Annotated in this window: 101 protein-coding genes and 3 pseudogenes (1 of these 104 running past the window's edge); 57 read left to right on the forward strand and 47 right to left on the reverse strand. The window is 71.3% G+C overall.

The features are described from left to right. Positions 1–221 precede the first annotated feature (221 nt). Both FNH09_RS00005 and FNH09_RS00010 read right to left on the reverse strand, forming a co-directional pair. Entirely contained in the window at positions 222–1,094 is an 873-nt protein-coding gene (locus FNH09_RS00005; RefSeq protein ID WP_152883695.1) for an AfsR/SARP family transcriptional regulator, read from the reverse strand. A gap of 138 nt (positions 1,095–1,232) precedes the next feature. Then, entirely contained in the window at positions 1,233–2,942 is a 1,710-nt protein-coding gene (locus FNH09_RS00010; protein ID WP_152883698.1) for an FAD-dependent monooxygenase, read from the reverse strand. 226 nt (positions 2,943–3,168) lie between these two features. Between FNH09_RS00010 and FNH09_RS00015 the strand changes: the two genes are divergently transcribed. From FNH09_RS00015 to FNH09_RS00070, 12 genes are all read left to right on the forward strand, one after another. Continuing rightward, positions 3,169–4,887 carry a class I adenylate-forming enzyme family protein gene (locus tag FNH09_RS00015; RefSeq protein ID WP_152883700.1) on the forward strand — a complete coding sequence of 573 codons (1,719 nt, stop codon included), beginning with the start codon at positions 3,169–3,171 and terminating at the stop codon, positions 4,885–4,887. A 2-nt stretch (positions 4,888–4,889) separates the two neighbouring features. After that, positions 4,890–5,903 (forward strand): methyltransferase, encoded by a 1,014-nt coding sequence (locus FNH09_RS00020; RefSeq protein ID WP_152883703.1) that lies wholly within the window; start codon positions 4,890–4,892, stop codon positions 5,901–5,903. Between the two features lie 48 nt (positions 5,904–5,951). Continuing rightward, positions 5,952–7,922, forward strand: coding sequence for an FAD/NAD(P)-binding protein (locus FNH09_RS00025; RefSeq protein WP_152883705.1), 1,971 nt, complete (start codon positions 5,952–5,954; stop codon positions 7,920–7,922). Positions 7,923–8,087: 165 nt separating this feature from the next. Next, complete coding sequence (gene metK / locus FNH09_RS00030; RefSeq protein WP_152883707.1) at positions 8,088–9,308, forward strand: methionine adenosyltransferase; 1,221 nt, start codon at positions 8,088–8,090, stop codon at positions 9,306–9,308. Positions 9,309–9,397: 89 nt separating this feature from the next. Next, entirely contained in the window at positions 9,398–10,366 is a 969-nt protein-coding gene (locus tag FNH09_RS00035; RefSeq protein ID WP_152883709.1) for a PfkB family carbohydrate kinase, read from the forward strand. Between the two features lie 337 nt (positions 10,367–10,703). Next, a complete protein-coding gene (locus tag FNH09_RS00040) occupies positions 10,704–11,480 on the forward strand; it encodes an AfsR/SARP family transcriptional regulator (protein ID WP_152883711.1) in 777 nt (258 codons plus the stop codon). Positions 11,481–11,532: 52 nt separating this feature from the next. Then, positions 11,533–12,123 (forward strand): RNA polymerase sigma factor, encoded by a 591-nt coding sequence (locus FNH09_RS00045; protein WP_152883713.1) that lies wholly within the window; start codon positions 11,533–11,535, stop codon positions 12,121–12,123. Then, a complete protein-coding gene (locus FNH09_RS00050; protein WP_338017399.1) occupies positions 12,120–12,920 on the forward strand; it encodes an MGMT family protein in 801 nt (266 codons plus the stop codon). Before FNH09_RS00045 ends, FNH09_RS00050 begins: the two co-directional genes overlap by 4 nt. Before the next feature lie 64 nt (positions 12,921–12,984). After that, complete coding sequence (locus FNH09_RS00055) at positions 12,985–13,530, forward strand: methylated-DNA--[protein]-cysteine S-methyltransferase (protein ID WP_152883716.1); 546 nt, start codon at positions 12,985–12,987, stop codon at positions 13,528–13,530. A 67-nt stretch (positions 13,531–13,597) separates the two neighbouring features. Next, positions 13,598–14,383: a 2OG-Fe(II) oxygenase gene (locus tag FNH09_RS00060; protein ID WP_338017400.1), complete on the forward strand. Its 786-nt coding sequence runs from the start codon at positions 13,598–13,600 to the stop codon at positions 14,381–14,383. 148 nt (positions 14,384–14,531) lie between these two features. Next, the gene (locus tag FNH09_RS00065; RefSeq protein WP_152883719.1) at positions 14,532–15,716 is read left to right on the forward strand and encodes a cytochrome P450 family protein; all 1,185 of its coding nucleotides are present in this window, start codon (positions 14,532–14,534) and stop codon (positions 15,714–15,716) included. A 266-nt stretch (positions 15,717–15,982) separates the two neighbouring features. After that, complete coding sequence (locus FNH09_RS00070) at positions 15,983–16,861, forward strand: ABC transporter substrate-binding protein (RefSeq protein ID WP_152883721.1); 879 nt, start codon at positions 15,983–15,985, stop codon at positions 16,859–16,861. A 77-nt stretch (positions 16,862–16,938) separates the two neighbouring features. On the opposite strand, the gene FNH09_RS00075 is transcribed toward FNH09_RS00070, so the two are convergent. The 3 genes from FNH09_RS00075 to FNH09_RS00085 form a co-directional block, all read right to left on the reverse strand. Then, positions 16,939–19,734 (reverse strand): SpoIIE family protein phosphatase, encoded by a 2,796-nt coding sequence (locus tag FNH09_RS00075; protein WP_152883724.1) that lies wholly within the window; start codon positions 19,732–19,734, stop codon positions 16,939–16,941. Between the two features lie 145 nt (positions 19,735–19,879). Further along, positions 19,880–20,338, reverse strand: a complete 459-nt coding sequence (locus FNH09_RS00080) for a PPOX class F420-dependent oxidoreductase (protein WP_152883726.1) — start codon at positions 20,336–20,338, stop codon at positions 19,880–19,882. 70 nt (positions 20,339–20,408) lie between these two features. Next, positions 20,409–20,924, reverse strand: coding sequence for a DUF4396 domain-containing protein (locus FNH09_RS00085; protein ID WP_152883728.1), 516 nt, complete (start codon positions 20,922–20,924; stop codon positions 20,409–20,411). Positions 20,925–21,268: 344 nt separating this feature from the next. Here FNH09_RS00085 and FNH09_RS00090 point away from each other — a divergent pair. After that, positions 21,269–22,411, forward strand: a pseudogene (locus FNH09_RS00090) (MFS transporter); the annotation flags it as partial. Here FNH09_RS00090 and FNH09_RS00095 read toward each other — a convergent pair. Together FNH09_RS00095 and FNH09_RS00100 are read right to left on the reverse strand one after the other, a co-directional pair. Then, positions 22,375–23,436, reverse strand: coding sequence for a helix-turn-helix transcriptional regulator (locus tag FNH09_RS00095; RefSeq protein WP_152883730.1), 1,062 nt, complete (start codon positions 23,434–23,436; stop codon positions 22,375–22,377). The pseudogene FNH09_RS00090 and the gene FNH09_RS00095 overlap by 37 nt on opposite strands. Positions 23,437–23,547: 111 nt before the next feature. Further along, positions 23,548–25,854 carry a helix-turn-helix domain-containing protein gene (locus FNH09_RS00100; RefSeq protein WP_162467902.1) on the reverse strand — a complete coding sequence of 769 codons (2,307 nt, stop codon included), beginning with the start codon at positions 25,852–25,854 and terminating at the stop codon, positions 23,548–23,550. A 458-nt stretch (positions 25,855–26,312) separates the two neighbouring features. Between FNH09_RS00100 and FNH09_RS00105 the strand changes: the two genes are divergently transcribed. Further along, positions 26,313–27,212 carry a PIG-L deacetylase family protein gene (locus FNH09_RS00105; RefSeq protein ID WP_152883733.1) on the forward strand — a complete coding sequence of 300 codons (900 nt, stop codon included), beginning with the start codon at positions 26,313–26,315 and terminating at the stop codon, positions 27,210–27,212. A gap of 95 nt (positions 27,213–27,307) precedes the next feature. Next, the gene (locus FNH09_RS00110; RefSeq protein ID WP_152883735.1) at positions 27,308–28,000 is read left to right on the forward strand and encodes a DUF4232 domain-containing protein; all 693 of its coding nucleotides are present in this window, start codon (positions 27,308–27,310) and stop codon (positions 27,998–28,000) included. A 76-nt stretch (positions 28,001–28,076) separates the two neighbouring features. On the opposite strand, the gene FNH09_RS00115 is transcribed toward FNH09_RS00110, so the two are convergent. The 3 genes from FNH09_RS00115 to FNH09_RS00125 form a co-directional block, all read right to left on the reverse strand. Next, a complete protein-coding gene (locus FNH09_RS00115) occupies positions 28,077–28,448 on the reverse strand; it encodes a peptidoglycan-binding domain-containing protein (RefSeq protein WP_152883738.1) in 372 nt (123 codons plus the stop codon). Positions 28,449–28,621: 173 nt separating this feature from the next. Next, positions 28,622–29,086 carry an SRPBCC family protein gene (locus tag FNH09_RS00120; RefSeq protein WP_152883740.1) on the reverse strand — a complete coding sequence of 155 codons (465 nt, stop codon included), beginning with the start codon at positions 29,084–29,086 and terminating at the stop codon, positions 28,622–28,624. Between the two features lie 129 nt (positions 29,087–29,215). Next, positions 29,216–30,082, reverse strand: coding sequence for an AraC family transcriptional regulator (locus FNH09_RS00125; RefSeq protein WP_152883742.1), 867 nt, complete (start codon positions 30,080–30,082; stop codon positions 29,216–29,218). Between the two features lie 203 nt (positions 30,083–30,285). On the opposite strand from FNH09_RS00125, the gene FNH09_RS47995 reads away from it, so the two are divergent. The 3 genes from FNH09_RS47995 to FNH09_RS00140 all read left to right on the forward strand — a co-directional run bounded on the left by FNH09_RS47995 (position 30,286) and on the right by FNH09_RS00140 (position 33,118). Next, positions 30,286–30,984 (forward strand): delta-60 repeat domain-containing protein, encoded by a 699-nt coding sequence (locus FNH09_RS47995; RefSeq protein ID WP_152883744.1) that lies wholly within the window; start codon positions 30,286–30,288, stop codon positions 30,982–30,984. Beyond that, positions 30,981–32,324 carry a hypothetical protein gene (locus FNH09_RS00135; protein WP_338017402.1) on the forward strand — a complete coding sequence of 448 codons (1,344 nt, stop codon included), beginning with the start codon at positions 30,981–30,983 and terminating at the stop codon, positions 32,322–32,324. Before FNH09_RS47995 ends, FNH09_RS00135 begins: the two co-directional genes overlap by 4 nt. 254 nt (positions 32,325–32,578) lie before the next feature. Continuing rightward, entirely contained in the window at positions 32,579–33,118 is a 540-nt protein-coding gene (locus FNH09_RS00140; RefSeq protein WP_152883749.1) for a GNAT family N-acetyltransferase, read from the forward strand. Between the two features lie 73 nt (positions 33,119–33,191). Here FNH09_RS00140 and FNH09_RS00145 read toward each other — a convergent pair whose 3' ends face one another. Together FNH09_RS00145 and FNH09_RS00150 are read right to left on the reverse strand one after the other, a co-directional pair. Further along, positions 33,192–33,551: a hypothetical protein gene (locus FNH09_RS00145; RefSeq protein WP_152883751.1), complete on the reverse strand. Its 360-nt coding sequence runs from the start codon at positions 33,549–33,551 to the stop codon at positions 33,192–33,194. A gap of 216 nt (positions 33,552–33,767) precedes the next feature. Next, on the reverse strand, positions 33,768–34,274 hold the full coding sequence (locus tag FNH09_RS00150) for a nuclear transport factor 2 family protein (RefSeq protein ID WP_152883753.1): 507 nt from the start codon (positions 34,272–34,274) through the stop codon (positions 33,768–33,770). Between the two features lie 122 nt (positions 34,275–34,396). Here FNH09_RS00150 and FNH09_RS00155 point away from each other — a divergent pair, with 122 nt between their 5' ends. Further along, positions 34,397–35,344, forward strand: coding sequence for a LysR family transcriptional regulator (locus FNH09_RS00155; protein WP_152883756.1), 948 nt, complete (start codon positions 34,397–34,399; stop codon positions 35,342–35,344). Here FNH09_RS00155 and FNH09_RS00160 read toward each other — a convergent pair. The 5 genes from FNH09_RS00160 to FNH09_RS00175 all read right to left on the reverse strand — a co-directional run bounded on the left by FNH09_RS00160 (position 35,328) and on the right by FNH09_RS00175 (position 41,078). Continuing rightward, on the reverse strand, positions 35,328–36,218 hold the full coding sequence (locus tag FNH09_RS00160) for an ABC transporter permease (protein WP_375975017.1): 891 nt from the start codon (positions 36,216–36,218) through the stop codon (positions 35,328–35,330). The two genes, FNH09_RS00155 and FNH09_RS00160, sit on opposite strands and share 17 nt — an antisense overlap. Then, positions 36,215–37,345 carry an ATP-binding cassette domain-containing protein gene (locus FNH09_RS00165; protein WP_152883758.1) on the reverse strand — a complete coding sequence of 377 codons (1,131 nt, stop codon included), beginning with the start codon at positions 37,343–37,345 and terminating at the stop codon, positions 36,215–36,217. The genes FNH09_RS00160 and FNH09_RS00165 overlap by 4 nt, the downstream gene beginning before the upstream one ends. A gap of 108 nt (positions 37,346–37,453) precedes the next feature. Beyond that, positions 37,454–37,609, reverse strand: a complete 156-nt coding sequence (locus FNH09_RS47480) for a VenA family class IV lanthipeptide (protein ID WP_202919550.1) — start codon at positions 37,607–37,609, stop codon at positions 37,454–37,456. Between the two features lie 48 nt (positions 37,610–37,657). Beyond that, positions 37,658–40,351 (reverse strand): class IV lanthionine synthetase LanL, encoded by a 2,694-nt coding sequence (gene lanL / locus FNH09_RS00170; protein ID WP_152883761.1) that lies wholly within the window; start codon positions 40,349–40,351, stop codon positions 37,658–37,660. Positions 40,352–40,877: 526 nt separating this feature from the next. After that, entirely contained in the window at positions 40,878–41,078 is a 201-nt protein-coding gene (locus FNH09_RS00175; protein WP_238426339.1) for a hypothetical protein, read from the reverse strand. 193 nt (positions 41,079–41,271) lie between these two features. Here FNH09_RS00175 and FNH09_RS00180 point away from each other — a divergent pair, with 193 nt between their 5' ends. Further along, on the forward strand, positions 41,272–43,131 hold the full coding sequence (locus FNH09_RS00180) for a transketolase (protein ID WP_152883763.1): 1,860 nt from the start codon (positions 41,272–41,274) through the stop codon (positions 43,129–43,131). 55 nt (positions 43,132–43,186) lie between these two features. Here FNH09_RS00180 and FNH09_RS00185 read toward each other — a convergent pair whose 3' ends face one another. Beyond that, positions 43,187–44,092 (reverse strand): LysR substrate-binding domain-containing protein, encoded by a 906-nt coding sequence (locus tag FNH09_RS00185; protein WP_162467903.1) that lies wholly within the window; start codon positions 44,090–44,092, stop codon positions 43,187–43,189. Positions 44,093–44,272: 180 nt separating this feature from the next. Between FNH09_RS00185 and FNH09_RS00190 the strand changes: the two genes are divergently transcribed. The 3 genes from FNH09_RS00190 (at position 44,273) to FNH09_RS00200 (ending at position 48,334) form a co-directional block, all read left to right on the forward strand. Continuing rightward, positions 44,273–44,848: a DUF6817 domain-containing protein gene (locus FNH09_RS00190; RefSeq protein ID WP_338017403.1), complete on the forward strand. Its 576-nt coding sequence runs from the start codon at positions 44,273–44,275 to the stop codon at positions 44,846–44,848. Between the two features lie 227 nt (positions 44,849–45,075). After that, entirely contained in the window at positions 45,076–46,674 is a 1,599-nt protein-coding gene (locus tag FNH09_RS00195) for a hypothetical protein (protein ID WP_152883769.1), read from the forward strand. After that, complete coding sequence (locus FNH09_RS00200; protein ID WP_152883771.1) at positions 46,664–48,334, forward strand: hypothetical protein; 1,671 nt, start codon at positions 46,664–46,666, stop codon at positions 48,332–48,334. Before FNH09_RS00195 ends, FNH09_RS00200 begins: the two co-directional genes overlap by 11 nt. Before the next feature lie 68 nt (positions 48,335–48,402). Here the strand turns inward: FNH09_RS00200 and FNH09_RS00205 are convergent, their stop codons facing one another. Beyond that, complete coding sequence (locus FNH09_RS00205; protein WP_162467928.1) at positions 48,403–49,080, reverse strand: NUDIX domain-containing protein; 678 nt, start codon at positions 49,078–49,080, stop codon at positions 48,403–48,405. 82 nt (positions 49,081–49,162) lie between these two features. Here FNH09_RS00205 and FNH09_RS00210 point away from each other — a divergent pair, with 82 nt between their 5' ends. Then, positions 49,163–49,921, forward strand: coding sequence for a DeoR/GlpR family DNA-binding transcription regulator (locus FNH09_RS00210; RefSeq protein ID WP_152883776.1), 759 nt, complete (start codon positions 49,163–49,165; stop codon positions 49,919–49,921). Between the two features lie 10 nt (positions 49,922–49,931). On the opposite strand, the gene FNH09_RS00215 is transcribed toward FNH09_RS00210, so the two are convergent. Both FNH09_RS00215 and FNH09_RS00220 read right to left on the reverse strand, forming a co-directional pair. Next, positions 49,932–51,506 (reverse strand): N,N-dimethylformamidase beta subunit family domain-containing protein, encoded by a 1,575-nt coding sequence (locus FNH09_RS00215; RefSeq protein ID WP_338017404.1) that lies wholly within the window; start codon positions 51,504–51,506, stop codon positions 49,932–49,934. A 352-nt stretch (positions 51,507–51,858) separates the two neighbouring features. Continuing rightward, the gene (locus FNH09_RS00220) at positions 51,859–52,698 is read right to left on the reverse strand and encodes a nucleotidyltransferase domain-containing protein (protein ID WP_162467904.1); all 840 of its coding nucleotides are present in this window, start codon (positions 52,696–52,698) and stop codon (positions 51,859–51,861) included. A gap of 161 nt (positions 52,699–52,859) precedes the next feature. On the opposite strand from FNH09_RS00220, the gene ltaE reads away from it, so the two are divergent. After that, entirely contained in the window at positions 52,860–53,987 is a 1,128-nt protein-coding gene (ltaE, locus tag FNH09_RS00225) for a low-specificity L-threonine aldolase (protein ID WP_338017405.1), read from the forward strand. A 38-nt stretch (positions 53,988–54,025) separates the two neighbouring features. On the opposite strand, the gene FNH09_RS00230 is transcribed toward ltaE, so the two are convergent. The 3 genes from FNH09_RS00230 to FNH09_RS00240 form a co-directional block, all read right to left on the reverse strand. Then, a complete protein-coding gene (locus FNH09_RS00230; protein ID WP_152883778.1) occupies positions 54,026–55,504 on the reverse strand; it encodes a glutamate-cysteine ligase family protein in 1,479 nt (492 codons plus the stop codon). Positions 55,505–55,628: 124 nt separating this feature from the next. Then, positions 55,629–55,886 (reverse strand): hypothetical protein, encoded by a 258-nt coding sequence (locus FNH09_RS00235; RefSeq protein ID WP_152883780.1) that lies wholly within the window; start codon positions 55,884–55,886, stop codon positions 55,629–55,631. A 95-nt stretch (positions 55,887–55,981) separates the two neighbouring features. Further along, positions 55,982–56,920, reverse strand: coding sequence for a GlxA family transcriptional regulator (locus FNH09_RS00240; protein ID WP_152883782.1), 939 nt, complete (start codon positions 56,918–56,920; stop codon positions 55,982–55,984). A 195-nt stretch (positions 56,921–57,115) separates the two neighbouring features. Between FNH09_RS00240 and FNH09_RS47485 the strand changes: the two genes are divergently transcribed. The 3 genes from FNH09_RS47485 to FNH09_RS00250 all read left to right on the forward strand — a co-directional run bounded on the left by FNH09_RS47485 (position 57,116) and on the right by FNH09_RS00250 (position 58,762). Next, positions 57,116–57,805 (forward strand): DJ-1/PfpI family protein, encoded by a 690-nt coding sequence (locus FNH09_RS47485; RefSeq protein ID WP_202919551.1) that lies wholly within the window; start codon positions 57,116–57,118, stop codon positions 57,803–57,805. Positions 57,806–57,872: 67 nt separating this feature from the next. Beyond that, complete coding sequence (locus tag FNH09_RS47490) at positions 57,873–58,190, forward strand: hypothetical protein (protein WP_202919552.1); 318 nt, start codon at positions 57,873–57,875, stop codon at positions 58,188–58,190. Positions 58,191–58,201: 11 nt separating this feature from the next. Then, on the forward strand, positions 58,202–58,762 hold the full coding sequence (locus FNH09_RS00250; RefSeq protein ID WP_152883785.1) for a GNAT family N-acetyltransferase: 561 nt from the start codon (positions 58,202–58,204) through the stop codon (positions 58,760–58,762). A 132-nt stretch (positions 58,763–58,894) separates the two neighbouring features. Here FNH09_RS00250 and FNH09_RS00260 read toward each other — a convergent pair whose 3' ends face one another. The 3 genes and pseudogenes from FNH09_RS00260 to FNH09_RS00270 all read right to left on the reverse strand — a co-directional run bounded on the left by FNH09_RS00260 (position 58,895) and on the right by FNH09_RS00270 (position 60,672). Then, positions 58,895–59,761, reverse strand: coding sequence for a LamG domain-containing protein (locus tag FNH09_RS00260; RefSeq protein ID WP_152883788.1), 867 nt, complete (start codon positions 59,759–59,761; stop codon positions 58,895–58,897). 464 nt (positions 59,762–60,225) lie between these two features. Beyond that, positions 60,226–60,447 carry a DUF4235 domain-containing protein gene (locus tag FNH09_RS00265; protein WP_152883790.1) on the reverse strand — a complete coding sequence of 74 codons (222 nt, stop codon included), beginning with the start codon at positions 60,445–60,447 and terminating at the stop codon, positions 60,226–60,228. After that, positions 60,444–60,672: pseudogene (locus FNH09_RS00270) on the reverse strand (phage holin family protein). The gene FNH09_RS00265 and the pseudogene FNH09_RS00270 overlap by 4 nt, the downstream one beginning before the upstream one ends. 197 nt (positions 60,673–60,869) lie before the next feature. On the opposite strand from FNH09_RS00270, the gene FNH09_RS00275 reads away from it, so the two are divergent. The 3 genes from FNH09_RS00275 (at position 60,870) to FNH09_RS00285 (ending at position 63,433) form a co-directional block, all read left to right on the forward strand. Further along, positions 60,870–61,808 carry a helix-turn-helix domain-containing protein gene (locus FNH09_RS00275; protein WP_152883792.1) on the forward strand — a complete coding sequence of 313 codons (939 nt, stop codon included), beginning with the start codon at positions 60,870–60,872 and terminating at the stop codon, positions 61,806–61,808. A 173-nt stretch (positions 61,809–61,981) separates the two neighbouring features. Further along, the gene (locus tag FNH09_RS00280) at positions 61,982–62,254 is read left to right on the forward strand and encodes a DUF3761 domain-containing protein (protein WP_152883794.1); all 273 of its coding nucleotides are present in this window, start codon (positions 61,982–61,984) and stop codon (positions 62,252–62,254) included. Between the two features lie 219 nt (positions 62,255–62,473). Continuing rightward, positions 62,474–63,433 (forward strand): D-2-hydroxyacid dehydrogenase family protein, encoded by a 960-nt coding sequence (locus FNH09_RS00285; protein WP_152883796.1) that lies wholly within the window; start codon positions 62,474–62,476, stop codon positions 63,431–63,433. Between the two features lie 57 nt (positions 63,434–63,490). On the opposite strand, the gene FNH09_RS00290 is transcribed toward FNH09_RS00285, so the two are convergent. The 3 genes from FNH09_RS00290 to FNH09_RS00300 form a co-directional block, all read right to left on the reverse strand. Then, positions 63,491–64,360 (reverse strand): PRD domain-containing protein, encoded by an 870-nt coding sequence (locus FNH09_RS00290; RefSeq protein ID WP_162467905.1) that lies wholly within the window; start codon positions 64,358–64,360, stop codon positions 63,491–63,493. Between the two features lie 103 nt (positions 64,361–64,463). Continuing rightward, on the reverse strand, positions 64,464–66,563 hold the full coding sequence (locus FNH09_RS00295; RefSeq protein WP_152883798.1) for a glucose PTS transporter subunit IIA: 2,100 nt from the start codon (positions 66,561–66,563) through the stop codon (positions 64,464–64,466). A 490-nt stretch (positions 66,564–67,053) separates the two neighbouring features. Further along, positions 67,054–67,362 (reverse strand): hypothetical protein, encoded by a 309-nt coding sequence (locus FNH09_RS00300; protein ID WP_152883800.1) that lies wholly within the window; start codon positions 67,360–67,362, stop codon positions 67,054–67,056. Between the two features lie 201 nt (positions 67,363–67,563). Here FNH09_RS00300 and FNH09_RS00305 point away from each other — a divergent pair, with 201 nt between their 5' ends. The 9 genes and pseudogenes from FNH09_RS00305 (at position 67,564) to FNH09_RS00345 (ending at position 79,982) form a co-directional block, all read left to right on the forward strand. After that, positions 67,564–68,223, forward strand: coding sequence for a hypothetical protein (locus tag FNH09_RS00305; RefSeq protein ID WP_152883802.1), 660 nt, complete (start codon positions 67,564–67,566; stop codon positions 68,221–68,223). A 41-nt stretch (positions 68,224–68,264) separates the two neighbouring features. After that, on the forward strand, positions 68,265–68,906 hold the full coding sequence (locus FNH09_RS00310) for a hypothetical protein (protein WP_152883805.1): 642 nt from the start codon (positions 68,265–68,267) through the stop codon (positions 68,904–68,906). A 96-nt stretch (positions 68,907–69,002) separates the two neighbouring features. Next, positions 69,003–69,635 (forward strand): annotated as a pseudogene (locus tag FNH09_RS00315) (ABC transporter permease); the annotation flags it as partial. Between the two features lie 171 nt (positions 69,636–69,806). Beyond that, complete coding sequence (locus tag FNH09_RS00320) at positions 69,807–70,790, forward strand: zinc-binding dehydrogenase (RefSeq protein ID WP_162467907.1); 984 nt, start codon at positions 69,807–69,809, stop codon at positions 70,788–70,790. 784 nt (positions 70,791–71,574) lie between these two features. Continuing rightward, complete coding sequence (locus tag FNH09_RS00325) at positions 71,575–73,830, forward strand: beta-glucosidase (RefSeq protein WP_202919553.1); 2,256 nt, start codon at positions 71,575–71,577, stop codon at positions 73,828–73,830. A 76-nt stretch (positions 73,831–73,906) separates the two neighbouring features. Continuing rightward, positions 73,907–76,906, forward strand: coding sequence for a glycosyl hydrolase (locus FNH09_RS00330; protein WP_152883807.1), 3,000 nt, complete (start codon positions 73,907–73,909; stop codon positions 76,904–76,906). A 243-nt stretch (positions 76,907–77,149) separates the two neighbouring features. Then, complete coding sequence (locus FNH09_RS00335; RefSeq protein ID WP_162467908.1) at positions 77,150–78,172, forward strand: substrate-binding domain-containing protein; 1,023 nt, start codon at positions 77,150–77,152, stop codon at positions 78,170–78,172. A gap of 143 nt (positions 78,173–78,315) precedes the next feature. Further along, the gene (locus tag FNH09_RS00340; protein WP_338017406.1) at positions 78,316–78,942 is read left to right on the forward strand and encodes an RNA polymerase sigma factor; all 627 of its coding nucleotides are present in this window, start codon (positions 78,316–78,318) and stop codon (positions 78,940–78,942) included. Beyond that, complete coding sequence (locus tag FNH09_RS00345; protein ID WP_152883810.1) at positions 78,939–79,982, forward strand: CU044_5270 family protein; 1,044 nt, start codon at positions 78,939–78,941, stop codon at positions 79,980–79,982. The genes FNH09_RS00340 and FNH09_RS00345 overlap by 4 nt, the downstream gene beginning before the upstream one ends. 104 nt (positions 79,983–80,086) lie before the next feature. Here the strand turns inward: FNH09_RS00345 and FNH09_RS00350 are convergent, their stop codons facing one another. Together FNH09_RS00350 and FNH09_RS00355 are read right to left on the reverse strand one after the other, a co-directional pair. Continuing rightward, positions 80,087–81,082, reverse strand: coding sequence for a LacI family DNA-binding transcriptional regulator (locus FNH09_RS00350; protein ID WP_152883812.1), 996 nt, complete (start codon positions 81,080–81,082; stop codon positions 80,087–80,089). A gap of 76 nt (positions 81,083–81,158) precedes the next feature. Continuing rightward, positions 81,159–83,777, reverse strand: a complete 2,619-nt coding sequence (locus tag FNH09_RS00355; protein WP_152883816.1) for an alpha-L-rhamnosidase — start codon at positions 83,775–83,777, stop codon at positions 81,159–81,161. A 430-nt stretch (positions 83,778–84,207) separates the two neighbouring features. Here FNH09_RS00355 and FNH09_RS00360 point away from each other — a divergent pair, with 430 nt between their 5' ends. The 3 genes from FNH09_RS00360 (at position 84,208) to FNH09_RS00370 (ending at position 87,412) form a co-directional block, all read left to right on the forward strand. Continuing rightward, a complete protein-coding gene (locus FNH09_RS00360) occupies positions 84,208–85,167 on the forward strand; it encodes a carbohydrate ABC transporter permease (protein WP_152883818.1) in 960 nt (319 codons plus the stop codon). Then, entirely contained in the window at positions 85,164–85,985 is an 822-nt protein-coding gene (locus FNH09_RS00365) for a carbohydrate ABC transporter permease (protein WP_152883821.1), read from the forward strand. The genes FNH09_RS00360 and FNH09_RS00365 overlap by 4 nt, the downstream gene beginning before the upstream one ends. A gap of 161 nt (positions 85,986–86,146) precedes the next feature. Further along, positions 86,147–87,412, forward strand: coding sequence for an ABC transporter substrate-binding protein (locus FNH09_RS00370; protein ID WP_152883823.1), 1,266 nt, complete (start codon positions 86,147–86,149; stop codon positions 87,410–87,412). Positions 87,413–87,604: 192 nt separating this feature from the next. Here the strand turns inward: FNH09_RS00370 and FNH09_RS00375 are convergent, their stop codons facing one another. After that, positions 87,605–88,003, reverse strand: a complete 399-nt coding sequence (locus FNH09_RS00375) for a hypothetical protein (protein WP_238426340.1) — start codon at positions 88,001–88,003, stop codon at positions 87,605–87,607. Positions 88,004–88,156: 153 nt separating this feature from the next. Here FNH09_RS00375 and FNH09_RS00380 point away from each other — a divergent pair, with 153 nt between their 5' ends. Next, on the forward strand, positions 88,157–88,666 hold the full coding sequence (locus FNH09_RS00380; RefSeq protein ID WP_152883825.1) for a hypothetical protein: 510 nt from the start codon (positions 88,157–88,159) through the stop codon (positions 88,664–88,666). Positions 88,667–88,710: 44 nt separating this feature from the next. Here FNH09_RS00380 and FNH09_RS00385 read toward each other — a convergent pair whose 3' ends face one another. Continuing rightward, a complete protein-coding gene (locus FNH09_RS00385; protein WP_152883827.1) occupies positions 88,711–89,454 on the reverse strand; it encodes an MBL fold metallo-hydrolase in 744 nt (247 codons plus the stop codon). 343 nt (positions 89,455–89,797) lie between these two features. Here FNH09_RS00385 and FNH09_RS00390 point away from each other — a divergent pair, with 343 nt between their 5' ends. From FNH09_RS00390 to FNH09_RS00405, 4 genes are all read left to right on the forward strand, one after another. Continuing rightward, entirely contained in the window at positions 89,798–90,649 is an 852-nt protein-coding gene (locus FNH09_RS00390) for a COG4705 family protein (protein ID WP_152883829.1), read from the forward strand. A 690-nt stretch (positions 90,650–91,339) separates the two neighbouring features. Further along, positions 91,340–92,302: a 2-dehydropantoate 2-reductase gene (locus tag FNH09_RS00395; protein ID WP_152883831.1), complete on the forward strand. Its 963-nt coding sequence runs from the start codon at positions 91,340–91,342 to the stop codon at positions 92,300–92,302. A gap of 97 nt (positions 92,303–92,399) precedes the next feature. Beyond that, positions 92,400–93,473 carry a DNA polymerase III subunit beta family protein gene (locus FNH09_RS00400; protein ID WP_162467909.1) on the forward strand — a complete coding sequence of 358 codons (1,074 nt, stop codon included), beginning with the start codon at positions 92,400–92,402 and terminating at the stop codon, positions 93,471–93,473. A 24-nt stretch (positions 93,474–93,497) separates the two neighbouring features. Then, positions 93,498–94,007, forward strand: coding sequence for a hypothetical protein (locus tag FNH09_RS00405; RefSeq protein WP_152883835.1), 510 nt, complete (start codon positions 93,498–93,500; stop codon positions 94,005–94,007). Positions 94,008–94,064: 57 nt separating this feature from the next. Here FNH09_RS00405 and FNH09_RS00410 read toward each other — a convergent pair whose 3' ends face one another. From FNH09_RS00410 to FNH09_RS00440, 7 genes are all read right to left on the reverse strand, one after another. Beyond that, entirely contained in the window at positions 94,065–94,799 is a 735-nt protein-coding gene (locus tag FNH09_RS00410; protein WP_152883837.1) for a DUF4386 domain-containing protein, read from the reverse strand. A 1-nt stretch (position 94,800) separates the two neighbouring features. Further along, a complete protein-coding gene (locus FNH09_RS00415; protein WP_152883839.1) occupies positions 94,801–95,106 on the reverse strand; it encodes a hypothetical protein in 306 nt (101 codons plus the stop codon). A gap of 126 nt (positions 95,107–95,232) precedes the next feature. Continuing rightward, complete coding sequence (locus tag FNH09_RS49685; protein ID WP_162467910.1) at positions 95,233–97,980, reverse strand: winged helix-turn-helix domain-containing protein; 2,748 nt, start codon at positions 97,978–97,980, stop codon at positions 95,233–95,235. A gap of 240 nt (positions 97,981–98,220) precedes the next feature. Then, positions 98,221–98,844, reverse strand: a complete 624-nt coding sequence (locus FNH09_RS00425) for a lamin tail domain-containing protein (RefSeq protein WP_338017407.1) — start codon at positions 98,842–98,844, stop codon at positions 98,221–98,223. Positions 98,845–99,283: 439 nt separating this feature from the next. Next, positions 99,284–100,801 (reverse strand): peptidoglycan-binding protein, encoded by a 1,518-nt coding sequence (locus FNH09_RS00430; RefSeq protein ID WP_338017408.1) that lies wholly within the window; start codon positions 100,799–100,801, stop codon positions 99,284–99,286. Positions 100,802–101,194: 393 nt separating this feature from the next. After that, positions 101,195–102,688: a long-chain-fatty-acid--CoA ligase gene (locus tag FNH09_RS00435; RefSeq protein ID WP_152883844.1), complete on the reverse strand. Its 1,494-nt coding sequence runs from the start codon at positions 102,686–102,688 to the stop codon at positions 101,195–101,197. Positions 102,689–102,712: 24 nt separating this feature from the next. Continuing rightward, positions 102,713–103,444 (reverse strand): TetR/AcrR family transcriptional regulator, encoded by a 732-nt coding sequence (locus tag FNH09_RS00440; protein ID WP_338017409.1) that lies wholly within the window; start codon positions 103,442–103,444, stop codon positions 102,713–102,715. 266 nt (positions 103,445–103,710) lie between these two features. Here FNH09_RS00440 and FNH09_RS00445 point away from each other — a divergent pair, with 266 nt between their 5' ends. Next, positions 103,711–104,469: a polysaccharide deacetylase family protein gene (locus FNH09_RS00445; RefSeq protein WP_152883847.1), complete on the forward strand. Its 759-nt coding sequence runs from the start codon at positions 103,711–103,713 to the stop codon at positions 104,467–104,469. Between the two features lie 224 nt (positions 104,470–104,693). On the opposite strand, the gene FNH09_RS00450 is transcribed toward FNH09_RS00445, so the two are convergent. After that, a complete protein-coding gene (locus tag FNH09_RS00450) occupies positions 104,694–105,845 on the reverse strand; it encodes an MGDG synthase family glycosyltransferase (RefSeq protein ID WP_420802726.1) in 1,152 nt (383 codons plus the stop codon). Positions 105,846–106,248: 403 nt separating this feature from the next. Between FNH09_RS00450 and FNH09_RS00455 the strand changes: the two genes are divergently transcribed. The 3 genes from FNH09_RS00455 to FNH09_RS00465 all read left to right on the forward strand — a co-directional run bounded on the left by FNH09_RS00455 (position 106,249) and on the right by FNH09_RS00465 (position 108,427). Then, positions 106,249–107,097 (forward strand): SDR family NAD(P)-dependent oxidoreductase, encoded by an 849-nt coding sequence (locus FNH09_RS00455; protein WP_152883849.1) that lies wholly within the window; start codon positions 106,249–106,251, stop codon positions 107,095–107,097. 7 nt (positions 107,098–107,104) lie between these two features. Beyond that, positions 107,105–108,022, forward strand: a complete 918-nt coding sequence (locus FNH09_RS00460) for a DMT family transporter (protein WP_162467911.1) — start codon at positions 107,105–107,107, stop codon at positions 108,020–108,022. Between the two features lie 90 nt (positions 108,023–108,112). Beyond that, positions 108,113–108,427 (forward strand): DUF6980 family protein, encoded by a 315-nt coding sequence (locus tag FNH09_RS00465; protein ID WP_152883851.1) that lies wholly within the window; start codon positions 108,113–108,115, stop codon positions 108,425–108,427. 38 nt (positions 108,428–108,465) lie between these two features. On the opposite strand, the gene FNH09_RS00470 is transcribed toward FNH09_RS00465, so the two are convergent. Continuing rightward, a complete protein-coding gene (locus FNH09_RS00470) occupies positions 108,466–109,692 on the reverse strand; it encodes an MFS transporter (RefSeq protein WP_375974914.1) in 1,227 nt (408 codons plus the stop codon). Between the two features lie 54 nt (positions 109,693–109,746). Between FNH09_RS00470 and FNH09_RS00475 the strand changes: the two genes are divergently transcribed. Together FNH09_RS00475 and FNH09_RS00480 are read left to right on the forward strand one after the other, a co-directional pair. Then, positions 109,747–110,532, forward strand: coding sequence for an AraC family transcriptional regulator (locus tag FNH09_RS00475; protein ID WP_152883854.1), 786 nt, complete (start codon positions 109,747–109,749; stop codon positions 110,530–110,532). 177 nt (positions 110,533–110,709) lie between these two features. Further along, the gene (locus tag FNH09_RS00480) at positions 110,710–111,471 is read left to right on the forward strand and encodes a DUF4232 domain-containing protein (RefSeq protein WP_162467912.1); all 762 of its coding nucleotides are present in this window, start codon (positions 110,710–110,712) and stop codon (positions 111,469–111,471) included. A gap of 78 nt (positions 111,472–111,549) precedes the next feature. On the opposite strand, the gene FNH09_RS00485 is transcribed toward FNH09_RS00480, so the two are convergent. Beyond that, positions 111,550–111,756 carry a DUF5988 family protein gene (locus tag FNH09_RS00485; RefSeq protein ID WP_152883859.1) on the reverse strand — a complete coding sequence of 69 codons (207 nt, stop codon included), beginning with the start codon at positions 111,754–111,756 and terminating at the stop codon, positions 111,550–111,552. 168 nt (positions 111,757–111,924) lie between these two features. On the opposite strand from FNH09_RS00485, the gene FNH09_RS48010 reads away from it, so the two are divergent. Then, the gene (locus tag FNH09_RS48010) at positions 111,925–112,167 is read left to right on the forward strand and encodes a DUF5302 family protein (protein ID WP_162467913.1); all 243 of its coding nucleotides are present in this window, start codon (positions 111,925–111,927) and stop codon (positions 112,165–112,167) included. Positions 112,168–112,284: 117 nt separating this feature from the next. Next, positions 112,285–113,277, forward strand: a complete 993-nt coding sequence (locus tag FNH09_RS00495) for a L,D-transpeptidase (protein WP_338017410.1) — start codon at positions 112,285–112,287, stop codon at positions 113,275–113,277. 79 nt (positions 113,278–113,356) lie between these two features. On the opposite strand, the gene FNH09_RS00500 is transcribed toward FNH09_RS00495, so the two are convergent. After that, positions 113,357–114,253 (reverse strand): SCO6745 family protein, encoded by an 897-nt coding sequence (locus FNH09_RS00500; protein ID WP_152883863.1) that lies wholly within the window; start codon positions 114,251–114,253, stop codon positions 113,357–113,359. A 221-nt stretch (positions 114,254–114,474) separates the two neighbouring features. After that, the gene (locus FNH09_RS46955) at positions 114,475–114,630 is read right to left on the reverse strand and encodes a DUF6131 family protein (protein ID WP_162467914.1); all 156 of its coding nucleotides are present in this window, start codon (positions 114,628–114,630) and stop codon (positions 114,475–114,477) included. A 92-nt stretch (positions 114,631–114,722) separates the two neighbouring features. Between FNH09_RS46955 and FNH09_RS00505 the strand changes: the two genes are divergently transcribed. Beyond that, complete coding sequence (locus FNH09_RS00505; protein WP_152883865.1) at positions 114,723–115,037, forward strand: hypothetical protein; 315 nt, start codon at positions 114,723–114,725, stop codon at positions 115,035–115,037. Between the two features lie 35 nt (positions 115,038–115,072). On the opposite strand, the gene FNH09_RS00510 is transcribed toward FNH09_RS00505, so the two are convergent. Beyond that, positions 115,073–115,343, reverse strand: the 3' portion of a protein-coding gene (locus tag FNH09_RS00510; RefSeq protein WP_152883867.1) for a hypothetical protein. Its footprint extends 173 nt past the window's final position; only the last 271 of its 444 coding nucleotides appear in the window; the start codon falls outside the window, past its right edge; it ends in the stop codon at positions 115,073–115,075.

Consider the following 115,343-nt stretch of genomic DNA (forward strand, 5'->3'; position numbering starts at 1 on the left):
TATAAGAGACAGGGGCGGCGGCCCTGCTGATGGGTCCTGCGCTGGTGGGCGCCCTGGTCTGGCTGCCCGGCCGCCACCCGCACGCCCCGGCCGGTCGCGCGTCGGTCACCCCGGCCGCTCTCGCCCCGGCTTCCGCCACCGGTCCCACCCCGGCCGGTCTCGCGCCGGTCGCCCCGGCCGCCTCCGCCGGTCTCGCCCCGGCCGTCCCGGCCGCGCGGACGTCAGATCCTGACCAACCCGTCGTCGTGGACCGGGTCGCGCGGGGCGGAACCGGCGCGCTCGGCCAGCAGGTTGAGCGACTGCCGGCAGCGCGTGCTTGAGGGCGGCTCCAGCCGGGGGTGTCCGGACAGCATGTGGGTGTGCAGGCGTTCCAGCCGCGCCGACGGCTTGGTGCCGAGTTCCTCCCGCAGCCGGGCCCGCAGCCGGTGGTAGGCCATCAGCGCGTCCGCCTGCCGGCCCGACCGGTACAGGGCGAGCATGAGGTGTGCGACGAGGTCCTCGTGCGTACCGTACTGGTGCACCAGCGCGGTGAGTTCACCGAGGATCTCGTGGTGCCGCCCCAGACACAGCTCGGCGCCCAGCCGTTGGGGAACCGCGTCGAGCCGGTCGCGCTCGACGACCTCGATGGCGGCCCTGAGCAGCGGGCCGGTGGGCACGTCGACGAGCATCGGTCCCGTCCACATCGTCTCGGCGGCGCGCAACTGCCCGGCGGCCTCCGCGTATTCGCCCACCTCCAGCGTGGCGCGCGCGGTCCGCACCTGCTGCTCGTAGCGGTCCAGATCCAGTTCCCCGGCGGTCAGCTTCAGCACGTAACCCTGGTCGCGGGTCTCCAGTCGGCCGGGGCGGCGGTCCGGGCCACGCCGAGCTCCGTCCAGGGAGCGGCGTAACTGCATGACGTACGTGTGCACCGCCGCGACCGCGCTCGACGGCGGCCGGTACTCCCATATCTCCTCGACTATCTGCGCCACCGACACGACGTGGTTGGCGTTGAGCGCGAGGAGCGAGAGCAGTTGCCGCTGTTTCGGCGCGGTCGGGGTTCTGTGGCGACCCTCGTCGTCGCACACACTCAGCGGGCCGAGAACGCGAAACTCCATGTGACTCCCCCATCGTCGCCCGACCGGACCAGCGGTGGTCGTCCCTCTGGTAGACCCGGCCAAACGTCCCGATCCGCGCGGATTTTACCGTCGCTCAGGCTCTTCCGGTCCCGGCTCGGGGACCTGGATTGGGCTCGGCTACCACCGCCCGCGGGCGGTGGCCGGTGCCGGTCTCACCGCCGTCTCCCGCGACCCGCCGGTGACCAGCGCCAGGAGCGCACCGGGGTCGCCGGGCTCCCGGTCGGTCCGCCAGGCGACGTGCTGGTCGGGGCGGATCAGCACCAGATCACGCTCGTACAGCTCACGCGCGAGCGGATCGTCGAGCGTCAGGGTCCGCAGCGGCACGCCCCGGGCCCGGGCCGCGGCCTCGATCCGTCCGGTGTACGGCGGACGCGGGCCGAGCCGCAGCAGCGTGAACCCGGGGCCGAACCGGTCGAACAGCGAACTGCCGTCCGTACGGCGGTCGTCGAGCCACAGATGGGGTGCACGGCCGCCCGGCACGGCCGAGGGCGTGTACGCGGCGAAGGAGTCGGGCACCGGCCCGGACCCGTCCCCGGCGACGACCGGGGAGCCGTCGTAGCGGGCACCCAGCTGCACCCCGAGGGTGTCCAGGGTGCGCATCCCGTACTCGGCGAGTTGCGCGCCGGTCCTGGCCCGGGCGGCCTCGCCCGCGGCGGAGTCCGCCTCCAGCCAGGCGGGCCGGTCCACGGCGCCGAGGCCCTGGCCGAGGGTGCGGGCCGCCGCGGTGTTGCGCAGGGCGATCGGCCGGCGCTCGATTCCGTAGCTCTCCAGGAGATCCGGGCCCGCCCAGCCCTGCACGGCCGCCGCGAGTTTCCAGGCGAGGTTGGCGGCGTCGTCGACACCGGTGTTCATGCCGAAGCCGCCGTTGGGCGTGAACAGGTGCGCCGCGTCACCTGCGAGCCGGACACGGCCCGTGCCGAACGACTCGGCGACCAGGGCCGCGCCCGCGGTCCAGGGCCGGTGGCTGAGCACCTCGACCGGCAGGGGTTCCCCGGCCGCCCGCTGCACCAGCCGCACCAGGTCGGCGTCGGTCGCCGTGTCCGGGTCGACGGAGCTGGTGAGCAGGAAGAACTCGTCCACGCCGTCGAGCGCGATCAGGTTCAGCGCGAGCTCGGAGTTGACGACCCAGTTGCTCCAGGCGCCGCTGCCGCGCAGGAAGTCCCGGTACAGCGTGGGCACCCGCAGATGGGCGGCGGTGGAACGGCGCCCGAGGATGTCCTGGTCGAGGGTGCCCTCTCCCACGTACCGGATGCCGAGGTGACGGCGGACCAGGCTGTGCCCGCCGTCGCATCCCGCGACGAACTCCGCCCGGAACGTGCGCCGGGCGCCGTCGCGTTCGGCCACGACGTCGACGTGCTCCGCGCTCTCGCGCAGCTCGGTGACCGTCCAGCCGTAACACAAGGTGAGGCGCGGCCTGGTGCGGGCGTGATCGAGCAGCAGCCGCTCGACGTACATCTGGTTCGCCCGGTGCATCGGTTCGGGGGACGGGTCCGTACGGTCGGCCGCGGCCCGTCGGCGCAGCACCTCGCCGCTGCCCGGCCAGGGCAGCAGCGCCAGTTCGTGCGCGTTGTAGCGGGTGAAGAAGGAGATACCGGCCGAGTGCTCCGCGGGCAGACCGAGTCCGCGGATCCGCTCGGCCAGGCCGAGCGTGCGGTAGTGCTCCATGGTCCGCGCGTTGTGGGTGCTGCCACGCGGCTGATCGGGCACGTCCTGCTGGGAGTTGAGGACGACGCAGGGCACTCCCAGCCGGTCCAGCAGCAGCGCGAGCGTCAATCCGACCGGACCGCCACCGATCACGGCGACCGGGGTTGTCAGAGTGTCGTCCATCCGACGCCACCTCCAGCCTTCTCTCGATCGAACCGTTGCGATCGTTGCAACCCACGCTGAAGAACGGAGCTAGTTCAGCCGCTTGGTCGGCTTTCGCTCGGCCCTTTAGCAGCCGGTTGGAGACTCCGCAGCGAACCTTTCCCGAACCGCTGGGGTATCACGGGCCGCGATGTCTCACCGGTGACCGAAGAATTCGGCGCATCACTGCGGAGTGTGAGGTATTCCTATGTTCCTGTTCGGCACACACAGGTCCGCCGCGCAACGCCTGCGCCTCCACGCCGACCGGGACCTGGGGGCCGGGAACTTCTTCTGGCACGCGTGGCGCATCGCCCGTGACCGGGACCGTCCGCTGCTGTTCCACCCCGACGTGTCCTCCCCCACCTGGGCGACGGACGAGCCCCGGGCGATGTCCCTGGACGACGTGCGCGTCGCCGCGATCCGCTACGCCCACTGGTACCGCGGACGCGGGGTGCGGCCCGGGTCGCACGTGGGCCTGCACACCCGCGACGGGCTGCTCGGCCTGATCCACCACATCGCCATCACCTCGCTCGGTGCCGCCGCCGTGCACTGCAACCCCAAAATGGCTCCGGCCACGGCCGCCGAGTACTTCCTGCGCACCCGGACCACGGTGCTGGTGGGCGACGGCGACCTGCTCAAGGGCCTCGCGGACGCCTGGGCGTCGGACGCCCCCGGGAAGAGCACGCCCGTGGTCGCGGACATCGCCGTGCTCGCGGTCACCGCTCCCCTGCCGCCCCGGCCGATGCCCGGCTTCCCGCACCGGCACACCGCCGAGGACCTGATCATGATCTCGCACTCCTCGGGCACCACCGGGCGGCCCAAGGCCCCGGTGTTCCACCACGGTTCGTTCTTCGCGGGCAAGCGGGAACGGCTGTGGTCCTTCCCCTCGCTGCGCTCCGACCGGCTGCTGACGGCACTGCCGCACAGCCACTCGGCGGGCATCAGCTACCTCAGCCTGGCGATCCTGCTCGGCATCCCGACGCTGATCCTGGACGAGGCGAGCGGCGAGGCCGTGGCGCGGGCGGTCGACCTGTTCCACCCCACCACCGTGCTGGCCTTCCCGCTCACTCTGGCCGAGGTGCCCACCGAGGAGATCGGCGCCGAGGCCGCCCGGCACATCCACACCTGGCACGGCATGGGCGACGCCTCCCACGAGCGGCACATCCGCCCGCTGATCGCCCTGGGCCGGCGCACCGAGAACGGCAAGGTGCTGGACGGCTCGCGCTACCTCGACGGACTGGGGTCGTCGGAGATGGGGATGGTGCTGTTCAAACAGGCCTACACCCCCGAGACGACCCGGTACGCACGCCACATCGGACGGCCCGCCAAGGTGGTGCGCAAGGCGGCGGTGCTCGACGAGCAGGGCCGTGAACTGCCCGACGGGCAGGCCGGCCGGCTCGGGGTGCGGACCCCCAGCATCACCGCCGGCTACCTGGACGAGCCGGCCCTGACCGAGGAATCCACGGTCAACGGGTACTTCCTCACCGGTGACATCATGCGCCGCGACAGCGACGGCACCTGGTACCACCTCGACCGCACCCCCGACGTGATCCACACCGTCGAGGGACCCGTGCACAGCCTCCCGGTGGAGGAGGTCGTCCTGCTTGCGACCCAGGCGCTGGACACGGCGGTCGTCGCGGTCGACGACCCCGACGCCCCGGGTCACTCCCGCCCCCTGGCGGTCGCCCTCTTCACCGACGGCACCCCGCGCGACGCGGCCCGGCTGCTGAGGACGTGCAACGCGGCCCTGGCCCGCGAGGGCCTGGCGCCGCTCGGCGGGCTGCTGTTGGCCGCCGAGCGCTCCGAACTCCCCGTCGGTGTCACCGGCAAGGTCCTCAAGCGCCTGCTGCGCGAGCGCCTGCGCGGCGTCCTGTCCCGCACCGGCGACCCCGCGCTCGCCGTGTCCGCCCCTGTACGGAAGGTCTGATCATGCCCGGTACCGAGACGACGGCGGCACGTCAGGTGGTGGACCTGATCACCGGCACCTGGCGGGCCCAGGCCCTGCACGCGGCGGCCGCCCTGTCCCTGCCCGACCACATCGCCGCCGGACACGGCACCGTCCCGGCGCTGGCCGAACTCACGGGTGCCGGCGAGGACGGCCTCGCCCGGCTGCTGCGGCTGCTCGCGGCACTCGGCGTGTTCACCGGCGACGAGGAGGCGGGCTACGGGCTCGGTGACGTGGGCGCGCTCCTCGTCGCCGGCGGTGAACGGTCCATGCGCGACATGGTGTTGCTGTACGGGGAGGAGTTCCACCGCGCCTGGGGTGCGGTGGTGCCCGCGATCCTCACCGGCACCTCCGGCTTCGAGCACGCCTTCGGCACCTCGCTCCATGCCTATCTGCGCGAGGTGCCCGACGCGGGGCCGCGGTTCCTGCGGGCCATGAACGCCGGCAACGTGTTCTTCCCCGAGGTCGCGGCGGCCTTCGACTTCACGCGGGCGCGCACCGTGGTCGACGTGGCGGGCGGCAGCGGCCTGCTGCTGTCGGCCGTGCTCCAGGCCCATCCGCACCTGACGGGCTGCGTGTTCGACCTTCCGCACATGCTGCCGGTGGCCGAGCGGCACCTGAGCGCAGCCGTCGGCGCCGACCGCTACGAGACCATCGCGGGCGACGTCTTCGACAAGGTCCCCGCGGGCCACGACGTGTACCTGCTGTCCCGGGTGCTCCAGGACTGGGACGACGAACGATGTGTGACGCTCCTCGCCAACATCCGCGAGGCCATGGCGGACACGGGACGGCTGCTGGTGCTGGAGCGGGTCGTCGCCACCGACGGCACGGCTCCGGTGCTGCCGCTGCTGTGGGATCTGCATCTGCTGATGGCCGCGGGCGGCCGCGAGCGCACCCTCGGCGGCTACCGCTCCGTGCTGGGCGCCGCGGGCCTGCGCCTGGAGAGCGTGCACTCGCTCGCCCTCGAGACGAGTCTGCTGGTCGCCGCACCGGTATGAGGCGGCCCCTCCGTCCCAGCCCTCTCCTGACACCCATGGAGTACACCTATGCCCAGCGATGACCTCGACCTGTGCCTCGTCGGCGCGGGACCGCGCGGTCTGTCGGTACTGGAGCGGCTGTGCGCCAACGAACGCGCCGCGTCCGCTCACCGGGCGGTCACCGTGCACGTCGTCGACCCCTACCGTCCCGGAGCCGGGCGGGTGTGGCGCACCGGACAGTCGCGGGTGCTGCTGATGAACACCGTCGCCTCACAGGTGACCGTGTTCACCGACGCCAGCGTGAAGATCGACGGTCCCGTGGAACCGGGACCCAGTCTGTACGAGTGGGCGCGCACGCTCGGTGACGGGCCCGGCGGGGCGACGCTCTACGACGAGGCCGTGCTCGCCGAGGCCCGTCGGCTGGGCCCGGACGACTACCCGTCCCGTGCCTTCTACGGCCGCTACCTGGAGGACGTCTTCGCCCGGCTGGTGTCCAACGCCCCGCCGCACCTGCGGATACGGGTGCACCAGGCCCGGGCCGTCGCCCTGCGGGAGCGGCCCGAGGACGGCGCGCAGCAGGTCGTCCTGTCCGACGGTCAGGTCCTCGACGGTCTCGACGCGGTCGTTCTCTCCCAGGGCCATGTGCCGATCGACGTCTCCCCGGCCGAACGGCAGCTCTCGCAGCGCGCGCGGGCCCGCGGACTGCTGCACGTCCTGCCGTCCAACCCGGCCGACCTGGACCTGTCGGACGTGCGCTCCGGCGAGACGGTGCTGCTGCGCGGGCTCGGCCTGAACTTCTTCGACCACACGGCACTGCTCACCCTGGGGCGCGGCGGCCGTTTCGACCGCGTGGGCGCGCGTCTGGTGTACCGCCCGTCCGGCCGGGAACCGCGCATCGTCGCGGGCTCCCGGCGCGGCATCCCGTACCACGCCCGCGGCGCCAACGAGAAGGGCGCGCACGGCCGTCACGAGCCGCGGGTGCTGACCGAGGAAGTGGTCGCGGGGCTGCGCAAGCGCGCGGTGGACGGTGAGCGCGTGTACTTCGGCATCGACCTGTGGCCGCTGATCACCCGGGAGGTGGAGAGCGTCTACTACGGGGCGCTGCTGGCCGCCCGCGGCCGGGAGGCCGAACGGGAGGAGTTCGTCGAGCGGTTCGTCTCGCTGCCCGAAGACCCGGCGCTGGCCGACGAGTTGCTCGACGCGTACGACATCGCACCCGAGGAGCGGTGGACCTGGGATCGGATCCTCCAGCCGCACGGCGACCTGGAGTTCGCCGACCGGGCGGAGTTCCGCCGCTGGATGCTGGAGCATCTGCGCCAGGACGTGCGCGAGGCCCGGGCGGGCAATGTGAGCGGGCCGCTCAAGGCGGCGCTGGACGTGCTGCGCGACCTGCGCAACGAGGTGCGGCTGGCCATCGACCACGGCGGCCTGGACGGCACCTCCTACCGGGACGAGGTGGAGGACTGGTACACCCCGCTGAACGCCTTCCTGTCGATCGGACCGCCCTTCTCCCGCATCGAGGAGCTGATCGCGCTGGTGGAGGCGGGCGTCCTTGACCTGATCGGTCCGGGCATGCGGGTGCGTGTCGACGGTACGGCGGGAGCGTTCGTCGCCGAGTCGGACGGGGTGGGGGGCGCCCCCGTATTCGCCAGGGTGCTGGTCGAGGCCCGCCTGCCGGCCCCGGACCTGCGCCGGACCTCCGATCCGCTGCTGCGCGGGCTGTTGTCCACGGGGCAGTGCCGTCCGTTCCGCATCCCCGGTGCGTGCGGCACGAGTTACGAGACGGGTGGCCTGGAGGTGACCGAGCGCCCGTACCACCTGGTCGACGCCTACGGCCGCAGTCATCCCCGGCGCTTCGCGTACGGGGTGCCGACGGAGGCGGTGCACTGGGTGACCGCGGCCGGCATCAGGCCCGGGGTGAACTCGGTGACCCTGGGCGACTCCGACGCCATCGCGCGGGCGGTACTGGCCCTGGCCCCCGCCGCCACGAGCGCCGCCGGGCGGCACTCCGGCAAGACGCTGACGGAGGCACCGGCATGACGGCACGCCCGGCGCCGCCGCGGGCCGGACCGCACCCCGGCCGACCGGCGGACCCGCTCGCTCCGGCCACGTACACGCGCGCGGTCACCTCCCGGGTGCACCACGCCCCAAGAGGTCACCGCACACCCTGACGCACGCCTCGTCGTCCCGACACCAGGAGTTCTCATGTCTGCCCGGCTCTTCACCTCGGAATCGGTCACCGAAGGCCATCCCGACAAGCTCGCCGACCGGATCAGCGACACGATCCTCGACGCCCTCATCGCCCAGGACCCCACGGCCCGGGTCGCGGTGGAGACCCTGATCACCACCGGTCAGGTCCATGTCGCGGGCGAGGTCACCACCAGCGCGTACGCCGACATCCCCGCCCTCGTGCGCCAGGCGGTCCTGGAGATCGGCTACGACTCCTCCGCCAAGGGCTTCGACGGCGCCTCCTGCGGGGTGTCCGTGTCCATCGGGGCCCAGTCCCCGGACATCGCCCAGGGCGTCGACAGCGCCTACGAGCAGCGGGTCGACGGCGCTTCCTCCGCCGAGGAGGACCGGCTGGCCCGCCAGGGCGCCGGTGACCAGGGTCTGATGTTCGGTTACGCCTGCGACGAGACGCCGAGCCTCATGCCGCTGCCCATCCACCTGGCCCACCGCCTGTCGCGGCGGCTGTCGGAGGTGCGGCGCGACGGGACCGTGCCCTATCTGCGCCCGGACGGCAAGACCCAGGTCACCATCGAGTACCTGGGCAGCAAGCCCAAGCGCCTCGACACGGTCGTCGTGTCGTCGCAGCACACCAGCGACATCGACCTGGACTCCCTGCTCACCCCGGATGTGCGCGAACACGTCGTCGAGCACGTCCTGGACGAGCTGGCCCAGGAGGGCATCAAGCTGGAGACCGAGGGCTACCGCCTGCTGGTCAACCCCACCGGCCGGTTCGAGATTGGCGGCCCGATGGGCGACGCCGGCCTCACCGGCCGCAAGATCATCATCGACACCTACGGCGGCTACGCCCGCCACGGCGGCGGTGCCTTCTCCGGCAAGGACCCCTCCAAGGTCGACCGTTCGGCCGCGTACGCGATGCGCTGGGTCGCCAAGAACGTCGTCGCCGCGGGGCTCGCCTCCCGCTGCGAGGTGCAGATCGCGTACGCCATCGGCAAGGCCGAGCCCGTCGGTCTCTTCGTCGAGACCTTCGGCACCGCCACCGTGCCGCAGGCCTCCATAGAGAAGGCCGTGACGGCGGTCTTCGACCTGCGTCCGGCCGCGATCATCCGGGATCTGGACCTGCTGCGCCCCATCTACGCCCAGACCGCCGCCTACGGGCACTTCGGCCGCGAGCTGCCCGACTTCACCTGGGAGCGGACCGACCGCGTCGACGCGCTGCGCCGGGCCGCCCGGCGGTAGCCCTCCGCCCGAACGCGGCCCCGGACCACCTGGTCCGGGGCCGCGTCGTCGCCTCCTGACGGGCCCGGGTTCCCTAGGAGTTGATCACCATGCGTGTAGCCGTGACCGGTGCCATCGCGACCGATCAGGTGCTGACCGTCGCGGGCCGGCTCACCGACGGCACGGCGATGGGCCGCGGCGCCGCGGCGGTGCGGGCCGAGACCCTGCATGTGCGCCGGGGCGGGGCGGGCGCCAACATCGCGGTGGGACTGGGCCGGCTCGCCCTGCGCCCGCTGCTGGCCGGTGCGGTCGGCAAGGACTTCGCCGACTACGGCCGCGACTTGCAGTCGTACGGCGTGGACCTCGAACTCGTGCACGTCAGCGAGGAACTGGACACGGCCCGGGCGGTGGAGATCAGGGACACCGAGGACGGCCGGCTCAGGCTGTCGTACGACGGCGCGCAGCCGGAGTCCCGGCGCATCACCCTGCTGCCGGCCGCACGCCGCATCGGCGGGCTGGGGCTCGTGGTGGTGGCGGCGGGGGACATCGAGGCCATGGTCCGGCACACCGAGGAGTGCAGGCGGCTCGGCATCCCCTTCGCCGCCGACCCCGGCGACCGGCTGTCCCGCCTCACCGGCCGCCAGGCGCGCAGACTGGTCGACGGGGCCCGTTACGCCTTCACGGACGAGTTCGACGTACCGCTGCTGCGCGAACTCACCGGGTGGGGCGACGCGGAGCTGCTCAACCGGGTGGGCACCTGGGTCGTCACCCGCGGGCTGCGCGGCGTGGCCGTCCTGCGGCGCGGACGCCCCGCGAACCGGGTGGAGGCGGTACGCGCGGCGCAGGGGGGCGACCCGTCGGGAACCGCCGAGGCGTTCCGCGCCGGCTATCTGGCGGGTGCCGTCTGGGGATGGTCCGCCGAGCGCGGGGCGCAGCTCGGCTGCGCCCTGGCGGCAGCCGCACTCGAATCGAACGACGCACAGGGATATCCGCTGATGCGGGAGCGGCTGACGGCCCGTATCCGGTGCACGTACGGCCCGGAGGCCGCGGATCAAATAGCCGCCCGATTGCCCTCCTGAATACCGTGAAAAGGAACCGGCCGATCAACGGACGGGCAGCTCGGCACCGCACGCTCCGGCCGTCCCTCGACGCCCGCTCGCACCGGTCTGCAACACCCTGTCCCCGAACGGTGTTTGTCCCAGTGATGGACGTCGAGGCAGAGCAGCCGACACGGCACCCGGGTCGTCACGCGCGGGTCTCGCGTTCGAATAGCGAGAAAAGAAAACCGGCCGACCGACCCGATTCAATACCACCCGCTTTTCCAATTGACACCGATTCGGCATCGCTTTAGCCTTGCTCGAGAAAAATAGAATGCCAGTTCGAGATGTGAAGACATTACGGGGATAGGAACTCTTCATGAACTCAGGTATTCTCGGCCCGCTCCTGCTGTCCGATACGGAGGAAAATCTGGTCCCGAGCGCGCCGAAACCGCGCCAGCTCCTCGCCTTTCTGATGCTGCACACCCCGCAGATGGTGCGGGCCAGCGACTGCATCACCGAGCTGTGGGGATCGACTCCCCCCAAGAGCGCGATGTCCACGCTCCAGACCTACGTGCTCCACATCCGGCAGGCCCTGCGCGGCCCCCGCAGGGACCGCAGCCATCTGCTCCTGACCAGGAACCAGGGCTACCAGCTCACCCTCGAAACGACCGATTTCGACCGCTTCCGGTTCACGGAGCTGACCCGGCTGGGACACCTGGCGACGGCCGCCGGCAACCATCGGACGGCGTCGGAGATGTTCACCCTGGCCCTCGCGCAGTGGCGCGGTCCCGCGCTGTCCGACGTCAGCGCGGGCCCCCTCAGCTCACCGCATCTGGCGGAACTGGCGGAGACCCGGCAAGGTGTCCTGGAGCAGCGCATCGAGGCCGACCTGGCGCTCGGCAAGCATCGTGAGCTGGTCGACGAGCTCAGTGATCTGGCCGCGCGCCACCCCACCCACGAGAACGTGCACGCTCAGCTGATGGTCGCGCTCTACCGCTCCGGCGAGCGCAAACGCGCCGGTGACGTCTTCCAGGGGCTTCGCCGGGCGCTCGGTGACACCCTGGGGATCGAGCCCGTGCCGCGGATGCGGCGCCTGTACCAGGCGGTCCTGGTCGGCAGCTCGGCGCTGGACGCTCCGGTCGTCCGCCGATGACCGTTCCCGTCTGTCTGCAACACCCTGCGCCCGGACGGTGTTTGTACCAGTGATGGACGACAAGGCAGAGCAGCTGACCGAACTCCTGGCGGCGCACCTCGAAGCCGGCTTCACCGAGCTGGTGCGGGTGCACGCCGGGGCGGTGCACGCGTTCCTGTACCGAGTCTCCGGCTCCTTCGCCGAGGCGGACGACCTGGGGCAGGACACGTTTCTGCGCGCCTACACGGCCCTCCAGGGCTATTCCGCCGCACGGCGCCGTGAACTACGGCCACGGGCGTGGTTGATGACCATCGCGGCGAACGTGTGGCGCAACCACGTCCGTACCCGGAAACGGCGCCCGGTCACGGCCGGACTGCCCGTGGAGGAGACCATGGACGTCTGGCCGGACCACAGCCCCGGTCCGGAGGAGCGCGCGGCGACGACGGAGGAGCGGTCTCGTCTGGTCACCGCCTTGTCGGCGTTACCCGAGCACCATCGCATACCGGTCGTGCTCCACCATGTGATCGGAATGAGTTACTCGGAGGTGGCCGAGGTGCAGGGCTGCGCCGTCGGCACCGCGAAGGCGCAGGTCTCCCGTGGGCTGGCCGGCCTGCGACGCCTGTTGGAATCGGAGCCCACCGCGCTGAAGGAGGTGACGAGGTGAACGAAAGCGAGGACGACGCGGTCGCGCGGCGTCTGCCGGATCTCGCATCGGCCGCACCGGAGGACTTCGCGCTGCGCGTGCTGCGCCGTGTGGGCATCTCCGCGGACCACTACGACAGCTACGTACACCTCGACACGGCCGCGGGCGGGCTGTTCGTGGCCGCGAGCCCCCAGGCCGTGACCGGTGCCTGCCTGGACTCGGCGGGCCTGACCGCGACCGCCTTCGAGGAACTGCACCGGGCACGCACCGGGCGCTCGGCGATCCCGGGCAGCAAGCCGTTGCCCGGGCTCATCCCGGCACTGCGCACGGGCCGGGCGCGCCGGCTGGCGATCGACCTGTCCGGGCTGCCGGACGAGCAGCGCGCGGTCCTCCAAGCCGTACGGAACATCCCCGCGGGGCAGTTGCGGCCGCTGAGCTGGATCGCCCGCGAGGCCGACACCGGGACTCCGCCCTCGGCCTCCGACGTCCTGCACGCGCTGGCGGCCAACCCCGTCGCCGTGCTCATACCGTGCCACCGGGTCACGCACGACAACGGAGCGCCGTGCGACGCCGCGTACCTGCCGAGGACCGGCGAGGCCCTGCGCCGCGCGGAGCACATCGACATGCGCCGGGTGACGGAGCTGTCCAGGGCCGGCGCGGTCTTCCTCGGCAGCGACACCACGTACATCTACTGCCACCCGACCTGCGCCCACGCCCGCCGCATCACGCCCGGGCACCGGGTGCACTTCCGCACCGCGCACGACGCCCGCGAGGCGGGTTACCGGGCCTGCAAGAGCTGTCGGCCCCTCACCGTCTGACCCGGGCACCGTCCGACCCGGCGCACCCACAGAGCACCACACAGCACCGCAGAAAGGTCCATCCATGCGCACCCCACCCACCGCGGCACTCGCCGCGCACCGGACCCCGCTGGGCTCCCTGACCCTCGCGGCCACCGACGAGGCGCTGGTGCTGTGCGCCTTCGACGACCGTGAGCAGGCGGTGGCCCGGATCGCCCGCGGTGACCTCACCGCCGTGGACACCGACGCCGCCACCCCCGCCCAGCTGCGGATCATCGAGGAGGCGGGCCGTCAGGTGGACGCGTACCTCGAAGGCCGCAGCCGCACGTTCACCGTGCCCATGGACCTCCGCCTGGCCACCCCGTTCAGCCGCACCACCGTGGAACGGCTGGACAGCCTCCTTCCGTACGGGGTGACGGGCACCTACGCCGAGCTGGCCGCCGCGCTCGGGCGGCCGCGGGCCGCGCGGGCCGTGGGCACCGCGCTCGGCGCGAACCCCCTGTGCGTGGTGCTTCCCTGTCACCGGGTCGTCGGCTCGGGCGGACGCCTGACCGGCTACGCCGGCGGTGTCGAGGCCAAGCGGTTCCTGCTCGACCTGGAGTCCGGCGGCACGCCCGCGGCCTCCCTCTGAACCGGCGGGCGCCGGAGCAATCCCCCGCCTCCGGCGCCCGCCTCCTTCCACGACCGCGGAGCCGACAGTGACCAGCTACCACACCCCACACCTGCCGGGCCTGGACCACGGCCACGTGCCCGGCGCGCCCGACGCGGGCACCGACGACACGATCGAACTGCCCGCCGTGGACGCGCTGGACTGGTCCGCGCTGACCACGGCACTGGACGCCGAGGGCGTCGCCGTCACCCCGCCCCTGCTGTCGCCGCGCGCCTGCGAGGAGATGCGGGCGCTGTTCGACCGGGACGAGGTGTTCCGCAGCACCGTCGACATGAGCCGCCACCGCTTCGGGAGCGGCCGCTACCGCTATTTCGCCGCCCCGCTGCCCCCGGTGGTGGCCGCCCTGCGCAGGCAGCTGTACCCGCCGCTGGCCCGGATCGCCAACCAGTGGGCGGAGCGCCTGGACGGGCCCCGGTTCCCGTCGACCCACGCCGAACTGACGGCGGCGTGCGCCGCGGCCGGACAGCTGCGGCCCACTCCCCTGCTGTTGCGCTACGGTCCCGGCGACTACAACTGCCTGCACCAGGACGTCTACGGCGAGCTGACGTTCCCGCTCCAGGTGGCGGTGATGCTGGACCGGCCCGACGTCGACTTCACCGGCGGTGAGAGCGTCTTCGTCGAGCAGCGTCCGCGCGCCCAGTCCCGTCCGGTGGTGAAGCGGCCGGGCCAGGGGCAGGGACTGATCTTCGCGGTGCACGACCGCCCGGTCCCGTCGACGCGCGGCTGGAGCCGCTTCATGCTGCGCCACGGGGTGAGCACGGTGCACGACGGCCGACGGCACGTCCTCGGCGTGATCTTCCACGACGCCCCGTGACGCCCGGGTCGCTGCCGGGTCGGGGGCCGGTGCCGGTAAGGGGCCGCTTTCCGGCCATCGTCCCCGTGGACGACGCGCCGCCGACGGCGGCCGGGTTAGCGTGCGAGGGACAGGAAGATCGACAAGCGTCACGGCGACGGGGACACCCATGGACATCATCGACCTGACGGCCTACGGCGAGCGCTTCACCGCCGATCCGCACCCGTTCCTCGCCGCACTGCGCGAACAGGGGCCGGTGCACAAGGTGCGCGACGCCGGCGGGGGTGAGTTCTGGCTGATTGTCGGCCACGAGGAGGCGCGGGCCGCGCTCGCCGACCCGCGTATGTCCAAGGACCTGCGGAAGCTGGGCTGGGACGTCTACGACGCCGATCTCATCGGACGCCACATGCTGATCTCCGACCCGCCCGAGCACACCCGACTGCGCAGGCTGGTCAGCCGTGAGTTCACCCCGCGCCGGGTCGAGGCGCTGGCACCGCGCGTCCAGGAGATCACCGACGGGCTGCTGGACGCCATGCTGGAGCGGCCCGACGGGCGGGCCGACCTCGTGGAATCGCTGGCCTACCCGCTGCCCATCACCGTCATCTGCGAACTGCTGGGCGTGCCCGACATGGAGCGCGCGGAGTTCCGGCGCTGGTCCAACGAGGTCGTGGCGCCCACCAGCGAGGAGGCGGCGTTCCGGGCCTTCGGTGAACTCAGTGCCTTCCTGGCGTCGTTGATCGAGACCAAGCAACGCACCCCCGGCGACGACCTGATGAGCGCGCTGATCCGCACCACCGAGGAGGACGGCGACCGGCTGTCCTCCGGCGAACTGGTCGGCATGGCCTTCCTGTTGCTGGTGGCCGGCCACGAGACCACGGTCAACCTGATCTCCAACGGAGTGCGCGCCCTGCTCGCCCACCCCGAACAACTGGCCGCGCTGCGGGCCGACATGAGCCTCCTCGACGGCGCCATCGAGGAAATGCTGCGCTACGACGGTCCGCTGGAGTCGGCGACCAACCGCTGCACCACCGAGCCCGTGGAGATCGGCGGCACCGTCGTCCCCGCCCTGGAGCCGGTGCTGATCTCGCTCGCCGGCGCCCACCGCGATCCGAGCCGCTACGAGGACCCCGACACCTTCGACATCCGTCGCGAGGCCCGCGGCCACCTCGGATTCGGCCACGGCATCCACTTCTGCATCGGCGCGCCCCTGGCCCGGCTGGAAGGCCGGATCGCGCTGCGCTCGCTGCTGGAGCGCTGCCCGGAGCTCGCCCTGGACACCCGTCCGGACGCGCTGGAGTGGCTGCCGGGACTGCTCATCCGCGGCACCCGCACCCTGCCCGTCCGTTTCGCCTGACGCCCGGGGCGCGGCCGGCATCGGCCCCCGCGCACCGGAGAGCTTCGAGATCCGCCGACGGCGATCGGCCGGGAGCCGGCCCGCGCGACCACCCGTTCGGCGGATCACGGTGGCCGCCGCCGCCATTGCGGAGCCACCACCGGCGCTGCCGGAGGACGGGCGATCCGACCGGCTCTCCCGGGGCCCTCCCCCGCGGCTCCGGCGGTCGTATGGTTCGTGGTGATTTATGGTGACTCCAGGAGGATGCCCCTACCGGAGGTGCAAGGATGCGCGCCGCGGCAGCGATCGTCTCCCTGGTTGTCAGTGGGGCGCTCATCGTCGCGACGTCGGCTTGTGACCACGGCGGGGCGGCGTCCGCGAACGCGCACTACGGGGACTGCCAGGTGTCGGGACATTACGGGGAGTTCCACCTGTCCCCCCAGACGGCGGGCGTCCTCACGGTCCGGACGACCCTGCCCGCACCCGGCTGGTGGAACGGCAGCACGCCGGAATCCGTCAAGAGCGGCTACGAGTACTGCATGGCCGCCAACATCGCCTACCGGTCCGGACTCGACCGGGTGAAGGTGGTGAACACCCCTTTCCCCGACATCGTGTCCGGCAAGAGCAAGGGCTTCGACCTGGCCCTGGCGCAGATCACGATCACTCCCGAGCGGAGCAAGGTCGTCGACTTCTCCGAGCCCTACCTCTCCTCGACCCTGGGAGTGCTGATCAGGGACGGCGACAAGATCAACGAGGGCAACATCCGTGAAGCCCACATCGGCGTGGCCGAGGGCACCACGGGCGAGAAGTTCGTCAAGGAACGCCTCAAGCCGACCAAGCCCGTCACCGCCTTCGCCAACGACCCGGACATGGTCACGGCGCTGGAGGAGGGCCGCATCGACGCGGTCGTCCACGACACGACGATCCTGCTGGCGTATCCCCAGAAGCGGGAAGGCAGGGTGCGCCTCGTGGGCCAGTACCGGACCGACCAGGGTTACGGCGCCCTGTACCCGAAGGGGTCACCCAACAAGCACGACGTGGACCGCATCATCAGACAGCTGATCGACGACGGGACCCTCACCAAACTGTCGGCCGTCTATCTCGGAGCCGCCTTCGGCCAGGACCCGGCCAAGATCCCGTACTTCACGGTCTCCGAAAGCTCCTGACCGCTCCTGACCGCTCCGGACCGCTCCGGACCGCCGCGCGCCCTCGGGGTGCACGACGGTCCGGCCTCCGTCCCGCATCACAGCTCCGCCATCAGCAGACCGCTCAGGTCCCCGGGAGCTCCGGCGTGGAGCGCCTGCTCAGCCCAGATGATCTTGCCTCGGTCGGTGTATCGGGTCCCCCACCGGCGGGACAGCTGTGCGACGAGGAACAGTCCACGGCCCCCCTCGTCGGTGAAGGCGGCACGGCGCAGGTGCGGGGAGGTGCTGGAGCCGTCGGCGACCTCGCAGATCAGGCTGTCGCCGTCGCGCAGCAGCCGCAGGCCGATGGGGCTGGCTCCGTACCGGACGGCGTTCGTCACCAGTTCGCTGAGGATCAGCTCGGTCGTGAAGGCGGCCTCGCCCAGCCCCCAGGCCTCCAGCTTGCGGATGGCCTCGGCGCGGACCCGGGAGACGGCCGCGGGGTCGTGGGGCACCTCCCAGTCCGCGACCTGCTCCGGGTCGAGCAGCCGGGTGCGTGCGACGAGCAGCGCGACGTCGTCGCTCGACCTGGTGCGCAGCATCGCGTCCAGCACCACCCGGCAGGTGTCGTCGGGGGTGGCACCCTCCGCGCCGGCAAGCGCCTCCGCCAGCATGCCGAGCCCGACGTCGATGTCACGGCCGCGGGCCTCGACCAGGCCGTCGGTGTACAGGACCAGCCGGCTGTCGGCGGCCAGCAGGAGCTCGGCCGTCTCGACCGGCAGACCCGCGCCCGCTCCCAGTGGCGGGGCGACGGGGATGTCGGGGAAGGTCACGCGGCCGTCGGGCGAGACCAGTGCCGGACCGGGATGCCCGGCCCGGGCGAGAACACACTGCCCGGAGACCGGGTCGTAGACCGCGTACAGGCAGGTGGCACCGGTGACGGCCTCGATGTTGCCCTCGGCCGCCGCGTCCTGGTCGATCCGGGTGATCAGCTCGTCCAGATGCCCGAGGAGCTCGTCCGGAGGCAGGTCGAGGGCGGCGAAGTTGTGTACCGCGGTCCTCAGGCGCCCCATCGTCGCGGCGGCGTGCAGACCGTGGCCGACGACGTCGCCGACCACCAGGGCCACCCGGGCGCCCGGCAGCGGGATGACGTCGTACCAGTCGCCGCCCACCCCCGCCTGGGCGGGCAGGTACCGGTGCCCGACCTCCAGGGCGGACAGTTCGGGGAGCGCGCCGGGCAGCAGGCTGCGCTGGAGGGTGACGGCCGTGGTGTGTTCACGGGTGTAGCGGCGCGCGTTGTCGATGCACACGGCCGCCCGGGCGGCGAGTTCCTCGGCAGGGGACAGGTCGTCCGACTCGAAGGGGTCCTGCTCCGAGCGCCAGAACTCCACGACCCCCAGCAATTGGCCCCGGGCCTGGAGCGGCACCGAGATCATGGAGTGGATGCCGTAGTCGATGATCATCCGGGCCCGCTCCGGATCCTGGTCCCGCCATCCGTCGACCATGGCGAGGTGCGCCAGCAGGACCGGCCGACCGCTGGACATACAGACGGCCACGGGGTTGCCGGGCATGTAGTGCATCAGCGTCCCGACGGGATAGAGGGGCGCGCGGTCCTGGATGCCCGCGGCCGCGACGCGGCGCATCTCCATGATCGCCCCCGCCGGTTCGCTACCGCGCAGCACGGGCTCCGCCAGCTCGATCGTGGCGAAGTCGGCGAAGCGCGGGACCGCCACCTCGGCCAGCTCCTCGGCGGTGCGCGTTATGTCGAGGGTGGTACCGATCCGCGTGCTCGCCTCGTAGAGCAGTCGCAGGCGCCCGCCCGCCACATCCGCCCTGCCCGCGAGGGCGCGCAGCTCCGTGGTGTCGCGCAGGGTGGCCACACTGCCACCCTTCAGACCCACCGGCCGCAGGTTGACCGCGAGCAGGACGTCCCCGGCCAGGAAGACCTCGTCCGTGACCGCCCGGCCCGAGCCCAGCAGGGCGACCAGGGCCGGGCTCAGCCCGGATTCGGCGACCGGCCTGCCCTCGGCCTCCGGCGGCAGTGCGAGCAGCCGACGCGCCTCGTCGTTGACCAGCAGCAGCGTTCCCTCACCGTCCAGAATGATCACGCCTTCGCGGACCGAGTGCAGCACCGCGTCGTGGTGCTCGTACATGCGGGTCATCTCCACCGGTCCCAGGCCCCCGGTCTGGCGCCGCAGCCGCCCGCTCACCAGTGCCGAGCCGCCCGCGGCCAGCAGCAGCGCGACACCGCCGGAGGCGAAGATCACCGGCAGCTGATCCTGCACCACGCTGGTCACCTTGTTCACCGTGACCCCCACGGTGATGAGCCCGACGGCGGTCCCCTTGTCGTCGAAGACGGCCACGGTCGAGTCGACCGCCTTGCCCAGACTGCTGTCGAACGTGGTCTGGTGGGGCTCGCCTTCGAGCGCCTGGCCGTAGGAGGTGGAGACGTGCTTGCCGATCTGATTCGGGTCCGGGTGGGTCCACCGGAAGCCGTAGGGGCTCAGCGCCACGACGTAGTCGACGCCGGTCTTCTTGCGTACGGCCTCGGCATGCGGCTGGAGTGCCGCCGTCGGGTCGTCGCTCTGCATCGCCTCCGCGGTGCCCGGGGCGTTCGCGAACGACTCCGCCGCCACCAGTGACCGTTCGCCGGCCTCCTCGATCGCGCGGTTGCGGTCCTGGAACACCAGCACCACCACGGCGGTGGCGATGAGCAGCAGGACGACCACCAGCTGCAACAGGAAGACCTGGCCGGCGACGCTGCGCGGAGTCAGCCACGACCGCACGCGCCGGCCGACCCCTCGACGACGGGGCTCCGGGCCGGCTTCCGGCGGCACGGCCTTCGGCGGTACGGCCTTCGGCGGTACACGGCCGTCCCGTCGGCTCGCCGGGACGGATCGCCCTAGTTTGCCCATTTTCTCAGTATCGGCGAGCAACCCGCCGGGCGCGGCTCAGGACGAACCCGGGCCGGTCCGGCCAGGCCGGACGGCACGGCCGGCGGGGGCCCTGCCCGCGCACGGACCTGGCGCGACACCTCGGCCCGCGCCGGACAGGTCCCAGCTAGCCGCTGATGTCGAGCGCCGTGCCGTACAGCCGGTCCACCTTCAAGCGGATGACCACCCGGCGCTCGGCAACCAGTTGCCTCAGGAACGCATCCTCGTCCTCGGGCTTCGCGGCCTGCGGGATCACCCCGAGCAGTTCCCGCCCCACCGCATCACCCGGAAGCGTCGTGGGCGCGGAGACCTCGGCCTCGCCTTCGGCGACGGCGAACGACCACACGTCCCCACCCTGCACATGCAGCGCCGCACGCGGATCGCGCCGCAGATGCCCGACCTTGATCCGGTCCGCCGTCGTCGAGAACCGCACCACCCGGGCCCCCGGGTCCCAGCTGTACAGCATGGTGGTCAAGTGCGGGTGGCCATCGCGCTTGACGGTGGCGAGCGTGCCGAACTGCTGCTTGCCCAGCAGGTCGGACAGGGATTCGTCGGACAGTGGACGAGGCGCTGGTCCTTGGGTCATGACGTGACCAACACCCTTGACTGCCCAGTAATTTCACGGAATCCGCAGTGTCTGGCGGTGGCCGGCGCCGTCAGTGGTAGGCATGCACCACCGCATGACCCCTGCCGCGGCCGATCATCCACCGGTTGACCGGTGTGGTGAGCACGAAGGCCAGAGCCAGGGACAGCGCGAGCGAGGCCCAGAAGAGGAACTCGCCGAGGCCCGCGTCCATCGCGCCGGGCACGGCCACGATGACGGTGTTGTCGATCACTTCCATGACGGCGATGGACACGGTGTCCGCGGCCAGCGCGACCTTGAGCGCCTGGCGGAGCGGCAGCCCGGCACGCAGCACGCCACGCATGGTCAGCGCGTAGCCGAAGACGAAGGCGAGCGCGATGGAGAGGACGACCGTGGTCGCGTTGTGCAGCCCTGCGGCGGTACCGATCACCATGCCGAGGACTTCACCGATGGCGCAACCCGTCAGACAGTGCAGCGTCGCCTGCGCGGCGGCACGCCAGGACGCGCCGGAGCCATGGTGCTCGTGGTGCTCGTGGTGCTCATGGTGAGCGTGGTGCTCGCTGTGCTCGTGGTGTGCGGTGTGGTCCATCGTCGGCCTCCCCTTTGCCGGATCGTGTGAGACATCCTAACCACATACCCCCCTGGGGTATTCCGTTCGATGAAGAGAGCCCGCGATTTTCTCTCCGCGGAGCCGGTCCGCGCGGTGCGGCTCGGTCACGACGCCCGCGGTCACCGACCCGACGAGGTCCCGCCGTCGCGCCGATCGTCGAGGCGGACGGTCAGACGGGGCCAGTGCTCGGACCGGCGCGCCAGGTCGTTCGCGGTCGGTGACCCCTGCGAGCGCACGGCTTCGTCCGGCAGGAAGCGGACGCAGGTTGTGGGCCGCCGACTTCACTGACACAAGGTGTCAGTGAACCTCCGGACAGTGGTGCCATGATCCTCAGTCACCACCCCCGCCGGGCCGAGCGGCTGCTCGTGCCCGCCGCCTTCGCCACCGCTCTCGGCAACAACGTCCAGCTCATCGTCGGGGCACTGCTGCTGATCAGGGAGCAGCAGACCATGATGGCCGTCGGCTGGCTGTTCATCGCCGTCGCCGGGCCGCAGGCCCTGCTGTCGCCGTTCTTCGGCCGGCTGGCCGACCGCTTCGACCGGCGGGCCCTGTGGATCGGCTGCGATGTCACCAGCGCGGCGCTGGCCCTCGCGCTCCCGCTGTGGCTGGCCTGCGGTGGCGACCCGGGCTCGGGGATCTACGCCGCCAATCTGGCACTCGCCGCGATCGGTGCCCTGTTCTTTCCGGCCAGCTCCGCGCTGATCAAGGAACGGATTCCGGCGGAGCGGCTGCGGCGATTCAACGCCCGCTACGAGATGGGGACCCAGGCGGGAATGCTGCTGTCCGCGACGGTCGGCGGGCTGTGCGTCCAGACGTTCGGTGCCATGCCCCTGCTGATGTTCAACGCCGGGACGTTCATGGTCTCGGCGCTCTGCGTCGCCGCGGTGGGACGTCGTCAGGACCGGGTGCCCGCGGCCCCCGTCGCCGAGGAGCGGACGCCGACCAGGGCGGCTGAGCGGACGCCGCTGCGGATGCGTCATTTCATCCTGCTCTACGCCCAGGGAAGCGTGGTCGTCACCGTCTTCAACGCTCTGCTGCCCACCGCCGTGCTCAGTGAACTCCACCTGGGCGCAGGCACGTTCGGGGTCGTGGACGCTCTCGGGAGCCTCGGTTTCCTGGCGGCCACCGGCGCCTACCGCATCGTCAGCACACGCAGTACGGACCTTCGTGTCGCCGTCGTCGGATTTCTGCTCGTCAGTGTCGGCCTCGTGTTGCAGAGCCAGTTCGGGATCGCCGGATACCTCATCGGGGTGCCGCTGGGCGCGTTCTTCTTCGGGCAGGCCCGGATCGCCTCCCGGACCATGCTGATGGCCTCGGCCGACGACGCCTCGGTGGGCCGGGCCTTCGGACTGGCCAACGGCGTCGGGCTGGCGGCCACGGTCGCGGTCATGTTCCTGGTCGCAACGGTCACCGACCACACCGACACGCGCTACGGCTTCGCGGTCCTCGCCGCCCTCGCTCTGCTGGCGACCGTGTCCGCCGGGCTGCTGCTGAGGTCCCCGGCCCCCGCCCGTCCCGTCGGCCGGTACCGGTCGAGCACGGCCGCGGCCGTCTCCGCGACCTTGCGGCGCAGCTCCTCGGGGGCGAGCACCTCGATGTCCGGCCCCAGCGACAGCAGTGTGGGCACGGCCAGGTCGACCGACTCCAGCGGTACCGTCGCCAACACCCAGCCGTCACCGTCCGGCGGGCCCGCCGAGGCCTCGACGGCGCGGACCAGTACCGCGTCCAAGTGGTCCGGCAGCGCGGCGAACAGTGCCGGGGCGATGCGCACGGAGGCCTGAAGCCGCAGCCTGCGGGCGTCGTAGGCCGCGAGGTAGTCCTGCCAGTGGGCCATCAGGTCGAAGCCGTCGGGGCGTTCGAAGCCGTCCTCGCGCACTTCCAGGCACAGGATCGACGACACCCGATACGTGCGCACCGTACCGTCCACCGCGGCGACGAGGTACCAGACGCCCGCCTTGAGTACCAGGCCGTAGGGGTCGAGTTCACGCTCGACCTCCTGCGGCTCGGCCCAGCGGCGGTAGCGCACCCGGATCCGCCGCTGGTTCCACACGGCCTCGGCGAGGGCCACGAGAGCCGGCGGGGAGTCCTGTTCCCGGTACCAGCCGACGGCGTCGAGGTGGAAGCGCTCGCGGATCCGGCCGGCCCGGTCGCGCAGGGGCGCCGGGAGCGCCGCCGTCAGTTTCAGCTCGGCCGCCGCGAGCACCTCGCCCAGCCCCAGGTCGTCCGCCGCCCCGGGCATGCCGGCCAGGAACAGCGACTCGGCCTCGTCGGCGTGCAGTCCGGTGAGCCGGGTCCGGTAGCCGTCGAGCAGCTGGTAGCCGCCACGGTGCCCGGCGTCCCCGTAGACCGGGATGCCCGCGCTGCTCAGCGAGTCGATGTCCCGGTAGACGGTCCGGGTCGAGACACCCAGCTCCCGCGCGAGCTCGTCGGCCGTCAGCCTGCCCCGGTTCTGCAACAGGAGAACGAGTGACAGGAGCCGGGCCGCACGCATGAACGCATCATCGCAGGCCCGGGCTCTCGGTGCAGGGGCCCGGTCCGACGAGGTCTCGTCCCGCGCGGACCGACGGCACCAGCAGCCGGGGCGCGCACGGCCGGTCGGGCCTCAGCTGCCCGTGGCGGCCTGGTCGAGCGCGGCGAGTGCGGTGGCGGCCTCGTCCTGTCGTGGGCTTCTCAGCACGGCGAGTGCGTCGTGGGCGGCGGTCAGTGTCCGACGGGCCTCCGGGTGGCCCAGCGCGCCGAGCACCTGCCCCAGATCGAGCCGAGCCTGTTCGGCCCAGGCCGGCATCTGCGCGGCCTCGAAGGAGGCGAGGGCCTTCCGCAACGGCGGCTCGGCCTCGTGCCAGCGTTCCAGAGCCGCCAGGTCGTTGCCGATCTGCTGTCGGGCGACCGCGTGGTACAGCGCGATCAGTTCGTCCGTACGGCCCGGCACACCCGCCCGGCAGATCCGTTCGCTGCGGCGGTGGATGTCCAGGGCCTCCGCCGGTCGGCCGATCTGACGCAGCAGGGTGCCCAGGGTGTTGAGGATGGTCAGCTCGGCCAGCCTCGCCTGCGGGGAGTCCTGCGAGGCGAGACAGCCGGCCGCCTCGTGCAGTCGCGTGCGGGCCTCTTGGGTGCGGCCCAGTCGTTGCAGGGCCCCCGCGCCGTAGCCGAGCGCCCAGCCCTCCTGGAGTCCGTCCTCGCTGTCGCGGGCGGCCACGAGGGCGGCGTCGGCGGAGACCAGGGCGGCCCGGGGGTCGTGGACGCAGAGGTTGTGGGCCCAGGCGAGGTAGTTGAGGTGGACCGCCTCCTCCCGTCTGCTGCCCAGTGCGCGGGCGGAGTCGGCGGAGCGCCGGAACACCTCCACCCACTGCTCCCAGTGCTGATTGAGGTCGGAGAACCAGTGCATCGCCTCCGCCGTGTCCACGACCTGTCGATGCCGGCCGGTGTCGTGCGCCCGGCGCAGCGCGGCGAGCCACTGGGCTCGCTCGGCCTCCAGCCAGGCCCGCGCGTCCTGCCGGCCGGCGGGTGCTCCGTCCGGGTCGGGGTCGCCGGAAGGCGCCGTCCGGTCGTGGTCGACGTCGAAGTGCAGCGCGGCGGCGGTGGCCCGGCCCAGCATCCACCGGGCGGTCCGGTCGAGGACGGCGTCGCGGACCGCGGGGCCGTCCTCGACCTCGACCTGCTCGGCCGCGTAGAGCCTGAGCAGGTCGTGGAACCGGTAGCGCTCGGCGGTGGGATCGCTCTGGAGCAGCCCGGCGTCGGTCAGCTCCTCGGCGCAGGCGACCGCCTCGTCGTACGACAGCCCGGCCAGGAGCGCACCGGTCTCCGGACTGAAGTCCGCCCCGGCGGCGAGCGCGGCGCGACGCAGGAACGTCGCTGATTCCGTGGACAGTTGGCGGTACGAGAGCGCGAAGGCGGCCCGTATCCGCAGGCTTCCGGCCTGGAGGCCGTCGAGGCGTCGGCCCTCGGCCGCGAGACGGGTGACGAGCTTGCCCAGACGCTCGTGCGGGCGGCTGAGCAGGCGCTGTCCGGCGATCCGCACGGCGAGGGGCAGGTGCCCGCACAGATCGGCGAGGTCGCGGGCGGCCTGCGGTTCGGCCCGCACCCGTTCGGGACCGACGATGCGGGTCAGCAGCTCCACCGCCTCCTCGCGCCGCAGCAGTGCCAGATCGCAGCGGTGGACGGACGTCAGACCCGCCAGGGCCTGGCGGCTGGTGACGATGGTCAGCGACGGGCCGGTGCCGGGCAGCAGCGGGCCGACCTGGGCCTCGTCGGTGGCGTTGTCCAGCAGCAGGAGCAGCCGTCGGTCGGCCGCCAGGGAACGCCACAGACTCGCACGGTCGTCGGTACCGGCCGGTAGCTCAGCATCGGCGATTCCCATGGCGCCCAGCAGCCGGGCCAGGGCGTCACGGGGAGTGGTCGGCTCGGCATCCATGCCGTGCAGGTCCAGAGCGAGCTGCCCGTCGGGGAAGTGCGGGGCGAGCCGGTGCGCGGCGTGCACCGCGAACGCGGTCTTGCCGAGTCCCGGCTGACCGGCGACCACGCTCACCGCCGGCCGGTTCGCACCGGCGTCCCGCGCCAGGTCCAGGAGCTGGGCGAGTGCCGCGTCGCGGGCGGTGAAGTCCTGGACGTCGCGCGGCAGGGCCAGGGCGACGGGCACGGCCCGGCTCTCGGCCGTCCGCGGGCGTGGCCGTCCCGGCGCGGCGGCCGCCTCCAGGTCCGACGCCTCGTCGCCGTCCAGTCCCAGAGCCTGGGCCAGCGCCTCGACCGTACGACGCTGCGGGCCGCGGGTGCGCCCGCGCTCCATGTCGGCCAGCGCCCTGACGCTCACCCCGGCGGCGTGCGACAGCGCCTCCTGGCTCAGTCCGGCACGGACCCGAAGGGAGCGCAGCCGCTGCCCGAAGTCCTCCGTGGATGGCGTGCCACCGCGCACGTCGGCGCCCCCTCGATCATCCGGCTCGTGCGGCTCGTCCGGACGCGAGCCTTCCGGCAGAAGTATGACGGACCGTAGTTCTGCCGGTGGAACCGCCTGGGGCGGGAGGGCGGTTGGTGGTCGACTGAGGACAGGCGCGGGACGCCTCTCCCCCGACGGACGAAGTCCGGGCGGCCGGTCCTCCACGGACGGTGCCGCCGGACCACGGACCCTGTGCGGACCGGGGACGGGCACCGACCACCCGCGCCGAACGAGAACCGGTGACGGACACCGACCACCCGCCGCCGAGCCAGAACCGGTGACGGACACCGACCACCCGCCGCCGAGCCAGAACCGGTGACGGACACCGACCACCCGCCGCCGAGCCAGAACCGGTGACGGACACCGACCACCCGCCGCCGACGCGAACCGAGCACGCGCGACCCACGCGCGACGAGCCCGAAACGGGGAGACCTCTCATGACCAGCAGCCAGGAGCAGTCCACCGGAATCTCCAGGCGGAGCGTGCTGGCGGCGGGCGCGCTGACCGCCGCCGCCGTGGCCTACCAGACGGGCCGGGCCCCCGCGGCGTCCGCCGCCGCCAAGCCCGCCATCTTCTACGCCCCTCACCAGGACGACGACGCGATCGGCCTGGCCGGCTCGATCCTGGAGCACAAGGCCGCCGGACGGCCTGTCTACCTCGTCCTGGTGAGCAACGGCCGGAACCCCGATCTGGCCGTGCGTATGAACGCCGATCCCTGCCCGCTGACCACCTGGGCCACCCCGCATCCGTGCGCCGCCGGCGGCAGGCACAACCTGTCCTGGCCGACCGACGGCACCAGCATGATCGTCGCCGGCCGCACGGCCGAGTTCATGGCCTCCGCGAAGGCGGTGGGCGTGGACAAGGTCATCAACTTCAAGGTCGTGGACGACGGGTTCGACAGCACGTCCGCCTACAACAAGCTCGTCGACCGGATCGACGCGAAGGTCAGGGCGCTCGCCGCCCAATACCCGGGCGCGTCGCACAAGTTCACGGCCGGCTGGCTGGAGCACACCGAGACCCACAAGGCGTGCAGCGACGTGGCCTACCGCCTGATGAACGACGGCACGATCTCCGACGTGCGCTTCAACCACGTCTACGCGTACGAGCGCCCCCTGGACCAGCGCGCGAACGGCGCGGCCTACGTGCTCGACATACCCAGCGCCCACATGACCAAGAAGCGCAACGCGATGTACGCCTACAACACGTGGGACCCCAGCCGGAACCTGTACGCCCTCGGCTATCACAGCGTCCCCGAGCTGCTGGAGGCCGCGCACGCCGATCCGCGCGAGTTCGTGTACACCCTGCCGTCCGACTACCGGCCGGGCAAGGGCAACTGAGACCGGCAACGGCGACCGAGAACCACACCAGTCCACCAGTACGACCTCGGCCGCGGCACAAGCCGCGGCCCGCACCACTCACGGGGGAACTCTCCATGAACCTGCTGCGTCACCGCTCCGTCCTGCTCGCCACCGCGGGCACGGCCCTCGCCCTGTCCCTCACCGCCTGCCAGAGCGGGGACCACACCGACTCGGCGCCGGCGGCCACCACTTCGGCGACCGGGAAGCCGGCCGACGGCGGGCAGGCCGGCACGTCCGGCGCGACGGGCTCGACCGATCCGGCGCAATCGACGGCGTCGAAGGGCTCGTCCGACGACACCGCCGGCAACGGCACCGCGGGCTCGTCCGGCGAACAGGCGTCCGCCACCACCCGGGTCTGCACCGCGCGGGACGTCCACGTCACCGCCGCCACACAGGGTGGCCCTCCCTACACCCACATCGTCCTCACGGCGAAGAACACCTCCGGCCGCTCCTGCCGGCTCGCGGGCGCGCCGCACATCCAGTTCCTGGAGAGCCACAAGCAGGACGTCCCGGCCGTCGCCAAGAGCAAGCCGGCCGCGCCGGTCGTCCTCACGGCGGGAGCGCCCGCCTATGCCGTGGTGAAGGTGTCGGACGGCGGGGTCGACGAGGACAACGAGCCCGTGTCGGCGTTCTCCGTCGTCCTGGAGGGCGACTCCACGGTCATCGCCGTCAGCGCACCGGGCAGCGGCGGCATCGCCGTCGACCCGGCGAAGGCCCTCACCGGCTACTGGACCCCCGAACTCCGCAATGGCGCGGACGACTTCTGAGCCACCTCGCGGAAGACTTCCGAGTCAGGTCGAGGGAATGACGACAGCCCGGAGCACCTGGGCAGCCGCGGCCTGCTCAGTCGGGATACGGCAAATAGCAGTCCAGGGCCGGGTGGTAGAGCACTTCCCAGGTGTGGTCCTCGATGACGCCGCTCTGCGGGATGCCATGACAGACCTGGATCCATTCGATCTTCTTCAGCATGACGGTGCCGTAGATCCCGTCGAGGACGAGTTTGGGCGGCTCGCCACCCCACATGTTGCTGAGGCACTGCGCCTGTCTGACCGCCGGGCCGGTGTCGCCGAGGATGAGTGTGGGGCGCAAGTCCGACGGCATCTGGGAACAAGCGGTCGAACCGGGATCGGCCGCGGCGGTCTGCGGCACCGTGAAGCCGAGTGCAGAGGTCGCGCACACTGCCACGACCGCGCTGAGCAGTCGGTTTCGTCGCATGCCCACTCCTTCGAAGGCGATATTCGGCCATGATCCCGCATCTGCGGTCATACCCGCGAGTTATGGACCTCATGTCACGATAACGGCACAAAGCCGAACGACACTTAACTCGACGTGACGAAACATGACGATCCGCGACCGTGCCATGCGGTCACGGTCCGCCCTCGGGCACCTCAGGCAGGTGCCCTGCCGCCGACACTCCCGACGTGCTCGCGCACCGCGATCCGGGCCAGCTTTGTCAGCATCATGCCGTTGCGGACCGCGACGATGTAGTCCACAGGCAGACCGTGCATCCGGGTGCCTGGCCCCCTCAGGGGGTGCCAGTCGAGGGTGAAGAGGGTGTGCTCGCCCCAGGGAAGCAACTCCATGGCGATGCGGGCCGCACCGAAGGGATCCGCCTTCGCCTCCAGTTCCAGGCGATGTTGCGGTTCGCAGATACGGACGACGCACGTGTCGTCGAGGGTCACGGGCCCGACGCCGACCCGGACCTTCAACCGGGCGCCCACTTCCGGCCAGTGCGGGTCCGCGGCGAGGACCTCCCGGGTTCCCGTCACCCACTCACCGTAACGATGGCCGTCGGACAGCAGGCGCCAGACCTCGGACGGCGAGTTCAGGATCAGACGGCGGTTCCGGGCCATAGTCACGCTCCACTCCGGCCGCTCACGGCTCCGGCTTCCAGCCTCACGGCAACCGCACCGCATGCGCAGTCCGACAAGCCCGGACGGGTGAGTCACCCCCTTCCCGCCTCGGTCGGCCTGCCGCTGTGTTCAGCCCCGCTCGGGCTCCACCGGGAGCCACAGTTCGGCGTCGGCCTCGGTCTTGTCCGGCGACATGCGGATGCGCAGGATCTCGGGGCCGGGCCGGCTGCGGTACGGGTTCGACGGGAACCACTGCGTGAACACGTCCCGCCACAGTTCCTGGATGGCCTCCGGCGCCGGCCCGGAAGTGGTGAAAACCGCCCAGGTACCGGCCGGGACAGTCAACTCGGTCGAGCCCGCGGGTGCGGCCGCGGAGGTGATCACGCCCTGGTAGTAGTCGAGTTCGGTGCCCTCGGCGCGGCTGGGATCCAGGTCGTCGCAGACCGCGACGACGCCGTACGGCTCCTGGTCCGACAACTTCTCCAGACGCTCCAGGAGTTGCGGATCGATCCCCCGGACAAAGTCCATGATCGCCTGGTTGGGTCCCGAGTGCACCAGCGGCACCCGGGCCTTGAGCCCGGCGACGGTGAAGTCCGCCTTGTCCACAACGCGGTACCGCATACTGCTGTTCCCTTCGACGGTGAGGCGGAAGGCCATCCGGGACTGGGAGTTGAGCGCGGCGCCGGTGCGGCGGGCCTCGCCCGGTCCGATGCCGTGCATGGCACGAAACGCCCGCGCGAACGACTCACCCGAGCCATAGCCGTAGCGCACCGCGATCTCCAGCAACGTGTCGCGTCCCGCGAGCACTTCGGCGCCGGCGAGGGTCAGCCGACGGCGCCGGACGTACTCCGACAGCGGCATGCCCGCGAGCGCGGAGAACATCCGGCGCAGGTGGTACTCCGAGGTGGCCGCGATGCGTGCCAGCTCGTCCACCTCGACGGCCTGGTCGAGATGGCGCTCGATGTGCTCCATGGCCTGGTTCAGCCGCTCCAGCATGCCCGGCTCCTTCCTTGACGATCACCACGCTAGGCAGCGCCCACCATGTCCGACCCGACATTCTGTGCCCGATCGAGCCGGGTCGGTGATTCGCACGTTCGCACGAATCGCGCTCACCCGCTCGGATGGATTCGTACGTCCGGTGAGTGCAACCCCGCTCGTGGTGACCGTCGGCGCGTGCGTACGTCGGGAGGCTGTCGCCCATGTTCACCCCACATGCACGACCGGCGCGGCAGCGGCACCGCGGCCACCGCCGGTCCCTCCCGGCCCGGGCCGGGACCGTCGCGGCGAGCGTCCTGGCGCTGGTGCTGGCCCTCCCCGGGGCCGCGGCCGCGGCCCCGGGCGGCCTCGACACCTCCTTCAGCGGTGACGGCAAGGTCCTCACCGGCATCGCCGACGACGATCACGCCGAGGACGTGGCGGTACAGCCCGACGGAAAGATCGTCTCCGTCGGCTCCTCCGTCGACGAAGCGGTGACGGAGAGCCGCTTCGCACTGACCCGCCACAACTCCGACGGCACGCCGGACACCGGCTTCGGCACCGGCGGCACGGTGACGACAGCCATCAACAACATGGGCCCGAGCCTGCAATGGAGCGAGGCGCACGCCGTGGCGTTGCAGGCCGACGGCAAGATCGTCGTGGTGGGCAGCAGTTGGCGGGAGTACGACGACTGCTGCTGGTTCGTGGTCGCCCGCTACAACCCCGACGGAACCCTGGACAACACCTTCAGTGGCGACGGCCGGGTCTTCGCCGACTTCAACAGCCCCACCGAGGCCCAGGACGTGGCCATCGACTCCAGCGGCAGGATCGTCGCGGCCGGCTCCTTCGGCGGCGAGATGGCGGTGCTGCGCCTCAGGAGCGACGGCCCCCGGATCCCACGTTCGGTGGCGACGGCACGGTGACCGCCAATCCGGCGGGGCCGAACCCGCAGGAGGGCGGTCAGGGCCGGGCCCTGGCACTACAGCCCGACGGCAAGATCCTGGTCGGAGGCGAGGTCGGCACGACCCGCTTCGACTTCGCGCTGCTGCGCTTCAACACCGACGGCAGCCTCGACACGGGCTTCGACGGCGACGGCATCGTCCGCACCGACTTGGGCGACTACGACTCCGTGGAAGGACTCGCGGTCCAGCCGGACGGAAAGATCGTCGCCGCCGGCGGCAGCGGCTCCCGGTTCGCCCTGGCCCGTTACCTCCCCAACGGCGCCCTGGACCCGGGCTTCAACCGGAACGGCACGGTGCTCACCCCCGGCGGCACAGCGGCAGACGTCAAGGTGCAGCCGGGAGACGGCCGGATCGTCGTCGCCGGTAGCAACGGGCCCGGCGGGGACTTCGCCGTCGTGCGCTACAACCCCGACGGCAGCCAGGACACCGGCTTCGGCTCCGGGGGCCTCGCGACGGCGGACTTCGGCGGCACCGACGCCGCCGACGGCGTGGCCCTTCAGACCGACGGAAGGATCGTCGCCGCCGGCGGGGGCGGACCCGACCGCGACTTCGCCCTGGCGCGCTTCGAGGGCGGCGGCACCATCCCGCCGCCGACCGGCGTGGACCTGGCGGTGACGACGGCCGGCCCCACCACGGTCAGCATCGGCGACCGAGTCACCTACACCGTGCGCGTGACCAACAACAGCACCACGACCTCCGCCACGAACGTCTCCCTGTCCGACGCCCTCGGCGGCGTCGCCGTCTCGGTCGTCTCCGCGACCACCGGCTCGGGCACCTGCACCACCACAGCCACCTCCGCGAACTGCTCCTTCGGCACCCTCGCCCCGGGGGCGGTGGCCACGGTGACCATCGCCGCCGAGCCGCGGACCACCGGCACGCTCACCAACCGGGCCACCGTCACCGCCACTCAGAGCGACCCTGCCTCCGGCAACAACACCGCCACGGCGACGACCGCGGTCAACAACGCCCGCGGCTGCACCCTCGTCGGCACCAGTGGCAACGACACCATCACCGGCACCAACGGCAACGACGTGATCTGCGCCCTCGGCGGCGACGACACCGTCAACGCCGGCAACGGCAACGACACCGTGCACGGCGGTTACGGCAACGACCGCATCGACGGCGGCGCCGGCAACGACACGCTCACCGCAGGTCCCGGCAACGACACCCTGATCGGCAACACCGGCACCGACAACCTCGACACCGTCGACAGCGTCTCCGGCAACGACACCGCCAACGGCGGCCTCAACACGGACACCTGCACCACGGACGCGGGCGACATCCGCATCAGCTGCCCCTGACCCCACGAGCCTGGGCCCCGCACAACGTGTGCGGGGCCCAACAAAAAAGAAACCCCGTCCCGAAACCCGGGACGGGGTCCTCGCAGAGCGCCGGGCAGGCCTTGCACCTGCATCTCCCCACAGGAAGCGGGGCATCTTTCCTTGGACGACCAACGCATCACAGTCCGACTCGACTTCTGCCGTCCTGCTCAAGATCAACCATAGCAGAATCGATACACCACCTCCAGCGACCCTTGGGTTGCTAGCCTGCGCTCATGTCTGACCTGGGGTCCGTCGCCTGGCCGCCCGAGCCGATCAGGAGCGAGAGACTCGTGCTCCGTGCGCCCGAGGCGCGGGATCGTGCGGTGTTCGTCGAGCTGCTGGCATCGGCGGAGGTGCACACCTATCTCGGCGGCCCGCGCCCGCGTGCCGAGCTCGAGCGGGAGATGCCCGGGGTGCCCGAGCGTTGGCCGGGGAGTTTCGTCGTCGAGCTCGACGGGTCGATGATCGGCCAGATCCTGCTCAGGCGAGCAACGGAGCACCGTCGCCCGGCTGCTGCGGGGAAGGCCGACCTCGGCTATCTGTTCCTGCCGCGGGCGTGGGGATCCGGGTACGCCGCCGAGGCGTGCGCGGCGGCGCTCGGCTGGTTCGACGGTGTCTTTCCCGGCGAGCCGGTGGTGCTCACCACCCAGACCGCCAACACCGGCTCGATGCGCCTCGCGGCAAAGCTGGGGTTCACCGAGGTGGAGCGGTTCCGGGCCTGGGACGCCGAGCAGTGGCTCGGGCTGCGGTCCCCGGTCACGCCGTCCGCTTGAGCTGGACCGGCCTTCGGCGCAATGCGCGGCGCCCCGCCGCCGGGATTCCGGCGACGGGGCGCCGACTGTCGGATCAGAAGGCGCAGATGGCGTAGACGCTGATGCCGACGGTGCTGTAGGCCTTCTGCCTGCCGAGGCCGATCCAGCCGGATCCGTCCGGGGTGGGGAAGCTGCCGACGAGCATCGCGTCGGCGCCCTGGGCTTCGGCTCCGCCACCGATGACGTGCTTGCCGGCCGGGCAGTAGACGGTACGGCGCTGGAAGTTCGGGACGTTCGCGTTGGGGAGCGTGACGATCTGATAGCCGTCGATGGCACGGGAATGTACGGGCTTGGCAGCGGGTGTGTGCTCGGGTGCTGCCTGGGCGGCCCAGCCGGCTCCAGCGGCGAGGGTGAGCGCCAGTGCGCCGGCGGTGAGGGCCGTCTTTGCTCGCATGTGTCTCCTCCATGTCGTGCGGGACGCCTGTGGATGGCGTCCCTTCACGGGTGCAACCTTGCCGGACGCCGAAGGAACAGACCGTGTTGTTGCTGGTCAAACGCCCCGATGGTGGGACGCGGGGGTGCGGATGCGTCAGGGGCGCGGATGGCGGGGAGTTGTCGGTACAGGCCTGAGCCCGAGCCGTGCGGGAGCACCGGCGGCACCGCGCTGATGTCAGCCGAAGATCGCGCCGGGATTGCCGGTGTACCAGGAGTTGTCGATGCGCAGTCGGCGGATGACCCAGCGGTCGCCGTCGCGGACCAGGTCGACGTCGTAGGGGTTCTTCAGGAGCGCGTGTGTGGTGCGGTCGGTGACGAGCAGGTGCTGGGCCTCGACCAGGGCGGTGAGCCGGGCGGTGTCACCGTCGACGACGATCCGCGGGTTCGTGATCTGGTGCGTGGTGTCCACCCGGTCGGCGAACATGGCCAGGATGGTGGTGACGATGGCCTCGCGCCCGGTCATCAGCGCTGGCTCGGCCCCCCAACGCGCGGCGGCCGGGCGGAAGTCCAGCTCGGCGTCGGCGGCGAAGGCCGAGGCGAACAGCTCCCGGTCCTTGAGATCCTGGCCCAGGCCGAAGCGGTGGAGCGCGTCGATGATTTCCGCCCGGTCCCGGAGTTCCGCGACGACCGCGGCCCTGTCGTGGGCGGAAGCGGTCAGGGCGCGGTCGAGGGTGACGTACATGATGTTCTCCTGTGCGGGCCGGGGCTGTCAGCGCCTCCGATCCTGCTGTGGGCCCGCGTGGTCATCAATGCGCTTCTGCGCAAGGATCGTTGAGCCTCGGTTGACGATGGAGGGCGGCGGGGATGCTGGAGCGGCACGAGCTGGAGGCGTTTCTGACGCTCGCCGAGGAGCTGCACTTCGGCCGCACGGCCGAGCGGCTGCACGTCTCGACCGCCCGGGTCAGCCGGACCATCGCCAAACTGGAGCGCCGCATCGGCGTCCCGCTGTTCGACCGCACCAGCCGCCGGGTGGAACTGTCCCAGGCAGGGCGGCAGTTGCTGGAGGAGATGGGCCCCGCGTGGTCGCGGATCACCGACGCGTTCGAGCGGGCCATCGACGCCGGACGCGGCATGACCGGACTGCTGCGGGTGGCGTACGACGGTCCGGCCGCGGGCCAGTTGCTGGTCGGTGCCGCCCGGCGATTCCGGGCCCGGCATCCCGAATGCGAGGTCCGGATCAAGGAAGCGCACCTGCCGCAGGTGCTGCCGTGGCTGCGTGACGGCGAGGTGGACCTCGCGTTGACCTGCTTCCCGGTGCAGGAGCGAGGTGTCGTGACCGGACCGGTTCTGGTGCGTGAGGCCCGTATGCTCGCCGTCCCGGTCGGGCATCCCTTCGCCCGGCGCGCGGCCGTCTCCGTCGGGGACCTGGCCCGCGTGACCGTGGTGCAGTTGCCCAGGGCGTCGCCGAAGTCGCCGCGCCAGGACCGTACGCCGCCGCGGACGCCCGTGGGCGGGTCCGTCGCTCCCGGCCCGTCCGCCGAGACCTTCAACGAGGTGCTGACGCTGGTCGGCGCCGGGGAGGGCGTCTTCGCCGTCGGCGCCCACGTACGGCGCTACTTCGCCCGCCCCGACGTCGCCTATGTCCCCTTCGAGGACGCCGCGCCGGTGGAATGGGGTCTCGTCTGGCTCGCCGAGGGCGCGACGTCCCGGGTCCGCGCGTTCAGTGAGGCGGCACTCGGCCTGGTCCAGGATTCCGCACCTGCACCCGGACGCGCTCCGCGGCCCACGAGTCGGGTCATTCGGGGCGGCTGAAGCGGTGGGCGGCCCAGAGCAGGGCCGCGACTCCGCCCGCCAGCAGGACGGCGCCTTCCAGGAGCAGGGGTGGCTGCCAGCCCGACCACTCGATGCCCACGGCGGTCGCCTGGCCCGGTACGCGGAGCGCGATGCCGCGGCGGAGCAGGTCCACCCCGTAGGCGAGCGGGTTCGCCGCGGCCAGCGGGTGGGCCCAGCCCGGCAGGTTGCCCAGAGGGAAGAAGCCGCCGGAGAGGAACAGCAGCGGCATCATCACCAGGCCGAGCAGCATGTGGAAGATCTCGGGCCGGTCGAGGCTCACGGCCAGCAGCAGGGACAGGGCCGTGATGGTGAACGAGGCCAGGATCAGCACACCGAGGAGCAGCGCCAGCAGGAGCGGGTCGTAGGGCAGGCCGACGGTGCCGGCCAGGCCGAGCAGGACGGCGCCCTGGACCGTGGAGACGATGGTGCCGCCGGCACAGCTCCCGAGCAGCAGGGTGGACCGGCTGACCGGGGCCATCAGCAGTTCGCGCAGGTAGCCGCTCTGCCGGTCGGTGATCAGGCGGACGCCGACGATGATGGCCGGCGCCTGTACGGTCATCATCAGCATGCCCGGGAAGAGGTACGCCTGGTAGCCGACCCCCAGTGAGGAGTTCGGGATCAGGGCGGCCAGACCGCCTCCCAGGACGAAGAGGTAGAGCACCGGCTGGATCAGCATCAGGGCGCTGTGCGTGGGCTGGCCCGCCAGGCGCAGCAGATCGCGGTGGATCAAGGCGTGGACCGCGCGCAGTTCGTGGCGCAGCGGCGGCCTCGGCTCGCGGGCGCCGCCGCGGGAGGCACCACGGTCGGCGGGGGTGCCGGAGGCGTCCGAGGCCGGGAGAGCGGGGGCGGTCACGGGGCCTCCTCGGTCGCTGCGGTGCCGGCGCCCGGAGCCGGGTCGGCCGGTGTCGGGTCGCCCGGTGTCCGGTGCGGCCCGGGGGCGTGGATGCTGCGGCCGGTGTGATGGAAGAAGACGTCGTCGAGCGTCGGCGGGGTCGCGGACGCGGCGTGCACGGCGATGCCGTGGGCTTCGAGTGCCGCGCACAGACGGGGAATCCAGGCGCTGCCGTGGGGCACCCGCAGGGACACCCCCTCGGAGTCCAGGTTGACGGGCAGGCCCGACGGCGCGGTCCGGCCCACGACCTGCCGTGCCGCCGCGTCGTCGCCGGTACGCAGCAGCACCCGGTCCGCCCCGATCGCGGCCTTCAGCGCGTGGGGCGTGCCCTGGGCCACGAGCCGGCCGTGGTCGAGGATGCCGAGCCGGTCGCAGTGCTCCGCCTCCTCCAGGTAGTGGGTGGTGACGAAGAGGGTGCTGCCGTGCCGGTCGCGCAGTACGCGCAGGTACTCCCAGACCTGGACGCGGGCGTGCGGGTCGAGTCCGGTGGTCGGCTCGTCGAGGAAGAGCACCTCGGGCGCGTGCAGCAGGCCACGGGCGAGCTCCAGGCGGCGGCGCATGCCGCCGGACAGGGTGCGGACCGGGAAGCGCCTGCGGTCGCCCAGTCCGACCGCTTCGAGCATCTCGGTGACGCGCACGCGGGCGTGGCGGCGGCGCAGTCCGTAGAGGCGTGCGTGGATGTACAGGTTCTGTTCGGCCGTCAGGTCGGGATCCAGGGCGCTGTGCTGGAAGAGCATCCCGACCAGTCGTCTCACCCGGTCCGGTCGGCTGAGCACGTCGGCGCCCGCCACCGTGGCCTGTCCGGCGGTGGGGCGGGCCAGGGCGCACAGCAGGGCGAGGGTGGTGGACTTGCCCGCGCCGTTGGGGCCGAGGAAGGCATAGGTCTCGCCACGCAGGACGTCGAGGTCCAGGCCGCGTACGGCGTGGGTGGTGCTTCCGTCCGGGCCCGCGTAGCTCTTGACCAGGCCGCGCGTGCTGATGGCGTACACCGGCGGGGCCGCGGCGGTCCGCGCGTCGTCCGGGCCGGTACGGACGGCGGTCGGGGTGGTCGCTCGCGTGTGTGCGTCGTCACCGGCATGTGGCCTCATGGTCGGCTCCTCGTCCACGGGGGTGTCTTCCGCGCGGCCTGCGGGTCGCGGCGGAATCGGCTCCGGCCGGTGGCCGCCCGAGGGCGACCACCGGCCGGAGGATTTCGACTAGGCGCAGCTGACGCCGATGCAGACGGTGTTCAGCAGCGTCAGCAGGCCGACGCACGCACAGGTGCCGCTGAACTGCGCGCCGTCGACACCGACCGGGTCGGTCTCCGGAAGGGCGTGCAGGTGGGCCAGCAGTTCGAGCGCCTGGTTCTCCATGACATTCTCCTTCTGTGAGCGGTTACGACAGGAGGATTTACCTGTCGTTCAGCCCGGCACCTGAGCCATCCAGTGCCGGGAGTCTGTGGTGTGGCGGGTCCTCAGGAGGAACGCCAGGATGCCTGCGGCTCCGTCGCTCCAGCTCGTCGAGACGTCCCCGTACTCGTTGGGGAAGACGACGTGGCTGTCGCGGTGCGCCCGTTCGCAGACGATGAGGCGGGCCACGTCCTCGGCCATCGCCCGGTAGGCGGGATCCCCGGTGGCGTCGGCCATGTCGAGGAGGAAGTCGCCGTTGCCGGCCAGTCCGTGGCACTGGGCGACGGCGGCGCGCGAGGCGCGCTCCACGACGGCGTGGGCGGCGCCGCGGGCGAGATCGACGTAGCGTTTGTCCCCGGTCTGCTGCCAGAGCCGGACCAGGAAGGAGCCGATGCCCGCCGAGCCGTGACACCAGTAGGGGGCGGTGGGCACGTCGGTGGCCTGGGCCGGCCACTGGGCCGTCTGACCGACCATCACGGCGTTGGCCACCAGGTGCTCGCCGGCCGCCACGGCCAGCTCCATGTGCTCCACACGGCGGGAGACGGCCGCCGCGGCGAGGAGGAAGCAGCCGATGCCCGCTGTTCCGTGCGCGAAGCCGAGGTAGCGTTTGCCGGCCTCTTTGGACACGGCTTCCGCGGGGACGGGCCAGCTCACTCCGGACGGTTCGGACTGCGCGGCGGCGGCCAGCCGGTCGGCCGCGTCGACGACCAGCTCGGCCAGGCGTGGGTCACCGCTGCGCTGCCACAGATGGGCGGCGGCCAGGCCGCTGCCCGCGCAGCCGTGGGTGATGTCGTAACTGGGTGTCCGCTCCAGCGGGGCCAGCGCCAGGGCCGACGCGTGGTCCGTGAGCGCGCGGTCGTCGACGGCGCGTCCTGCGTCGTACAGCGCCCAGGCGATTCCGCGGCCGCCGAAGTGCAGGCCCGGACGGATGGAGCGGGTGTCGGTCCGGTCGACGATCCAGTGGCCCGCGGTACGCAGCAGATCCGGCAGGCGCGGGTCGCCGGTGAGCTCGAAGTACCGGGTCAGCACCGCCAGTACACCGGCCGCACCTTGCTGCACGGTGCAGGGGTCGGTCTCACCGGCCAGGGTGGACACGGGCCACAGCCGGCCCTGGTCGGCGGGGGTCATCGACTCGACGAGGTGGTTCACCATCCCGATGACCGCGAGCTGTGTCGCGTCGTCCGACTCGGCTGTGCGTGCCGACTCGGCTGTGCGTGCCGGCGCGGGGGTGGGGCGCGCGGTCCACGACGGGTCCGCCGCGCGAAGCGCCGTACGCGCCCTGTCCGGGTCCCAGCGCTCGCCGGGATCGTCCTTCATCAGCCCGAGGATCATCTCCCGCAGGCCCTCCGGCAGGCCCAGCGTTCCGGCGCAGGCGTCCAGCCAGTCGGCGAACCGCTGCTCCTCGGTCCTGTCGGCCGGCTCCTCGGGCAGCAGGTTGGGTACCTTCCCGGCGAGCACGAAGCACACGGTGGCGCCGAGACTGTAGTAGTCGGCCGTCGGGGAGACGGGAGCGTCCGCCAGGCGTTCGGGGGCGCTGAAGCCGGGGGTCCCCACCTGGGTCGGGAGCGCGATGTCGTCCTCCAGGACGGCGAGCTCCAGGTCGATGAGGCGCAGTTCCCCGTCGGGGCGGACCATGACGTTGGCCGGGGTGAAGTCCCTCAGTACGCAGCCGCAGGCGTGGGCCGCCGCGACCAGGTCCACCAGCAGTGCGACCTGTTCGAGCGCCTCGGCGCGGTAGCGTTCGCTGCCGACGTCGCGGAAGCGTTCGGCGACCCAGTTGCGCAGGGGTACGCCCGGCACTTCCTCCAGGGCGAGGAACAGGTGCCCGCCCGTCTCGAACGTCGCGAGCAACTCCGGTGCCAGTCCGGTGTGTTTGAGTTTCTCCAGCGTCCTGGCCTCGGTCCGCAGCCAGTCGCGGACGTCGGAGCCGGACCGGTCGCCCTCGACGTGCGGCCGGGCTTCCTTGATCACTACGGGTGCGCCCGTGGTGACGTCGGTGCCCCGGTAGACACCGCCCTTGTTGGTGTGCCGGATCGCCTCCCGTACCGAGAACCGGCCGCCGAGCAGTACGGGCTTGCCCGCCGCCTTCTCCTGTTCCGGTGGAAGCGGTACCGAGGCGGGAAAGGGGCTCACCGCCCATGCGGGTGGCGAGTACTGCCCGGTGCGCTTGTCCTCCACGGGATTGCCGTCGGGGTCCTCGATGAACCACACCAGCAGGCCCTCGTCCGACAGTCGCCGCCGGCCGACGAAGGCGCCGTAGCGGTAGTGCACCAGACTGCGCGGGGCGTACGGCTGGTCCGACAGGATGCGGGGGCCGGGCAGTCCCGCCGTGGCCCTGTGCAGCTCCATCGCTATTCGGGCCGCGGCTCCGTCGGAGGGCGGGTATACGGTGATGAACTTGCCGGAACTCCCCCGCGGTGTGGCACGGGAGTTGAGCGCGCTCACCTGTTCGAGCGAGCGCACGAACTTGAATGCCGCGTCTTCGCGCAGCAGCACATCCATGGCCCTCACAAGGACTTCCGGTGCAGAGGCCGCCGTCGCGGAAACATGCAGTTTCCAGCCTTGCCGGCGTTGAATTCCGGACAGGCAGGTGAGGCGGCACCACATCTCGTCCGCGTCGGTCGTCCAACGCGCCTCCGTACCGGTGGCCTGCAATGCCCGGCGGAGCAGACTTTCGAGGTCGACTTCGGTTGCGTGGCTCGTCATGTGTCCCTCCCAACGGTGAGAACCGCTGAGAGAAATGTGCCTTCAGCCGGAGGAAATGCACAACACTCGTCTGCCGCATTCACTCGGTCCAGCGAGCGCAGGGTGTTATCGCCGTTATAAACGGCACAGTCCGGCGCAAATAACGGAGTGCGTACGCCCCCGGTTCGGAAATACCCCACCCGTTCGACGACTTCGCCGTCGACACCGGGAAAGCACAAACGGACGGAATTGATTCGCCATCAATCAAGGATTGATGATACAGATTCAGAAGGGCTGCGACGACCCGTCGACCCCAACTCTCCCAGGGGTTCCTTTATAGCGCCACGGCGATGCACGCCGTTCCCGTCACCGCCATCGCCCAATCCTCGTTCCCCATCGAACAGAGAATTGAGATGAACAGCGGTTATGGCCAACGCTGCCGTCGCGGACCGCGGACATTCCGCTTCCATTTCACCCTACATTTAGACCCATATAATATTACCAATCAGTGGTGGAGGCCGGGGGCCTGAGCGCGAGTCCTGACCTGCTATTCGGTGCGCAGGGCCGTGGCGGTCTGGGCTCTCGCGGCCCAGCCGGCGGGCACGAGGGCGCCCAGGGCAGCGATGAGCAGGCCGCCGAGTGCGAACGGAAGCAGCTCGGCCGCGTGGTAGACGGCGAAGATGGAACCGGGCAGGCGCAGTCCCGCGCTCTCGCCCATCGCGGGCAGGACCCGGCCGTGTACCAGCACGCCGAGCAGCCGGAGCCGGACGCCGAAACGCGGTGACCCGATCCGACCGGGGGCGGATGCGCGGGCCGGTGCGGTGTCCGGGCGCGTCCCGACCGGCGTCCCGCACCGCCGAAGGGGGAAAACCCGGCCCGGAGCGATCGGCCGGCGCGAACGAGGGAACCCCTAACCCGTCGTCCGCGAGAAAGGCACCGTCATGACCACCACCCTCGGCCCCGACAGCGATCTGTCCCAGATCTTCGAGCTCGCCCAGCAGCTCCGTGTGGACTCCGTCCGTGCCAGCACCTCCGCCGGTTCCGGACACCCCACCTCCAGCCTGTCCGCGGCCGACCTGATGGCCGTACTCATGGCCCGCCACCTGCGCTACGACTGGGACACCCCCGACAACCGGGCCGGCGACCACCTGATCTTCTCCAAGGGCCACGCCTCTCCCCTGCTCTATGCGATGTTCAAGGCCGCCGGAGTCGTCGACGACGACGAGCTGATGACGACCTACCGCCGCTTCGGCCACCGCCTCCAGGGCCACCCCACCCCCGTCCTGCCCTGGGTCGACCTGGCCACCGGCTCGCTCGGCCAGGGCATCGCCTACTCCGTCGGCATCGCCCTGGCCTGCCGCGACCTGAGCAAGGTCGACTCCCGGGTGTGGGTCCTGTGCGGTGACAGCGAGATGACGGAAGGCTCCGTCTGGGAGGCCCTGGACAAGGCGGGCCGCCACCGGCTGGGCAACTTCACCGCGATCATCGACGTCAACCGCCTCGGCCAGAGCGGTCCCACCGAACTCGAATGGGACACCCAGGCCTACGCCCGCCGTGTCGAGGCGTTCGGCTGCCGCGCCCTGGTGGTCGACGGCCACGACCTCGACGCCGTCGACAAGGCCCTGACCACCGCCGCCGACAGCGATGACACCCCCACCGTCGTCGTCGCCCGCACCGTCAAGGGGCGGGGCGTCAGCGAGGTCGCCGACAAGAACGGCTGGCACGGCAAGCCCCTGCCGGAGGACATGGCCGAACGCGCCGTCGCCGAGCTCGGCGGCCGACGCGACCTGCGGGTGCGCGGCCCCCAGCCGCCGCAGGCCCAGGCGGCCCCCGTACCGGCCGCCGTGGACATCGAGCCGCCCCGCTTCGACGTCGGCGACAGCGTCGCCACCCGGGTCGCCTTCGGCAAGGCCCTCGCCGCCGTGGGCGCCCGCCCCGACGTGGTCGCGCTGGACGCCGAGGTCGGCAACTCCACCCACGCCGAGGACTTCCAGAAGGCCCACCCCGAGCGGTACTTCCAGACGTACATCGCCGAGCAGCAGATGATCGCCAGCGCCGTCGGCATGGCCGTGTGCGGCTACCGCCCCTACGCCACCACCTTCGCCGCCTTCCTCACCCGCGCCCACGACTTCATCCGCATGGCAGCCGTCTCACAGATCACCATGGCGCTGTGCGGCACCCACTCCGGTGTCGAGATCGGCGCCGACGGCCCCTCCCAGATGGGCGTCGAGGACCTGGCCATGATGCGCGCCGTCCTCGGTTCCACCGTCCTCTACCCGAGCGACGCCACCTCGTCCGCCGCCCTCACCGTCGCGATGGCCGACCTCGACGGCATCTCCTACCTGCGCACCACCCGCGGCGCCTACCCCGTCCTCTACGACGCCGACGAGACCTTCCCCGTCGGCGGCTCCAAGACCCTCCGCCACGGTGCCCAGGACCAGGTCACCCTCGTCGGCGCCGGTGTCACCCTCCACGAATGCCTCGCCGCCGCCGACCGGCTCGCCGAGGACGGCATCGCCGCCCGCGTCGTCGACCTCTACTCCGTCAAGCCCGTCGACACCGACACCCTCACCCGCGCCGCCCGTGAGACCGGCAACCTCGTCGTGGCCGAGGACCACCACCCCGAGGGCGGCATCGGCGAGGCCGTGCTGTCCGCCCTCAACTCCGCGGGCGCCCACGCGGCCGTCGCGCACCTCGCCGTCCGCGACCTCCCCGGCTCCGGCACCACCGCTGAACTCCTCGACGCCGCCGGCATCTCCGCCACCCACATCGCCGACGCCGCCCGCACCCTGCTCGGGTGACCCGGGCCGGCCGCGGCACGGACCCGGGCCGGCGGAGCGGCCGAGCCCGGGCCGCTCACGCGGTGCCGCGCGCCTTCGTACAACTTGCGGCGACCAGATCGGCGAAGCTCCGCGCGAGCGGGGAGAGCGCGTCCCAGCGGCGTACGGCCCAGCCGACCGACAGCGGCGGCAGCGCCGGTACGGGGACGAGACGCAGTGCGCTGCCGTCAACAGGGGTGGGCAGGCCCGGTACAGCGGGTACGACGGCGTGCCCCAGGCCGAGTTCGGCGAGCAGCAGGGCCGTGTCCCAGTCGGCGACGCTCGTGTCCGAGCCGGTCCGGATCCCCAGTTCGGCGAAGGCGGCGTCCAACTGGGCACCGGAGGTGGAGTTCGGCGGCGACCGGACCAGGCGGATGCCCGTGAGGTCTCGGGCGTCGATGCGCGGCCGGTCCGCGAGCGGATCGTCGGACCGTGTGGCGAGCACCCAGGGCAGCTCGACGACGGGGCGCTGCTCGATGCCGCGCACCGGGCCGCCCACGGTGATCCAGGCGAGGTCGAGGTTGCCGGCCAGCAGGGCGTCGAAGCAGCCACGGCTGGAGGTCTCGGTGCGGAACTCCAGGCTCACCTTCGGGTGGCGCCGGCGGAAGGAGACGATCGCCTCGGCCATGAAGTGCCGGACGGTCGTTCCGCCGGTCGTGATCCGCACCGAACCGCTCTCGCCGTTCACGAGGTCGCCCAGGCGGCGCAAGGCCAGATCCAGCCCGCCGATCCCGTCGGCGGCGGCCTCGCACAGGATGCGCCCCGCCGCGGTGGGAGCGACCCCACGCGGCTGACGTTCCAACAGGCTCACGCCCGTCTCCCGCTCCAGGCGCTTGACGTGCTGACTCACCGCAGACTGCGTACAGGACAGGTCACGGGCCACGGCGCTGAGGCTCCCCGCCCGGCACACGGCGACGAACACACGCAGGTCGTCCAGAGTCACAACGCCCAAGCTACACCTGGGGTCAGTGGAGCAATTCCCAGGATTGACTGGGGTGTTGGGGTGGTCGAGGATCCTTGCAGGGCCCAGGCGGCAACCCGTCCGGTGCCTTCGTACGGATCCGGACCGGCGAAGGCGCCGGACGGGTGCCGACCCGCCCGTCGCCGAAGGGACACGGACAGCGTGCCTGCTCTCGCCGCCACGACCGACCGGACCATCACCCTGCTGCGCGAGTTCGGTGCCGACGGCATCGCCCACCCCGGCGGCACGCTCCTGGTCCACCTCCAGCGCGTACAGGCACGGCTGGCGACGTGGCAGGCTCGTCCGGCGCTCCAACTCGCCGGTCTGTGCCACGCGTTCTACGGGACGGACGGTTTTCCCGCACCGCTGCTGCCGCTGGGACGTCGCCACGACCTCGCGGCGCTGATCGGCACCGAGGCGGAGGCCATCGTGTACTTGTACGCGTCGTGCGACCGGAAGGCCACGTACCCGGCTCTCCACCAGGCCGACGGCGCCTTCCACGACCGGTTCACCGGCCGCGCCCGGGTGCCGGGGCCGCAGTTGCGCCGGGACTTCACCGAACTGTCGGCGGCCAACGAACTCGATCTCGCCGTCGTCGATCCCGCCTTCCGTGACACCTGGGGTCCAGGACTGCTCGCGCTGTTCACCCGACTGCGCGATCTGCTGAGCCCCGGCGCCTGGTTCGAGTGCCACCCGGTGCTTGCCATCGCCGCCTCCGAGCCGGGCGTGGAGAGCTGAGCGCCGTAGCGCGTGCGTGGCGCGTTCAGTGCCCCACAAAAGTCCCCTGCGCCTCAGCTGTCACACAGGTAAGTTACCCTCCGGTCTTCGGGCTTGATCAGTCCGACACATCCTTCTGACCTGTGGGGGGTCCCTGCATGCGCATGTCGCGCGCACATCGGGCTGCCGTTTTCCGGAGCGCAGCCTTCCTTCTCACGACCGGACTCACGATCGGCTCACTCGCCGCCGTGCCCGCCTTCGCCGACCCGGTGACCGTGACCGGTGTGTCCACCCGTGACGACGGCAGGCTGTCCGTGGCACTGCCGGACAGCCAGGCGCTGTGGGTGAAGGTGAGCGTCCACGACCCGGCCCGGCCGGATGCCGTGCTCGCCTCGACGGACGAGCTGTCGTTCGACTGGAACGGCGGCTGGAGCACGGACCAGCCCCTGCGCCTGCCCGAGGACGCCGTCTACGGCGACTACCCGGTCGACGTCGACTTCCGGCTGGCCGACGGCACCGTGCAGCACTGGAGCGGCGCCGAGCACGGCAGGGCCGGGCTGTTCGGCTACCGGCTGCACACCGGTGTCGCCACGGCCGCCTTCGACCGCGCGTACACCGACTACGACCACCGCGACGCGACGCTCAGCGGCACCGTCACCACCTTCGACCCGGCGACCGGCACGACCGGCGCGGCCCGGGCCGGCACCAAGGTGAAGATCGCCTGGTACATGCTCCGGAACGGGAACTGGGGCAGCGTCTCGCAGACGGTCCTCACCGACGAGTCCGGCGCCTTCACGCTGCCCGTCACACCCGGCGGCAGCATCCTCAGCGGCACCGCCACCGTGGTCGCTCCCCAGGCCGACACCGATCCGGACGACGCCGAGGCGATTCCGGACCTCGACGCCGTGACGACGCGATACCGGATCACCGCCCAGGCGGACAAGGAACGGGTCTACGCCGGGAAGACCTTCAAGGTCAGCGGCACCGTCCAGCGCTACACCCCCAACGGCTGGGTGCCCTTCGCGAACGCGCCGGTCGTCACCACCACGCATGCGCCCGACTCCGGGAACCACACGACGGTCACCGGCATCATGGGTAGTGCCACCTCGGGCGCCGACGGAACGTTCTCGTACGACGCGAGGGCCGACTACACCACGAGCCACTACACCTATGTGCAGCCCTCCGACTACCTGGCGGACTTCACCGACCCCTTCAGCGACGAGGTCACCGTCCCGCGGACGGGTCAGCTCAGCAACCTCAGCGCCACCCTGGACGCCTACCGCACGATCACCGTCAAGGGCCGGCTCAAGCCGGAGTGGATCTGCAACGACCAGACGGTGACGCTCCAGTACTCCAAGAACGGCCGCGACGGCTGGCAGAACCTCGGCTCGGCCAAGGCGGAGGGCGGCACCGCGGGCTACTGCCCGTTCACCATCCGCGCGCTCGGCCGCACCGCGGGCTACTACCGGGTGACGCACGGGGAGAGTTACACCCTGCTCCCAGTCAGCTCCGCCGCCTTCAGCCGCAGTCGGATCGAGACCCGCATCGTGTCGTTCGACATGACGCCCAACCGGCCGAACCGCAACGCCTCGCTGACCGCCAAGGGCACGCTCCAGTACAAGTCCGGCAGCACCTGGAAGGCCTACAAGGGCGGACAGATCGTGCTCGTCATCAAGCCCAAGGGCGAGAGCACCTGGTACTGGGTGGTGAAGGGAACCACCGACTCCAAGGGCCACTTCAGCCTCAAGACCAAGGCCTACGAGGACGCCACGTGGGGCGCCTACCTCGCCGCGGACTCCAAGCACTTCTACACCGAGTCGAAGTCGGAGTACGTCGATGCCCGCTGAGCGCAGTTCCTTCGCCCTGGCCGCCGCCATCGCGGTGGTCGCCACCGCGCTGAGCGCGGTGCCCGCTTCGGCCGACGACGCCGGACCGGTCGGCATCGGCGTGGCCCGCACCGCGGACAACCGCGGGACCTTCACCGTCACCGCGTGGACGGACGCCCCGGGCGCCGTCGTCACCTCCGTCTCCGCCCGGGTGCGGGCCGGCGACACGGTGGTCGCCGAGGTGCCGGCGCTGACCCGGACCGGCTCGACCTGGGGGCTGCCCGCCGACGCCGCGCTGAAGCTGGCCGAGGACGGCGGGACGATGCCGCATCTCGGCGCCTACTCCATCGACGTCAGCGCCACCGACGACCAGGGCCACACCACGACCCGCGACGCGGCGGGAACGCTCGACTTCACCCTCAAGCCCGCGCTGATCGACACGGCCGGCGACGGCAAGCTGGAATTCACCCGCCTGCCGACCTACGACCACAAGAGCCTCGGGGTCACCGACCGCCTGGTCGGCATCGAGCCCGGCTCCGGCGACCGGGTGCCGCTCGAAGGCCGTACGGTCGAGGTGACCCGCGTCCCCGTGAGCGGCACGCCTCGGCCCGACGACACGTTCACGGCGGTCACCGACGCCGAGGGCCGCTTCACCACCGAAGACCTCGACCTGGTCGACTGGGCCACCTTCACAGCCGGGTTCGCGGCGGCCGACGACCAGGTGCACGGCGACGCGCGCGTCTACGGCAGTCCGTCGATCTCCCCGACGAAGGCGTCCGTGACGGCCACGGCCGACCGCACCCGGGTGCTGCCCGGGCAGACGGTGACCGTCACCGGAACGGTGAGCACCGGCAGCGGCGCCGACGCGGCCGGCCTCGCGGACATCCCGGTCCAGATCAGCCTGCGCGCCTACGGCAGCGACCGTCCGGCACTCACCGTCACCACGGACGCGTCCGGACACTTCTCGGCGGTGCTCGACCCGCCCGCGGGCGTGGGAGTCGACGGCTGGTCCGCCGCTTCCCCGGACATGTACCTCTCCACGACCGCGGCCAGGGGCTCCCTGGTCGTGCCCGAGGAGTCCGTGCTGCGCAAGGTGACGGCCTCGCTCGCCGCCGACGGGCAGGTCAAGGTGACCGGCCGGCTGGCTCACGCGTACAACAACAACTCGTCCGACGCGGAGTCCGTGCGCCTGGAGTACTCGGCCGACGGCCGGACCGGATGGCGGAGCCTGGCCACCGCCAAGTCCGACTACTACGGCAACTTCACGCTCTCCGCGTGGGGTTACATCGACGGCTATTACCGGGTCCACCACCTCGCCGACGACAAGCTGGCGGAGAGCACCAGCGCCCCGGTCCGGCTCAGCCGCGTCGACACCCGGGTGTCCTCGATCAAGGCGTCCGCCACCAAGGTCACGAAGGGGACCACCGTCACCTTCACCGGCACCCTCCAGGAGTACGTCTCCCGCACGTGGCGGCCGTACCAGGGCCGGCACGTCGAGCTGTTCTTCCAGAAGAAGGGCTCGACGAAGTGGACGTACGTCGCTTCGGGCACCACGAGTTCGACCGGCAAGGCCACCCTGAAGGGCAAGCCCACCGCCGACGGCAAGTGGCTGATCCAGTACTTCGGTGACTCCAGGCACTTCGACAGCGGCGGCACCGCCGTCTACGTCGACGTGCGCTGACACCCACGCCGCACGGCACGAGCGGGGCCGACCGGGACGACCGGTCGGCCCCGCTCCCTTTCGCGGTGTCAGCGGGTGGCCGCCGCGGGGGCGAACGGGCCGTCCAGGGCGGCCCATTGCAGAAGCATGACGGTCTTGCCGTCGGTGATACGGCCGTCGCGGACCATGGCGAGGGCCTCGGTGAAGGGCAGTTCGAGTACCTCGATGTCCTCGCCGTCCTCCTCCAGTCCGCCGCCGCTGCCGGTGCGGTCGGCCGGGGTGTAAGGGGCGGCGTAGAAGTGCAGCCGTTCGGTGACCGAGCCGGGGCTCATGTAAGCGTCGAGGACATGGGCGATCGGGCCGAGCGTGATCCCGAGTTCCTCGGCGCTCTCGCGCCGGATCGCGGCGAGCGGGTCGTCGCCGTCGAGCAGCCCGGCCGCGGCCTCGACGAGCATGCCGTCCGGGTGGCCGTTGACGTAGGCCGGGTAGCGGAACTGACGGATGAGCAGCACCCGGCCGCGGTCGGTGTCGTAGGGCAGGACGACCGCGCCGTTGCCGCGGTCGTAGGTCTCGCGCTGCTGGGTGACCCAGCGCCCGTCGCGGCGCCGGTAGTCGATGGTGGTGCGGCGCAGGACGTGCCAGCCCTGGGAGGTGAGTTCCACGTCGCGGACGACGACGTCGGGGTTGCGGTCCAGGTCGCGCCCGACGCGGTCCAGAGCGGTGCGGCCGCGGTGGTCGGGGGTGTCGACGCCGGGGCGGGCGGCCACTCGGTCTCCTGCGAGCTGCGGCTTGTCGGTCATGGCGCGCTACACTACACGCAGAAACGTGCAATAACAGGAGAGAATACGGATGCTGGCTGCGGAACGGCGTGACCACCTGCTGGGCCTGCTGGCCCGCGAGGGCAAGATCGTCGCCAAGAACGTCGCCGCGGACCTGGGCATCTCCGAGGACAGCGTGCGACGCGACCTGCGCGACCTCGCCGCAGAGGGACTGTGCCAGCGGGTGTACGGCGGGGCGCTGCCCGTCTCCCCCGCCGTGGCGGACTACGCCGCCCGGCAGACCGTCGCCCCCGACGGCAAGCGCAAGGTCGCCGCGGCGGCCGTCGCGCTGGTGCGACCGGACAGCGCCCTGATCCTGGACGGCGGCACCACCGCCCTCGCCGTCGCCCACGCGCTCCCGCCGGACCTGGTCTGCACCGTGATCACCCACAGCCCGACGATCGCGGCCGCGCTGCTCACCCATCCGCGGGCCGAGGTCTTCCTGCTCGGCGGCCGCGTCTTCAAGCACTCTGCGGTCGCCTGCGGCGCGGCCGCGGTCGAGGCCGCCCAGAACGTCTCGGCCGACCTCTGCCTGCTCGGCGTCACCGGCGTCCATCCGGAGGCGGGACTGACCACCGGCGACGCCGAGGAGGCCGCGATGAAGCGCGCCCTGGCCGCCCGGGCCGCGGACACCTATGTGCTCGCCTCGTCCGAGAAGATCGGCACGGCCTCCCGGTTCCGGGTCCTGCCCTGGGAGGAGATCAGCGGACTGATCACCGACGCCGACCCCGGCCACGCGGTGGTCCAGCAACTGGCGGCGGCCGGCGTGGAGGTCCTGTCGGCCGGCTGACGGTCACGTCTCAGGCGTCGGCCCGGTACACCTCCGGCGCGTTCGGCCGGGGCGCGGGCCGATGCCGGGCCGCCGGGCCCTCGGCGAAGGCGCGCAGCAGGTTGTCGGTCGTGCGGGTGACGAAGGCGCGGGTACGGGCGTCCATGCCGTGGTCCCGGCCCCCGTCGGGGGTGCCGGCCATCAGACCCTCCACCCAGCGCATGGTGCCGGTCGCGAAGACGCCCGCGCCGCCGCGGAGGGTGTAGTACGCCGAGTCGGCGTGGCTGCGCCGGCCGTTGCACACCAGGGGCGAGTGCGCCGTGATCTCCAGCGGTGCGGGGACGGGCGCGCCCGGGGTGACCCGGTCGTACTCCACGCCGACCAGATGGTCGAAGCCCTCTCCGGGGCGTACGCCGGTGCCCTCGTACAGCCAGTGGTCCGCCGCGTGGACGACGTACGGCGCGTCCGTCGGGTATCCCTCGTACAGCACACCGGTCAGCGACGACTCCGGGTCGGCCGCCGGGGACTGGCGGAAGTCGGTCGTCACCAGGGCGGGGTCCGTCGTACGGAAGGGGTCGGACCGGAAGGACGACTTGTAGCAGACCACCGTACGGTCGGACCCCGTGCCCTCCTGCTCCAGGCGGATCCGGCGGAAGCAGGTGTTGGCTCCCAGGAAGGCCACATTGGTGCCCGCGTCGCGCGCCTCGGTGACGTGCTGCCGCTGCTCGGGGGTCCAGTACTCGTCGTGGCCGAGGCAGATGACGGCGCTCGCGCCGTGCAGGACCTTCGGGTCGCGGTGCACGTCCATGCCGGTGGTGTAGGCGAGCGGGAGGCCGAGCCGTTCGGCCCGGACCACCGCCGCCCGCTCGTACACCATGAACTTCTCCGCGCCGTCCTCGTCGTAGGGCCGGTCGAAGCTGACGGCGAGGGACCGGTCGTCGTACGCGCCGGAGGGGCCCTCGTAGAGGCTGGAACCGCCCCAGCGGTTGTACGCCTGCCAGGTGGCCGGGGCGTGCATCAGCACCGTGCGGCCCGCGCCCTGCGTGGAGCGCACGATCAGCGGGATGTAGCGCTGGTGGCCGTCCTGCGTGTCCAGGCGCAGCAGGTAGGCGCCCTCCGGCCACCCCGTCGTGCCGAGAGCCGTCGTGCGCGGCCACTGCGCGCGGACCGTGCGGGTGTCGGACAGGAAGCGCGGTTCGGGCTGGACGCGGCCCGGTATCCGCTCGGACGACCACACCAGCCGCGCCTCGGCCCCGCCGTACCAGCCGACGCGGAAGGCCGAGACACGGAAGGACGGCGCGGTCGTCGAGACATGCAGACCGATCTCCTCGCCCGGGGTCACACTCACCCGGTCGGCGTACCCCATGACGGCCGTGTCGGGGCCTCGCGACCGGATGCGCCAGTCGGGTGTCCCCGGGCGGTTCCGTTCCGCCTCGGGCCGGTGCGAAGCGGCGGCCCGGTCCGTGTGGCGCACGGGAGCGGACGGGGCGCACGCGGCGGTCGCGGCGAGCCCCCCGCCCGCGCACACTTCCAGGAAGACCCTGCGCCGCAGCCCCGGCAGGTGCTCCTTCCCGTCCCGCGGGGTGTCTCGCTGGTCGGGTCCCACATCGCCTCCCGTGCGTCCGGTTCGTGCGACACCTGCCCCTTGAGGACCAAAGTGACACAGCGGGACAAGCCGCGCGCCCGGCCGTCGGCCGTCACTCCGGCATACGGACGCACCCGCTCCCGGGGCCGTGGATCAGCCCCGGGAGCGGCGCGGGAGAGTCCGGCGACTCAGGAGAACTTGATCGTGTCGAGCCGGCCACCGGCCGAGGAGGGGCAGGTGACGGGTCGGTGACCATGGAGAGGGCCCCGGTGAGGCCGACCGACGGTGTTCCCGTTCATGGCGCCGAGGGTGTGGCCGCTGCCGGCCACGTGCCCGCTGCCGCTCAGCCTGGGTTCCGGGCCTCCGAGAAAGATCAAATAGGCCGGGAGGGGGCGTGGCACGTCGCGAGGAAGTCGCACACCTCGGCCACCAGCCGGTCGGCGTCGTCGAGCGCGGCGGCAAGCGTCTCCGGGGTGGTGCCGAGCGCGGAGAACAACGCGTGCGCGCGTCCGGCGAAGTCCGAGGGGGCACCGGGGAGTTCGCCCGCGGCCCGCACCGCACCCTTCTCGTTGAGCACCCAGCTCCTGGCATGAGCGTGCAGCGCGTGTACGAGAAGCCCGACCGCGCGGAAGAGGCAACCGGCGACATGGAACGCGTCGCCGCGGGCCGCGCCCTTGCGCGCGTTGGCCAGGACGAACGGTGCCTCCCACCGCGCGTTGCCGACGAGCGCCGCCCGCAGCGGCTCCGGATAGAAACGGGTCCGCTCCCGCAGGGTGCGAAGCTCGCCGCCGGGGTCGGCGAGGATGCGTCCCAGTGCCACCTCACCGGCGTAGGCGTGGGAGTACACACCCAGCGGATGGCCGGGCTGAGCGCCGATCTCGAACCGGCCGGCCCGGCACTGCCGCCAGACGCGGTGCACCCGGTCCATGTCGCGGTAGATCCAGTCGACGTGATGTCCGTCGACGGTCAGCCAGCCGCCGCCGTCCACCCACGGCCCCCACCCGCCCGGCTCGGTGACCTCCACCGGCCCGCCGGTCAGCTCGGCCGCCAGCAGACGCAGCGCCGCGGTGTCCAGCGGTGGCCGGTAGTACAGGCCCAGGTCGTAGTCGGAGTCGGGGCTGTGCGTGCCCCTGGCCCTGCTGCCTCCCAGGCACACCCCGACGACGCCGCCGACCTCCGCCAGCCGCTCCGCGATCTCCACCAAGCGATCCACGGACCCAGTCTGCTGAGGCACACCACCGGCCGCGACCGATTTCCCCGGCACCCGCGCCGCGACGGGGAAGATCCCGAGCCGGAGGGGCCCGACCAGGAGGCCTTCGGGCACCTCGGCCACCCCCGCACCGCAGGTCACCTGCGGCGTGGCAGAGTGTGCGTGTGCCCACCACAGATACCGCCCGCGCCACCGACGCCACCGATGTCCCGCGTGCCGTGAACGCCACCGATGCCTCCCCCGACCGGCCCGGTCGTCCCATCGATCTGCGCAGCGACACCGTCACCCGGCCCGGCGAGGCGATGCGCCGGGCGATGGCCGAGGCCGAGGTGGGCGACGACGTCTTCGGCGACGACCCCACCGTCAACGCGTTGCAAGAACGGATCGCCGGGCTGCTCGGCTTCGAGGCCGCGCTGTTCGTGTCCTCCGGGACCCAGAGCAACCTGTGCGCTCTGTTGACCCACTGCGGCCGCGGCGACGAGTACATCGCCGGTCAGCTGGCCCACATGTACCGGTGGGAGGGCGGTGGCGCCGCCGTGCTCGGCGGCATCCAGCCCCAGCCGCTGCCGCATCGGGCGGACGGGACGCTGGACCCGCTGGACATCGCGGCGGCCGTGAAGCCGGACGACCCGCATTTCGCGCGCACGCGGCTGCTGTGCCTGGAGAACACCATCGGCGGCCGGGCCGTGCCGATGGACTACCTGAGGACCGCCACAGAGATCGCCCGCGACCACCGGCTCGCCACGCACCTGGACGGGGCGCGGCTGTTCAACGCGGCGGTGGCCGCCGGCGGCGACCCGTACGAGCAGGCGCGGCTGATCGCCGGCCACTTCGACAGCGTCTCGGTCTGCTTCAGCAAGGGCCTGGGCGCGCCGGTCGGCTCGGCGCTCGTGGGATCGCGGGAGTTCGTGGCCGAGGCCCGGCGCTGGCGCAAGGTCCTGGGTGGCGGGATGCGGCAGGCCGGCGTGCTGGCCGCCGCGGCGCTGTACGCGCTCGACCACCATCTCACCCGGCTCGCGGACGACCACGCGCACGCCGCGCTGTTCGCCGAAGGCCTGCGGGACGTGAAGGGCCTGACCATGGAGCCCAGCGGGACCAACATGGTCTTCGCGAGGTCCGCCCCCGGCCTCGACACCGACGAGCTGCGCGACCGGCTGGCGCGTCGTGGCCTGTTGTGCGCGGGATACCCGGGCCAGCTGCGTTTCGTGTTCCATCTGGACGTGACGCGCGCGGACGCGGAACAGGCGGTGCGGATCGTGCGGGAGACCCTGGACGAGGTCGCAACGGGCTGATCCCGTAGGGCCGTCGGCCGCTGGGCCCGTCCTTGCCGTCAGTCCACCGGCCAGGTGTGGACCGGGGCGTTGAGGTGCATGTAGTCGATGTACTGCCGTGTCATGCGCCGCAGCGCCTCGTGCCGGCCACAGTGCTCCGCTCTCTCGAAGCGGTGCAGCATCTCCTTCTGCCAGACCGCGCCGTTGCGCGCGGTGACGCACCGCTGCTCGATGATGCCGAGCAGCGGTTCCCGCCAGGCCGCGTCCATGCCCGAGCGCTCCAGGCCCTGGTGCGCCAGCGGCAGCAGCCTGCGCAGGGCGAGTTCATGGGCCGGTACCTCACCCGTTCCGGGCCAGTACAACCGCGCATCGATGCCCTGCCGTGCCGCGGCGTGCAGGTTGTCCTCGGCGGCGGAGAAGGACATCCGCGACCACACCGGCCGGTCCTCGTCCACCAGGGCGCGGGTGAGACCGTAGTAGAAGGCACCGTTGGCCAGGGTGTCGGCGACCGTCGGGCCCGCGGGCAGCACACGGTTCTCCACCCTCAGGTGCGGCCTGCCCCGGGAGACGGCGTAGACCGGACGGTTCCATCGGTAGATCGTGCCGTTGTGCAGGGTGAGTTCGGACAGTTCCGGGGTGTCCCCGCGCTCCAGCGTCCGCTTGGGGTCCTGGTCCTCGCACAACGGCAGCAGCGCCGGAAAGTAGCGGAGGTTCTCCTCGAAGAGATCGAAGACGCTGTTGATCCACCGCTCCCCGAACCAGACCCGGGGTCGTACTCCCTGAGCCTTGATCTCCACCGGACGGGTGTCCGTCGCCTGCTCGAAGAGCGGGATACGGGTCTCGTGCGCCAGCTCCTTGCCGAACAGGAAGGGCGAGTTGGCCGCCAGCGCCACCTGCACCCCGGCGATCGCCTGCGCCGCGTTCCAGTAGTCGGCGAACTCCTCCGGTGGCACCTGGAGATGGAACTGCGTGCTCGTGCACGCGGCTTCCGGCGTGATGGTCTCCGCGTAGGTCCGCAGCCGGTCGACACCGTCCAGTTCGATGAGCAGATCCTCGCCGCGCGCCGCGAAGACCTGCTCGTTGATCAGGTGGTACCGGGCGTTCTCCGACAGGGCCTTCGGTCCGACGTCCGCCTCCTGCAAGGTGGGCAGGATGCCGATCATGATCAGCTGGACACCGACCGTCCTGGCGCGCTCGTCCGCGTGGTTCAGCGCGGCACGGATCTCCTCCTCCCAGGCATCGGGGCCACCCGCGGTCAGCCGCCGGGGCGGAATGTTGATCTCCAGATTGAACCGGCCCAGCTCGGTGTCCCAGGCGGGATCCCCGATCGCGTCGAGCACATCGCTGTTGCGCATCGCCGGCTCGGCCTCCGTGTCGGTCAGGTTCAGCTCGATCTCCAGGCCCACCTGGGGCCACTCCGCGTCGAACCGTGACTCCCGCAACATCTGCGCGAAGACATCGAGACATTCCTGCATCTTGATCCGGTACCGGCGACGGTCCTCGCGGGTGAAGACCAGCGCCGGAACGTCGCGTCCCATCGGCCCTCCCGGTGGCCCCGCGGATGCCTTTCCTCACCAGCGTCGCACCACGGGGCAGGTCTGACCATGCGGGACACGGCCGCGCGCCGGGCCCGGGGACAGCCCCGGTGCCCACGTCGCCCGGTCAGGCGGCGACCACGGCGTTCAGCCCGTAGTCCAGTTCCTCGCCGTCGACCAGCACCGCCTCGACCGTACGAGTCTCGGGGTCGATGTCGGCCGTGATCCCCTCGCCCGTGTAGATGGGGTATCCAGAGGCGCCCGTCTTTCCCGTCGCCTCGACGAGCGCCGACCGCACGGCCGAGTCCTCCCCGCCGGCCCCACCTCCGTCCTCGACGTGCGCGGGGACCAGCAGGACGGTGTAGCGCTGCGGATGTGTAGTCATACTCCGGAATCTAATCGTCCGTCCCGCTCCACCCGGGAAGGACGCACGGCGGGGCCACGAAAGACGCGGTGGATCGGTGATCCCGGCCGGCCGGGTCAGCTGAAGGTGCGTCGGTAGCTCTGCGGGCTGACGCCGGTGGTGCGTTTGAAGCGGTCGCGGAAGGTGGTGGGTGAGCCGAAGCCGACCTGGCTGCCGATGCGTTCGACGGAGTGCCCCGTGGTTTCGAGGAGGTGCTGCGCCTGGCGGATCCGGGCTCGGTGGAGCCATTGGAGCGGGGTGGTGCCGGTCTGGTCGCGAAAGCGCCGGATCAGGGTGCGGGTGCTGGTCCCGGCTCGCTCGGCGATGTCGGCGAGGGTGAGGTCGCGGGCGAGGTTCTCCCGCAGCCAGGCGAGCAGCACGTCCAGCTCGGAGCCCTGCGGCGTGGGGGCGTGGTCGTAGACGATGAACTGCGCCTGTCCGCCCTCCCGTTCGAGGGGCATCACCGACAGGCGGGCGGCATCGGCGGCGACGGCCGAGCCGTAGTCCCGACGGATCATGTGCAGGCACAGGTCCAGGCCTGCGGCCGCGCCCGCCGAGGTGAGGAACTGGCCGTTGTCGACGTAGAGAACGTCAGGGTCGACCTCGATGCCCGGGTGGGTGGCGGCCAGCAGCTCGGCCGCGATCCAGTGGGTGGTGACCCGCAGCCCGTCGAGGAGCCCGGTGGCGGCCAGGGGGAAGGTGCCCGCGCAGATGGAGGCGATCCGCGTTCCGTCGGCCGCGGCCGATCGCAGCGCGTCGCACACGGCGGGAGACACCGGGGCGGTGGGATCGGCCACGCCCGGCACGATGACGGTGTCCGCGCCCCGGAGGCCTTCCAGACCCCAGGGGGCGCGCAGGGCGAAGGCTCCGGCGTCGATCTCGTCGCGCTCGGCGCACACCCGGACCTGGTACCCGGGCCGCCCGTCGGGCAGACGGGTTCGGGAGAAGACCTCGATCGGGGTGGCCAGGTCGAACGGGATCACCTGATCCAGCGCGAGTACGGCGACGGTGTGCATGGCCGGAACTTACCTCCTCATCGGCTCGACGGAACCGGACCGATCTCCGGTCGGTACCGCGTCACAGCAGGTCCGAGCACCCCGAACCACGCTTGGCATTATCCCGTTGAACCCTGTCACTACTGCCACTGGGCGTTCAAGGCGGCAGCCTGTTGACTTTGGAGTGCCCGATGGAGACCTCCCGAAGGAACGTCCATGCACATCCAGGTTGTCCTGTTCGACGGCTTCGACCCGCTCGATGTCATCGCCCCCTACGAGGTGCTGTACGCCGGTGGCTCGGCGTCGGACGGCGCGGTGACCGTCGAGCTGGTCTCCGCGGAAGGTCCGCGTGAGGTGACCAGCGGCACCGGAGGCCTGACGCTGCGCGCCACCGGAGCCCTCGACCTGAGGCGCGCGGACATGTTGCTGGTGCCCGGCGCCTCCGGCCGCGTGGGCGAACCAGGTGAGGTCCCGGACGAGGAGGTGGGGGCCGGCGAACGGCGGCAGGACGAGTTCATCCCGGTGCTGCTGGGCCGCACGCTGACCACCGAGCTCCCCGCGCTGCTGAAGCAGGCGATGGACGACCCGGACGTCACGGTCGCCACCGTCTGCGGCGGCTCGCTCGTCCTGGCCATGGCAGGCCTGCTGGAGGGGCGGCATGCCACCACCCATCACCTGGGCCTGGACATGCTGGACGCCACCGGCGCCCACGCGGTGCGCGCCCGCGTCGTGGACGACGGCGACCTGATCACCGGCGCCGGCGTCACCTCCGGACTCGATCTCGCCCTGTACCTGCTGGAACGCGAGGTGGGCCCCCGCGTCGCGCACGCCGTCGAGGAGCTCTTCGCCCACGAGCGGCGCGGCACCGTCTGGCGCGCCCAGGGCCCGACGCCGACCCCGCTCTGAACTGTCGGCCCACGCCGGTCAGCCGCTCACCATCCATTCCCCTCGCGCAGTCAGGAAGATCACCGAAATGCCCGTCGAAGGCACCTGGAACCTGTCCGTCTCCACCCCCATCGGCAGGATCGGGGCCGTGGTCGAACTCCATGAACAGGACGGCCTCCTGACCGGCGTCGCCCGCGGCGCCGAAGAGGAAGTACCCCTCGGCGACATCACCCTCGACGGCGACCGGCTCACCTGGAAGCAGGCCGTCACCAAGCCCCTGCGCCTGAACCTGACGTTCGACGTGACGGTCGACGGCGACACCCTCCAGGGCACCTCCAGAGCGGGCCGCCTCCCGCCCTCGAAGGTCACCGGCGAGCGCCGATCCGAACCGATTCGACGGACGTGATCGAATAGGGGATGGCTTCGTTCTGGACTGGCAAGCGGGTACGTCTGCGCGGTATCGAGCCCGAGGACTGGGCGGCGTTCATGGGCCTCGCCGTCGACGAGGAGCGGTTGGGAGACCTGCTGCATCCCCCTGGGTCCGCCGAGTCGTTCCGCGCCTGGGCGAAGGAGCAGGCCGCCGCGAAGTCCGAGGGCGACTGCTTCAGGTTGGCCATCCAAGCCCTGGACACGGGGAAGATCGTCGGAGCTGTCGGCTCGCACCACGCGGATCCGCGTGCAGGGCGGTTCGAATACGGCATCACGATGGCTGCCGGGCACCGACGCAAGGGCTACGCAGCAGAAGCCGCGGTGATACTGCTGCGCTTCATGTTCGCCGAGCGGCGGTACCACAAGTGCGAAGCACGAATCTTCGGGCACAACGAGGCATCACTGGCACTGCATCGCCGTCTCGGCTTCGTCGAGGAGGGGCGCCTGCGCGATCACGTTTTCTTCGCCGGTCGACATCATGATCTGGTCGTGATGGGCATACTCGCCCACGAGTTCGCACAACAGCACCCCGCGAGCGAACCCGACTGAACACCGGTCCTGCGCAGCCGAGCGAGTGCGGTTGCGGAACCTTCCACCGCCTGGTCGTCACGGGGAAAAACGCCGGCCAGGTCTGGTTCGACGACCCCGACTGGGGCGGCCTGGGGACCGCCGCGAGCGGCATCAGGTTCCGGCGGAGGAGCCCCGGGGGGACTGCGCGTTCATGGCCTGATGGTGGGCGGCGAGACGGGCGGCAGGCAGTTCGGAGTCGTAGACGGCCACCTTGCCGATCGCGCCCTCGAAGTACGAACGGTCGTCGACGCCACCGATCCGCATCGGGGCGTCGGTGTTGGCGGGGGTGATGTCGTACTCCGCGAGGGCATCCTGGTCGCGGAGCACCCCGTTCCTGTAGATCTTGACGTACCCGGTCGGGTAGGCGGGACTCTTGTCGCGGGTGTTGATCACCAGCGCGAAATGGATCCACTCGCCGGAACCGACCTCGTCCTCGAAGTACGATCCGGCGCCGAATCCGCCGTCCGCGTTGAAGACGTATCCGCTGATGCGGTTGGCCCGGAGTTCGGTGTTGTCCCGCGAGTACATGCGGGCCAGCCACTCGTTCTGACCGTTCGGACTGGAGGACTTGCCGAGCCAGTTGACGTAGCCGGTGCTCGCGGTCTTGGCGAAGGTCAGCGTGTCGGGCCGTAGCCACGCCTCCACGGTCAGCTCACCGGTCGTGGTGACGGAGAGCCGGTCGTCGTCGGGGACCTCCACGTACTGGGAGGCTCCGTCGAACAGAAAGGCGGGGTCCCCATTGGGCATGGAGGTGGTGCCCGGTCCGTGGTGCCGGGTGGCCTTGAGCGCGGCCGTGGACTGCTTCGTCGCGTACCCGCCGCCGCGCAGGTAAAGAGCCGGGGTGTCGGACAACACCTCCGTGTCGTAGGCCGCGGGCCGGTCGCCGGAGGGGGGTGGGCTGCCGCAGGCCGTCAGCGTCGCAGCGCCGCCTCCGATGACCGCGGCCAGGAAACAGGCCGTACGCCTTGTTCGCGTCATCGCCGGGATGTCCCTCGCTCGGCGGGAGACTGCCGCGACGATTCGTCCGGCACGGAGGAAGGGCGGCAAGAGGTTGCCGCGTTGCCACAAGTCATAGGATTGCCCGCTTGTTCCGCACTCACAGCCGGCCCGCACAACAGGCGCGGCACTCTACGGCGGTGGAGACCACACGCCCGATCCGGCGCCCCGGTCGCTTCACCCGGACAGCACCCGGCTCGCGGAGCAGCAGCTCCGTGACCTCATCCAATGTCCCACACGACGACCGACGACCAGGGGGCGAAAGGGTGTGGCATTTCCGACATACAGCCCACGCCCTTGCGCCCCACGTCACAGACCGGGCGCAGGATGCGGCATGGGCCCTCGTGCACGGTTGATCCGGCGCGAGGAGCCGACACCTGCTAGGCCCTCCTCGCACGGCCCCTCCTCGCACGGCCCCTCCTCGCACGGCCCCTCCCTCGCGTCGGTCACCCGGGCCAGGTGCCGGTCAGCCGGCGGGTGGCGGTCGCGCCGCCCCGTTCGACGGCCGCCTTCACGCCCCCGAAGACGGCGCCCTGCAACACGGCCGCGGCAAGGATCTCGGCCCAGGCCCGTTCCTCGTCGGTGGCATCGGGGGCGTCTCCGTCCCGCTGCTCGCGCAGTTCCTCCGGAGTTCGCGTGGTGGGCCCTTCATGAAGGGGTCGGCTCATCGGCGCACCCTCTCCCTGATCCCGGCGACATCGGCCTTCACGTCCTCGATCGTCTGTACCGGCGCGGGCGGGGCGGCCCGGTCGAACTGCCGCTTGCCCCGCAGTGTCAGCACCGCCGCGACCGTAGCGCCTGCCCTTCTGCCGCATCTCCGCCTGCGCGAGGCGCAGTTCGCCCCGTACGAGTTCCGTCAGCTGCTGCGAGGCACGCCGCACGAGTTCGCCCACCGGCTCGGCCCCGGTCGGCCGGGGGACACCGCACCCGTGCTCCGGTTCGGTGCCGTACGTCATGGCTGTCACCTCCTGTCCCTGTCGCTCCGCATCCGACTGCGCCGGAGCGGTATCCAGTGGGCGCACGGGTACTCCGAACCCGGCCGGGGAATAGCCTGGAGTCTCCAGCGACTGGAGACGGCAGAGTGCGGGACATGGACGCGACGACCCTCTATGCGATCGGGGAGCTTTCCCGCCGGACCGGCTTGTCCGTGCGGACGATCCGGTTCTACTCCGATTCGGGGGTAGTGGCGCCGACCACCCGAAGTCCCGCCGGCCATCGACTCTACGGCCTCGACGCACTGATTCGCCTGGAACTCGTGCGCACTCTGCGCGAGTTGGGGGTGGACCTGCCCACGATTCGACGGGTACTGGACCGTGAGCTCTCGATGGCGGAGGTCGCCGCGGCGCACGCCGACGCCGTGGACGTCCGGATCCGGACGCTGCTGCTTCGCCGGAGCGTGCTGCGCGTCGTGGCCGGACGGGGATCCAGTCCCGAGGAGACCAAACTCATGCACGAACTCACCCAGTTGTCCGCCGAAGAGCGCCGCCGTCTGATCGACGATTTCATCGAGGGCACCTTCGGCACCGTGGATGCCGACCCGGCCGCGGTGGCCATGGTGCGTGCCGCCACTCCCGACCTCCCCGCCGATCCGACGGACGAGCAGGTCGCCGCGTGGGTGGAGCTCGCCGGGCTGGTCGGCGACGAGGATTTCCGTGCCCGGATGCGCCGGACGGCCCCGCACCGGGCCGCGGGGCGCCCGCTCGACATCGAGAGCGCGGCCGGCGAGGAACTGATGACGTTCACCCGTCAGAAGGTCGCCGAGGCCATGGAGTCGGGCCTGGACCCACGCGGCGACAGGGCCGCCCTTGTCGTCGACGACCTCGTGCACCGTTTCGCCGAGGTGTTCGCGCGCACCCCCGACACGGGATTCCGGGCATGGATGGCGCAGGAGTTCGAGGTGGCGCACGATCCCCGGGTGGACCGCTACTGGCGCCTGGTGTGGATCGTCAACGGCTGGCAGGTGGTTCCGAGCCTGCTCCCGATCTATCCCTGGCTCACCCAGGGCCTGCACAGAGCGGCCGCGCTCTGATCCCGACCTCTTCCCGGAACCACTCGAACTTCCTTGCAGGGAAGGCGACTTCGAGTACCCGCCGGGTCGTCATGAATGACCGTGAACCCCACGAACCTCCCGTACCGGCCGGTAAGTCATTCAAGCCGATATAAGCTCCGGCTGCACTTGTTCACTTCACACGGGGGATCCCCTTGCGCACGCGTCTTGCCGCTTCCGCGGTCACCATCGCCCTCGCGGGCGTCTTCTTCAGCGCACCGGCCGCATCGGCGGCGACGGCACTGCCGTCCACCAACACCGCCCACCGCTGCGTCCACCACACCACCGGGCAGTGCGGCTGGACACATCACCAGAAGCCGAAGGACAAGTACGAGACGGCGAAGTGCAAGGACGCCTCCGTCTCGTACTCCCGGCACTCGCAGGGCACCTGCTCGCACCACAGCGGCGTCCGGTACTGGTTCAAGTAGACCCACCGCCGAGCGGATGCGCCGCCTCCCACCCGGGAAGGCGGCGCATCCGCTCACCGCGGCGATCGAGACGGCCGTGGGCAAGGTCGTTCCACCTGGACGCCACACCCTGAGACAAGGGAGCGGCTCGCGACCTCGCAGGGCAGGATCATGTCGGCGGGTGCCCCGGACCGGGTGCCCGGCCCTGTCCCGACCGCGAGATTCCCTGGGAGGAACGACATGCCGTTCCGTTGCGCCGTACTAGACGACTTCCAGAACGTGGCGACCTCGTACGCCGACTGGACGGTGCTGGGCGACCGCGTGGAAGTCGTCTCCTTCCCGAAGCACTTCACCGGCGAGGACGAACTCGCCGCGGCCCTCGCCGACTTCGACTGCGCGGTCACCCTGCGCGAACGGGTGCCGTTTCCGGCCACTTTGCTCGACCGCCTGCCCCGTCTGAGACTGCTGATCGCCTCCGGCATGCGCAACTCGGTGATCGACTACGGGGCGGCGAAGGCCAACGGCGTCACCGTGTGCGGCACCGAGAGCTCCTCCGCCCCGCCGCTCGAACTCACCTGGGCCCTGCTCCTCGGGCTCGCCCGCGGCATCGTCCAGGAGAACAACGCCCTGCGCGAGGGCGGCCCCTGGCAGTCCACCGTCGGAGCCGACCTGGCCGACCGCACCCTGGGACTGCTCGGCCTGGGAAAGATCGGCAGCCGGGTGGCCCAAGTGGGGCTCGCCTTCGGCATGGACGTCACCGCCTGGAGTCAACACCTCACCGCGGAGCGCGCCGAAGAAGTCGGCGTCCGTCTCGCCCCCTCCAAGGAGGAACTGCTCGCGAGCAGCGACTTCGTGTCCGTGCACCTCGCGCTGAGCGACCGCACCCGCGGTCTGCTCGGGGCCGCCGAACTCGCCCTGCTCCGGCCGACCGCCTATCTGGTCAACACCTCTCGGGCCGCGATCGTCGACCAGGACGCACTGCTCGACGCGCTGCGCGAGGGCCGTATCGCCGGCGCGGGTGTCGATGTCTTCGACGTCGAACCGCTGCCCGCCGACCACCCGATGCGCACCGCGCCGCGCCTGCTCGCCACCCCGCATCTGGGCTACGTGTCCCGCGCCAACTACGAGCGCTACTACGGCCAGGCCGTGGAGAACATCCGGGCCTACCTCGACGACGCCCCGGTCCGGGTCCTCGGCTGACGTGCCGACGCGGGGTTCCGGCGGGCCGCCTGCCCGCCGGAACCCCGCGACGCGGTCTCACGCGGCAGGGCTGTCGGCCTCCATGGTCATGCGGGCCACATGGAGTGCCAGGTAGGAGACCTCGTCCTCGCTCAGCCGACGCCCCAGACGCAGCTCGACGATCGTCGCCAACTGCTCCGCGGTGCGCGTCGCATCCGGGTAGTACTCGCGGATGCCCTTGCCGATCGTGGACTCCTGGCCCGTCAGCTGCTGACGCTGCTGGATCCGTACGAAGAGGTAGCGCACGTGGGTGACGAACCGCGCCACGTTCATCGACTCGTGGGAGACGTCCAGCCCGTACCGCTCCCGTAGGACGGCGAGCATCTGCTGGATGACCCCGGTCATCGTGTACGTGAACGACAGGTCTCCCGAGACGAATCCCGCGTTGACCAGGTGCAACGCGAGCGCGACCGCCTCGGAGGCGCCCAGTTTCGGCTCCACGCGCTCGTTGATGGCCCGCAGCAGGCGCTGTGCCTGGGCGTACTCGGTGGCGTACAGGGTCTGGACCTCGGCACGCAGTGGGTAGTCGATGGCGGTGCCTTGCCTGGCCCGTTCCAGCGCGCCGGCGACGTGGTCGGCGACGGCGATGGCGAGGGTGGGGCGAGTGGACTCGCGCCCCTCGATGCCGACTTCGCTCAGGGCGCTCACGACGGCCTCGAGGACCTCCTCGCTGATGAGGGCGAGGGCCTCGCCGAGCCGGTCGGGGTCGTGGTGGTGGTCGTGTTCGGGACTGTCGGTGGGGACGAAGACGCGCTCGATCAGCGCGGAGTCGACGGGCTTGCCCTGCTGGGAGCTGAAGCCGATGCCACGCCCGGTGAGGATGACCGGCTGGCCCCTGTCGTCGCTCGCGAGGACCACGTTGTTGTTGAGGACACGCAGAGCCTTCACCGCAGGCCCTCCCTTCTGTCCGACTCCATCCTCCCCCGAACCGACAAGGCGCGCGCACGCCTCCCGTGAGGGGGCATGCGCGCGCCGCGTCGCTGGCGGGTGATCACCGCCGCACGGTCACCACCCGGGCGCCGGCGGTGACGTCCTGCCCGGTGTGCGGCACGACCGAGGCCATGTCCGCGGTGTTCAGGACGGTCATGAGGACGACCGTCGGGTGCCCCGCGGCGTGCACGGCGCCGAGGTCGACCTCGGCGAGAAGGTCACCGGCCGAGACCTGCTGGCCGGGCTCGACGCGGACGTCGAAGCCTTCGCCCTTCATCTTGACCGTGTCGATGCCGATGTGGACGAGCACCTCGACACCGTCCGCGGTGCGGATTCCGAACGCGTGACCCGTGTTGGCGACGGTGATCAGCTCACCGTCGACCGGGGCGACGACGTGGCCGTGGGCCGGTTCGATGCCCACGCCCTCGCCGAGCGCGCGGGAGGCGAAGACCGGGTCCTCGACCCCGCCGAGCCCGATCACATGCCCCGAGACCGGCGCCGCGAGCTCGAGGCTCGCTCCGGCGGCATCCGGAGCAACCGGGCCGGCGGAGGCACCCACGGTGGCGAGCTGACGCTCGGCGGCCGCCGCGGGGGCGCCGACGGTGACGAGCTCGCGCTCCTCGGCCGGTGCGGCAGGGGCCGGAACCTCACCGCGAGCGGCGGCCTCGGCGGCGTCACGCTCGGCGTTGGCCTCGACGCGCTCTTCCTTGGTGCGGTAGTCGGAGAAGTACACGAGGGCCATCGAGGTGAAGAAGGCCACCGAGATCGCGATGATGTACTTGATCATCGGGTCGAAGACCGGGATGGTCAGCAGGGAGGTGAAGGCGAAGGCGTTGGTGTTCACGCCACCCAGCAGACCGATGATCACACCGCCCACGAGGCAGCCGACCAGCATGCGCGGGTAGATCCTCTTGAAGCGCAGGTGGATGCCGTACAGCGAGGGCTCGGAGATACCGCCGAGCAGACCCGCGGCCAGGGCGCCGGTGGCGGTCTGACGCATGTCCTTCTCACGGTGACGGATCGAGAGCAGCAGGACACCGGCGGTGGCGCCGAAGCAGGCGAAGTTCCACGTGCCCATGGGGCCCTGGATGAAGTCGTACCCGAGGGTGTTGATGTTGACGAGCATCAGCGCGTTCAGCGGCCAGTGCAGACCCAGCGGCACCAGGAAGGGGTACAGCATCGGGATGACGATGGCGAAGACGATCGGGGCGTGGCCGTTCAGCCAGGACAGACCGGTGCCGAGACCGTTGCCGGCCCAGACGCCCATGGGGCCGATGAGGAAGGCGGTCAGCGGGATCATGATCAGCATGCTGAAGAACGGCACGAAGACCATCTGGACGTTCTCGGGGAAGATCCGCTTCAGACCCTTGTAGACCAGGGCGAGCAGGGCGACCATCAGCAGCGGCACGAACACCTGGCCGCCGTAGTCGTTGAGCTGCATCGGCAGCCCGAAGACGTGCGCCACGGACTCCGAGGTGCCGAGCGTCGCGTTGGTGGTGGTGACGACGCCGGGGGTCTTGGAGCCGATCATGCCGGTGAAGTTCGGGGTCATCACCGCGGCCATCACGGTGGCGCCGACCCATGGGTCGATCTTCAACTTCTTTGCCGCGTTGTAGGCGACCATGATCGGCAGGAAGTACAGCACCGAGCGCCACATCGCGTCGACGAAGACCCAGCTGGCGGACTTGTCCGCGGCGCGGAAGTCGACCAGGCCGAAGGCGTCCAGCATGGAGGCGATCGCGATGATCAGCGAGGCGCCGAGCAGCACGCCCAGGAGCGGACGGAACGAGTCCGAGAGGTACTCGAAGAAGCTGTCGAGCCAGGCGTAGCGGCCGCGGCCCTTGGCACGGATCTCGGCCTTGACGTCCGCGTCGGACTGCGGACGGGGGGCGGCGCCGCTCTTCATCGACGGCAGGTTCATGATGTCGGTGTAGACGCCGGCCACGGCACCGCCGATCACGATCTGGAAGCGGTCGCCGGACTGCGGCACAGTGCCCATGACCCCGTCGAGGGCGTCGAGCGCGGCCTGGTCGACCTTCTTCCCGTCGTGGAGCTGGAAGCGAAGTCGCGTCGCGCAGTGCGTGAGGCTCTCGATGTTCTCGGGGCCGCCGACGCCGCGGAGGATCGACTCCGCCAGCGCAACGGGTGTGCGTGTGCTCATGGGTGCGTCCTAACATCCCTGGTTCTTGTGATCCTGCATCGGACTTCGATCTCTCACGCCCGGACCGTGGCAGCAAAAAAGGCCTGGGTAGCGCACGCGGCGCCACCCAGGCCTTGCCTCCCGTCGGACCGGCCCGCCGCCATCACCTCGCATGAGGTGACGACGATGGCGTCCATAGGGAGTAACAATCCTGCGATCGAGGTCGATCGATAACGACTATAGCAGGAACCCGGCGCCATAGGAATAAACTCTTGCGGAACGGGGTAAAGGGTCGATCTCCGGATGGATCGGACCATCGGTGACGACGGGGACCTCTCCACGATGTCGATCCTGGATTCGCTCGCCGATCCGGTGTCGAGGACGGCAGGCCGCCCGGAGCGCGGCGCGCCTTCGGTGCCTGCTCCTGAAGCCGACACGCAGAGACATGGCCGACGGGGGCCGAAGCCATGAAGGCTCCCGGCCCGTCGGCCAAGTGGTTGCGTTGGGGGCTTCAGAACCTCGACGAGGTATCGAGCGGACCCCAGTTTCGCACGGCACCGGACGGCGTGACTACCACCCGCCATCCCGCCCGCTCGTACAGGGCCCGCCCCTCCGGCGTCACGACGGGCACGCCTGCCGCGGCGCCCCGTCCGGCCGCGATGCCGACGAGCGTGCGCACCACCAGGCGCCCGGGACCGCGGCGCCGACGAGCGGGGTCCGGATCAGCAGGAAGCCGGTCGAACTCCGCCGACGGCAGCGGCATCCGCTTCTGGCCGATGCGCCGGATTCCCCTGACGACCATCGGTGTCAGTGGTGCCACATAGGCTCCTCATGCCCGTCAGGCGCGATCGGACTGCCGACTTGCGCCCCGTGGGTGCTGGAGAGTACCTACCCATGACGCCCGACGAGCGCACACGCGTCCGTCGCGGCCCGGACCGCGGCATGTGGACCGGCTGCGCCTGCGCGGAGGGCGGTGTCGCCCCTGGAACGACCCCGTCAAGGCGAGGATCATGGTCCCGTGATGAAGTGGACGAAGGAGACGCCTCCGGTCCGACGGTCCGAGCATGAGCCGGAACTCTCGGCCTACCAGCGGGCGATGCGCAACCGGCTTCTCGCGGCCCCGGTGGTACCCGCGCCCGAACCGTGGCGGCCCGTCTTCGCGTACGAGTACGGCGTCCCTGTCGGCGGACTGCTCGGAATCGGCTTCGCCACGGACCCCGGCACCGGCCACGATCTGGTGATGGTCGTCTCCCACGACGGGCACGGTCTCTTCGACACCGTCACCGGCGAGAAGATCGCCAGGGACCGCGACCCTGCTCCCGAGGACAGCACGCCCGACGCGGTCGCCGATCTGTCCTGCCCCGGGCTGGGACCGATCGCCGGAAGCCGTGTACGCATCGCCGGGCTCTTCGGCGGCGGGCTGCACACCACCACCGAGGACGGCTGGACCCTGGAAGTCGTCACCCCGGCCTGGCCGAACGAGCGGATCCTGCTGTCGATCGACGGCGGGCTCCCGCATTCGGGTCCGCACGGAGAGCAGTGGTGGCACATCTTCCACTCGAACCACTCCACATTCCGCGCAGCCGGCTTCTCCCCCTCCGGCCGGACGATCGCCGTGGCGACGAGCAGTGACCTCTCCCTGTGGACCCGCGGTACGGACGACCGTCACACCGACGGCTGAGACATGCCCGGATTCGGGTGGCAGAGCAGAAGGAGACGGAGTTGAGCGTCACAGGCGTGTGGATCGTCGGCGTGCTGTCCGAACAGGGGATACGGAATGCGCTGAACGCTCCGGTGCAGAACTCGACGTCGGCACCGGTGCACTGCGACGTGCCCGGGGAACTGGCCTGGTGGCGAAGCAAGGCGCAGGCGTCCCTGTTCACTCCGTCGACGAGATCTCCCGGGGCATGGAGCGCCGACGAGGACGCCCTCCGGCTGCGCGCGTTCTTCGCCGCCTGTCGCGACGACTCCGACCACGCGGAGGAGTTGCGTGACACGGTCATGGCCCAGTTTCCCCCCGATTTCGAGCAGGGCTTGTTCGTGGCCACGGCGCGCAAGGCCGACCCGTTCTCCGCCTTGGCCTACGCGCTGGGCCCCGATGCGACACTGCGGCTGCCGGGCCGCGTCGGGGACTTCCTTCTCGATGCCGAACAGGTCCGCGCTCAGCTACCCGCGGCCGAGGAGACCCTCGCCCTGACCGGAACCCCACGTCGTGACGTGATCGAACGAATCCACGCGTGGATGACCGGCCTGGGTGACGATCCCGCCCACGACGCGGACGAACTTCTCGACGGCCCGCTCCGCGTTCTGCGCCATGCCGCCCGCACGGGCCAGGGAGCAGCCGGCCAGGTCCGCTGGTACTGAGAGACCTGTGCACGCGCTCTCCCCTCTCGCGCATACCGAGACCCGAGGTCGGCGTGACCTGTTCAGTCGTCGGTCTCGGACGTCTTTCGGGGTACCGGCCTCGGCGGGCCCGCGGGCGGCCGGGACGCCTATGTGAACTACGTCGTGCCCGGCGTCGTCCTGATGACCGTGGCGACCGCGGCCCAGGGCACGGCGATCTCGGTAGCCATCGATATGACCGAGGGCATCGTCGCCCGGTTCCGCACCATGGCCATCGCCCGGGTCTCGGTGCTCACCGGTCATGTGCTGGGCAGCCTGATCCAGACCCTGCTGAGTATCGCCGCCGTCGTCGGGGTCGCGCTGCTGGTGGGATTCGAGCCGGCCGCGGGCTTCGGCGAGTGGCTCGGCGCGATCGGCGTGCTCCTCTTGATCATCCTCGCGCTCACCTGGCTGTCGGTCGCACTGGCCATGGCGGCCAGGAGTGTCGCCACCGCGAGCAACTTGCTGACGCCGCTGATGGTCCTGCCCATGATGGGCAGCGGGTTCGTCCCCACCGACTCGATGCCGGGAGGGCTGAAATGGTTCGCCGAGTACCAGCCGTTCACTCCGTTCATCGAAACCCTGCGTGGGCTGCTGATGGGCACCCCGATCGGCAACCACGCCATCCTGACGATCGGTTGGTGCGCCCTGATCGCTTCGGGCGGCTATCCATGGGCCAAGAAGCTCTACAACCGCGAGCCCACCAAGTGAGCGGGCCGCGTTGTCGCGTGATCGTCTTTGAAGTCCCCGGCACGGCCCGTCCGGCCCGACCGGCGCACCCCTCGCCCCGGGAATAGCACCGTCCAGGCGCACGTTGCGGACGTCCGAGCGAGCAAAACGATCACGGTGACCGACGGCTGCGGTCCGACAGTGGGGGGACGTGTGCGGGCTATCGCATTCAAGGAGATCGGCGGACCGGAAGTACTGCGCCCGGTGGAGCTGCCCACCCCGGAACCCGGCCCGGGCGAGGTACTGATCCGGGTGTCGTACGCGGGTGTCAACTACGGCGAGGTGCAGCACCGCCTCGGCGACTTCGGCGCGCCCGAGGGCGAGACGGTGACCGGTCTGGAGGTGTCCGGGACGGTGGCGGCGACGGGTGCGGGCGTGACGGGCCTCGAAGCCGGCGCCGAAGTCGCCGCCTACCTCCCGGACGGCGGCGGATACGCGCAGTACGCCCTCGCACCGGCGTCCTTCGTCTTCCCTCTGGCCGGTCCGGCCCTCGACCTCCGCACGGCCGGTGCCGCACCCCTCGTGCTGACCACGGCATACGGGGTCCTGTCGGGCGCGGGCCGGATCGCGCCCGGCGACACCGTGCTGGTCCACGCGGCAGCGGGCGGGGTCGGTTCGGCCGCGGCACAGCTCGCCCGGACGCTGGGGGCGGCAGCGGTGTACGGGACCGTGAGCACGCCCGAGAAGGCGCGGTACGCCAGACGCTTCGGATACGACGACGTCTTCCTGCGCGACGGCTTCGCGGAGGCGGTGGCAGAGGCGACCTCCGGCAGGGGCGTGGATCTGGTCCTGGACCCGGTCGGCGGCCCCACTCGGCTGGCGAGCCTGGAGGTACTGGCCCCGTTCGGCCGGGTCGCCGTGTACGGCGAGGCGGCCCGTCACCCCGACCTCACCCTCCCGGTCCTCTCGCTGTGGAAGAACAACCGTGTCCTGACCGGCTACAACATCGGTGACCTCGCCCGCCGGGCCCCCGAGACGCTGCGCCGACACGCCGTCGCCGCGCTGGCTCAAGCCGCCTCGGGTGCCGTGCGGATCGACATCACGGCCGAGTACGACCTGGCCGACGCGGCGCAGGCCCACCAAGTGCTGGAATCGGGCGGGAACATGGGGAAGGCCGTGCTGCGAGTCCGGTCCTGAGCGCAGAGGTACGCGTCCGACAACCCGCGAACCGACAGTCCACGACCTGACGTAGACCGATCCACTTCGCGGCGGCCCTCACAGTAGGGGCTCCCCGGTCGGGTGGCAATGGTGCGCGTAAAAACGATTCATCAATCGCTGCGCGCCGGCCTGCTCTCGACTGCGACGCATGACGGCCTGCCCCCGACTCCTCTGCACCGCAGGCTCTTTGGGCCCGGCGGACACGGACCTCCCTGTCCGCCGGGCCTCAGTCCGCTCCGGGCCCCTCCCCCACGCCCAGGGAGACGACTCAAGCGCCCCGTCGCGGCCAACCATGCCCGTGGTTGCCCCAGTTGGTTCGTGAATTGTTTTTTGCCCCAGGCATTGCCGAGGCACAGCAAACGCCCTACGGTGAGGGCCGTCGTCGAGTGGATCGATCTACGCGGCGTCGTGGACGGTGGACGCACCAGGGTCCGGCGTCTCGACGGAGGCCGACGAAGCCTCCGACAGGGAGTCCGTGAAAGCCGTGAACATGGAGGTAACCAGGGCGCCGACCGCCCGTGCGGCCGCGCCCGAGCCCGGCACAACTCCTGGAGATCCCAGGCCCCTCCGGCACCGGAGCGCCTGAGTCGCACCCTGCCGTCGGAGCAACCGAGATCCGACACCGAGTCGCCGCACGCCCGTCGAGGTCCGGCAGGCGCCGCCTGCCCCGCTCTGCACTTTTCCCGTCAGCCCGATCACCCTGCGGCCCCGCCCGCATGACAGCGACCACTCCCAACAATTGAAACGTTTCAAGGAGACAGTGTTGTCTGAACAGAGAACCGCGAGGACCGCGAGCGGCAACCTGCGCACCAGCGCGACGCTCATGGCCGCCGCCGCACTGCTGACCATGGGTCCCACCACTGTCGTCGCCGCGTCGGCCGACAGCGGATCCGCGGCCGACTGCTCGGCCGTGCCGTGGATGGACACCCACAAGTCGGCCGACCAGCGGGCCAGGGCCCTGCTCGCGGCGAGCACCCGGCACCAGGAGTACCGCTGGCTCGTGGAGCAGCCGGCCAACAGCCCGGCCCAGACCACCTTCAGCGGGGTGACCTATCCGGTCCAGGTCGCCTGCACGCCCACCGTCGTCTACACCGACGGCCCCGAGGGGGTGCGTGCCGGAGAAGGCGTGACGACCTTCCCGGCACAGATCTCCCTCGCCGCCGGCTTCAACGAGGACACCGCCTACGCCAAGGGCGCGGCGGAGGGCAGCGAAGCCTTCGACAAGGGCAAGAACGTCATCCTCGGTCCCGGCGTCGGCGCGGGCCGCACGCCCCTTGCGGGCCGCACGCCGGAGTACTTCGGCGAGGACCCGGTCGTCAACGGCGTCCTCGCGGGCGCCCAGACCCGCGGCATCCAGAGCAACGCGGACAAGCCGGTGCTGGCCGACCTCAAGCACTACGTCGCCAACGAGCAGGAGACCGACCGGCAGACCAGCTCCTCCGACGTGGACGAGCGGACGCTGAAGGAGATCTACGAACTGCCGTACGGCATCGCCCTGAAGGAGGGCAAGGCCGAGAGCGTCATGTGCTCGTACAACCAGGTCAACGGCGTCTACGCGTGTGAGAACCCGCTGCTGAGGAACAGCCTCAAGGGCGAACTGGGCCTGGACGGCTATGTGATGAGCGACTTCGGCTCCGTCCACTCCACGGCCGCCTCTCTCAAGGCCGGACTGGACCAGGAGTTGAACCGTCCCATCTACTTCACCCCGGACAAGCTGGACGCAGCCCTCGCGGCAGGCGAGATCGCGCAGAAGGACGTCGACGACGCGGCCTTCCGCGTGGTGCGCTCGTACATCCGCGGCGGTCTGTTCGACCACCCGCTGCCCTCGCAGCCGGTGACGGACGCCTCGACGCCCGCCCACAAGGCCCTGGCCCGGCAGATCGCCGAGGAGGGCTCGGTCCTGCTGAAGAACAGCGGCGACACCCTGCCGCTCGGCAACCGGCACAAGAGGATCGCGGTGATCGGCTCGGTCGCCTCGAACACCCCCGCCGGCGGTCTGAACGCCAAGCAGTTGTGCAGCCTGCCGCTGAACTTCAGCGGGACCGCCTCCGGCCGCAACACCATGGCCTGCGAGGACATGGTCGCGCCGCTGGACTCCATCCGTGAGCGGGCCGCCGCGGCCGGCGCCGAGGTGGTCTACGACGACGGCAGCGACCCGGCCCGGGCCGCACAGGTCGCCGCCGGTGCGGACGCCACGATCGTGTTCGGCTACAAGCAGGTCGGCGAGTTCTCCGACCCGAAGGACCTGAGCCTGGACGCCGGCGGCGACGCGCTGATCGACGCGGTCGCGGGCAAGGGCAGGTCCACCGTGGTGGTCCTGGAGACCGGTACCGCGACCACGATGCCGTGGCTGTCCAAGGTCGACTCGGTGCTGGAGACCTGGTACCCGGGCGAGCAGGCGGGCCCCGCCGTCGCCGGGCTGCTGTTCGGTGACGTCGACCCGTCCGGCAAGCTGCCGCTCACCTTCCCGAAGTCCGAGTCGCAGCAGCCCGCGCACACCCCGGAGCAGTACCCGGGCGTGAAGGCCGCCGGTCAGTCGATCCGCCAGGTCGACTACAGCGAGGGCATGAAGGTCGGCTACCGCTACTACCGGGCCGAGAACCAGAAGCCGCTGTTCTCGTTCGGCTACGGCCTGTCGTACACCAGCTTCGAGCTGTCCGGCCTGAAGGTCTTCACCTCCGGCGGCGCCGGCAAGGACGGCCTGCGGGTGCAGTTCAAGGTGACCAACACCGGCAAGCGGGCCGGTACCGAGGTCCCGCAGGTGTACCTGGAGCTGCCTGCCGGGGCCGACGAGCCGTCGGCGCGCCTGGTCGGCTGGGAGCGGGTGACCCTGAAGGCCGGACGGAGCCGTACGGTCACCATCCACCTGACGGCCGACCAGCTCGACGAGCAGCACCTGACCCAGTACTGGGACACCTCCCGCCACGCCTGGCGCACCCCGTCCGGCACCTTCACCGCCCACGTGGGGACGTCCTCGGACACGGCCCTGGCGGCGAAGTTCACGCTCGACAAGCACTGACGGTTGCCCATCACGTGCCCGCCCGTGTCCTCGGGCACGGGCGGGCGCGTCCCCTCGCACGGGACGGAGAGACAGCGTGAGTTCCTCCTCGGCAAGACCACTCGGCCGCCGACGGTGCCAACTGGCCGGGGCCCTGCTGACATCGCTGGCGCTCGGCGCCGGTCTCGGCAGCGCACCACAGGCCGTCGCCAGTGCCCCGGCGACCGCACACGGCGCCTCCTCCTCGGGGTCGTTCGCCGAACCCGGCGCCTCGGACCGGCCGTTCTACCGCTTCTGGACCACCGGTGGCATGCTCACCGACGCCTCCGCCCAGCAGCAGATCCGGCAGATGGCCGCCGCCGGCGCGGGCGGAGTGGAGTTCAACCCGATCGGCGGCGGAGCCAAGTACAGCGCGGCCACGCAGGGTTGGGGCACCGACGCCTGGTCCGCCGCCATGAAGTCGGTCTACGACGCGGGCAGGGCGGCCGGCCTCCAGGTCGACCACATCTACACCCCCGGCTGGTCGGCCGGAACCACCACCGTCTCCCCCGACGGCGAGGGCTCCGACAAGCAACTCACCTTCGCCAACGTGGTGTTGGAGGCAGGTGAGACGTACTCCGGCGATCTCCCGACGTCCGGTCTTCCCAAGGGGGTCACCAAGCGCGAGCTCCAGGCTGTCGTCGCCTACCGGTGCGCCGACGCCTGCTCGGAGAAGACACCGATACTGGAGCAGAGGAGCGCCGTCGACATCACCTCGAAGGTCGCCGACGGCCGGATCACCTGGACCGCCCCGGACGACGGGACCTGGACGCTGGTGACCGGCTGGATGACCGGCACCGGGCACAGCGTCGGCCTGGCGGGCACCGCGAAGACCACGTACCTGGTGGACCATTTCAGCACCAAGGGCTTCGACGCGATCAGGGACTACTGGCAGGACGAGGTCCTCACGCCCGAGCTGGAGAGGTCCATCGAGAAGTCCGGGGGCTCGATCTTCTTCGACTCGCTGGAACTCAACAGCAACGGCAACCAGGTCCGAGCCTGGACGGGCGACTTCCTCAAGGAGTTCCAGAAGCGGCGGGGCTACTCCCTCGTCCCCTACATCGCCGCGATCGGTGTCACCGATCCCGCCTACGAGTTCGACGGTGACGTGGGTCGGCGCGTCCGCGAGGACTACCGCACCACGCTGAGCGAGCTGTTCCGCGACAATCACCTCAAGCCGCTGCTGAAGTGGGCCCACCAGCGCCATCTGACGGTCCGCGGCCAGCCCTACAGCTCCTGGGGTCCCACGGCGATCGACACGCAGGAGATGGCGACCCTGCTGGACGTCACCGAGGGCGAGGACCGCTCCTTCAACTCCGGCAGCGACGTCGACCCGCTGCTCAACCGCAGCGCCGACAGCTGGCGTTCGCTCGCCAGCGCCGTCGCCCAGTCGGGCCGCGACCGCGTCTCCACCGAGTGCTGCGCGGAGGGACAGGCCCAGCGGGTGGCCCGTTCGACCCTGGTCTCCCGGGTCAACCAGCAGGTCGTCAACGGCGTCAACATGTTCGTCTGGCACGGCTGGGGCGACAGCACCGAGGGCGCGGCCTCCTCCTGGCCGGGCTTCTCCCTGTTCGGCGGCGGAGTCGGCGACGCCTACGGGCCGCACAGCCCGACGTGGTCGGACGACGCCACCCTCAACGACTACACGGCCAGGCTCCAGACGGTCATGCGGCGCGGTGAACTCCGCGACGACGTGGCCATCTACCGTCAGGGCGGCGGCCACAGCAAGGACGGCGCCACCGGCGACGCCTACTTCACCGACCAGAGCCTCGCGCGGGCCGGCTACACCTACGGCTTCATGGACCAGGACCTGGTCACCGACAAGAACGCCGAGGTCAGCCACGGCCGACTGCTGGCGAAGAGCCTGTCGTACAAGGCGTTCGTCCTGAACAACACCGAGAACGTCAACTACGAGACGGCCCTCGACCTCGACTCCGCCCGGCGGATCCTGTCGTGGGCGAAGGCCGGACTGCCGATCGTCGTCGTCGGCGACCCGGTCCTGCGCACCCGTGGACTGAACCAGGGTGCCGACGCCGCGCTGCGCAGGGTGCTGGCCGAGCTGCGCCGGCAGAGCACCGTCCAACAGGTCGCCGAGGAGTCCGACGTCCTGCCCGCCCTGCGGACGGCCGAGGTCGAGCCCGCCGCCTCCTACACCGGGGCCTCGGACTTCCTGAACCTCCGCCGCGAGAGCGGCGACACCGACTACTACTACTTCTGGAACTCCGGCAAGGACCGCGAGACGACCACGGTCACCCTGACCGGCTCGGGCCGTCCGTACCGCTACGACCCGTGGACCGGCGAGGTCACCCCGATCGCCGCGTACACCCGCACGGCCGACGGGGTCCGCGTCGAGGTCTCCGCCGCCAGTGGGGACGGTGTTCTTCTGGCCCTGACCAAGGGCAACGAGGACACCCGGAAGCTGCCGAAGGCCGACGTCTCCGTCCTCTCCACGACAGCCGACGCGGCGGTGGTCGCGGACGACGGCGAGGTGCGGGTGCGGGCCTCCGCCCCCGGCACCTACGCCACCCGCCTGAGCGACGGCCGTACCGTCGTCTCCAGGGTCACTTCGGTCACCGCCGCCCGCCCGCTCACCGACTGGAGCCTCGACGTACGGGCGTACGTCAAGGGCGACACGGCGAGCCGGACCCGCACGGAGGATCTGGGCACCTTCACCGTGACCGCGGGGCCGGACGGCAGCCTGCCGGACTGGCAGCACATCGCCGGTCTGGAAAGCCGGTCGGGCACCTCGACCTACCGCAGCGCCCTCGACCTCGACTCCTCGTTCGCCGAGGACGCGGGCGCGTATCTCGACCTGGGCCGGGTCGAGGGCACGTACACGGTCGAGATCAACGGAAGGGCCCTGCCCGAGGCCGACCTGCTCGACGCCTCCTCGATCGACGTCTCCGGGTTCGTCAGGCCAGGCCGCAATGTCGTGGAGGTGCATGTGGCGACCCTGCTCGGCAACGCCGCGTACGACGCGAAGCAGCCGTACGGTCTCGTCGGTCCTGTCGTCGTCAGGCCCTACGCGGAAAGGACCGTCTCCGGCAAGGGGCACTGACCCGCCCGGGCACGGACTGTGAGACGCTGACCCGCGCGACCGGCCGGTGCAGGACCGGGCGGCGCGCGGGTCCAGCGGCTTGTCCGACGGTGGGCGCCCGATCGCACGCGACCGTGCCCGTGGGTGCCCGCGCCCCGCCGGACCGGGCCTCGGGGCCGCGGCCGGCAACGGGTGGGGCTTGCGCCCGGCCGACGCGCCGGGGGACGCTGCGCGCAACGGTGATCACGGGGAGGCTGTGTGTCAGTGGCCGGCAGGCGGCGCCAGGCCGTCACCATCCAGGACGTCGCGCGGGCGGCCGGTGTGTCCCGGGCGGCGGTGTCCAAGGTGATCCGCGACGCCGCCGGAGTCAGCCCCGCCATGCGCGCCCGGGTCAACGCCGCCATCGAGGAGCTCAACTACCGGCCCAGCGTGGCCGCCCGTGCGCTGCGCGGGGCCAGTTACACACTCGGCCTGGAGGTCCCGCACCTGGGCAACCGCTTCCTCACCCAGATCGTGGACGGCGCCCTGGCGGCCCTGGAGGGCACCCGCTACCAGACCATCATCGCGCCGGCCGACGGCCGGGAAGGGTACGGCGCGATCGAGGCGCTCGCCGACCGGCAGGTCGACGGGATCGTGGTCGTCTCACCCCGGGTGGACGCCTCCTGGCTGGAGCGACTGGCGGGTTCCGTCCCGGTGGTCATGCTCGGCCGGCACCACCGATCCGTCCACTACGACACCGTCGTCGGCGACGACCTGGCGGGCACCGGGCAGGTGATGGACTATCTGCTCGGGCTCGGCCACCGCAGCATCGTCCATCTGACCGAGGACTTCGCGGTGACCACACCCGGCAGCGGCGTCCCGCACGCCCTGCGGCTGCAAGGCTACGAGGAGGCCATGACCGCGGCGGGCCTGAAGGACCGCATCCGGGTCGTGCGTACCGGGCAGACCGAGGAGCACGCGCGGGCCACCGTCGACGAACTGCTCGACACCCGGCCCTGGCCCACGGCCGTGTTCGCCGGTCACGACCAGCTCGCCCTCGGCGCCCTGGCGGCCCTGGTGGAACGCGACGCCCTCGGCGAGATCTCCCTGATCGGATACGACAACACGGATCTGGCCGCCCACCCGGCGATCTCGCTCAGCTCCGTCGACCAGCACGGCACGGAGATGGGGCGGCGGGCGATCGCCATGCTGCTCGAACGCATCGCGGGCCGGGACGAGGCCCAACATCACGTCATCACCCCCTCGCTGACCGTCCGCCGCTCCAGCGGACCGCCGCCGACCCGCTAGGCCGACGGCACTCAGAATCGATCTCGACGACCGGTGAGATCATCCCCTGGCGGGTCCGCGATGCCGGTCCTGCCTCAGGAGCCGTACCCGACTGCGTGACACAGACCACAGGAACCCCCCTGCTGTCGCGGAGAGAACTGGTCGTGAAAGACGCAGAAGACGATGTGCGCCGCCGCGTGCGCCAAGGCGACCGCGAGGCGTTCGCCCAGCTGTACGAGGACTTCGCCCGCGCCGTGTACAACCACGGGTTGCGGTTGACGGGCGACTGGTCGGCGGCCGAAGAGATCATGTCCGAGACGTTCCTGACCGCGTGGCGGACCCGGGCACGGGTGCACGAGGAAGGCGGCTCGCTGCTGCCCTGGCTGCTGGGCATCGCCACCCACAAGGCGGACAACGCCCGCCGGGGACAGCGCAGACGCCAGCTGTTCCTGGCGCGTCAGCCGCAGCCGCCCGCGGAGGAGGACTTCGCGCCTCGGACGGTCGGGCGCATCGACGACGCCCGACGCCTGCGTGCCGTGCACGCCGCCCTGGGCCGGCTGCGCCGCCAGGAGCGCGAGGTGCTGGCCCTGTGCGTGTGGTCGGGCCTGGACTACCAGCAGACGGCCGAGGCCCTGGGCATCGCCGTCGGCACCGTGCGTTCCCGCCTTTCGCGGGCCCGCAGGAAGCTGGCCCGCCTCGCGGAAGAGGACCGGGAACCACCCGTCACCCGCGGAGAGATGACAAGTGCGGCCGCGATCGCGGCCCTGCCCGTACGGGAGGAGCTCACATGAACGACGCCGACCGCGAGGAGATCGCGCGCCTGCTGCCGGCCCCGGCCGACTGGGACCTTCCGCGCGAGCAGCACCTTCGTCACAAGGAACTGCTGATGCACCGCATCGACCGAGACAACGACCAGGAGCAGACGGCTCGTCCCCGCCCGGCCCGGCGGCTGCTGCGGCCCGCGCTGCTGGCCCCCGCGACGGCCCTGGCCCTGGCCGGCGCGCTGGCCGCGGGAGTCGCCCTGAACGGCAACGGCGGGACACCCCGAGGCACTTCCTCGCACGGTGCGGCCACGGACATGCGACCCGTCGCGGCGCTCCTGGGCCGGATCTCCGCCGCCGCCGAGGAACGCACCACGCCCGAGGTGCGGGACGACCAGTTCGTCTACACCCGGGAGAAGGCCCGCGGGGCCGACCTGACCAGTGGCAAGGCCGTCCTCGGCCCGCTCCGGGAGCGGGAGGTGTGGGCCGCCCAGGAACCAGGGCCCCTGCGCAAGCTCGGTCTGGTGCGGGAGGACGGCGAGACGCTGCCGATCAACGCCGAGTTCGGTGACACCGACGGCACCCCGGCCGGGATCAACCGGGCCACCTACCGCTGGCTCGGCTCGCTGCCCACCGACCCCGACAAGCTGCTGGCCTACCTGTACGCGAACACCCCGCACGCCGAGGGCCGGGGACGGGACCAGGCGGTGTTCGAGCAGATCGGGTCTCTGCTCGGCGGGATGATGCCGCCCGACACGGCCGCCGCGTTCTATCGGGCCGCGGCGAAGATCCCCGGCGTCTCCGCGGCTCCGCGGGCGCGGGACGCGATCGGCCGCCGGGGGCTCGGCATCGCCCGGGACGACACGGGCTACGGGATCCGCACCGAGTGGGTCTTCGACGAGAAGGACTACTCCTATCTCGGCTCCCGCAGCTATCTGATCAAGGACACCTCGTACGGGAAGTCCGGCACGCTGCTGTCCAGCGAGGCCGAGCTGGAACTCGCCGTCGTCGACAAGGCCGGCCGGCAGCCCTCGGCCGCGGACCGTATCCGGACCCGACGCCAGAGCTGACCGCTCGCCGTCGGAAGGTCCCGGAGCTCGATCGCGCTCCGACCCGCCACCGCTCTCACGGCAGGGGGTCGGAGCGCGGGATGCGCCCCCCGCCGAACCCCGGGTCAGGTCGAGTTGCGTTCGACCAGTCGGGGCGGGAACACCAGTCGGCGGTGGGTGTGGCCGGGGCGGTCCTCGTCGAGCAGGAGTTCCGCGGCGGCCTTGCCGAGGTCGTACCCGCCGACGTGCACCGAGGTGAGCGGCACGCCCGCGGTCGCGGCCGAGTGGATGTCGTCGTACCCCACGATCGCGAGATCGTCGGGTACGCGCAGCTTCGCCCGGAAGGCGGTCTGCATGACGCCCAGCGCGAGCAGGTCGTTGGCGCAGAAGACCGCCGTGACCCGCTCGCTCGCCGTCAGCAGCTGTTCCCCGGCGCGCCGCCCCTGGTCGACGGTGAACGCGCCGGCCTCGACGATCCGCAGGACCTCCGCCGGGCGGCCGGCCCGCTCCAGCGCCTGACGGCTGCCCGCGAGGCGGTCCTTCGACTGGCGCATGTGCATCGGGCCGGTGATGAAGGCGATGCGCTCATGGCCGCGGGCCAGGAGATGGGTGATCGCCGAGTCGGCGCCGGCCACGTCGTCGACCGCGACGGAGCAGACGTCCGGGTAGGTCTCCGCGTTGTCGAGGAGGACCACCCGCAGCCCGCGGGCGCGCAGCCCCTCCAGCCAGTGGCTGTTGAGGTCGGCGGGGGTGATCAGCACACCCGCCGCGTTCTGCTGGGCGAGCAGCTGGAGGTAGCGCTCCTCCTTGTCCGCCAGGACGTCGGTGTTGCACAGCATCACCGTCCGCCCCTCGGCGTGCAGCAGGTCCTCGGCACCACGGGCGATATCGGTGAGGAAGGGGTTGCGCACGTCGAAGACGACCAGTCCGACCATGCTGCCCCGGCTGCCCGACAGCTGCCGGGCGGCCAGGTTGGGCACGTAGCCGAGGACGTCGATGGCGTCCTCGACCCGTTGCCGCGTGCCCCGGGCCACCTTCTCGGGCCTGTTGAGCACGTTGGAGACGGTGGCGATCGAGACTCCGGCGCGCAGCGCCACGTCCTTGATCCCGATGGTGTTCATCTCCGTGAGCCCTTCGAACGGCCGCCCAGGACGGTCGGTTGTAACGCTTCAATTGGGTGTGGACATGGTAGCCGGATCAATCATCCTGGCCGCCAGGCGTTTCGGGCCAGGGCAGTTCGAAGCTGTGGATCCCGCTGCCGACGGTGGTCGACCAGCCCGGCAGATCGACGTCCGCCGTGGTGTTCGGCGGCACCTTGGCCCGCACACTCAGCGTGCCGCCGCTCACCCGCCAGTCGACCTCGGCGGGACCGTACGGAGTCAGCAGGCGGGCACCGGCGCGGGTGAGACCGCCGCCGGGGCGCGGTGCGATCCGCAGCCGCCGGTAGCCGGGGGCGGCGGGCGCCAGGCCGGCGACGACACGGTGGAGGTAGTCGGCGACGGCGCCCAGGGCGTAGTGGTTGAAGGAGGTCATCTCGCCGGGGTTGACGGTGCCGTCGGGCAGCATGCTGTCCCAGCGTTCCCAGACGGTCGTCGCGCCCTGGGTGACCGGGTACAGCCAGGACGGCCGTTCGTGTTGCAGGAGCAGTCGGTACGCGGTTTCGTGGTGGCCGGTGTCGCCGAGCGCGTCGCAGACCTCGGGGGTGCCGGCGAATCCGGTGGCGATGCGGTGTCCGTCCTTGGCGACCAGGTCCGCCAGCCGCTCCCCGGCCCGCGCGCGACTCTCCGCGTCGGGCAGCAGGTCGAAGCGCAGGGCCAGCGCGTAGGCGGTCTGGGTGTCGGACGTCATCCGCCCGTCGGGGGTGCGGAAGGTGCGCAGAAAGGCTGCGCGGGCCTGGTCGGCGAGGTCCAGATAGCGTCGTTCGTCGGCGCTCTCGCCGAGTTCGGCCGCGGTGAGCGAGAGGATCCGCGCGGAGTGCGCCAGATAGGCCTGGGCGACCAGGTGGGCGTCGGTGCGCGCCTGCCAGGGATCCTCGGGGGGTGAGGCGGGGTCGAGCCAGTCCCCCAGCTGCTTGCCCTGCCGCCACACGCCGTCCTCGCCGCGCTGGGAGTCCATCAGGTCGACCCAGGCACGGGCGCTGGCGTACTGGGCGCGCAGCACGCCGCGGTCACCGAAGCGCTGGAACAACGTCCAGGGCACCAGTACGGCGGCGTCGCCCCACACCGCGGCCGCCCAGGCCGGCGTCCACTCGGGGACCGAGATCGCCGGGACGATGAACGGAACCGTGCCGTCCGCGTACTGGTCGTGGGCGAGGTCGGCCAGCCACGAGGTGAGCATGCCCGCGCAGTCGTAGAGGAAGGACGCGGTGGGCGCGAAGACCTGGATGTCTCCGGTCCAGCCGAGCCGTTCGTCGCGCTGCGGGCAGTCGGTGGGTACGTCGAGGAAGTTGCCGCGCATGCTCCAGCGGATGTTGTCGTGGAGCCGGTTCAGCAGCGCGTCCGAGGAGGAGAACCAGCCGGTGCGCCGCATGTCGGTGTGCAGCACCTGCGCGGTGACGTCGAGGGGCGAGCGGTCCTCGGGCCAGCCGGTGACCTCGACGTAGCGGAAGCCGTGGACGGTGAAGCGGGGCTCCCACTCCTCCGGGCCGCCGCCCTTGAGGACGTAGGTGTCGGTGGAGACGGCGTGGCGCAGCGGGCGGGTGTAGAGCTCGCCGTCCTGAAGGACCTCGGCGTGGCGCAGGGTGATGGTCGTGCCGGCCTCGCCCTGGACGCGGATGCGCACCCGGCCGGCCAGGTTCTGGCCGAAGTCGAGGATCCTGCGCCCACTGGGCGAGGTGAGGACCTCCTCGGGCGCCCGGCTCTCGGTGCGGCGGACGGGGGGTCCGGGCGGGGCGCACAGCGTGCCGGCGTCGAAGGGGATCTGCTGGACCGGCTGCCAGCGGGAGGCGTCGTACTCCGGGCGGGACCATCCGGTCGACTCCGCGCGGGCGTCGTAGCGTTCGCCCTCGTACAGGCCGGCGAAGGTGATCGGCCCGTAGGCGTAGCGCCAGCCGTCGCCGGTAGCGACCACCACCCGGCTGCCGTCCGCACAGTCGACCTCCAGCTGGGCCAGCAGTCCGGTGTGGCTTCCGTAGTGGTCGGTGCGGCCGCCGTGGATGCCGAAGCGTCCGCTGAACCACCCCTCGCCCAGCCAGGCGCCCAGCGCGTTGGGCCCCTCGTTGACGAGGGCGGTGACGTCATGGGTGGCGTAGCGAAGGCGGTGGTGGTAGCTGCTCCACCCGGGAGCGAGCACCTCGTCGCCGACCCGCGCCCCGTTCAGCTCGGCCTCGTACAGCCCGTGCGCGCTGACGTAGAGGCGGGCGCGGACGGCGGGGGCGGGCAGGACGAAGGTGGTGCGCAGCAGGGCGGGCCGGGTGAGTTCGGGCACGGCGGGCGTGATCATGGCGGCAGTGAACTCGTCGGCCGACAGCAGCCCGGCCTCCACGGTGAGGGCCGGACTCCACGGCGAGCGGGTGCCGTCCTGGCCCCACACCCGCACGCGCACGGTGCGGCGCTCCCGGGAGGCGAGCGCGGGCACGTCCTCGGGCCACGCCACGAGGACGGAGTCGCCGCTCTCGGTGCGCCCGCTGGTCCAGGACGGGCCGGTCTCCGGCGAGATCTCCAGTTCGTAGGCCTGCTGGAGCCATCCGTCGGGTGCGGTGTCGACCACCCAGGAGAACCGCGGGCGGGCCTCGCCGAGGCCGAGGCCGCTTCCGCGGTGTTCGGCGGTCGGTGCGGCCACCACCACGGACGCGTCGGCCTTCGGATTGTCGGGCATGGGTCGGCTCCTGTTCTCTGCTGACCGGGACACAGGCGGGTCTCCGCGCCGGCTCTCCGTGGGAGATGCAGCCAGTCGATAAAAATAGTGAAACGCTTCAATCACCGGATGAGGCACACCGTAAGGACGTCCACGCGATCACGTCAAGCACGTCTTCGGATGCCAACTGCCTTCGTCAGCCACCCTCGAACACCTTCATAGGGTCCTCTGAGCTGCTGAAACACAGTCAGCGAAGGCGAGGAGCCGCACGGGATCCCGGAAGCCGACGCACCGAGCGGGAGCAGAAGAGGGATGAGTAATCACGACATCACTCTTGACAGCACTCTGCGGCGAACCTAGCTTCTGGCCAGTGATTTGAAGCGTTTCAGCTTCAGCGAAACACCATCGTGGCGGCTGAACGGCGCGCTGCACGACTCGATGGAGAGCCGACATGGCCACAGTGGCGACCAGTTCCTTCCAGAAGCACCGTGACGGGCCACCGGACAAGCCGCCCGCACCGCACACGGGCAAGCGGCGGCTGTCCCGCCAGCGTGCCCCCTGGTGGTTCGTCCTGCCGGCCCTGGCCTTCTTCGCCTTCGTGGTGCTGGTGCCCAGCGCGCAGGGCGGCTGGTGGGCCTTCACCGACTGGGACGGCATCAGCCCGGTCAAGCACTTCGTCGGCCTCGACCAGTTCCGCACCCTGTGGCACGACCAGGCGGCACGGGACGCGGTGGGGACCACGCTGCTCGCCGCGCTCAGCATCACGATCGTGCAGAACGCGATCGGTCTGCTGCTCGCCCTCGGCGTCAACGCCCACCTCAAGAGCCGCAACATCCTGCGTGTCCTCTTCTTCGCGCCGGCCGTCATCACCCCCGTGGTGACCGCCTATCTGTGGAAGTACCTCTACGCCCCGGAAGGCGCGATCAACGCCCTGCTGAAGACGGTCGGTCTCGGCTTCCTGCGCCAGGACTGGCTCGGCGACCCCGATGTGGCGCTGTGGTCGGTCGTCGCCGTGGTCGTCTGGCAGTTCGCCGGCTACTCCATGGTCATCTTCCTGGCCGGACTCCAGTCGATCCCCCAGGAGATCTACGAGGCCGCGGCGGTGGACGGCGCGGGCCCGGTCCGGCGCTTCTGGTCGGTCATCCGCCCGATGCTGGCCCCGGCCATCACGATCAACCTGATGCTGTCGATCATCGGCGGACTGAAACTCTTCGACCAGGTGTGGGTGATGACCCAGGGCGGCCCGGGCGGTGCCACCGACACCCTGTCCACCGTCATCTACAAGCAGGCGTTCCAGTTCAACAAGTACGGCTACAGCATCGCCATGGGCCTGGTGCTGACCCTCTTCGTGATCGTGGTCAGCGGCCTCCAGTACGGCTACCTCAGCCGCCAGGAGAAGAAGAACTCATGAACCGCTACACATGGCGCACAGGGCTTCTCGAAGCGGTCATGGTCCTCGTCGGGCTGGTCTTCGCCTTCCCTGTCTACGTGCTGGTCTCCATCGCCCTGCGCAAGGAGGGCGACACCGCCTCACCGATCGCTCCGCCCTCGCACCCGACGCTGGCCAACTTCGGCGACGCATGGCAGAAGGCCGGGCTGGGCGCGGCCATCGGCAACAGCTTCATGGTCACCGCCGGCAGTGTCGTACTGATCGTCGCCCTGGCCGCCGCGGCCGCGTATCCGCTGGCCCGGTCGACCCGGCACTGGTCGCGGTGGGTCTTCGCGGTCTTCATGCTGGGGCTGCTGCTGCCCTTCCAGCTCGCCCTGATCCCGCTCTACCAGACCATGCGCGACCTGGGCCTGCTCGGCAACCCTCTGGCCCTGATCATCTTCTACACCGGTCTGCAACTGCCGTTCTCCATCTTCATGTACACCGGGTTCCTGCGGTCCCTGGACCCCGGCTACGAGGAAGCTGCGCTGATGGACGGCTGCGGTCCGGTACGTGCCTTCGTCCGGGTGGTGTTCCCGCTGATGCGGCCCATCACCGGGACGGTGGTCATCCTCAACGTCATCTTCGTCTGGAACGACTTCCTCACCCCGCTGCTCTACCTCAGCGGGTCGGGCCGCCAGACCATCCCCGTGGCCCTGTTCGGGTTCGTCGGACAGTACGTCTCCCAGTGGCCCATGGTCTTCGCCGGTCTGATCATCGGCATCCTGCCGGTCCTGGCCGCCTACTTCCTCATGCAGAAGCGCATCATCCAGGGCTTCGCCGGCGGCCTGAAGGGCTGACCGCCCGCCGCCTTCCTCGCCGAGCCCGCCGCTCGTCCCTGCCGAGCCCGCCGCTCGTCCTTTTCGAGCCGCTCGTCCCTTCCGAGCCGCCCTCGCGGTACCCCACGCCCGGCGTCGGCTGTGCAACACCTCTCCATCCCGTTGAACACCTTGGAGCCGTCATGAGAGCAAGCCGTCCCGCCGCCGCCACGCTGGCCGTCCTCGGCCTCGCCGCGTTCACCGCCGCCTGCACCTCCGACACCGCGGGCAGCGGCGGCGGCGACACCCTGCGGGTCGCCGCCAACTCCACCGACCGGGAGCCCATGGACGCCGTCGTCGCGGCCTTCCGGAAGGCGAACCCCGACATCAAGGTCAGCGTCACCTACGCCGACACGGACCAGCTCCAGTCCACCCTGCGCACCCAGCTGTCCTCCGGCACCGCTCCGGACGTCTTCACGGTCTGGCCCGGCAACGGCAACCCCGGAGCGCTCCAGGTCCTCCAGAAGGGCGGCTACCTCGCCGACCTCAGCGGCTACTCCTTCGCCTCGAAGATCTCCGACGGCGACAAGAGCGTCACCCAGGTCGACGGCAAGACCTACATCGTCCCCGTCACCTTCAACGGCATCGGCGCCATCTACAACAAGGCGACGCTGACGGAGATCGGCGGCACCGAGCCCAAGACCTGGGACGACGTCCTCGCCCTGTGCACCAAGGCCAAGGACCACGGCAAGGTGCTGCTCGCCCTCGGCAACCAGACCAACTGGGTGACCCAGCTGGTCGACTACTCCCTCGCCGCGACGACCGTCTACGCCCAGAACCCCGACTTCGACGCCGAACTCAGCGCCGGAAAAGCCACGTTCGCGGGCTCCGCGTGGAAGCAGACCATGCAGAAGTACCTCGACCTCGACAAGGCGGGCTGCTTCAGCAAGAACCCCAACGGCACCAGCTACGAGACGTCCATCTCCGACGTCGCCCAGGGCAAGGCCGTCGGCGTGGTCCAGGTGACCACGAGCATCCCGCAGGTGCAGAAGGAGGCGGGCGCCGACGCCGAACTGGGCATGTTCGCACTGCCGTCGACCAACAACGCCGACGAGACCCGCATACCCGCCGCCGTCTCCGCCGCGTACGGTCTGAACGCCGCCGGCAAGCACGCGGCCGAGGGCAAGAAGTTCGTCGAGTTCCTCGCGTCGAGCGAGGGCCAGAAGATCTACGCGGAGAAGGGCAGCACCCTGCCCGTGCTGCCCAACGACTCCTTCAAGGCCGACCCGGCCCTGACCGGCCTGATCGACATGCAGAAGAACGGCAAGACCGTGCCGTTCATGGACCAGCGGTGGCCGAACCCCGAGGTCCAGGCCACTCACTTCACCGCGGTGCAGAAGCTGTTCTCCGGCAGCGAGAGCGTCGACGAGGCGCTGAAGAGCATGGACGACGCCGCCAAGAAGAGCTGACGCCCGGACACCGGCACCGGTTTCACACCCGTACCGACACCGATATCGACGCCCAGGACGGCCCGCACGCCGCCGCGCTCCACGCCGGCGACGGACGCGGGCCGTCCTCGGCCCGCTGACCGGGCCCCACTCCTGTGCGCGGCTCCGAAGCGACGGCAGCTTCCCATCGGTCATGACGGCGACGGCAGGCGATCACTGGAGGGCGCCGCTGCGTCTGCCTTCCTGGAGCAGAGCCTGCACCAGAGCCGACTTCGCTCCTGGCGCCACGAACCACAGGGGTGCGGCGGAAGAGCTTCTGAATATCTCGATGCGGTGGCCGGCCACGACGTGACCCACGATCACCGTCTGCTGCACCCCGGTCACCTCGCTCCAGGCCACCGAGTCCCGTACCCGCCCGAACCGGTTGCTGACGGCCACACCGTCCGTGCACAGGTAGCACCTGTTCGCACCCAGCCGGGCGGTCAGCCGACGCCATCCGAACTTCAGGGCGTACACCGCGACCACCACGGCCGTCGTGGGAACCGCGTTGTCGTCGACCGCGGACGGGTTGACGACAGTGGTGACGAGCATGGCGATCCAGGCCAGCAGCATGGCTGTTCCGTGTCCCCGACGCTGCGGCGCCCAGTCGTCGTGGTCACCCGTCCGCCCGGTCCGGCAGGACATCGGCTCGCCTGCCTGGTCAGGCTGGACGTACTCGGCGGGAGGGGGCGGCCATGCGGTCCCGCCGCACTGATTGGAGCACCTATGCGCGGCCACTCCCGGCGTGCCCTCAGCAAGATCCTCCTGCTCGTGTCCCTGCTCGGGCTCACCGTCCCCACGGCGACCGCCTCCGCCTCGACCGCCGCCCCGATCGTCCACCGGCGTACCCTGGAGCTGGCCCTGAGCGGCACCCTGTCGACCACTCCGGAGCCGGTCGACATCGTCGGGCGTATCCGCATCAGCGTCGTCACGGTGGCCAACCGGGGCGGCGGCGGGACCGCCACCATCACCAGTCAGCTGCGCAACACCACCGGCGTCGGACGGACCACCGGCGGCTTCTACCGCTTCGTCGGCAGCGACCGGAACATCGTCGCCTGGCCGCCGGACCCGGTCAGCCCGCTGACCGTCCTCCCGCGCTTCCTGAAGATCTCCCCGCCGGGCTCGTTCGTGCCGCCCAATCCGATCCGGCCCGTCCATGTCCACACGACGGTCCTCTCGGACGGCAGCATCGACAGCATCTCCGCCGACCTCCCCGAGTCCGGGCCCGACCACTGAGAGGGCCCGAACGGGCGGGTCCGCCCTTCGTGAGGGGCGGAACGTCAGAGCTCGATGGCGAGGCCGGTGGTCGCGACGGCCACCGGCCCGTCGTACGCCCTCGCGGCCGCCCCGGTGGCGGCGTCGGCGTCGGTGCCGGGCCACAGATGGGTGAGGAGCAGCCGTCCGGTGGCGGCCGCGGCGGCGTAGTGCCCGGCGCCGCGCGCGGTGAGCAGATAGGGGGCGTCGCCCGGGTCGGGCACCTCGTACAGATACGTGGCCTCGGACAGGAAGAGGTCGGCGGCGCGGGCGAGTCGCACGATCTCGGGGCTGGGGCCGGTGTCGCCGGTGTAGGCGAGGGTGGTGCCGTCGGCGGTCAGCCGCAGGCCCGCGTTGGGCACGAAGTGCGGCAGCTCCCACGTGTCGACGGCGAACGGGCCGATCCCGAACCGCTCCCCCGGCCGGAACGGGCGCAGGGTGTACGCGGCGGCGAGCATGCCCGGCCGGTCCAGTGCGAGCACGGCGTCGAGCGCTCCGTGCGGGGCGTGCAACGGCAGTGCGGGGGCAGGAGGGTCGCTCAGTCCGCGGGCCCGCAGCAGCGGGTTGAGGTCGGCGCAGTGGTCGGGGTGGCCGTGGCTGACGAGCACGGCGTCGACCCGGTCGGGGGTCATGTGGTCGAGCAGACGGGGGAAGGTGGCGTACCCCGGGTCGATCAGGAGCCGGAACCCGTCGTGCTCGACAAGGTAGCCGCTGCACGCCTGCCGTGCGGTGGGCCAGGCGCCGCAGCCGCCGAGAACGGTGAGTCGCATACGGCGACCCTACTCAACCAGCCCTGCGTCAGACCTGGTTGGGCCTCGCGGTCAGAGGGTCTCCCGGTACTCCGGATGGCCCAGTCCGTCGAGGGGGTTTCACTGTGGCGTCGTCCTCGGCCTCGTATGTCCGGCGACAGCGCCGAACGGCGTGGCGCCGCCCCGTCGGCCCGCGCGCCACGCCGTCTGATCAGGCACAGGGCAGGCGTTCAGGATGTGTTCAGGTCGGCGCTGCGATGGTCGTTGACTGCGATCGTCTCGTCACGGTCGCTCCAGGGGCAGGGTGCTCGGCCCCGTCGTGGGGCGAGCGCCCTGCCGTACGACGCACAAGGAGCCCCCCACCTTGCAGCAGCCTGAAGTCCTCACCGACCACGATGTCGCGAGCTCGACGAAATCGGTGATGAAGAAACTGCCCGAAGTCACCCTCGCGTTCTGGGTCATGAAAGTCGCCGCGACGACGCTGGGCGAGACCGCCGGAGACCTGTTCTCCCAGACCCTGAAGCTCGGCTACTTCCTCACCACGATCGCACTGTTCCTGATCTTCGTGGTGACGCTCGTCGTCCAGCTCCGCTCCAGCCGCTACAACCCGTTCTTCTACTGGACGGTGATCCTGTCGACCAGCATGGCCGGCACCACCATGTCCGACTTCATGAACCGCGACGCCAGCTCCAAGTATCTGTCCGTGGGCGCCACTTCACTCGGCTGGGGGCCGCAGGGCCTGGGCCTCGGCTACCCGTCCGGCGCGGCGATCCTGCTGTCGATCCTGGTGGTCATCTTCGCCGTCTGGCGGCTGAGCGGGATGACGTTCCAGATCCGCGACATCGTCACGTTCCGCGGCGAGGCCCTGTTCTGGTCGGCGATCCTCGTCTCCAACACGCTCGGTACCTCGATGGGCGACTTCCTCTCGGACAGCTCCGGTCTCGGCTACGCCGGCGGTGCGCTGCTGGTGACCGGGGCGCTCCTCGTCCTGGTGGCGCTGATGAAGGTGCCCGTGGTGCCGAACGTGCTGCTGTTCTGGATCGCATTCGTCCTCACCCGCCCGCTCGGCGCGACGGCGGGCGACTTCCTCACCAAGCCGGCCGCGAAGGGCGGTCTGGACCTCGGCACCGCCGGCTCCTCGGCGGTCCTGCTGGCGGTCCTGCTCGGCCTCATGGCCTACGCGCACGTTCAGGAACGCGCGGCCACCACTGCGTAGATGCTGGTCCAGAAGGCCGACCCGCTCGCGGGGTGACCGGGCGCCGACACCTTTCGAGGTCGGCGCCCGGCAGTTCGGCGGGGAACCACGCCCCGTCGAGGCTCGGGGCACCTCGCCCCGACAGTACGGGCCGGGTGCCACGCGAGCGGAACTCGTCACGGCCGACGGACGCGGCGGCGATGTGCTCGCTGTCGGCAGGTCGCTCCGCAGTAGCGGGCCGGTCGGCCGGCAGACCGGGCCTCCGACCGGATCCCGCATTCCTCGCACCGCGACGCCGGGTGAAGCATGCCGCGGGTGTCACGAGATCCTCGCTCCTGCGTGACTGACGAGGAAGTCCGCAGGCTCTCCAGCGTCGGCCGCACCATACGGGTGCCGCCGTTCCGGTCGCGGTGGGCATCCCGAGATCGCCCGGGTGCGGGAGCGCCGGGCAGCCGGATCGCGCCGGCACGCCGACATCGAGACGCTGCGCGTCATCCTTCCCGGACCGCGCACGCCGGTCGACCGGCTCGCCGAATCCGGCGCTGTCCTGCTGCGGAAACGGCTCCCCGAGACGGCCCGGCCTTCAGCCGTCGGCCGTGGCCTTGCCGCGGGCCGAGGAATTATCGTCACCGCGGCCGGGTTGGCCCATGCACCGAACAGTCGATCAGGCACGGCGGCGGCAGGCGGTCGCGCGGACGGGGGAGCAGGGCGATGCGGATTCTCGTCGTAGGAGCAGGGGCCACCGGAGGTTTCTTCGGCGGGCGGCTGGCACAGGCCGGACGGGACGTCACCTTCCTGGTACGGCCGCGCCGCGCCGAGGTGCTGCGGGCGCGAGGGCTGCGGATCGTCGGACCGGGCACGGAAGAGGTGCTGCTGCGGCCGTCCTTGGTGCTGCCCGGGGAGCTCGACGGCTCCTACGACCTGGTGCTGCTCTCGGTGAAGGCCCGCGCGCTGCCCCACGCTCTGGCCGATCTGGCTCCGGCCGTCGGCCCCGGCACGGTCGTGCTGCCGTTCCTCAACGGCCTGGCCCACCTGGACGCCGTCACCGAACGCTTCGGCAGTGCGGCCGCACTGGGTGGAGTGGTCAAGGTGATCGCCTCCCTCGACGCCGACGGCGACGTCCGGCTGCTGGACACCCTCGACGGCACTACGGTCGGTGACATGGTGATCGGCGAGCTCACCGGCGGCTCGACCCCGCGGATCGAGCGGCTGGGCCGGGCCCTGTCCGGCGCGGGCTTCGGCTTGACCGTCTCCACCGACATCCGAACCGCGATGTGGCACAAGTGGGCCTTCATCAGCACGCTGGGCGCGCTGACCACGCTGATGCGCGGCACGGTCGGCGACATCGTCGCCGCCGGCGGCAGCCGGCTCGGCCTTGCGCTGCTCGCCGAGACGGCTGCCGTGGCGAAGGCGGCCGGCCACCCGCTCGCCGAGGCGCAGTTGTCCCGGATCGGCGCGGACCTGACACTCGTGGGTTCCACCGACACCGCCTCCCTCTACCGCGACACGGCCGCCGGCCTGCCCACCGAAGGGGAACACATACTCGGCGACCTGGCCTCCCGGGCTCGCGCCCTCGGCGTCGAGACCCCGCTGTTGGACCTGGCCGCCCTCCAGCTCCGCGTCCACGACCACCGCTTGGCGACCGCCGGACACCGGCCGCCGGTCGCCCACTGAGCCCCCACCCGCGCCCCCTGCTGCCGCCGGCCACGAAGTCGTGGACACCGCACGTCGATGTTGACCTTCGAGTTGGTTGAAGGCCAATGATGGCGTGGTGCCGAATTCCGAACTGATGCCGATCGGGGTGTTCGCCCAGCGCACTGGCCTGACCGCCAGCGCGTTGCGGTTCTACGCCGACTCCGGGCTGCTGTCCCCTGCCGAGGTCGACCCGGTCTCGGGCTACCGTTACTACTGCGCCGACCAGGTGGTACGGGCGACCGCGCTGCGTCGGCTGCGCGAGATCGCCATGCCCCTCGCGGCTGTCGAGGCGGTCCTCGACGCCGAGCCGCACGAGGCGTCGCGGCTGCTCGACGAGCATGTCGCGAAGATCGCCGGGGACGCGGCAGCGGCGCTGCGGACGGCCGCCGTCATCAAGTCGGCGCTCGTCGGCGACGCGCCCGCGCTGCCGATCGCGGTGCTGAAAGGCCCGGTGCTGGCGGACGCGGTCGAGCAGGTCCTGACCGCGACCGCGCATGAGCCGGGGCTGCCGGTCCTCGCCGGTCTGCACATCGAGGCGAGTCATGAAGCGGTCGCGCTGACGGCGACCGACCGCTACCGGCTCGCCACCCGGACCCTGGTGCCGACGCAGCCGCCGGGACGGACCTGGGTGGGCACGGTCGACGGCGACGATCTGCGGGCCGCTGCCGCCGAGGTCCGCCGCAGCGCGCTGGTGCGGCTCGAAGCGGTGCCGCACGGGATGTGGCTGCGCCTGGCCGGGCGGGAGGACCGGCACTGCCGACTGCTGTCCGAGGAGTTCCCCGACCACCGCGTGCTGCTCGCGTCACTGCGCGAGGTCACCACCCGCACGACGGTCCCCAAGGACCTGCTCCTGCGTGCCCTGGAAGAACACCCCGGCGAACGCGTCGCGCTGCACATCACCGAGCACACCGTGGACGTCCGGCCGGTGGACGACGAGCACCCCGGCATCCCGCTCCCCGCCGCCACGACGGGCGACACCCTCCGGATCCGGTTCGAGCTGACCACGCTCTACCCCGCCGTGAGCACGGCGATCGGCCCCGACGTGATGCTCGACCTGCGAGGAGACGACCAGCCCGTCACGATCCGCTCCGCCGACCGCGGCGATCTCACCACCCTGGCCATGCCCGTCAAGGCCGACCACACGATCTGACAACGACGCAGAAGAGGACCGTCCATGACCACCGCGCCCGCCGTCCACGACCCGACCATGGAAGCCATCGGCCACGCCGTCGTCGAGGGCCGGACCGGCGACATCGCCGCCGCCCGCCGGAAGCTCCTGAGCCTGTGGTCGCGGATCGGCGTCACCGGCGACCCGCTGCACCGCTGCTCCCTCGCCCACTACCTGGCGGATCTCTACGAGGATCCCGCCCAGGCCCTCGCCTGGGACGTGCGGGCCCTGGACGCCGCCGACGCCGTGACCGAGCAGCGCGTCCAGGAGCACCACGCCGACCTGCACATCGCCGGCTTCTACCCGTCCCTGCACCTCAACCTGGCCGACAACTACCGCCGCCTGGGCTCCTTCGAAGCCGCCGCCGAGCACATCACCGCGGCCGGAGCACACGCCCCCGGCCTTCCCCGGGATGCCTACGGGGACATGATCCGAGGCATTGTCCAGGAGGTCGCCGAGGCCATCGCGCGGCGGGACACCGCCAAGCGGCCCTCGGCGCCCGGTCCCACCGTCTGACGTACGGGATCGGGTCCCTGACCGTCGTGGGGTCCCCGGCGTCGGCCGGGGGGCCGTTCACGCCCGTCCGGCGATGAGGGTCGCGGGCCTAAAACCCTTGACGAGCAGGTAGGTGCCGACCGCGAGTTCCCAGGCGGCGATGGGCAGGGTCGCGAGGAACGACCACGCGGAGAGCTGGTCGTTGTGGCCGAAGAAGGTCGCGACACCGGCCGCCAGGAGCAGCGGAGCGCCGACGAAGCCCGTGACGGGGATGAGGCGTGGCACCAGCCGGGAGCGGTACAGCAGCGTGCCGAACAGCAGGGCGTTGATGGCGGGCATGAAGCCGGGGCCGAGCAGGAACGTCCAGTCGCGGACGGCCACGAGCGCCTTCCCGGTGGTGACCAGTGTCGCCGCGTCCGCACCGGTCGCGCCCGCGAGGTCCTGGCGCAGGGTGATCACGGACAGCAGGCTCACCACGCCTATCAGGATGACCGCGGCCTCGACCAGGCGCGCGGTGACGAAGCCCAGGGCCAGCGCCTCGCCGGTCCGTTTGACGACGGGGAAGACCGCGACGGCGGTGCCGACGCAGGCCAGGGCGCTGATCAGGTCGAGCAGACACCCCCACAGCACCCGGGTGTCGGCGCCGGGGCCGACGATGTAGTCGGCGTGGTCCAGGACAGGGGCGATCAGCAGGAGTGCGGGGATGGAGGCCACGAAGGTGACCAGGTAGAACGCTCCGGTCGCGCGGGCGTGGTTCCTCGTCCCGTCGGTGTGTGCGTGTGCGGTCGAGGCCGTCGGCATGGTGCTGGTCATGTCAGTCTCCGGGTTCAGCATCGTCGGGTGTGCGGGGTTGCGGTGTCGTCGGGTCGACCTCCGGTGGGCCCGTCTCCACCCGGGCGACCGACACCAGGGGGAGGCCGACGTCGCGCAGTCGGTGCAGCAGGCCGTGCAGTGCCGCCTGGTCCACGACGGGGCCCTGAAGAAGCGTGGTCCCGTCGCTTTCGGTGGTGAGGGTCATGCCGTCGAACCGGGTCGCCCAGCGGGGGTCGAGACGGCCCTGAAGGCGGATCTCGTACCAGCTGGGACGGCGGTTCCGAGGGCCGGTGGTCGGAGTGTTCATGACGCTCCTTGGGCCTTGCGGGTCCGTAGGTCCCCTGCAAGGTCGCAGGCAGCGTGGTGAGCGGTCGTCACCACATGTGGTGACCGGGGTGGTGATCGGGCGGCCGGGCCTTCGGGGGCGCCTGCTTCAGCGGCCGGGGGCGCGGGAGATGAGGTCGAGCTCTGCGGCCGCCCGGACCGCTTCGCGCCGGTTGTTGACTCCGAGCTTGGTGTAGATGTGCCGGGTGTGCGTGCGCAGGGTGTTCAGGGACACGTGGAGCCGGCGGGCGATGTCCGGGCCGCCGAGGTCACTGGCGAGCAGCCTCAGCACTTCCGACTCTCGCTCGCTCAGCGGCTCGACGAGTTCGTGCCGCGCGGTGGCGGACGTCGTACCCGCTTCCTCTCCGGTGGAGCCGCCGATCCGGTGGGCCGCGTCCAGGAGCCGACGCGGGTACGCCCAACCGGGCCGTTGTCGCACGACAGTGGTGAGGAGCGCGATGACGGGCGGTCCGTCGTCGACGATGACGCGGACGTGGCCTTCGGGTTCGGCCAGGGTCAGGGCCCGCTCCAGGGCGGCGACGGCAGCGCCGGAGTCGCCGTGGGCGTCGTGGACCCGTGCTTGGAGTACGAGGATCTCGATGACACTGGCCGTGCGTCCGCCGGTCTCGGCGGCCGTGAGGAGCCGCCGGAGGAAGGGGGCGGCGGCGGTGAGCTCGGCTCCGGAAGGGTCGGCCCGGTGCGCGGCGAGCAGGATCCGGGCCAGGGTGAGGTGCTCGTACTCGCGTACGTAGGACAGCTCGTCGTCGGTGGTCAGCCCCTGTCGGCGGGCCCAGTCGCGGGCCTCGCCCAGGTTGCCGTGGGTGAGCAGCAGCCGGGCCCGGGTGGCCGGGACCGGGCGTACGTTCGGGGAGAGGTCGCCGGTGTAGACGCGCTCCGCTTCGTCCAGCAGGTCCAGGGCACCGGCCCGGTCACCCTCGGCGTCCAGGATCCGGGCTTGTACGACCCGCCACCGGTAGGGGTGCTGCGGCAGTCCGGCGTGCTCGCCGAGCTCCCGCGCCCGCCGCAGATGTGCGGTCGCGGCCGCGGCGTCTCCTCGGTCCCAGGCGATCTGGCTCAGCCCGACATACGTGTCCGCGGTGCCCCGCAGGGTGTCCGGTGCCTCGGCGGCCAGCCGCAGGGCCCGCTCGTAGGTGCGCTGCGCGTCGGTGAGTCGGCCCTGGGTGATACGGATGTCGGCCAGGGTGATCGAGCAGCCCAGGACGTCCGCGACATACCCGGCCCGCAGCAGACCCTCGACGGCGGCGGAGTAGGAGGCGTGGGCGGCGTCCAGGTCTCCGCTGCCCCAGCCGGCGAGCCCCGACAGGGCCGCTGCCGCGGCCCGGACCACGTGGTCGTCCGCGGCTGCCCGGTCGATGGCTCGCCGTGCGTGGCGCACGGTCGCCGACGGGTCGCCCCGGACCAGTGCGAGGGCGGAGCGGTACATCTCGATCGCGCCGGGCAGCCTGGCCAGCGCGCCACGGTCGGCCACGACCAACTCGCTGGCCGTGTCCCCTTGTTCGGAGTCTCCGAGGAGGCGCTCGGCCCCGTCGAGACGCTCCTCGACCCCCTCGAACTCGCCGCGGGTCATGAGCGCGCCGACCAGGCCCACGGCGAGCACCGGACGTACGCGCACGATGTCGTCGGGGAGGTCCTTGATCCAGCCGCAGATGGTGGCTTCCTGCCGGTCCCGCTGCAACGCCGGTATCGCAAGCTCGACGAGGTCGGCCGCCCGGTCGACGTCTCCCGCCTCAAGGGCGTGGCTGACCGCCGGCACCGGTTCACCTGCGTCGGCGTACCACTGGCCGGCGCGGCGGTGCAGGTTCGCGACCTCTCCGGGGTGTTCGTCGGCCAGATGCGTGCGCAGGACGTCCGCGAAGAGGTGGTGGTAGCGGTACCAGCGGCGTCTGTCGTCGAGTCGGTCGACGAACAGATTGGCCCGGTCGAGGAGTTCGAGCATGGCCTTGCCGTCCCGCCGTCCGGTGACGGCGTCGCACAGCGGGCCGTGGAGGCGGTTGAGGACGGAGGTGCGGAGCAGGAAGTCGCGTACGTCGTCGCTCTGGCGTCCGAGGACCTCTTCGACCAGGTAGTCGACGACGTACCGGTCGTCCCCCGCGAAGCCCGCCACGAAACGGGAGACGTCTTCGCGGCCCCGCAGCGAGAGCGCCGCCAGCTGGAGTGCGGCGATCCAGCCCTCGGTACGTTGCTCCAGCGCCTCGATATCCGCCTCGATCAGTTTCAGCCCGACGGCCCCGTCGAGATAGGCCGTCGTCTCGTCGGCGGTGAAGCGGAGGTCGGCGGCGCGCAGTTCGACCAGTTCGCCGCGGGCTCGGAGCCGGGCGAGCGGCAGTGCCGGGTCGGCGCGGGTGCAGATCACCAGGTGCACCTGCGGCGGGAGGTGTTCGAGCAGGAACGTCATCCCCGCCCGGATGTCCGGAGTGTCGGCGAGATGGTAGTCGTCGAGGATCAGATCGAGCGGGTGCGTCAGGGCAGCGAGTTCGTTGAGCACGGTGGCCAGGACGGTCTCGACGGCCGTCCGGGCCGACTGCAACAGCGGCAGGGCACCAACGCCCACACCGGGCGCGGCCCGCTGGAGAGCGGTGACCAAGTAGGTCCAGAACGAGGCGGGTTGGCTGTCACGGGCGTCGAGGGACAGCCAGGCCACACTCCGCCCGTCGACGGCCGCGCCCGCCAGCCACTCGGCGACCGCCGTCGTCTTCCCGAAGCCGGCCGGGGCCGATACGAGCGTCATCCTCGACTTCGACCCGCGGCTGAGGAACTCGCCGAGGCGGGGGCGCGCCACCACACCCTGCCGTAGCCGGGGGCGGTACAGCTTGGTCTCGATCAGCGGGCTTGCCACAAGAGGTCCCCTCCCGCGTGTTCGAGCCGCTGCACACGAAAGTACGGCATCCCGCCACGCGGGGCCCAGCGGGACCGCTTTCCGTCACCGCGAACAGCGGAAGACCCCGCCCCGCGGAACACGGGACAGGGTCTTCACAGCACGGCAGCGGCGTGCCGGGCCCTGTGAGGACCGGACACGCCGCCGTGTCGTCACCGTGTCCGGGTGGCGTGTTCGGCCGCCCCGGCGCGGTGTGCGGGATCAGTGACGGTCGTCGCGGTGTCCCCGGTCGTCGCCGTGACGGCGGTCGTCGCCGTGACCGCGGTGGTCGCCGTGACGGCGGTCGTCACCGTGGCCCCGGTAGTCGTCGTGACGGCGGTAGTCACGGTCGTGGCGGTAGTCGTCGTGACGGCGGTAGTCACGGTCGTGGCGGTAGTCGCCGTGACGGCGGTAGTCACCGTCGTGGCGGTAGCGGCCCCAGGACTCGTCGTCCACGAAGCGGCCGCGGTCGTCCCGCAGGGTGATGGTGCCGCGGTAGTTGTCCCAGACGTGGTCGCGGCGGCCCTGGTACAGGTCCGTGCGGGTGCCGAGGCCCCGACCGGTGTGGACACGGACCGTGTCGCGACCGTCCAGGAGGTAGTGGTGGAAGGTGTAGACACGGCCGGAGTCGTCCCGCAGGGTCCAGCCGTCGAGGTTGACGACCCGGCGCGTGCTGTTGGTCAGCTCGACCCATTCCCTGTTCAGCGAACGGTCGGAACGCTCGTCACGCCCGGGGGAGTCGGCCTGCACGTCCGTGATCTCCACCAGCGGCTGGTGCGGACGGGCCATTCCGGCCGCGGACGCCGGCAGCGCCGACACACCCACCACGGCGCCGGCCGTCAGCACGGCGGCGACCAGACGGCGCGGAGACAGACGACGAGCGGTAACAGAGACAGAAGTGGACAAAATGTCCCCCTGACGGTGCGGGCACCGGCCCACGAGCGGCCGTGCGGCCGCCGGGCACCGGCGCGATGTACGAGGTCACGGCCCCTTTTTGCGGCCGCACGCACACCATGTCCGGAATTGGCCGCCTTTGATGGGGAAACCCGCCCCTGTTACAGATTGACCATATTTCCGTGACTCTTGGATGTATCGCCCACATACGCCGACGGCGCCCGTCCCTGACAGCCCGCCAGGCCGCCAGCACCGTGTGAGCGTTGGGCGACATCGCCCCGCCACCGCGCCGCACGATCCCGAAACGGAGCAGGCCGTCACCCGAAAGTGGGTAACGGCCCTCCGCCCCGGGTCGTGCTCCGTCAGGCCTCGGCCGATGGATCACTACCCCTCATCGGCGTGTCCGGCACCCCGTCAGCGGACCCGAATGAAGACGACGTCGTACGCCGCTGTTCGTGCTGCGGTTCTTGATGTAGACGCCCGAACCCGAACCGGTTGTGGGGTTGCTGGTGTTGCCTTCCACGGCGGTGAAGCTCGCCCCGCCGCTGACCGACCGCACGATGCCGATGTGCTCGTTGCCGCCGGTGAAGTCGCTGCCGCCGTCCCAGTCGTAGGCCACGATGTCGCCCGGCTGCGGATCGGTCGTCACCGAGAGGTGGTAGTTGCCCGCCCGCGCCTGCTTGACCCAGTGGTCGACGTAGGTGTGACGGTAGGACGTGGCGCCCGTCTGCTGGGCCACCCAGCTCACGAAGGTCGCGCACCAGGCGTAGTTGCTGGTGGACAGCGAGACGCCCACGGCCTGGCCGTAACTGTTCGCCCGGGCACTGCCCGCGACCGTGCCGACCTCGGCCTCGGCCACATCGAGCATCTTGCTGTACCCGCCGCCGGGCGGGGTCGACGACGGCGGGGTCACCGCGCCGTACAGGGCGGCCTTGGTGTTCGGCCCCACCTTGCCGTCGACCGACAGACCCTTCTCGACCTGGAAGTCGCGCACCGCGCTGGCGGTCATCGGCCCGAAGTCGCCGTCCACGGCGAGGTCGGCCCCGTGGTGGTTGAGCAGACTCTGCAACTCGGTGACGCAGCCGCTCTTCTGGCCCTGCACGATCTCGCTCGGGCACGAGGCGGAGGTCAGGACGATCGGCGCCGGTGCGCCGGTGCCGCCGCCACCGCCGATGTTGGAGTACAGCGCGGCCTTGGTGGCGGGTCCGACGCGGCCGTCGGCCGTCAGGCCGTTCGCGGACTGGAAGGCCTGCACGGCCGCCAGGGTCTGGGGGCCGAACCCGCCGTCGATGTCGACGGACTGCCCCTTGCCGTTGAGCAGGGCCTGAAGGGTCGCGACGCAGCCGCCGCTCTCCCCCTCCACGATCTCCGACGGACAGGCCGCGGACCGCAGGTCCACACCGGTCGGCGGCAGTTCGTCGGTGCTGTAGAGCGCGGCCTTGGTGTTCGTCCCGACCGACCCGTCGGCCGTCAGGCCGTGCGCGGTCTGGAAGCTGCGGACCGCGGTGGCCGTCCCCGCCCCGAAATCACCGTCCGCCTCGACCGCGTAGCCATGGTGGCGGAGCAGGCGCTGGAGCTCGGTGACGCAGCCGCTCTTCTGGCCCTGGACGATGTCCGCAGGGCACGAGGCGGAGTTCAGGTTGATGGGCGCGGGCGCCGTACCCGCCGTCGTGTACAGCTTGCTCTTGGTCTGGGGGCCCACCCGGCCGTCCACGGCGATCGCGGTGGCGGCCTGGTACTCACGCACCGCGTACAGCGTGTTCAGCCCGAACTCGCCGTCCACCGTCAGGCCGGCACCGTGGGCGTTGAGCAGGTTCTGCAACTCCGTGACGCAGCCGCTCACCTGGCCCTGCACGATCTCGGCGGGACAGGACGAGGAGGTCAGCTTGATCGCCGTGGGCGCGGCCACCGCCGGACCGGCACCGAACAGGGTGGCCGCCGAAAGGACCGCCGCTGCGGCGAGGAAAGCCCCGATTCTGCCGCGATTCCGGACACGGGATGTATCAGCAGGTAAAAACACTGTGCTTCTCATGGATGCGAAATATCCCCTTCAATGCCTTCAATGGGTCCACGGATTGTCGATGGCGCCGGATTTGCCGTTCATGACAGATTCCCCACGCCGACAAACACGGTGGTCGAGGCCGTCGAATTTCATGATCGAATCTCTATTCCGCGCACGACGGTGACAGCTCGCCCCCATGCGCACAATGCCTCACGGCACAAGTGGCCGAATTTCGCTGCCGCCGACTTCCCGCGCGGATACGGGAAATCGGCAGCCCCAGGAAGCAGGCGTGCGATGTGCTCAGTCGATGGGCACGGATATCTGCCGCTTCAGGATCTTTCCGCTGGGGCCGGTCGGCAGGGCGTCCACGATCCGGATGTGGCGGGGGTACTTGTAGGCGGCCACGCGTTCCTTGACGAACTCGCGCAGTTCGTCGGCCGTGGCGCTCGCCCGCGGGCGCAGGACCACGGCGGCGGCGATCTCCTCGCCGAGCCGCTCGTGCGGCACGCCGACCACCGCGGCCAGGCCGACGGCGGGGTGCTCGTGCAGGACCTCCTCGATCTCGCGAGGGTAGACGTTGTAGCCGCCGCGGATGATGAGGTCCTTCTTGCGGTCGACGACGAAGAGGTAGCCGTCCTCGTCGCGGCGGGCGAGATCGCCGGTGCGCAGCCAGCCGTCGGGGACGGTCGCGGCGGTCTCCTCGGGGCGGTTCCAGTAGCCCTTCATCACGTTCGGCCCGCGTACGGAGAGTTCACCGACGGCTCCGGGCGCGACATCCCGGCCGTCGTCGTCGAGGAGGCGCACTTCCACGTCACGTATGGGAGTGCCGATGGAGCCGGGTTTGCGGGGGCGGTCGCTGTGGTTGAAGGTGACGACGGGGCTGGTCTCGGACATGCCGAAGCCTTCGAGGATCACGCAGCCGAAGCGCCGTTCGAAGCCGTGCAGGACTTCGACCGGCAGCGAGGCTCCGCCGGAGACGCACAGACGCAGGGAGGAGACGTCCAGCTCGGCGGCGGCCGGATGCTGGAGGAGTGCCGCGTACATGGTGGGCACGCCCTCGAAGACGGTCGCCCGGTGGCGGGCGATGGCGTCGAGCACGGTCTGCGGGTCGAAGCGGGGGACGAGGATCAGCGCGGCGCCCGCGTGGACGGCGGCGGTGAGGGTGCAGACCTGGCCGAAGATGTGGAACAGCGGCAGACAGCCGACGACGATGTCCTCGGGGGTGAGCGACTCGACGTCCACGGCGGTGACTTCGGTGTTGTGGCGCAGTCCGGCGTGGGTGAGCGAGGCTCCCTTGGGGCGGCCGGTGGTGCCGGACGTGTAGAGCAGTACGGCGATGTCGTCGCCGGCCACGCTCGCGATCTCGTGCACCGGGGGCGACCCGGCGAGCATTCCGGCGAAGACGGTGGGTTCGACGGCCAGTCGGCGCACACCGGCGCCGGCCGCTCCCTGTGCGCCCTCGCCGGGGGCCTGATGCCATTCGCACAGCAGCACGGCACCGGAGTCGCGCAGGTGGTATTCGGTCTCGCGTTCCTTGAGCAGCGGGTTGAGCGGGACGACGATGGCACCGGCGCGCAGGATGCCGTAGTAGAGGACGACGAACTCCGGCACGTTGGGCAGCATGAGTGCGACCCGGTCGCCGGGGCGCACGCCCTCGGCGCACAGCAGCGCGGCCGCACGCGCGCTGAGCTCGTCCAACTCGGCGTACGAGACGGCTGTGTTCGACACTCGCAGCGCGGTGTGCTCGGGGTACCGGCGTGCCGTGTGCGCCAGGAACTCCGCCAGATTGGACATGTTGCCTCCTTGTATCGGGCGCCCTCACCGGCCGTGCCGGTCGAGTGCCGCCTGCACTCCGTCGAGGAAGACTTCCAGCGCACCCGGGTAGGCGCTGGTGCTCATGGTCCGCGCCAGGGTGGGCGCGGATTCGGCGATGCGGGGATAACGGTCGGAGGGCAGGGAGGCATACGTCCCCTGCCAGGCCGCGCGATCGGCCGCGCCGGCTTCCGTGGGGAGCGCGTGGGCGGCCGCGTCGATGGCGGCGAAGCCCAGCGTGAAGTCGATGAACCGGTGGTAGTAACGGGCCGCGTCCTGCGGTCCGAAGCCTGCGTCGCGCAGGATACCCAGACCGATCTCGACCCCTCGCATCTCGTTGGGACGGCGGGTGACACGGGAGGCCGCCAGCACCGCGACATGGGGATGGGCGGTGTACGTGCGGTGCAGGTCCGTCCCGATGCCGCGCAGGTCGGCGCGCCAGTCGCCGGTGATCCGCACGTCCTTGAGGCTCATCCCGATCAGTTCGTCCGCGACCGCGAGGACGAGATCGTCGGTGCTGCGGAAGTAGCGGTAGAGCGCGGAGGGGTCGGCCCCCAGCGCCAACCCCAGCCGTCGCACGCTCAGCGCGTCGTTGCCGGGCTGCCCCAGCAGGCGGATCGCCGTCTGCACGATCAGCTCCTGGCTGAGCACGGTGCCCGTCCGCGTCGTACGGCGCCGCCGTCCGGCCGCGAGCCGGTCGGTGGGGGCCGTGTCGTCCCTGTCGTCGAAGGTGCTCACCGGGCTCCGATCTCCGAGGGGCGTGCGGCAGGACCTGGTCCGACCCTCCTGTGGGCTCTTATGACAACGTGATTGACGTTAAAAGTCCAGAGCGGTGCGGCACGGTCTCGTCTCCGGGCGACGGCGTGGTTTGACGACGAGCACGCTGGTTACCTCGGCACCGTCAGGCATGCTGCGGCCGTGATCGACGAGCGCCGCCGCCCGCAAGCGTTGGAGGAGGCACGTCGTCAATGGACCGGCCGACCCGACCCACGCCTGTCCGTGGCATGTCCGCGGGCGTGCTCTTCCCCCTCGTGACCGTGGCCGCGGCCCACATCGGACCGGCCGCCACCTGGCTCCCCGGCCTGCGGCGCCGGTTCTTCCCCGGACTGGCCGGCCTCGGACGCCCGAACCACATCGCCCTGACCTTCGACGACGGACCCGACCCCGCCTCCACCCCGTGTTTCCTGGAGGCCCTGGACGAGCTCGGTGTGCGCGCCACCTTCTTCCTGCTCGGCGAGAGCGCGGTGCGGTATCCGGAACTCGTCCGCGAGATGGCCGAGCGCGGCCACGAGCTCGCCGTCCACGGCTGGAGGCACGACCGCCCCTGGCTGCCGGCGCCCGCCCGCGACCGACGCGAGGTCATGCTCGCCGCGGAGGCGTTGTACGGGCTCACAGGGCAACGCCCGCGCTGGTACCGCCCGCCGTTCGGGATCCTGACGTCCGGACGCTGGGCTGCCGCGCGCCGGGCGGGTCTGAGGACGGTGCTGTGGACCGCCTGGGGGAAGGACTGGACCCACGACGCCACTCCCGTCACGGTACGGGCGCAGGTCGGAGCCGGTCTTCGGGCCGGGGGCACGGTCCTCCTGCACGATTCCGACCGCGTCGCGGCGCCGGACTGCTGGCGCTCCACCCTGGCGGCGCTCCCGGACATCGTGAACGGCTGTCGCACGGCGGGGCTGACGGTGGGACCGCTTGCCGAGCACTCCCCGGTGGGACGCAGCGCCCGTGCCGTCACCGGGGCCTCGGGCAGGGGCTCGGGCTGACCGGGCGACCGTCCGGTCACTCGGCCCCCGACAGCGACTCAGGACGACCAAGCGGCCGTGCCGTCACCAGGCCCCCGACAGCAGCCCAGGACGACCAAGCGACCGTGCCGTCACCAAACCCCGACAGCAGCCCAGGACGACCAAGCGACCGTACCGTCACCAAACCCCGACAGCAGCCCAGGACGACCGAGCGACCGTGCCGTCACCGGGCTTCCGGCAGCGGCTCAGGGTGACCGTTTCGGAACCGGCCGGGCGAGCACTCGCGTGAGCACGTCGTCCCGGAACACCGCCCGCCCCGCCGCGATGCGCCGAGCCCGCTCCGGGCCCGGCGCGGTCAGACGGTCGAGCGACCCGAGCAGGCCGGTCGCGTCGGCCGCGAAGTCGCACAGCCCGAGGGCGGCCATCCGTCGTACCCCGTCGACCCCGTGCCCGGGCAGCGGCCGGTACCCGACCACGGGCACACCGGCCGCCAAGGCCTGCACCGCGGTCTGCCCGGCCGCGTTGTCCACCAGCGCGGCGCAGGCGCGCAGCAGCTGGGGCATGTCCGTCACCCAGCCGGGCGCGAGCACACCCGGTGTACCGGACAGGGCCCGCCGCAACCGCTCGTTGCGTCCGCTGAGCACGACCGGCAGGAAGCCTCGCCCGGCGAGCAGCCGAGCCGTGTCGAGCAGGTGCGAGCCCACCCCCCAGGCGCCGCCCGACACCAGCACCGCGGGACGCCCGGGCCCACGGCTTTCCAGGCGTCCGCGCCAGGTACTCGCCCCTGCCTCTTCTCCGCCCTCGAAGAAGCGCGGGTCCACCACCGGGCCGACCGTCTCCGCCGGTGCGCCCAGCCATCGGCGCACCTGACGGGCGCCGTCGTCCGAGACGCACAGATGGAGATCGTTGCCGGGATGCAGCCACTGCCGGTGCACCGCGAAGTCGACGATCAGCACGGTGCTGGGCACGCGCAGCACGCCGGCGGCCCGCAGCTGTCCCGTCAGCTGTGCCGCCAGATGGAAGACCGGCACCACCACGTCGGGTCGCGACCGGCGCACGGACGTCATGAAGGCGTCGGCGGCAAGCCGGGCCAAGGGGGTGCCGGTCGGGCGACGACCGGCGCCGAGTCTGAAGAACAGTTCGTAGATGCCCCCGTAGGCCCATGGGGCGCCTCGGACGCAGGCCTCGTAGAACCCGCGCAGTCCCGTCCCCAGTCCGCGGGGCAGCAGGGCGAGCACGTCGACGACCCGCGCTTCCTTCCCCTCGGCCCGGAGACGACGGGCCACCTCGGCCGCCACACTGTCGTGCCCGGCCCCCATGCCCGCGCTGACCAGCAGCACCCGTTCGGCTTCCGGCGCCAAGGCCGCCTCATGGCGAGCGGACGGGTGAACAGCCATGGATCCTCTGAGATCGGCCGCGCCGGGCTTCGGTGCCGTCGGCGGGCGTCAGGCTCGGCCCGGCACCCGCACGAGTACCGGCATTTCATTCTCGCCCCCCGGCGAGGCCGCGGCCAGTCCGGCGATGCTCACGCCAAGTCACGGCACTGCAAGTCCTGCGGGGCTGCTCCCGCCCTCGCCGGGGCGATCGCCGAGGTCACGAGCCTGCTCGCGCCCGGCGGCACCCGTCGCCGACCGCCGCTCGACCGTCCGTGAAGTCCGCTTTGTCCACGCCGGTGTGCCAAGGTGTTAAGGACGCCCATGAGCTGGAGCGGCGGCAGCGGAGGCCGGGATGCCCTCGCATCGGCTCCGAGGAGGCACGGCCACAGGTTCTTCCTGTCCACCAGTGCAGCGAGGTCCGCTCATGTCCCACGCCCCTTACCACGCAGACAGGGCAGCCCCGGTTGTGCCCACGGCCGGCTCGGCCCCGGCAGCGCACACGCGCACCCCGAACAGGGCGACCCGATTCCGCGGTTCGGCCCTCGTGACCGGCGCCTCTTCCGGTATCGGTGCGGCCGTCGCCCGCCGGCTGGCCGCCGAGGGCGGCTGGCACATGGTCCTCAACGGACGCGACCCCACCCGGCTGAACCGGGTGGCCGCACAGGTGTCGGCCGCGGCGTTCCCCGCGGACCTCACCCGCCCGCACACCGACCGGCGCCTGTGCGACTTCGTCCTCGACCAGGTCGGCAGGCCCGACCTGCTGGTGGCCTGTGCCGGTGTGGGCTGGGCGGGAGACTTCACGGCCATGCCCGCTTCCGCCATCGAGGAGGTCGTCGCCGTGGACCTGCTCTCCACCCTCCATGTCGTACGGCAGTTCGTCCCCCACATGACGGAGGCGGACTCCGGACGCATCGTGCTGATCGGCTCCGTGGCGGGGAGCGTCGCCGTACGCGAAGAAGCCGTGTACTCCGCGGTCAAGGCCGCGCTCGGCGTCTTCGCCGACGCCTTGCGGTACGAACTGCGCGCCACCGGCGTGGGCGTCACCCATGTGATCCCCGGTGTGGTGGACACTCCGTTCTTCGCCCGCCGCGGGGTGCCCTATCTGCGGTCCCATCCCCGCCCGGTGGCCCCGGAGCGGGTGGCCGACGCCGTCTGGAGCGCCGTACGACGCGGCCGCGACGAGGTGTACGTGCCGGGCTGGCTCCGGCTGCCCGCCCGGGTGCGGGGCGGGGCGCCGGGGCTGTACCGGTGCCTCGCCACCAGATTCGGATGAGGAGCCCGTGGGAGCGCTCACGGTCGTCCTCGCCCTGCTCGCGGCGCTGTGCAACGCCTCGGCCTCGGTCCTGCAACGCCGCGCCGCCGCCGAGGAGTCCGACAGCCGAGCCGGCGCGCGGCACGCCGTGCGCTGGCTGACGCGCGTGCTGCAACGGCCGCACTGGCTCGCGGGCTTCGGGCTGCTGATCCTGTCCACGGTGTTCCAGGCCTGGGCGCTGGCCGTGGGCAGCCTGTCCGTGGTCCAACCGCTGTTGGCCAGTGAGCTCCTGTTCACCCTGGTGGTGGGCAGCATGGTGTTCCACCGCCGCCCCGATCCGCGTACGTGGTTCGCGTTCGTCTCGCTCGGCGTCGGGCTGGCCCTCTTCCTCACCGCGGCCTCCCCTTCCGTCGGCCTCGGGACGGCGTCCGACAGTTCCTGGCTCATGGCCGGGAGCGTCGTGCTCGCCGCGGTGGTGGCCCTGGTGCTGGCGAGCCGCCCGACCCGGGGCGCCCTGCGGGCGGCGCTGCTCGGCCTGGCCGCCGCGATGTCGTTCGCGATGACCGCCGCGCTGATCAAGGAAGTCGTGGGACGCCGGGACCAAGGATGGGCAGGCGTGTTCGCCCACTGGTCGCTGTGGGGGACGGCCGTCGTCGGGTTGCTCAGTTTCGTACTGCTCCAGGCCGCCTTCCGGGCCGGATCGCTGACGGCGTCGCAGCCCGCCCTCACTCTCGGCGACGCCATCACGAGTGTCGCCCTGGGATGGGCGCTGTTCGCGGAACACATCGGACTCGGTGTGCGCCTCGTACCCGAGATCATCGGCATCGTGCTCATCGGCGCGGGCAGCCTCGGCCTGTCGGGCGCGCCCTCCGTACACGCCACCTGGGACACCCTCCCCCACAGCACCCCGGATTCCGACCCGGGGCAGCGCCACCAGCCGACCTGACGACCCTGGTCGATCGACGTGCCACCCCCCGATCGACACAGACCGTGGTCTACTGCCGATCACAGCACCGATCGACGAGAAGCAGAGGTCATGACCACTCACTGCTGCGAGGCGATGTCCAGCCACGTGAACGCAGGGTGCGACCAGCACGACGACCCCTTCGACTGCCCGGACGCGCTGGTGCATTTCAGCGCCAAGTTCCAGGAGTACGGGCTGATCGTCCATGACGGCGGCACGGCCGGCATCACGATCGACTTCTGCCCCTGGTGCGGACGACGCCTCCCCGCCTCGCAGCGGGACCGGTGGTTCGACGAACTGGAGCGCCGCGGGATCGATCCCTGGGAGGACGAGGTGCCCGTCGAGTTCCAGGACGACCGCTGGCTCGCCTCCCCGCAGCAGGAATAGCGGCCGACCAACCGGTGTCCGCGGGCGGATCAGCCGGATCAGGTGGACTCGGCCGGGGTGGCCCTTGCTGGTTCGTGCTCCGGGTGAGCGGGCTCGCGCAGGGTGGTGGAGAGCAGCACGGCCAGCACCGGAACGGTGGCGAGCACCATGAGCGCGCCCCGTGGGCCGTAGTGGGTGGCGACGATGCCCAGCAGCGGCATGAACAGTCCGCCGGCGCTCACCGCGAGGCCGAGGGTGACACCGGCCGCGGTCCCGGGACGGCTGGGCAGGTAGTCCTGACCGAGCTTGATGAGCACCGCGAACGGGATGTTCGAGACCAGCCCCACCAGCAACGCCAGCGGCAGCGCCAGGTACTTGTCGTCGCACACCAGCATGAGCCACAGGGCGGGCAGCATGGCCGCGTTCCCGATCTGCACGGTGCGCACCATGCCGACCCGGTCGGCCAGCCGGCCGCCGAGCAGCGTGCCGAGCACACCGCCCCCGAGCTCCAGCGTCAGCGCCGTACCGCCCAGCCCGCTGCTCGCCTCCAGATGGCGGATCCAGTACAGCGAGATGAACGTGTTCAGCCCGGTCGAGATCGTGGACCGCACGACCTCGACCGCGGTCAGGGCCGCGAACCGCCACGGCCGGTCCGCGCCCTGCCGCTGCACCTTCTTGTCCGCCGTGCCCGCCGTGCGCTGGTGATGGCGCAGCAGGACGAAGCCCATGAGCACGGCAGGGGGGATGAACAGCGCCGTCGCACCGACCCCGAGGTTGTCCAGGGCCGGGGTCACCAGCGCCGGGCCCACGAAGAAGCCCACGCTGCCGCCCGCGGCGAAGTAGCTCATCGCGGTGGCGCTGCCTCCGGCCGCGCGGCGCGCGTCCCGCCCCGCGGGCGGATGGAACATCGCGATACCGACACCGGCCATCAGCAGCAGCGCGAACACCAGCGGATAGGAGGGCGCGAGCCCCGACAGGCCGGCCCCGATCCCCGCGAGGCTGATCCCGAGCGGCGACATCCAGCGCAGCCGGTACCGGTCGGCGAGCAGCCCGATCGGCACCTGCGGCAACGCGCTGCCCAGGGTGGCGGCAAGAGCCAGCCCGGAGGCCTGGACATAGCTGAAATCGCGTTGCAGCACGAAGTAGGGGACGGCGGCGGGCACCAGTCCCTGGTAGAAGTCGTCGACCGCATGGGCGCCGGCCCAGATCCGCATCCGGCGCCAGTGCCCCTGCTCCGGCCGGTCACCGACGTCACGCGCCGTGCTTGTTTCCTGTGTCGCTGTCACGGCTCCACGATGCTCAACGGCACCCCAGGCGCGCTTCCCGTAATCTGCCTACCCATGTCGAAGATCCGCCACATGCCGGTCGCGCCCACCAAGACCGAGGCCCACGGCGGCGGCGACACGATCGACCGGCACCGCCACGACGACCACCAGCTCATCTACGTCAGCTCCGGGGTCCTCGCCATCTCCACGGAACACGGGTCCTGGATCGCCTCCAACGACCGAGCCCTGTGGATCCCGGCGAACATCTGGCACGAACACCGCTTCTACGGCCGGAGCCGCTTCCACGCCATCGGCTTCCCCGCCCGGGGCACGACCGCCCTGCTCGACACCGAACGCCCCACGGTCATCGCCGTCGACGCCCTCGTACGCGAACTCCTCATCGCGCTCACCGGCACCGATCTCACGCAGACCGAGAGCCGCCACCTGGAAGCGGTGCTGCGCGACCGGCTGCGCCGCGTCACGGCCCAGCCGGTCGCCCTGCCGTCCGCCCGTGACCGACGGCTGGCCGACGTCTGCCGTCTGATCGAGGAGAACCTGCGCCACCCCTACACGCTCGCCCAGCTCGCCGACCAGGTGCACGCGGGTGAACGCACCCTCTCGCGCCTGTTCCGCGACGAATTCGGCATGACCTTCCCCCAGTGGCGCACTCGCGCCCGGATCCTCAACGCGATGGTCAGGCTCGCCGAGGGCGCCTCCGTCACCGACACCGCGCACGCCTGCGGGTGGGCCACGACCAGTGCGTTCGTCCACGCCTTCGCCCAGACCATGGGCACGACCCCCGGCTCCTATCGCGCAGGCGTCCACGCCGCACCGGCAGCACCCCCCGACACCACCGCATGACAGCCCCGTCGGCCCTCTCGACAGGGGTCCGTAACCGACGCCTGTGACCTTGCGGCGAACCTGTCCTTGATCGGTAACAGGACCTCGTGGCTTGTGAGTTGGGGGCGATCCCCGATGCAGAATCGGTCCGCCGCCGATGCGACGGCGGCCCTGCACCACCGACCACAGGGGGACCTCATGAACGCCGCTGCCCGCAAGAATCCCAGGAGCCGCACCAGTCGGCAGTCCTACGCCCTGGGCGCCGCGGCGGTCGCCGCGCTCCTGGCGACCACGGCGTGCCAGTCCGGCTCGCACGACACCGCGGACGCGTCCAAGTCCTCCGCCCGACCCGGCGCGTCCGCCACCGCGACATCGAGTGCGACGAGTACGACGACGTCCGGCGCGACGGCATCGGATACGGCGACGTCGGGGGCGAAGACCTCGGCGCGGCCCAGCGGCGGCAGCGACGAGAGCGAACAGGGCGGGAACACCGGCACAACCACCGGCGGCGACAGCTCCAGCGTCCCCCTGTGCACGTTGCAGGACCTCTCGGTCTCCGCCACGAACTACGACGCGAAGGGCGAGCCGGTTCGCCACCTCCTCCTCGTCGTCACCAACACCGGCCGCAAGAAGTGCGACATCCAGGGCGCCCCCGAGGTCACGCTCGGCAACGCCAAGGCACCGGCGCCGGCCAGGAAGGAGACCGATCCCGGCGAGGTGCTCACCCTCGCTCCGGGCGGGAAGGCGTACGCCGGCCTGTTCGCCACCGGCGGCCACCGGGACACCTACGACGTGCGGTCCATGACCCTCGGCCTCGGCAGCGCCGGCGGCGAGAGCGAGCCGGGCAAGCCGGTCGGCGTACGCATGCCCGTCGCCTCCTTCCTGGCCGACGACGGCCAGTGGGTCACGTACTGGGCGGGTACCGAGGGCCTCGCCATGCGTCCCGTCACCCAGTCCTGACGAAGCACCCGCACCCGGCCCGGACCGTCCGTCCGGGCCGGCCCCGGCGCCTCGACCGCACCTCCCCGGATCCCGCGCCTACCCCGGAAGCTCCGTACGCTCCCACCACTCGTACACGGGCAGCCTGCCGTGCTCGGTGCTCTGCTGACGCGTCGTGACCCTGAAGTGCTCGTATCCCCCGTTGAACGGGACCTTGACGTCGAGCCCCGACTCGGGAACCGAGACGATCCGTTCCGTGAGACCGTCGGGGCCGCCCTCGAGAACTGCTTTCGTGGTATCGGTCATGATCAGATTTTGTCCACAGGCCGGACCGGCTCGTCCCGCGACGCGCCGAGGCGCCCGCGGTCCGCCGTCGAATCCTGGTCGCCGCCCCTGATACCGAAAATCGGATGCGTCATCCGGGTCCCGGCATGCAAAGCTGTGCATTCCACTGCCAGATCCCAGGAGGTCCCCGTGACTGCAGAGTCTCCATCCCGAGAAGGCGCGGAGCCGGCCGACACCGAATCTCCTGACCTGGCGCCCGACGAGGGCGGTCAGGACGACCTCAAGCGCAAGTTCCGTGAGGCGCTGGCGCGCAAGCGCGCCCAGCAGGGGGACGCCGCCGAACTCGCCGCGAACAGCGGGGCGTCGAAGGTACGCGGCGCGCACGGCCCGGCAGCGAGCCAGCGCTCGTTCCGGCGCAAGAGCGGCGGCTGAGCTCCACCGTTTCTTGGGACACGTTTTACGTGACTCATGCAACTGCGGCGTGGGCACTCGCTGTCTGACCGGAAGACGGGCCCGTGCGGGCCGAAGCGAGAGAGAGCGGGGCAGGTCGTGCGACGGCGTAAGAGCGGCATAGGTATCGCACTCGTCACGGCTGCCGTGCTGGTGGGCACGAGTGCCTGCGGCGGTGGCGGGGGCGGCAGCGACAAGGCCGGCGGGGACGACGCGAAGGCGTCGGGCACCCCGAGCGCGAGTGCCAGCGCGTCACCGACGAAGCCCGCGGGTCCGCCCATGCTGCTGGAGACGATCACCCCGCAGACGGGCGCCACGGTCGGTGTGGCCATGCCGATCTCGGTGATCTTCACGAACCCGGTGGCGGCGAAGGCCCGGGCCACGGTGGAGAAGCACATGCAGGTGAGCGCCTCGCAGCCGGTGGTCGGCGCCTGGCACTGGTTCGGCGACCAGCGCGCCGACTGGCGGCCGCAGACGTACTGGCCTTCGGGTACGAAGGTGAAGGTCGACGTCGACATGAAGGGCGTCAGCAACGGCAACGGCCGCTACGGCGTACGCAGCTACACGCACTCCTTCACCATCGGCGACGACGTCCGCGCGGACGTCTCGGTGACCGGCCACACCATGAAGGTGACCCGGAACAGCAAGCCGGTGCGCACCCTGTCGATCAACGCGGGCAGCGCCCAGTACCCGACGTGGAACGGCACGATGGCCGTCATCGACAAGCAGGAGAAGGTCCACATGACCTCCTGCAGTGTCCACATCAGCTGCGACAAGGGCAGCTCCAACTACTACGACCTGACGCTGCCCTGGGACGTCCACCTGACCCAGTCCGGTACGTACGTGCACTACTCGACCGGCGACCCCAACCCGGGCAGCGGCAGCGCTCGCGGCTCGCACGGATGCGTCCACCTGTCCCTGTCGGACGCCAAATGGTTCTACGGCCAGGTCAAGCAGGGCGACCCGATCACCATCACCGGCTCGCCCCGCGCCAAGGCCTCGGCCGACAACGGCTACGCCTCCTTCAACCTGCCGTGGGACCAGTGGCTCGTGGGCAGCGCGTCCGGGCAGCAGACGACCGCCACGTTGTAGGACCCCTCGACGACGGCGGGGCACGACGGACGCAGCTGCGCTGTGCTTCCTGATCGTTCGTGCCCCGGCCGCCGCCGTGTCACGGCTGGTCGCGGTCCGCGCGCAGGTCGAGGCCCATGGGGTTGTCGAGCGGGATGTCGCCCTCCCGCAGCACGGCGTGGGTCAGGGGGCGCAGCAGCCGCAGGAGTTCGTCGGTCTCCCCGGCGTCGAGCGCGTCGTAGGCGGTCGCCGCCAGCCGGTCGGTGCGGGCCTCGACCTCGGTGATGAGCTGGTGTCCGTGCCGGGACAGCCGCCCGTCCTCGATCAGCCCTCTCCCGGTCAGCGTGTCGCGTATCGAGGTCCACTCGGTCTCGTCGAAGTCGCGTGCCACCGTGTAGACCTCGGGCGGGATCCCCCGTGCGGTGGCTTGCAGGACGTGCGACTCGCGGCCGCCGATCCCGGCGGCGGCCAGCGCCGCGACATGGCCGTCGCCGCGATGCTCCCGCAGGAGCGTCGCGGCCTGCCACAGCCGGGCGAGGGGTTCCTCGGGTACCGGCAGAGAGCGGTTGGCCGCGAAGAGCACCCGGCCTTCGAGCGGGGCCGACCGGGCCGCACGCATCGCGAGCTGTGCCGCCCGGGCCACCTCCGCGCTGTCGGCCGCGGGCCCGAACGCCCGGCCGAGTGCGCGCACGGACCCCTGTAGCCGCGCGTGCAGAGCCTTGTCCGGCGGGGCGAAGTTCCACGCCGCGGGCAGGGCCCGGCTCACCCGCTCGTGGGTGAAGTTGTAGAACAGCGCGTGCACGATGTCGGCGCCCGCCCGGCCCAGCGGGGCGGCCCGGCCGGCGAAGTAGCCCATCCAGTAGCCGCGGTAGCCGATCGACCTGAACTCTTCCAGCGGCTCCGGGGCGAAGTACACGACGGCGTGGATCGGTTCGAGCAGCCGCCACAGCTCACGGGCGGCCTGGGTCCGGTCCGGCGTCGAATCCGGCGTTGTCATGTCACTGTTCTACGTCATGTCACTGTTCTACGCCTCAACGGCGTTCAGCCGGAACAATTGCTTCGAGCGGTCTGCTCGGCCGCTACGACGATCAGCGGGCACCGCGGGCCGGGGCCGAGGCCGCCGCCCAGGTTCGCGCCTTCGGCGGCGCGGCGCGGGCGGCCCTTCCAGGACACCCGCGCCCGCCGCTGAGCGAGAAAGCCACCTCATGCGCGGGGCGGCTACCAATAATGCCGGCGGCCGCCGACGGCGTGACCGGCCGATCCCATAATCCAGAACACGGCGCCCACGACGAGGAGAATGATCCCGAGCGTCCACAGGATCGAAATTCCCGTCAGGAAACCGATGGCGAGCAGAATGATGCCGACGACAAGCATGGCGTCCTCCATTTCGCTTGATGTCGCACTACAGGGGTAGGTGGTGATGACGGCCCGCGATCTGTTCGGCCGCAGCTCAAAGGAGCATTTCCATGATTCTCATCCTTGGCCTCGTCATTCTGGTTCTGGCCGTCATCGTCGGACTGGCGGGAGTTTTCGGCAATATCGGTGCCGGACACGCTCTCGGAGCCGGCGGCGACTTCTCGATTTTCGGCTACCACGCGACTTCGTCGACCGGGTCCCTCTTTCTGAGCGGAATAATCGTGGGTGCCGTGGGTTTCCTGGGCCTGGCCCTGGTCCTGGTCGGCGCCCGCCGTTCGGCCCGTCACTCCTCGCGCACCGGGCGAGTACCCCGTATGTCCCGTCGTAAGACCTCCGATGTCGACCACCGGGCAGCGCCCGGCTGATCGCGGCCGGGGCACACCCACTCCCGCGGAACGCGTCAAGGGCCGGGGGGCGTTGCGGTGTGGTCCGGGTGGCCCGGGGTGCGGCGGATCGTCTTGAAGTGGGCTTCCAGGAGGTGGTCGCGCCCCTCGGCCAGGTCCTCGACGATCTGACGTTCCATCGCGGCGAAAGGCCGGTAATAGGTGGAGTTGTAGGCCTCGACGATCTGGAAGGTCCAGCATCCCGGGATCACGTTCCGGCCGACGAGTTCCCGCTCGACCTGTACGGCCTGCTCCTCGTGACCCGCCTCGCGCAGGAGCCCGACCGCG

The sequence above is a fragment of the Streptomyces adustus genome (assembly GCF_009377175.1).
Classification (GTDB): Bacteria; Actinomycetota; Actinomycetes; order Streptomycetales; family Streptomycetaceae; genus Streptomyces; species Streptomyces adustus.

Coding starts and splice junctions, on each gene's coding strand:
- FNH09_RS00155 (WP_152883756.1), top strand. CDS start 34,397: ATGCTGGAGCGGCACGAGCTGGAGGCGTTTCTGACGCTCGCCGAGGAG.
- FNH09_RS00150 (WP_152883753.1), bottom strand. CDS start 34,274: ATGTACGTCACCCTCGACCGCGCCCTGACCGCTTCCGCCCACGACAGG.
- FNH09_RS00435 (WP_152883844.1), bottom strand. CDS start 102,688: ATGTCCAATCTGGCGGAGTTCCTGGCGCACACGGCACGCCGGTACCCC.
- FNH09_RS00410 (WP_152883837.1), bottom strand. CDS start 94,799: ATGACCAGCACCATGCCGACGGCCTCGACCGCACACGCACACACCGAC.
- FNH09_RS00260 (WP_152883788.1), bottom strand. CDS start 59,761: ATGACGCGAACAAGGCGTACGGCCTGTTTCCTGGCCGCGGTCATCGGA.
- FNH09_RS00025 (WP_152883705.1), top strand. CDS start 5,952: ATGCCCAGCGATGACCTCGACCTGTGCCTCGTCGGCGCGGGACCGCGC.
- FNH09_RS00095 (WP_152883730.1), bottom strand. CDS start 23,436: ATGCGTGCGGCCCGGCTCCTGTCACTCGTTCTCCTGTTGCAGAACCGG.
- FNH09_RS47490 (WP_202919552.1), top strand. CDS start 57,873: ATGCCCGTCGAAGGCACCTGGAACCTGTCCGTCTCCACCCCCATCGGC.
- FNH09_RS00355 (WP_152883816.1), bottom strand. CDS start 83,777: ATGCCCGACAATCCGAAGGCCGACGCGTCCGTGGTGGTGGCCGCACCG.
- FNH09_RS00180 (WP_152883763.1), top strand. CDS start 41,272: ATGACCACCACCCTCGGCCCCGACAGCGATCTGTCCCAGATCTTCGAG.
- FNH09_RS00235 (WP_152883780.1), bottom strand. CDS start 55,886: ATGACTACACATCCGCAGCGCTACACCGTCCTGCTGGTCCCCGCGCAC.
- FNH09_RS00045 (WP_152883713.1), top strand. CDS start 11,533: ATGGACGACAAGGCAGAGCAGCTGACCGAACTCCTGGCGGCGCACCTC.
- FNH09_RS00105 (WP_152883733.1), top strand. CDS start 26,313: ATGACCAGCAGCCAGGAGCAGTCCACCGGAATCTCCAGGCGGAGCGTG.
- FNH09_RS47995 (WP_152883744.1), top strand. CDS start 30,286: ATGTTCACCCCACATGCACGACCGGCGCGGCAGCGGCACCGCGGCCAC.
- FNH09_RS00370 (WP_152883823.1), top strand. CDS start 86,147: ATGAGAGCAAGCCGTCCCGCCGCCGCCACGCTGGCCGTCCTCGGCCTC.
- FNH09_RS00465 (WP_152883851.1), top strand. CDS start 108,113: ATGACCACTCACTGCTGCGAGGCGATGTCCAGCCACGTGAACGCAGGG.
- FNH09_RS00275 (WP_152883792.1), top strand. CDS start 60,870: ATGGACGCGACGACCCTCTATGCGATCGGGGAGCTTTCCCGCCGGACC.
- FNH09_RS00395 (WP_152883831.1), top strand. CDS start 91,340: ATGCGGATTCTCGTCGTAGGAGCAGGGGCCACCGGAGGTTTCTTCGGC.
- FNH09_RS00110 (WP_152883735.1), top strand. CDS start 27,308: ATGAACCTGCTGCGTCACCGCTCCGTCCTGCTCGCCACCGCGGGCACG.
- FNH09_RS00020 (WP_152883703.1), top strand. CDS start 4,890: ATGCCCGGTACCGAGACGACGGCGGCACGTCAGGTGGTGGACCTGATC.
- FNH09_RS00360 (WP_152883818.1), top strand. CDS start 84,208: ATGGCCACAGTGGCGACCAGTTCCTTCCAGAAGCACCGTGACGGGCCA.
- FNH09_RS00305 (WP_152883802.1), top strand. CDS start 67,564: ATGAAGTGGACGAAGGAGACGCCTCCGGTCCGACGGTCCGAGCATGAG.
- FNH09_RS00505 (WP_152883865.1), top strand. CDS start 114,723: ATGATTCTCATCCTTGGCCTCGTCATTCTGGTTCTGGCCGTCATCGTC.
- FNH09_RS00055 (WP_152883716.1), top strand. CDS start 12,985: ATGCGCACCCCACCCACCGCGGCACTCGCCGCGCACCGGACCCCGCTG.
- FNH09_RS47480 (WP_202919550.1), bottom strand. CDS start 37,609: ATGGAGAACCAGGCGCTCGAACTGCTGGCCCACCTGCACGCCCTTCCG.
- FNH09_RS00010 (WP_152883698.1), bottom strand. CDS start 2,942: ATGGACGACACTCTGACAACCCCGGTCGCCGTGATCGGTGGCGGTCCG.
- FNH09_RS00165 (WP_152883758.1), bottom strand. CDS start 37,345: ATGAGGCCACATGCCGGTGACGACGCACACACGCGAGCGACCACCCCG.
- FNH09_RS00485 (WP_152883859.1), bottom strand. CDS start 111,756: ATGACCGATACCACGAAAGCAGTTCTCGAGGGCGGCCCCGACGGTCTC.
- FNH09_RS00120 (WP_152883740.1), bottom strand. CDS start 29,086: ATGGCCCGGAACCGCCGTCTGATCCTGAACTCGCCGTCCGAGGTCTGG.
- FNH09_RS00015 (WP_152883700.1), top strand. CDS start 3,169: ATGTTCCTGTTCGGCACACACAGGTCCGCCGCGCAACGCCTGCGCCTC.
- FNH09_RS00080 (WP_152883726.1), bottom strand. CDS start 20,338: ATGACCCAAGGACCAGCGCCTCGTCCACTGTCCGACGAATCCCTGTCC.
- FNH09_RS00380 (WP_152883825.1), top strand. CDS start 88,157: ATGCGCGGCCACTCCCGGCGTGCCCTCAGCAAGATCCTCCTGCTCGTG.
- FNH09_RS00125 (WP_152883742.1), bottom strand. CDS start 30,082: ATGCTGGAGCGGCTGAACCAGGCCATGGAGCACATCGAGCGCCATCTC.
- FNH09_RS00415 (WP_152883839.1), bottom strand. CDS start 95,106: ATGAACACTCCGACCACCGGCCCTCGGAACCGCCGTCCCAGCTGGTAC.
- FNH09_RS47485 (WP_202919551.1), top strand. CDS start 57,116: ATGCACATCCAGGTTGTCCTGTTCGACGGCTTCGACCCGCTCGATGTC.
- FNH09_RS00265 (WP_152883790.1), bottom strand. CDS start 60,447: ATGAGCCGACCCCTTCATGAAGGGCCCACCACGCGAACTCCGGAGGAA.
- FNH09_RS00085 (WP_152883728.1), bottom strand. CDS start 20,924: ATGGACCACACCGCACACCACGAGCACAGCGAGCACCACGCTCACCAT.
- FNH09_RS00035 (WP_152883709.1), top strand. CDS start 9,398: ATGCGTGTAGCCGTGACCGGTGCCATCGCGACCGATCAGGTGCTGACC.
- FNH09_RS00475 (WP_152883854.1), top strand. CDS start 109,747: ATGTCGAAGATCCGCCACATGCCGGTCGCGCCCACCAAGACCGAGGCC.
- FNH09_RS00115 (WP_152883738.1), bottom strand. CDS start 28,448: ATGCGACGAAACCGACTGCTCAGCGCGGTCGTGGCAGTGTGCGCGACC.
- FNH09_RS00005 (WP_152883695.1), bottom strand. CDS start 1,094: ATGGAGTTTCGCGTTCTCGGCCCGCTGAGTGTGTGCGACGACGAGGGT.
- FNH09_RS00345 (WP_152883810.1), top strand. CDS start 78,939: ATGAACGACGCCGACCGCGAGGAGATCGCGCGCCTGCTGCCGGCCCCG.
- FNH09_RS00240 (WP_152883782.1), bottom strand. CDS start 56,920: ATGCACACCGTCGCCGTACTCGCGCTGGATCAGGTGATCCCGTTCGAC.
- FNH09_RS00140 (WP_152883749.1), top strand. CDS start 32,579: ATGTCTGACCTGGGGTCCGTCGCCTGGCCGCCCGAGCCGATCAGGAGC.
- FNH09_RS00075 (WP_152883724.1), bottom strand. CDS start 19,734: ATGGGCAAACTAGGGCGATCCGTCCCGGCGAGCCGACGGGACGGCCGT.
- FNH09_RS00375 (WP_238426340.1), bottom strand. CDS start 88,003: ATGCTGCTGGCCTGGATCGCCATGCTCGTCACCACTGTCGTCAACCCG.
- FNH09_RS00295 (WP_152883798.1), bottom strand. CDS start 66,563: ATGAGCACACGCACACCCGTTGCGCTGGCGGAGTCGATCCTCCGCGGC.
- FNH09_RS00500 (WP_152883863.1), bottom strand. CDS start 114,253: ATGACAACGCCGGATTCGACGCCGGACCGGACCCAGGCCGCCCGTGAG.
- FNH09_RS00200 (WP_152883771.1), top strand. CDS start 46,664: ATGCCCGCTGAGCGCAGTTCCTTCGCCCTGGCCGCCGCCATCGCGGTG.
- FNH09_RS00065 (WP_152883719.1), top strand. CDS start 14,532: ATGGACATCATCGACCTGACGGCCTACGGCGAGCGCTTCACCGCCGAT.
- FNH09_RS00350 (WP_152883812.1), bottom strand. CDS start 81,082: ATGAACACCATCGGGATCAAGGACGTGGCGCTGCGCGCCGGAGTCTCG.
- FNH09_RS00070 (WP_152883721.1), top strand. CDS start 15,983: ATGCGCGCCGCGGCAGCGATCGTCTCCCTGGTTGTCAGTGGGGCGCTC.
- FNH09_RS00445 (WP_152883847.1), top strand. CDS start 103,711: ATGTCCGCGGGCGTGCTCTTCCCCCTCGTGACCGTGGCCGCGGCCCAC.
- FNH09_RS00210 (WP_152883776.1), top strand. CDS start 49,163: ATGCTGGCTGCGGAACGGCGTGACCACCTGCTGGGCCTGCTGGCCCGC.
- metK (WP_152883707.1), top strand. CDS start 8,088: ATGTCTGCCCGGCTCTTCACCTCGGAATCGGTCACCGAAGGCCATCCC.
- FNH09_RS00250 (WP_152883785.1), top strand. CDS start 58,202: ATGGCTTCGTTCTGGACTGGCAAGCGGGTACGTCTGCGCGGTATCGAG.
- FNH09_RS46955 (WP_162467914.1), bottom strand. CDS start 114,630: ATGCTTGTCGTCGGCATCATTCTGCTCGCCATCGGTTTCCTGACGGGA.
- lanL (WP_152883761.1), bottom strand. CDS start 40,351: ATGACGAGCCACGCAACCGAAGTCGACCTCGAAAGTCTGCTCCGCCGG.
- FNH09_RS00385 (WP_152883827.1), bottom strand. CDS start 89,454: ATGCGACTCACCGTTCTCGGCGGCTGCGGCGCCTGGCCCACCGCACGG.
- FNH09_RS00450 (WP_420802726.1), bottom strand. CDS start 105,845: ATGGCTGTTCACCCGTCCGCTCGCCATGAGGCGGCCTTGGCGCCGGAA.
- FNH09_RS00365 (WP_152883821.1), top strand. CDS start 85,164: ATGAACCGCTACACATGGCGCACAGGGCTTCTCGAAGCGGTCATGGTC.
- FNH09_RS00480 (WP_162467912.1), top strand. CDS start 110,710: ATGAACGCCGCTGCCCGCAAGAATCCCAGGAGCCGCACCAGTCGGCAG.
- FNH09_RS00455 (WP_152883849.1), top strand. CDS start 106,249: ATGTCCCACGCCCCTTACCACGCAGACAGGGCAGCCCCGGTTGTGCCC.
- FNH09_RS00405 (WP_152883835.1), top strand. CDS start 93,498: ATGACCACCGCGCCCGCCGTCCACGACCCGACCATGGAAGCCATCGGC.
- FNH09_RS00285 (WP_152883796.1), top strand. CDS start 62,474: ATGCCGTTCCGTTGCGCCGTACTAGACGACTTCCAGAACGTGGCGACC.
- FNH09_RS00040 (WP_152883711.1), top strand. CDS start 10,704: ATGAACTCAGGTATTCTCGGCCCGCTCCTGCTGTCCGATACGGAGGAA.
- FNH09_RS00230 (WP_152883778.1), bottom strand. CDS start 55,504: ATGGGACGCGACGTTCCGGCGCTGGTCTTCACCCGCGAGGACCGTCGC.
- FNH09_RS00145 (WP_152883751.1), bottom strand. CDS start 33,551: ATGCGAGCAAAGACGGCCCTCACCGCCGGCGCACTGGCGCTCACCCTC.